The organism is Sphingopyxis soli, assembly GCF_018682675.1.
GTDB classification, from domain to species: Bacteria; Pseudomonadota; Alphaproteobacteria; order Sphingomonadales; family Sphingomonadaceae; genus Sphingopyxis; species Sphingopyxis soli.
Genome location: NZ_JAFMTR010000054.1, coordinates 1 through 112,586, shown reverse-complemented (window position 1 = coordinate 112,586; position 112,586 = coordinate 1). Strand labels below are relative to the sequence as shown.

Genomic DNA, 112,586 nt, shown 5'->3' with positions numbered 1-112,586 from the left:
CACGCGCGGATTCTCGCCGATCAGCATCGAGACCGTGGCAAGGACGACTTCCTTGCCATTTTCCGTCGCCGCGCCTGTGCGGAGCCCCGAACCGATCGCGACATCGGCGACGTCGGCGATCCGGATCGGAACCCCGCCGCGAGTGGTGACGATGATCTGCGACAGGTCGCGCTCATTATTGGCCTGACCCGGCACGCGGATCAGAATCTGTTCGCCGCTGCGCTCGACATAACCGGCCCCGCGGTTGGCATTATTGGCCTCGAGTGCGGTGACGACATCGTTGAGCGAGAGATTGAGCGAGGCGAGCGAGGCCGGGTTCGGGGTCACATGATATTGGCGGGCGTAGCCGCCGATCGTGTTGATCTCGGCGACCCCCGGAATCGTGCGCATCTGCGGCCGGATGACCCAGTCGGACATCGTCCGGAGGTCTTCCGCCGTATAAGGCGTGCCGTCGGGTTTTCGCGCGCCCGGTTCGGCCTCGATCGAGAACATGAAGATTTCGCCGAGACCCGTCGAGATCGGGCCCATTTCGGGCTCCATCCCGGGTGGAAGCTGTCCGCGCGCGGCCTGGAGCCGCTCGTTGACCTGCTGGCGCGCGAAATAGATGTCGGTCCCGTCCTCGAAGACAACGGTGACCTGGCTGAGGCCATAACGCGAGATCGACCTAGTGTAATTGAGGTTCGGAATGCCCGCGATTGCGGTCTCGATCGGATAGGTGATGCGCTGCTCGGATTCGAGCGGCGAATAGCCTTCCGCCTTGGTGTTGATCTGGACCTGGACGTTGGTGATGTCGGGAACGGCGTCGATGGGCAATTTGGTCGCGCTCCACGCGCCGATCGCGCAGAGGAGCGCGACGACCGCGAGGACGAGCCATCGTTGCCGGATCGAAAAGCCTATGGTTCTGGCTAGCATGTTATCCTGCTCCCCGATCAATGGTCGTGGCCCGCGCCGGACTTTTCGATGTCGGCGCGAACGAGGAAACTGCCCTTGGTGACATAAGCGGTGCCGGGCTTGATGCCCGACAGGACCTCGGTCCATTCGGGCGACGAACGGCCGAGCTTCAGCATCCGGACCTCATAGTCCTGCCCGAAATTGGCATAGACCACCTTGAAATCGCGGAAGGGCTGGATCGCCTCGGTGCGCACCGCGAGTGGCACGGTGACGGGATTGACCATCACGCGGCCGCGCAAGGCCATGCCGGGCCGGAGCGTCCCCGAGCGGTTGGGGATCGTCGCGCGAATGAGCGCGGTGCCTGCCTCGACATTGCCGTCGGGCAGGAACTGCCCGAGCGGCGCGGTCGCGATTTCGGCGCCGTCCTGCGTCTCCACCGTCACCCGCATACCCGGACGGATAATCGCGAGGTCGCGGGGGAAGATGTTGAAGACGACCGTGGTCTGCGCCGGGTCGGTGACCACATAGAGTGCACGCCCGTCGGTAACGTCGCCGGGGTTGGCGTTGCGCTCGGCGATCACGCCGCCGACCGTCGCATAGACCGGATAGACCTGGAGGCTCTCGCTGGACTCGATGCGCGCGAGAAGTTCTCCGCGGCGGACGCTGTCGCCCACCGCCTTGGTCACCGAGACGACGCGGCCGGGGAACTGGCCGCGAATTTCGGAGCGGGCGGTCGGCGACAGTTGGACGGTGCCGTAGAGTTCGCGCATTTCGCCGACCGTCGCCGGTCCGACGACCGCGGTTTCAATGCCGCCGGCCTTGGCGGCGTCGGCCGCGATCCGCGTGCGCCCTTCAGGGTTCGCATATTTCCAGACGTGCCGCTTGCCGCCCGTCACCGCGACGACCTCGACATCGAAGCTGTGCGGTTCGGTGACGACACCTTGCCCTCCGAGGAATTTGCCCTGCGGGCGGAAGGAGAAGTGATCGACGTCGCCGCCAAGCCGCGTGAGCGTGATGGCGAGCTGGACATCCTTGGGGTCGACCGGCTTGCCGTCCCGCGTCGCGAAAACGCGGAATTGCGGCTCGGTGCCATTCTCGAAGATCGTGACCTCGACCGCGAAATCGCCATTCTTGAGCAATTTGCCACCGTTCGGGCCTTTGGCATCTTCCTCGCCTTCGCCCTCGGCGTGGCTTTCGCCTTCTTCATGCTTGTCTTCGCCCTCGGCTCCGCCGCCGCAGGCAACGAGAGGTCCGGCAAGGAACAGCGCCGCAGCTGCGGCGGGAAATGGAAACTTCTTCATGGAATATTCTCCGCAAGGGGAGCCGCATCGAAGCGGCCGGTCAGGCGATCGATCTCCGCGAGCAAATCGCGGTAGCGCGTCATGGCCTCGGCCCACCGACCCTGGATCTGGATGATGACGTCGGCGGCATCCTGTACGTCGGCGAACAGGAACCCGCCGCGGGCATAGCCTTCGCGCACCTGGACGAGCGTCTTCACCGCCTTGGGATAGACGTCGTTCATGATGCCCTCGGCCCGGACGCGTGCGGCGTCGGCGTCGGCGCGCAGCGACGCGAGGCGCCTCAGCCGCTCGAGCCGGCTCGCTTCGGATTGGAACTCGAGCTGCCGCCGTTCGGCCTGCGCCCGGGCGATATTGCCCTGGTTGCGGTCGAACCGTCCGAGCGGGATTGAGATGCCGCCGAGAACGGCGACATCGTTGGTCTCGCGAAGGAAGCGGGTGCCGCCCGAGACCGTATAGTCCTGGTACGCGCGGCTTTGCTCGACGACGACCTGCGCGCGGGCCCGGTCGACGGCGGCGTCGAAGACCGCCGCGTCGGCTTCGGCAAGCGGCGGATCGCGCGGATCGGGTTTCTCGATCCCCTCGGCGATAACGAGGCTGTCAGGCGTGCCGCCCCAGAAGGAGGTGAGCAATGCGCGTGCGGACTGCCGCTTCGCCTGGGCTTCCTTCAGGGCCAGTTCGGCCTCAAGGATGCGGGCATCGGCGCGCGTCTCGACGAAGAGCGGATCCTTGTAGCCGCGCACGCGCCGGATCGCTTCAGTCCGCATCTCCTTTTCCAGTTTGACGCGATCCTCTGCGATCCAGACCATCTGCTCGGCGATCTGGACGTCAATATAGGCGCGCTGCACTTCCTGGGCGATGTCGAGCCGGACGAGCCGCCACTGCGCCTCGGCGAGAACAACACCGCGCTCGGCAAGCGCCATCCGCGCCTCGCGCTTGCCCCCGCGTTCGAGCGGCTGCGAATAGGTGACGGTGAGTTCCGATTGCCGGAACAGGCCATAGCCGCCCGTCCCGACGCCATTGTCCATGTCGACCGACACGGTCGGATTGGGACGGACGCGGGCTTGCAGCTGGTCGGCGCGCGCGGCGTCGACCCCCGCTTCGCCCGCTCTAAGCTCGGGCGATGCAGCGATGGCCCGCTCGACCGCCTGGTCGAGCGTTAGCGGCTGGGCCCAAACGGACCCCGCCAGCAGCGCAGCCCCGGCCAACAGGGCGGCGCGCATATGGATATGCATGAATGATCACTCCTGAACGGTTCGACTGAGCGCAGGCCGGACAGGGGCCGCGCGGCAGGCGTCGTTCAGGCGAGGGGAGGGTTCAGGGGAGGTGCGAGCGCGCGCGAAGCGAGGCGCGTCGCGGGCAGCGCAAAGTGCAGGCCGCCGGAAAAACAGGACAGATCGTCATGACCCGAAAGGGCCTGATCGGATGCGACCGGGCAATTATGGTGACTGCCGTGGAGGTCGGCGTCCTGCTGACCTTTTTGCGTGTCCTTGTCCGACGCATGGCCCGGCTCGACATGGTGCGACAGATGCGAATCCGTCGCATGGTGCGTCATGCCCGCCATCGCCGGCGCAGCATTGTGGAGCCCGCTGAGCAGCAGGATGAACACAAGCAACAGGCGAAGGGGAGCGCCGGACATGGTCGCGCCCCTAACAGCGAATGACCTGTTCCGGAAGTCCAAAACCGGATCAATCGGTTCGCGCAGCGCCGCTCTCCCTCGACCGGGCCGCTTCGATCAGCGCTTCCAGGGCGCTCGGCATCGGCATCGGCTCGAAGGCGCTCACCCGCGCGCGGCCATTATTCCCTGCGGGGAGGCGACCGGTCAGCGAACCGAGCGGGACGAGCAGGAACCGCATCGCCTGACCGGCAGCTTCACGGGCATCGCCGAGCTCGATCGCATAGCGAAACATGTGCCAGTGGGAGGCGAGATGCGCGCCCATATAGGGCTGGCTCAAGATATGTTCCCATTCCAGCGCCTGCCACGCAGCGGCTTCATCTCCGATTCGGCGCGATTCGCAAAACAGGCGATATTGATTGCGCAGCAGCGGCTCGATGACGGCCATGCTCACGGGATTTCTTGTCGGCGGCACCATCCTCTTTCCCTTTTTGTGCAGGGCAGGCTTTTGCACCCTGTAGTAGATACAGGGTCAAGCCCTGATGTTCCGGCAGGACGCTGTGCCGCTCGGCTTCCGATTTACACCCTCGTCTCACGGGAAGCATATCGCTCGGATGTCGTCACGAACAAAGGAGGCGGGAACCAATAGCGAAGCGACAGAAATAAGAGCCAAAGACAATCGTAGAATTATTGTGCTTAGCGCGCGATTGTTCGGTAGATATCCTGTTTCTTTAGACGTTTATGCAACTATAGAGGGGCAAGATGCACTGCTCCCTTACCTCCATGAGATAATATTACGGAGCCGGTTCGGGGGTTCGAAGAGTGCCGCCGAAGTTGATTGAAAATCTTCTACTTTTCACCGCGCCGTTTCGATGCTAGGGGCCGGTTTCAATGCGACGGGTGATCCTCTTCCTCCTGACCCTTCTCCTTGCATCCGGAACGGTTGCGGGGTCGCTCGCACATGCGACCGAGGATCGGGCCGAGGCGAGCCTTTTTGTTGCTGTGATCGAAGCCGGCTGCGTTCCCGCACCGGCGATCGAAGGCGCCGAAGTCGACAAGAAAAAATCCTCTCCCGGCGAAAAGCAGCAGGTGCCTGCCGCCGCTCATGGCTGCCACGGTCACCATTCGGGCGTCCCGGCGGAAACGCTGTCGGCATCGACCGAAACGCCTGCCCCTGAAGCGCATACGCGCATCCTGACGGCCGCCTTGCCGCCCGTCGCCTATATCGGGACGTTCCGCCCTCCAATCGCCTGACGCTCTAGGTCTGCGCGCGCCCTTCGCGTGCGCTTCTCACTGGAAACGTCAGGAGTCTCCTTTTCATGAAATCCATAGTTGTCGCCGCGAGTCTCGTGGCGCTCGTTGCAGGCGCAAATTCCGCGCCCGCCGCTGCCCAGTCGGCAGCGACGGAGCTGGTGGGACCGCCTTCTTCCGCAGGCGAGGCCGTGCGTACCGGCCCGCTTCCCGCTCGATTGTCCCTCGCGCAGGCGATGGAGGAAGCCGACGCGCGCTCGCCGCGCGTGGTTGCCGCAGAAGCCGAAGTGGAGGCCGCTCGCGGTCGCCAGCGTCAGGCGGGCTATCGCTACAATCCGACGCTCAATGTCGATGTCGAGAATTTCGCAGGCACCGGCCCCTATTCGGGCCTGAACGGTCTCGAAACGACCGTGTCGGTAAACCAGCGCCTCGATATCGGGGGCCGGCGCCGGGCCCGCATGACGCTCGCCGACGCCGAGTTTCTGGCCGCGAAGTACAGGCTGGAGATTGCACGCGCAGATCTTGCGCTCGATGTCCGCAACCAGTTCGCGACCGCTCTCGCGGCACGCGATAGCCTCGCGCTCGCACGCGAAAATGAAGCGCGTGCCCGCGAACTCGTCCGCGTGGCACAGGCCATGGTCGATACCGGCAACGAGCCGCCGCTCCGCGCGTTCCGCGCCAATGCGGCTCTCGTTCAGGCCACCGCCGAGCTACGCACGGCCGAGGCCGAAGAAAGAACCGCCCGGCGTTCGCTCGCGGCGCTCCTCGGAAGCTCGGTCCCGCCTGCCGAGTTGATGGAGGGCGATATGTGGGTGGCACCGGAGACGGTGGACTCGCTCGCGACGCTCGACGTTCGCTTGGCAGAAACCGAGAAGCTGATTGCTGAAGCGCGGCTCCAGGGGCAGCGCGCCGATGGCCGGCTCGATCCGTCGGTCGGCTTCGGGGTGCGTCAGCTTCGCGACACCGGCGATCGCGCATTGATCGCCAATGTTTCCGTGCCGCTCCCCGTCTTCGACCGCAACCGCGGCAACATCTCGGCAGCCAAGTCCGATGTCGCCGCCGCCATTGCGCGGCGCGAGAATGCGGTGGTCAATGCTCAGGCGGAGATCGCCAATGCGCAGGCCGAACTCGAAGCCGCAGAGGCCCGCCTCGCGGCGCTTGAGGGTAGCGGCATCGAGCAGGCGCGCGAAGGTGTCCGGCTCGCCGAACTCAGCTACCGCGCCGGCAAGTCCTCGCTCGTCGAATATATCGACGCGCAGCAGGCCTATGCGGCAACGCAGGCCGAGCTGATCGCGGCGCGGCAGGCCCGGGCCGAAGCCCGCGCCATCCTCTCGCGCCAGGCAGCCGCCGACGGCGATGCGGATCATCAGCCATGAGCGCGCCGAGCCTTCCAGTGGACGGAGGCGCTTTCGCCATCGTCCTTCCAAGTCAACAGGGGTGCGCCGCCGGTCGGCTCGCGAACCGCATCAACAGCGGAGATAGAATATGATCACCAAGGACAAGCGTCTCCTCGGCACTGTCGCGGGCGCCATGATACTCGCTGCCGTCACGGGCTTCGGCGTTGCACGCTGCACCGCCGACCCAGCGGCCGCACCGGCTGCCGAAGGCGAAAAGGAAGCGGCGAGCGAAGCCCTTCCGAGCAGCCTCGCCATCACGCCCGAAGCGATCAAGGCCGCCGAAATCGGCGTCGAGACGATCGGCGCCGGCGGACTCGGTTCGGAAATCATCTCGCAAGCGACCGTTACCGCCGCGCCGAGCGGCGAGGCGATCGTCACCGCCCGCGCGGGCGGCGCGGTCACCCGTCTCTTCAAGCGGCTCGGCGATCCGGTCAGCGCCGGTGAGACGATCGCGATCGTGCAAAGCCGCGACGCCGCCCAGATTGCGGCGGAACGGATTGCCGCCGATGCGCGCTCGGCGCTCGCGCAGAAAAATCTCCACCGCGAGAAGACCCTGTTCGACCAGAAGGTGTCGGCGCGCGTCGACTATGAGCAGGCGCAAGCCGAAGCCGCGGCCGCCGCGGCCGAAGCGCAGCGCGCGCGCGCCGCAGCGAGCGCCGCGCAGGTCACGCGCGATGGCAGCAGCGTCATCGTGGCAAGCCCGATCTCGGGACGGATCACGGCCGAGAACGCCAGCCTTGGCGCCTTCGTCCAGCCCGAAACCGAATTGTTCCGCGTTGCCGATCCCAGCAAGGTGCAGATCGAGGCCGCCGTCGGTCCGGCCGATGCACAGCGGCTCTCGCCCGGAGACCGTGCGATCATCGAACTTCCCGACGGACGGACGATCGATGCCCGCGTGCGCGCCGTCACGCCCGGCCTGTCGGGCGACACGCGCTCGGCAACCGCTGTGCTCGATGTACCCGGGGCGCTCCAGCCGGGCCTAGCGGTCCGGGTGCGGCTGCTTCCGAGCCGCGGCGCCGAAACCGGTGGGCCGGCCCGGATCGTGATCGCCGACGAAGCCCTCCAGACTCTCGAAGGCCGCGACGTGGTGTTCGTCCGCACGAAGGACGGCTTCCGCGCGCAGCAGGTCACCGTCGGCCAGCGCAGCGCGGGCCGTGTCGAAATCCTCTCCGGGCTGAAGCCGGGCCAGATCGTCGCGACCAAGAACGCTTTCCTGCTCAAGGCCGAACTCGGCAAGGGCGCGGGCGAGGAGGAATAAACCGTGATCGCGAAACTGATGGCGCTATCCGTCCGCGCGCGCTGGGCGGTACTCTTTCTCTTCCTCGTGATCGCGGGACTCGGCGTATGGCAGCTCACCAAGCTGCCGATCGACGCGGTTCCCGACATCACCAACAAGCAGGTGCAAATCAACACGATCGATCCGCGTCTCTCGCCGGTCGAAATCGAGAAGCTCGTAACCTACCCGATCGAAATCTCGCTGGCAGGCATTCCGGGGCTCGAGACGACACGCTCGATCTCGCGCAACGGCTTCAGCCAGGTGACGGCAATCTTCACCAATGAAACCGACCTCTATTTCGCACGCCAGCAAGTGGGCGAACGGCTTCTCCAGGCGGGCGAGAATCTTCCCGACGGGGCGCAGCCGCAGATCGGTCCCGTGACGACGGGTCTCGGCGAGGTCGTCATGTATACCGTCGGCTATAAAAATCCCGACGGGAAGGGCGCCAAGAAGGTCGCGGGCCAACCCGGCTGGCAACCCGACGGCAGCTATCTGACCCCCGAGGGCGATATCCTCACCGACGAGATTGCCAAATCGGGCTATCTTCGCACGGTGCAGGACTGGATCGTCAGCCCGCAATTGAAGTCGGTGGGCGGCGTCGCCGGCGTCGACTCGATCGGCGGCTATGCCAAGACCTTCGTGGTCGAACCCGATCCGACCCGCCTCACCAGTTACGGCATTTCCTATAGCGAACTCGGTGAAGCCCTCGAACGCGCCAATCTCGCAGTCGGTGCCAATTACTATAACCGGGCCGGCGAGGCCTATCTCGTGCGCGTCGATGCACGCGTCCGCTCGGTGGACGAAATCCGCAATGCCGTCGTCGCGACGCGCGGCGGCGTGCCCGTCACCGTCGGACAGCTCGCCAATGTGAAGATCGGTGGCGACCTTCGCACCGGTGCGGGCAGCATGAACGGCAAGGAGGCGGTCATCGGCACCGTGCTCATGCTGATCGGGCAGAACAGCCGCACTGTTGCGGAGGATGTTTCGGCGAAGATCGCGCAGGTGTCGAAGACCCTGCCGCCCGGCGTCGAAGTGAAGGTGGTACTCGACCGCGCCAAGCTCGTGAACGCGACCGTCGGCACGGTTGAAAAGAACCTCACCGAAGGCGCGCTGCTCGTAGCGGCCGCGCTCTTCTTCCTGCTCGGCAACTGGCGCGCCGCGATCATCGCGGTGCTCGTCATTCCCTTCTCCTTCCTGATGATGGCGATGGGCATGAACGCCTTCCGGATACCAGGTAACCTGATGAGCCTCGGCGCGCTCGACTTCGGTCTGATCGTCGACGGGGCGGTGATCATCATCGAAAACTGCCTCGCCAGACTGGCGCACCGGCAGGAGCAGGAAGGGAGATTGCTCAACCTTCGCGAACGTCTCGAGGAGACGATGCGCGCCAGCCAGGAGATGATCAAACCGACCGTCTTCGGCCAGGCGATCATCCTGCTGGCCTTCGCGCCGTTGCTGATGTTTACGGGCGTCGAGGGGAAGACCTTCTCGCCGATGGCCATCACCATCATGCTCGCGCTCGTTGCGGCCTTCATTCTCGCGATCACCCTGGTTCCGGCGCTTGTCGCGCTAATGATTCGCGGCAAGGTTGCCGAGAAGGAAGTCTGGGCGATCCGCAAGTCGAAGGAGCGCTACCTGCCCTTGCTCGACAAGGCGCTCGCTAAGCCGTGGGCTTTCATCGCCGGCGGCTTTGCCTTCTTCGTCCTTGCGATCCCGGCGTTCGGACTGCTCGGCTCGGAATTCATTCCGCAGCTCGACGAGAAGAATATGGCGCTTGCCTCGACGCGCGTGCCTTCGGTGAGCCTCGAACAGTCTCTGGTAATGCAGCGCAACGTCGAGACGGCGATCTCGAGCCTGCCCGAAGTCGAGCTGATGTTCTCGAAGACGGGTACCGCCGAGGTGGCGACCGACCCGATGCCGCCGAACATCTCCGACGGTTTCGTGATCCTGAAACCGCAGGATCAGTGGCCAGCAGGTGTCGATTCGAAGGCCGATGTCGTCGAGCGTATCGAGAAAGCCGCTGGTGGCCAGCTCGGCCAGCTTTATGAAGTCAGCCAGCCGATCCAGCTTCGTTTCAACGAACTGATCGCGGGTGTCCGCGGCGACGTGGCCATCAAGCTCTACGGGGACGACCTCGACAAGATGTCGCTCGCGGCGAACGAGATGGTGCGCGTGCTCCAGGGCATACCGGGTGCGGGCAGCGTCAAGGCCGACCAGGTGGGCGGCGCTCCGACTCTCGACGTGAAGCTCGATCGCAATGCGATTGCGCGCTACGGTCTCTCGGTACAGGAGGTTGCCGATACGGTGTCGGCGGCGCTCGGCGGACGGGAGTCGGGTCTCCTTTATGAAGGCGATCGCCGGTTCGACATCATCGTGCGTGTGCCCGACGCGACCCGCGTCAATCTTGACGACATTCGCGCGCTTCCTGTCCTCCTCCCATCCGAAGGTGGGAACCGTGGGCAGGTTCCGCTCGCGCAAGTCGCGCAGATTCGGCTGACTGAAGGGCTCAACCAGATCAGCCGCGAAAATGGCAAGCGGCGCGTCGTCGTGCAGGTGAACCTCGAAGGCCGCGATGCGGGATCCTTCGTGGCCGAAGCGCAGGCGAAGATCGCCAATGTGAAGCTCCCGGCGGGCTATTATCTCGAATGGGGCGGGCAGTTCGAAAGCCTGCAGGCCGCATCGCAGCGGCTCTCCATCGTGGTTCCGCTCTGCTTCGCGGGCATCTTCATCCTGCTCTACATGGCGCTCGGCACCTTCGGGCGCGCGACCGCCGTGTTCCTTGCGGTGCCGCTAGGGCTCGCGGGCGGCGTGTTCACTCTCGCGCTGACCGGGATTAATTTCTCGGTGTCCGCGGCGGTGGGCTTCATCTGCCTTGCCGGCGTCGCGGTGCTCAACGGTCTCGTCGTCATGACGGCGATCCGCGAGCGGCTCGAGAATGACGTCCCGCTCGCGGAGGCAATCCGCGAGGGCATGACCGAGAAGATGCGTGCGGTGATCATGACCGGCTTCGTGCCCGCGATCGGCTTCGTCCCGATGGCGATCGCGACCGGCACGGGTGCCGAAGTACAGAAGCCGCTCGCGACGACCGTTATCGGCGGCCTGATCGCGGCGACCATCCTGACGCTGCTTGTCCTTCCCGCGATCGCAAAAGTCGTCCTCGGGGCGAACTGGCAGCCGAAGTTCCTGAAGCGAAAAGCGGAGCCGGCGGTCCAGCCGGTCACGGAATAGGGAGAGACCGTCATGACAAAAGCATCCAAGCTGTTGCGCATCTACACCGATGAATCCGCCTTCTTCGGCGATCAGCGGGTCTTCGAGTTCATTTCCGAACTCGCTCGCCAGCACAAGCTGGCAGGCGTTACGGTGCTCGAAGCGGTTCTCGGTTTCGGTCGCTCGGCGCATCTCCATCGCAAGCATGCGCTGGAGAATGACCGGGCGGTCGTGATCGAGATCATCGACGAGGAACAGCAGCTCCGCGACTTTGCGGCGCAGCTGACCGAAATACCGGACATCGGGCTCATCACGCTCGAAGCGGTCGACATCCTCGGCGGGAAATCCGCCGCGGAGCCCCCCGATGTTCAGAGCTGACCGGCATCTTGCCGGTCTACACCGCGGCGCAGGTCCCCGGCCTGCGTCGCGGACCAGCTCGCGCGAGCGAGGAGGTCTCCGATGTTCTCGGTAGGCACCTCGCTCCGCTTGCCGGTCCCGATCGGGCGCGTCTGGCGTCTGCTCGTCGATATCGACCGGTATGGCGACTGGCACCCGACGCTCCGCTTTACCGACCGCCCGGGCGATGACGACCGCGTAGGCTATGTCTATTCACCGCGCGGGAAGCGGGGTCCGGAGTTTGCATCCGAGGGGCGGATTACAGCGCTCGACTGGCTGACCGGCTTCTCCTGGCGGACAGGCACGCCCGGGCTGCTCGTCATCGAGGAGAGCTACCGGCTCGAAAAGCTCGGCCAGGGGGTGGAGGTTACCCATCGCCTGGAATGCGCAGGCCTCTTCTCATGGCTCGGCTACCCCATTCTGCGGCGGGTTTGCAGCGTTTTTCTCAAGCGCTCGAACATGGCGCTCGAACAGCAACTCCGTCGCACGACGGTTCAGTCCCGCTACGCGCGGCCGAGCGGACGTCGCGCATGATCTTGAATTCGAAACCTGGCCGTCGGAGGCCCCTCTCAATCGCCCCCCTCACCACGGGCAGGGATCTCCGGCGGTCAGGGAGGTGCGGGAGCCGGGTCGCATCCCGCAATGGCTCCCGCACCTCATCCTGCCGGGCGTTTAGTGTAGGTCCGGATCGCAGTGCCGATCGCCAAGAGAAAAGGATGGCATCATGAGTGACCAGTTGCGGCTCGATATTCCGCTTCTCCTCCCCGAAGTCGCCGACACCGCCGACCGCTGCGTCGCGCGCCTGATGGGCGAACTCGAAGGGCGCGAAGGCGTCGACAAGGTCCATGTCGTCCGCTCGAGCGATGGTTCGCCGCCGCAGCTCTGCATCCACTACCGTCCGGATATTCTCCCGCTCGAACGTGTGCGACAACTCGCGCGCAGCGCCGGTGCCGAGCTCACTGGCCAGTATCAGCATCTCTTCTGGGACGACCTCGAAGGCGTAGGCCACGCCCGTCGCGCGCGGACCATCGGACTAAAGCTTCGCGAAATGCCGGGCGTGATCGAGGCCGAAGTCGGCGCCGCCGGCACGCTGCGCGCCGAGTTCCAGCGCTCGGAGACCTCCATCGAAACGATCAGGAAGACACTCTCGGATATGGGCGTCACACAGAAATCGGCTGCCGTCGCCGCGGCTACCCCGGCACAAGCCCCCCACCAGCACGGCGATGATGGCCATGACCATGGACCGGATCACGCGCATGGGCCTGATCACAAACATGGCCACACGGGCGAGGACAGCCACGACCATGGCCATGATCATGGCGGCATTTTCGGCGAGCGAACCGAGCTGATCTTCGCGCTCCTCTGTGGTCTCGTCCTCGGCATCGGCTTTGCCATCGAGAAGCTCGCCGCGGCACCGGAGTGGGTTCCCCTCGCATTCTATATTGCCGCTTATGGTTTCGGCGGCTGGTTTACTGTCCGCGAGGCCATCGAGAATCTGAAGCTCAAGCGCTTCGAGATCGACACGCTGATGCTCGTCGCCGCGGCCGGCGCTGCCGCGCTCGGCGCCTGGGCCGAAGGCGCGCTGCTCCTCTTCCTCTTCAGCCTCGGCCATGCGCTCGAACATTATGCCATGGGCCGCGCCAAGCGCGCGATCGAGGCGCTTGCCGAGCTGGCGCCGCAGACCGCGACGGTGAAGGATGCCGATGGGACGGCTCGCGAAGTCCCCGTCGAGCAGCTGGCGATTGGCGACACCGTCATCGTCAAGCCCAACGAGCGTCTTGCCGCCGACGGCTTCGTCGTCGTTGGCCGCACGGCGGTCGACCAGGCCCCGGTTACCGGCGAGAGCGTCCCCGTCGACAAGGAACCGGTGGCCGATCGTGCGCAGGCCGCGGCAAAGCCCGATGCACTCGACGGGAAATATCGCGTCTTCGCGGGCACCATCAACGGCTATGGCGCGATCGAGATCGCGGTAACCCGTCTTGCGGCCGATACGACGCTCGCCAAGGTCGTAAAGATGGTGAGCGAGGCGGAAACGCAGAAATCGCCGACCCAGCGCTTTACCGACAAGTTCGAGCGCATCTTCGTGCCAAGCGTGCTCGCGCTCGTGTTCGTCCTGCTCTTTGCCTGGGTCGTTGTCGACGAGCCGTTCCGCGACAGCTTCTATCGCGCCATGGCGGTCCTCGTCGCGGCAAGCCCCTGCGCGCTCGCGATCGCGACGCCGAGCGCCGTCCTGTCGGGCGTTGCACGTGCGGCGCGCGGCGGCGTGCTGGTCAAAGGCGGTGGCCCGCTCGAAAATCTCGGCTCGCTGACCGCGCTGGCGTTCGACAAGACGGGAACGCTCACCGAAGGGAAGCCGCGCATCACCGATGTCCTGCCGGCCAGCGGCGTACCGAAGGAGGAACTGCTGCGCATCGCGGTGGCGGTCGAGCGGCTGAGCGATCATCCCCTTGCCGCTGCGATCGCGCGCGATGGCGAGGCCATGCTGACGTCGGCGCGCGTACCGGTGGCGGACGACCTCAACAGCCTGACGGGTCGCGGCGTCACGGCGAAGGTCGAGGGCGAGACCGTCCTCATCGGCAAGGCCGAAATGTTCGGTGCCGACGGCATCGCACCGATCGGGGGCGAAGTGGCGGCGGCGATCGCAGGCCTCCGCGAACAGGGCCGCACGACGATGGTGGTCCGCATGGGCGACCGCGATCTTGGCGCGATCGGCCTGATGGACACGCCGCGCGAAGCGGCGCGCACCGCGATCGCCAAACTCCGCGAACTCGGCATCGGCCGGATGATCATGATTTCGGGCGACCACCAGAAGGTCGCGGAATCGATTGCCGCAGAAGTCGGGATCGACGAGGCCTGGGGCGACCTTATGCCCGACCAGAAAGTCGATGCCATTCGCGACCTCAAGGCGCAGCAGCCGGTCGCCATGGTCGGCGACGGCGTCAATGACGCACCGGCGATGGCGAGCGCCACCGTCGGGATCGCGATGGGCGCCGCAGGGTCCGATGTCGCCCTCGAAACCGCCGACGTCGCGCTGATGGCCGATGACCTCGCTCATCTGCCGTTCGCGATCGGGCTCAGCCGCCAGACGCGCCGCATCATCCGCCAGAATCTGGTGGTCAGCCTCGGCGTCGTCGTGGTCCTCGTGCCGGCGACGATCTTCGGGCTCGGAATTGGTGCGGCGGTCGCGGCGCACGAAGGCTCGACCCTCGTCGTCGTCGCCAACGCGCTTCGCCTGCTCGCCTATCGCGATCGCAGCATGGGCTGAGGGCGCGCAGTCGCGGCGCGATCGAACCGGAAGGGGGAGAGAGGATGAACTTCAAGAATATCTCGGCCTGGTCCATCCGGAACCCGATCCCGCCGCTCGTCATGTTCTTCGGTCTGACGGTGGCGGGCATCGTCTCCTTCCTCATGATGGGGGTCCAGAGCGATCCCGACATCGATTTTCCGGGCGCCATCGTCATCATCGCCCAGCCGGGCGCCGCGCCCACCGAACTCGAAACGCAGGTCACGCAGCGCGTCGAGGCGGCGGTGCGGACGATTGAGGGGATCGACGAGCTCAATTCGACGGTTACCGAAGGCCAGTCGCAGACCTTCGTCCAGTTCGCGATCGGCACACCGATCGACCGGGCGGTGACCGATATCCGCGACAAGATCACCCAGATCCGCAGCAACCTGCCGAACGGCATCCTCGAACCGCAGGTTATCCGCCTCTCGACCTCGGGCAACACGCTTGCCTATTGGTCGGCCTCGGCCACCGACATGACGCTCGAGGAATTGAGCTGGTATGTCGATAATGTCGTCGCGAAGCGGCTGATCGCGGTCCCCGGTATGGGCGACGCCTATCGCCGGGGCGGCGTCAGCCGCGAAATCCGCGTCATCCTAAACCCCGAGCGCATGCGCGCCTATGGTCTCACCGCCGCCGCGGTGAACACCCAGCTCGTCCAGCTCAACGTCAATGCGGCCGGCGGCCGGATGGAGGTCGCAGGCTCCGAGCAGGCCGTCCGCATCCTCGGCAACGCCAGCAGCGCCAACGCCCTCGGCGAGACGCTGATCTCGGTCGGAACGAACCGGACCGTGCGCCTCGCCGATATCGCCGAGGTCAAGGATCTCTACGCCGAGCAGCGCTCGGTCTCGAAGCAGGACGGGCGGCAGGTGCTGACCTTTGGGTTCGAGCGCGCCAAGGGCGCCTCGGATGTCACCGTTTACGACGCGGCGGTCGAGGAGCTGCGAAAACTCGAGAAGGAAAACCCCAAGGTCAAATTCACCGAGCTGTTCAGCGACATCGAATATACCAAGGGCCAATATCATTCGGCGATCAATGCGATGGTCGAGGGCGCGATCCTTGCGGTCGTCGTCGTCTTCCTTTTCTTGCGCGACTGGCGCGCGACGCTGATCTCGGCGCTTGCCATCCCGCTGTCGGCGGTACCGACCTTCCTGTTCATGGACCTCATGGGCTTCTCGCTCAACATGATGACCTTGCTCGCGCTTAGCCTCGTTGCCGGCGTGCTGGTCGACGATGCGATCGTCGAGATCGAAAATATCGTGCGCCACATGCGGATGGGCAAATCGGCCTATCAGGCCTCGATCGACGCCGCCGACGAGATCGGCCTCGCGGTGCTCGCCACGACGATGACGATCGTCGCGGTGTTTCTGCCGGTCGGGCTGATGCCGGGCGTCGCCGGGCAATATTTCAAGAATTTCGGACTGACGGTCGTGGCCGCGGTGCTGATGAGCCTCGCGGTCGCGCGCATGATCACACCCATGCTCGCCGCCTATTTTCTCTCTGCGCAGGGTCCGCAAAAGCATGGCGAGGGCCCGCTGATCGACACCTATATGCGCATCTTGCGCTGGAGCCTCGACACCAGCGGGGCCGCTGCCGCGCGTGCGCGCGGCGGGCGCTGGAAATGGCTCGGCTATATCAAGGACCATCGCGTCTGGGTGGTCGGCATCGGTGTGCTGGCGCTCTTTGCGACCATTTTCAGCTTCTCGCTGCTCCCGATGACCTTCCAGCCGTCGATCGATTCCGACACGAGCCGCGTCGCCATCCAGCTCGCCCCGGGTGCAACGCTCGAACAGACCGAGGCGGTGGCCGACGAGGTGACCGATCTCATGAAGCGCGACCCGCTCGTCGAATCCGCCTTGTCGCGGATCGATGTCGGCACGGCGACGGTCTATCTGAAATTGCGCAAGGACCGCGAGCTCACCTCGACCGAGTTCGAAAAGGACCGCGCGCCGCGGCTGGCTGAGGTTCCCGATGCCCGCATCAACTTCCAGTCGCAGCATGGCGGCGGCGGCGGGAGCAGCCGTGACATCTCGATCACGCTCGGCAGCGACGACCCGAAGAAGCTCGAAGATGTCGGCAACCGGCTGCTTGCCGAAATGGCACGCGTGAAGGAAATCCGCTCGCCGCGTGTCGAGGGCAATCTCCAGCGCCCCGAGATCGTCATTCGCCCGCGCTTCGCGCTCGCGGCGCAGCTCGGCGTGACGACGCAGGCGCTCAGCCAGTCGATCCGCGTCGCGACGCTTGGCGAGATCGACCAGAATAGCGCGAAATTCTCGCTCTCCGACCGGCAGATACCGGTGCGCGTCGCGCTTGCGGAAACCGCGCGCGAGCGGCTCGATACACTTCGCAACATGCCGGTTCCGACCCGGAACGGGGGAACGGTGCCGCTCTCGGTTGTGGCCGAGATAGGCTTCGGCGCCGGCCCCACCCAGATCAATCGGACCAACCAGGTGCGCCAGCTCACCATCGGGGCCGACCTTGCTCCGGGTCTCGTGACCGGTCAGGCGATGGATAAGGTCGAGGCGCTGCCGGCGCTCAAGACCCTGCCCGCCGGGGTCACGCGGCTGGTCCTCGGGAGCGCCAAGTGGCAGGCCGAGATGCTGCGCAACTTCGCGATCGCGGTCGTATCGGGGATCTTCCTCGTGCTGGCGGTCCTGATCCTGCTCTATCGCAAGATCATCCCGCCCTTCGTCAACATGGGATCGCTTCTGCTCGCCCCGCTCGGCGGTGCGGTCGCGTTGCTGCTGACGGGCTATCCGCTCTCGCTTCCCGTGTTCATCGGCGTGCTGATGCTGCTCGGCATCGTCGGCAAGAACAGCATCCTGCTCGTCGACTTCGCGATCGAGGAAATGGCGTCCGGGGTGCCGCGCGACGAGGCGATCGTCGACGCCGGGCACAAGCGCGCGCAGCCGATCCTGATGACCACGGTCGCGATGGTCGCGGGCATGATCCCGACGGCGCTGTCGCTCACTGGCGACGGCGCATGGCGCGCGCCGATGGCGGTCACGGTGATCGGCGGGCTCATCCTGTCGACAATGCTGACGCTGCTGATTGTGCCGGCGTCCTTCAGCCTCGCGGCGGGCTTCGAGCGCCGGATGGCCCCGCGCCTGCGCCGCTGGTTCACAACGGGCGGCGCGCACGCCGACCCATCGCCTGCGGGCGTCACCGACATCGGCGCGGGGCAAAGCCCGGCGGCCGATCGATAGAGGAGTGAAGTTGATGGAGTTCGAGCGGGAGCATGACCTCCCCTATAGTCCGGAACAGATATGGGCGGTCCTCGGGGATTTCGAGAACCACCGGATCTGGAACCCCTATGTCCGGATCGAGCGGCTTGCCGAGGACCCGATCGCGATCCGCTATTCGATGCGTATGGATCCGCACAAACCCAAGTTTCTCGAAGTCTCCGCGACGGTGCTCTCCGCGCGCCCCGGCGAGGAGCTGATACTCGACGTCAAGCCGAGCTTCATCCTCCAGTTCGAGGAGAGTTATATCCTGACCCCGACGGCAAGCGGGACGAAGTTCGTTCACCGCTATCGCTGCCGCGGCCCCTTTGCCTGGCTCCGGCTTCCCGGCATCAAGACCAGCTTCCAGCGAATGATCGCGTCGATCGACGGCATCCTGCTCAGCTACCTCAAGTCAAAATACAGCAAGCCGCAACCGCCGCCGCGACGGCCCAAGTCCAAGTTCAAAGGCGGTCGGCGATGACGAGCTTTCCGCTGCTCGCTCCGCACAAATGGCGTCCGCTCGGCGCGGCCTGGGCCATCGCCCTCCTGTCGAGCCTTGCCGTCCTCTTCGTCGGCGAGGTCATGGGCCAGGCGCCGTGCGACCTTTGCTGGTTCCAGCGCGCCTTCATGTTCCCGCTCGCGATCATTCTCGGCATCGCGGCGTTCAGGTCGGACCGCGCGGTCGTTCCTTATGGACTGGCGCTGGCCTTCGGCGGCGGTCTCGTCGCGCTCTATCATAGCCTGCTCTACGTCGGCGTCATTCCGGCCCCGATCGTCCCCTGCACCGGCGGCCCGTCATGCTCGGGAGAGAGCATGGCCATCGGAGGGGTGCCGCTGCCCCTCCTGTCGCTGGCCGCATTCGCGCTCATCCTGACCCTCTTGCTCAACTTTCAAAGGAGACTGAAATCATGAACAGACGTATCGGAGTGGTGGCCACGCTTGTCCTCTCGGCGCTCGCCTTCACCGGCGGCGCGATGCTCTACAGCGGAACCGCCGAGGGCGAACCCACGAAGAAGGTCGTGGCGGGTCCCGTCGACAGCCTCATCCGCCCGCACTCGCCGATCATCGGTCCGAAAAATGCCCCGGTCACGATCGTCGAATTCTTCGACCCGTCGTGTGAGGCCTGCCGCGCCTTCTATCCGACGGTGAAGGGCATCGTCGCCAAATATCCCAAGGATGTGCGGCTCGTGATGCGCTACCTCCCGCTCCACCCCGGGTCGGCCGAGGCGATCGTGATCCTCGAAGCCGCCCGTGTGCAGGGCAAACTCGAGCCGGTGACGGCTGCGCTGCTCGAAGCGCAGCCCGACTGGCACGACGGAAAAATGGACGGTGCCTGGGTCGCAGCCGAGAAGGCCGGCCTCGATGTCGCCAAGGCGCGCGCGATGCCGACCACCGATGCGATGGCCTGGATGGAGCAGGACATCGCCGACGCGAGGGCCGTCGGCGTCAAGGGCACCCCGACCTTCTTCGTCAATGGCGAGATGCTCGTCCAGCCCAGCCCCGAACAGGTCGAGGCCCGAGTCCAGGCCGCCGTTGCGGCGAAGGGCAAATAAGGGCCGCACCCGCCCCGCTTGTCCACGCGGGGCGGGTGCCCACCATGCTGCGAGATCCTGTCCTTTCCTCGATCGGCCTGTCGCATGGAGGCGCCGGGTAGCCGACGGATCAGTGGCAGCGGAGCCATATTCACAGCGCATTCAAGCATGAAGGGGGATTTTGAACTCCACGATAAGGAGAGACTGACATGCGAAAACTGATGACGATCGCGGCTGCGATGCTCGCCTTCGCGGTCCCCGGAACGGCCCTTGCCCAGCACCATGGCGATCGCGGGGGATATAGCAGCGGACATGACGCGCCGCGTGGTCATGACCGCGACTATCGTTCCTCACGCCACGGCGTGCCCAACTATGGCTATGACCGCGACTATCGCGGCTACGATCCCGACTACCGCGGCCATGATCGCCGCTATGAACGGCGGGACCGCTACGAGCGGCGCTATCAGAAGCGGCGGATGCACCACCATCACCGCGGGCGTCACTGGCGCGGCTAGCCGAGACCGCGCGGGCCGGGCGCGAAGCTAGCGCTTCGCCCGATAGATGGAAATCGAGCCGGTCGGCGTCGGGATGACCTTTATCTCTTCGACCGCCTCGAAACCCGCGGCTGTCAGGATTTCCGGGACGCAGCCCTTCGCGTTCGGTTCGGTATATTCGAACCCGTCGAGCAGCTGGATCTGTCGAAAAAGCATGCGCATCAGCAATGAACGCTGCTCGCCATAGTCGGCGATGAAGAGGGTTCCGCCGGGCTGCAGGAGCCGGAACATCTGTGCGGCTATCGCCTCCTTCACGTCCATCGGGCACTGGTGGAGGACGAGGCTCGAGACAATCTTGTCGCATTGCTGGAGTGCATCAATGCTGTCCAGCTCGTCGCCCATGGCCTCGAACCATTGAATCTCGGCATCGGCAACCTCAGCCTTGGCGCGTGCGATTTCCAGCACGGCGGGGTCGGGATCGACCGCCAGAACGATGCTCTCGCGCGCCGCCTGCTTGAGGGCGATTGCAAACGTCCCCGTGCCGCACCCGATATCGACGATCCGCTCGCCCGGCCGCGGTTCGGCAAAGCGGAGCAAGTCGCTTCGCCATCTTTTCTCTCTGGTCATGAGGGCTATGGCGGCATCGTAGCGGTCGAGCGATCCGCTCTTGCCGAGTGCCGGGACGAAGTCTCTGTGTGCGTCTGACATGATGGCCCTTTACTAGGCGCCGTCACGCATCGGCTTGAACGGAGAGGCTATGATTCGATGAAAAGGTCGCTTGCCCGAATACCGAACATCGCCTTGATCGTGCGGGCGAAATGCGCGCTGTCGCTGAACCCGGCCATATGTGCGGCCTCGGTCGCGCTGCGGCGCATTCCCAATTCGTCAAAAGCGATAATCAACCGTCGCCAGAGCACAAAGCGCTGGAAGGGCATGCCGATCTCGGCGGCAAAGAGATGCCGGAAGCGGCCGAGCGAAAGGCGGCTCTCCTCCGCCACATCCGCGAGACGGACAGAGCCCATGGGAATCAGGCGGTCAATCGAGGCGGCGGCGCGGGTGATGCGCGGATCGAGCGGGGGGCGGGCGCCTCGCGTCAGCCAGTTTTTCCAGAAGGACCGCTGTCCCAGCATCTCGACGTGAATCGGATCGGAGCGGATCAGCCGGTTTTTCAGTTCTACCGGCGGACCGAAGCCCACTGTCGGCTCGACGAACCATAATTCGGCCGCGGGCGCGGGGAGCAGCCGGTGCACGGTATCGGGTTCGATGAGCAAGCAACGCCCCGACTGGCGCGCGCCGTCAGCATCGACCACCGTAAGCGGCTCGGCACAAAACACTGCCTGCGCCGCAAAATGGCGGTGCGCGGCGGCATCGCCGACCGAACCCGACCAGAGAGCATGATAGTCGCCGAGTCTAAGTCGGCCGTTCCAGTTGGACGTGTCGGGCATCGGGTCTCGATAGCAGGCCTAACTCGTGTGCGTAACGGGCGCCGGGTAAACGCTGTGGCTCGGGGGCTCTTTTCGGAAGCCCCAGCACAGCCTGGGAGGAGCGCGCCGACCCCGTGACGATTACCCCCATCGACCGGGCGCTGTCTCGATCCGGCTATGTTGCCGACTGTTGTAACGATAGCCGATCCAAAGGATTGCAAGCGCGAGAAGCTGGAGCAACAACGGTTCCAGCGAAGGAAATATCCCCATCGCCGGGAAGCGAGGAAAATGAGCGAGCGGTGTGATGCCGAGGAGGCCGGCTTCCTGTAGCGCGCCCGCGCCCTTGCCGGCCAGGACAACCGAAAGGATGGCGATCAGTGCGGAGCTGTAAGCGAAAAATTTCCCAATTGGCAGGACCCGGCTGTAACGAAGCATGACCCATGCGATTGCTGCAAGGATCACCACTGCGGTTCCTGCTCCGGCGGCGATCGCGCTGCGGCTTCCTTGCGCGGAGAGGGCTGCGAAAAACAGAATGGTCTCAAAGACTTCCCGATAAACCACGAGGAAAGCGAGCCCGAACAGGAACCAGGCCGAGCGACGCGATAGCGCCTTGCCCATCGCTTCGCGGATATAGCGTTGCCAGCTCTCCGCATGCGATTTTCCGTGCATCCAGATGCCGACCCAGACGAGAACGACTGCGGCGAAAAGCGAACCGAATCCCTCTGTCAACTCGCGGTTCGCTCCGCTGATCGAGATTGCATAGGTCGCGATGGCCCAGGTTGCGCCGCCGGCCGCCAGGGCCGCGATCCAGCCGCCATGGACATAGGGTAGGACTTCAGGCCGTTCGGCCTTTCGCAAGAAGGCGATCATTGCCACGATGATCAGAAGGGCTTCGAGACCCTCGCGCAGCAAGATGGTCAGCGCCCCGACATAGGTCGATGCGTCGCTGGCTGCATCGGGAGACAGTGCAGCTTCGGCATCGGCGAAAAGGGCTTCGACTGCCTCGGCTTTACCCGCGACCGCTTCGACCGGCACACCTTGCGCGATGGAAACGCGATAATCGGACATCGCGGATTCGATTTGCGCCATAAGGGCGGAATCGCGCGTTGTCAGAATCGGCTCGATCGGTTCGAAGCCGTCGAGATAGGCGGACAGCGCCAGGCGCTCTGCCTCGCTCCGATTTCCCTTGCGGTATGCGGCAAGGCTTTGCGCCAATTTGTCACGCGCAACCGAGAGCGTCGCGGGTGAAGCGGTTGTCAAAGCTTGGGGATCGGAGCGCAAATAGGCGGTGAGCGCATCGGCCTGCTCCGATCCCAGCCCACGACCAAGCGCTTCCGGGCTGAGACTCGTGAAGGCTTGCAGGTCGGGGACCAGTTCGCGCGCCGCGGGGGTCTGGTTCCAGACACGCCGGCCGGCCGCCACGTCGCGAAAGGCAAATCCACCGGCATAGGCTGCTACCGCCCAGCGGTCGTCGGACGGCAAATGGGCAAAACTGGGCATGGACGTGCCTTCGAGCCCTTGTCCTATGACCTGATAGAGCGCGAACAGACTGCGCTTGCGAGCGCGTCCGACGTCGGTGAAATCGATAGGTGCCGGGTCGAGCCCCTTGGCCTGAGGCCCATTGCCATCGCCGCGCGCGCCGTGACAGCTGGCGCAATTTTCCAGATAGACTTGGGCTCCGCGCCGGGGATCTGGAGCACTGCGCGGCGCGAGGGGCACAGGGTAGGCGGCGAGCAGGTCCGCCGCGAGTCCGCGCGCCTGGCCAGCCACCTTGCCGGGGTCCACCTTCGAAGCGATCGCCATTTGCAGTTGTCCTGCTTCGCCAACCAGGCGAGCCCGCGCCGGTGATGCCGGAAGGGCTTCGATGCCCTTGCGAACGGTGGCCGAAAACTCGGTCATCTCGGCATACTCGACCGGGCTCGTCACCTCGCCATTCGCGATGGCGCCACCATAGTCGACCGCAACATAGTCCAGCAGACGCCAGATGGTCTGGACTTCGTCGGCATCAGTACGGGCCTGTGCCGTCGGCACGACGAGGCCGCCGATTGCAGCAAGCGCGATCAGCAGAGAGCGAAGGCGGCGGGCGGAGGGCATCGGCTCTATTGTCCGGCCACAATCGACAGATCGCGCAATTCGGTCCGCGCGCTGCGTAGAATCTCATAGGCCGAATGCAGGAAGAGCGTGGCAATGATGGCGGCGACTGCAAGGTCGGGCCAAGCTTGGCCGGTCCATGCGACGAGGCCGGCGGCGATGATCACCGCCACATTGGCAATCGCGTCGTTGCGGCTGAACAGCCACACCGCGCGGACATTGGCGTCGCCTTCGCGGAACCGCGAGAGAACGGCGGCCGAGGTGAGATTGACGAGCAGGGCAGCGACGCCGATGCCGCCCATCAGCTCGGCTTCGGGCGGAACGGCGGTCAGGGCGCGCCACAGCGCGACGCCGATGACGCCAATGCCCAGCGACAGCAGGAACAGGCCTTGGGCCAAGGCGATGCGGGTGCGGGCGAGCGCGGTCCAGCCGATCGCGACGAGGCCGGCCAACGTGATCGTGCCGTCCCCGATAAAGTCGAGCGAGTCGGCTTTCAGCGCCTGGCTGTTTGCGATGAACCCGCCGACAATCTCGATCGCACCGAAGCCGAGATTGAGAATTACGACGATCCACAAGGCCCGTCGATAGGCGGGATCACGCTCGGCTCTGACGGTGTCGCCCGTGCAGCCGCAATTGCTGTCATTGCTCATTCCCCTGTTCTACATTCTACAGTAACTGTAGAAGCAAGCTGAAATCGAGGCGAAACTGAGAGGAATGGAGATGGCGCGCGACACGCGGCTGCCGATCGGCGGCTTGGCGAAACGCACCGGCACGAAGGTAAATACGATCCGCTTCTACGAGGATATCGGATTGCTGCCTTGCGCCGCGCGCACGGCCTCGGGCCGGCGCACCTACGGGGACGAGGATGTCGGGCGCCTCGCATTCATCCGCAATGCCAGGGGCCTCGGCTTTTCGATCGACGAAATCCGGTCGTTGACTGCGCTCGCCTTGGGACCGGGGCAGGACTGCGCCGAAATCCGTGCGCTTGCGGCGCGCCACCTCCACGACGTCGATGAAAAGCTGGAGCGTATGGGACATCTCCGTGCCGAACTTGCGCGCATCGTCCAGCTCTGCGACGGCGGGCCGGTGTCGGATTGCCGGGTCATCGAAGCAATCGCCGCAGGGGCCTCCTAGCCACGCATCATCGGGACCGTCCGCGTCGTCCGGCTCAGCCGCAACAGCTGCCCTTGCCGCCGTCGACTTGCACAGGCGGGCAGGGCACCGTGCCATAGGAACAGAAGACGCAGCAATCTCCCGGCAGCGGCTTGAGGACTGCGCCGCAACCCTTGCAGTCGTAGAAGTATTGGCACGCATTGGTGGGCATGATTTCGTCGGCGATTTGACCGCAGAGCGGACACTTCAGCGTCGATTGCAGGACCGGCGAGCGATCAAGCATAGCGATAGCCAAGCCATAAGAGGACGGCGCCGAGGAGCAGGCCGATCAGGGTCGCAAAGCGCAGCGACGCGGGCACGCACGCGCCATCGGCGCCGCAGCGCGCCGCGCGCAATTGCTGGCGGGCCAGCAGCACGCCGCCGGCGGCGAGCGAAATCGCGCCGAATGCGACGAACCAGAGCCGGTAGGGCGCGGCCGGGACAGCTATGCCGACGAGCCAGGCGGACCCGAGCCCCGCCGAAGCAAGCAGCATGGGAAGGGCGCAGCAGGTGGCTGCGAGAAAGCCCGATGCGATCCCGCCAAGCGCCAGCGAAATGGCCCCAAATCCTTTCGGACGCCTTGCATCTCCAGCCAAATTCTACCTCCTTGTTTCGCGGTAGCGGCAAGTCTACCATCTGTAGTGACTACAGATGCAAGCGGAATCGCAATGGCCCCCTCAAGCACCATCCCCATCGGCGAGCTTTCGCGGCTTACCGGCTGCAATATCGAGACGATCCGCTATTATGAGCGCATCGGCATTCTGCCCGCGCCGGTCCGGTACGGGCGATTTCGCCGTTATGATTCAGCTGGTGTGCGGCGCCTTGCATTTGTGCGCCGCGCGCGCGAACTGGGCTTTCCCCTCGATACGGTCCGCACTTTGCTCCTTCTGGCCGAAGGCGGCAGCCATAGCTGCGATCAGGTGCGTCAAATGGCCGAGGGCCAGCTTGCCGAAGTCCTCGCCAAGCGGGCCGACCTCGACCGCATGGCCGCTGTCTTGGGCGATCTTGTCGAGGCGTGCGGCGCGGGCGATGCCGGGGGCTGCCCGCTTCTGGAGGCGCTGTCCGACTAGGTTCGAGTGCAGCCGTCTTCCGCCAACACCCCAAAGCAGCTATTGCGCGCGGCAGTTGGGCCGCCGCGCGCAATGGCGGCGCGTTACGGCGCCTTGTCGAGCTTGGTGATCGTTCCGGCCTTGCCGTCCCAGTCGAGCTCGAACGCGACCTTGTCGCCGACCTTGATATCCTTCAGCAACTCGGGCTTCGCCGCGAAGCCCATCGTCATCGGCGGCCAATCGAGTTCGGCGATCGCGCCATGATCGAGCGTGACCTGTGCTTTCGCGCTGTCGATTGCGGTCACGGTTGCCGTACCCTTGCCATGCTTGGTTTCGGCGGGTGCTGCCATGGCGCCGCTATCGTCGGCCATGGCGGCCTTTTCTTCGGTCTTCGGCGCTTCGCCTTGCTTGCCGCAGCCGGCAAGCGCCGCGCTCAGCGCAACGCCGAGTGCGATGGTCGTGAGTTTCTTCATCTCTTTTCTCCTTCGGGTTGAACAGGTTTCGCCGCGCGTCTGCTCATCAGCAGATAGGCGGCGGGAATGATGAGCATCGAGAGCAGCGGCGCGGTGAGCATGCCGCCGATCATCGGCGCGGCGATCCGGCTCATCACTTCGGAGCCGGTGCCGGTCCCGACGAGGATCGGGAACAGGCCCGCGAGGATGACCGCGACGGTCATCGCCTTCGGACGGACGCGGAGCAGCGCGCCTTCGCGAACCGCGGCCAATATGTCGCCGTCGCGGCGGTCGGCGAGCGCATGCTTGAGGTAGATGAGCATGACGACGCCGAACTCGGCGGCAACGCCGGCGAGCGCGATGAACCCGACCGCGCTCGCGACCGACTGGTTGTAGCCGAGCAGATAGAGCAGCCAGAGCCCGCCGGTGAGCGCGAAAGGGAGGGTCGCCATGATGAGCAGCGCTTCGTCCCACCGCCGGAAGGTCAGGTACAGCAGCACGAAGATGATCGCGAGCGTGACCGGTATGACGACCTTCATCCGCTCGGTCGCCCGGACGAGGAACTCGAACTGCCCGGTGTAGGAGACGCTGACGCCTGGGGGCAGTTCGACATCGCGCGCGATCGCCCGCTGGATGTCGTGCACGAGGCCCTGCAAATCGCGGCCGCGGCTGTCGACATAGATGAAGGTGACCGGCCGGGCATTCTCGCTGCGCAGCATCGGCGGTCCGTCGCTGACCTTGACGCTCGCCACGGTCCCCAGCGTGATCTGCTGGCGCGAGGGCGTCAGCACCGGAAGGCTCGCAAGCTCGCCGATGCTGTCGCGCAGCTCGCGCGGGTAGCGGACGCTGATCGGATAGCGCGCGAGCCCCTCGACCGTCTGGCCGATCGTCTCGCCGCCGATCGCGCCCGAAACGATCGCCTGCACGTCGGCTACATTGAGGCCATAGCGCGCTGCGGCAGCGCGATCGATGTCGACATCGATATAGCGTCCGCCGGTCAGTCGTTCGGCCAGCGCCGACGCTACGCCGGGTACGGTCTTGACGACCGCTTCGATGCGCTTGGCGGTGCGGTCGATCCCGGCAAGGTCGGAGCCTGCGACCTTGATGCCGATTGGGCTCTTGATCCCGGTCGCGAGCATGTCGATGCGGTTGCGGATCGGGGGAATCCAGAAATTGGCGAGCCCGGGGACGCGGACGCGCGCATCCAGTTCCTCGATCAATTTCTCCTCGGTCATTCCGGGGCGCCACTGGTCCTTCGGCTTGAAACGGATCGTCGTCTCGAACATCTCGAGCGGCGCGGGATCGGTCGCGCTGTCGGCGCGGCCCGCCTTGCCGAACACGCTTTCGACTTCGGGTACCGTCTTGATCAGCCGGTCGGTCTGCTGGAGCAGGCTCGATGCCTTTGCCGCCGAAATGCCGGGCAGCGCCGAGGGCATGTAGAGGAGATCGCCCTCGTGCATCTGCGGCATGAACTCGCCGCCGATCTGGGTCATCGGCCACAGGCTGGTGGCGAAGACGAGGCCGGCGATCACCAGCGCCTTCTTCGGCCGTTCGAGCACCCAGTCGAGTGCCGGGCGATAGATGCGGGTGAGCCAGCGGTTGACCGGATTGCTCTGTTCGGCGGGGATCTTTCCGCGGATCAGCCAGCCCATCAGCACCGGGATGAGCGTGATCGAAAGGATCGCGGCGGCCGCCATCGCATAGGTCTTGGTGAAAGCGAGCGGCGCGAAGAGCCGCCCTTCCTGGCCTTCGAGCGTGAAGATCGGAAGGAAGGAGAAGGTGATGATGAGGAGGCTGAGGAAGAGCGCCGGGCCGACTTCGGCGGCGGCGTCGGTGATGACGCGCCAGCGTTCGGCGCCCTTCAGCTCTTCGCCGGGATGGTCGCGCTCCCAATGTTCGAGATGCTTGTGGGCGTTCTCGATCATCACCACCGCCGCGTCGACCATCGCGCCGACCGCGATGGCGATGCCCCCCAAGGACAGGATATTGGCGTTGAGCCCCTGCAGTCGCATCACGACGAAGGCGATGAGGATACCGAGGGGCAATGTCAGGATCGCGACCAGCGCCGAGCGCGCGTGCCAGAGGAAGAGCGCGCAGACGAGCCCGACGATGATGAATTCTTCGACGAGCTTCGAGGTCAGGTTATCAACCGCGCGGTCGATCAGCCCCGAGCGGTCATAGGTGGTGACGATCTCGACGCCGGGCGGCAGGCTGCGCTTGAGGTCGGCGAGCTTGGTGCGCACGCCGTCGATGACCTCGCGGGCATTCTTGCCCTCGCGCATCACGATGACGCCGCCGGCGACCTCGCCCTCGCCGTTGAGCTCGGCGATGCCGCGCCGTGTGTCGGGACCGATCTGGACCGTCGCGACATCTCCGACCGTCACCGGAATCCCGCCACCCGCGGTGCGGATCGGGACGCTGCGGAAGTCGTCGAGCGACTTCAGATAGCCGCTCGCGCGGACGATATATTCGGCCTCCGCAAGTTCGACGCTCCCGCCGCCGCTTTCCTGATTGGCGCGCTTGAGGGCGTCAGACACTTCGGCTGCGGTCACGCCGAAGGCGGCAAGCTTCTGCGGATAGACGATGATCTGATACTGGCGCACCATGCCGCCGATGCTCGCGACCTCGGCGACGCCGGGGACCGACTTGAGCTCGAAGCGGAGGAACCAGTCCTGGAGACTGCGGAGCTCGGCCAGATCGTGGCGCCCGCTCTTGTCGACGAGCGCATATTCATAGATCCAGCCGACCCCGGTCGCGTCGGGGCCGAGGCTCGCGCGCGCGCCCTCGGGGAGACGGCTCTGCACCTGGCTCAGATATTCGAGCACGCGGCTGCGCGCCCAATAGGGATCGGTGCCGTCGTCGAACAGGACATAGACGAAGCTGTCGCCGACGAAGCTATAGCCGCGCACGACGCGCGCGCCCGGCACCGAGAGCATCGTCGTCGTGATCGGATAGGTGACCTGGTCCTCGACGATCCGCGGCGCCTGGCCCGCATAGGTGGTGCGGACGATAACCTGAACGTCGGAGAGATCGGGCAGGGCATCGACCGGTGTCGTGCGAACCGCGGCGATCCCGAGCAGCGTCATAATTAGTGCCGCCGCGACGACGAGCCCGCGCGCCGCGACCGATGCGCGAATGATCTTCGCGATCATTGCGCCGCCTCCAGCGGGCGGACGGCGAGGCCGGTCAGGCTCGCTTCGGAATCGAGCAGGAACTGGCCCGACGCGACGACCTTTTCGCCGGGGGCGAGCCCCTGCAATATCTCGGTCTTGCCGCCGCCTTCGCGTCCGGCGACCACCTCGGCGGGATGATAGCGTCCGTCGCCCTTCTCGAGCATGACGATGCTGCGCGTGCCGGTACGGATCACCGCTTCGCTCGGGACCAGCAGTGTGGGCTTGGCGTCGCCGCCGAGCGCGACGACGGCGAACATGCCAGGGCGGAGGCGCCCGCCGCGATTGGCGAGTTCGACGCGCACCGTCAGCGTGCGGCTGTCGGCGGTCGTGGTCGGCAGGATCGCGACGACCCGGCCGGTGAAGAACTCGCCGGGAAAGGCGGTGAGCTTCGCGGTGGCAGGTTGGCCAATCTTCACCCATCCCGCCTGCGCTTCGGGGACTGCGGCGTTGAGCCACACCGTTCCGAGCCCCGAGATTTCGGCGAGCGTCTGGCCTGTGGCGAGTGTCACGCCCGCGCGCGCATTGAGTGTCTGGACGACCCCGCCGATCGGCGCGCGCACTGTCAGCCTGCCGCCGGTGCGTCCGGTCCGGTCGACTTCGGAAATTACCCCCTCGGGCATGCCCATCAGCCGCAGCCGTTGCCGCGCCGCCGCTGTGAGTTCAGGTTTTCCAAGCTTTTTGACGCTCAGATATTCGGTCTGGGCGCTGCCCCATTCGGGCAATTGCAGGTCGGCGATCGGCGTGCCGGCGCCGATCACATCGCCGGGCGCGAGGCGATAGACGCGCTCGACGAAACCGCCCGAGCGCGCCTGGACGATCGCGACATCGCGCTGGTTGAAATCGATGCTGCCGTTGACGTCGAAGGTCGCGGCAAGGCTGCCCATTTCGGCGGCGATCACCCTTATGCCGAGGCTCTGCCTTGCGGCCGGATCGACCGACACGCCGGGGGTGATGCCATTGCCCTCGTCGGCATATTTGGGCTCGAGTTGCATATCCATGAAGGGCGACTTGCCGGGCTTGTCGAACTTCTGGTTCGGGAACATCGGGTCATAATAATAGAGGATCTTGCGTCCGCCGCTGCCCGCCTCCGTTGGTGCGTCGCTCTTGCCGCTCTGTCCCAGCCAATAACCGCCGCCGCCCGCGATCAGCACCGCGGCCAATATTCCGGCGCGCCAACGCGCCGCTGATGTTGCATCGGTCATCGACCTGCCTCCCCATAGATATAATTGATCCGGATCGCGTCGCGTGCGACCTCGGCTTCGCGCGCGAGCGCATCGACTTCGGCCTCGGCGAGGGCGAGCGTCGACAACAGCGCGGTCCCGAGGTCGATCTTTCCGGCGGCGTAACTCGCAAGATCGAGTTCGGCGCGCTTCTTCGCGAGCGGCACGAGCCGCGTGCGCGCATTGCCGAACTGCTCATGATGCATGCGGTGATCGGCGAGATCGGCGTCGAGCGCCGCCGCGATATCGCGCTTGGCGGCTTCGCGGTCGAGCCGTGCGCGCGTCGCTTCGCTGGCGCGTGCGGCGATCTTCGGGTCCTGCCGCTTTTTCGAGAAGAAGGGCAGGTCGATAGTGACCCCGACCGTGACGAGGTCGCCAAAATTGGGCTCGCGCCGCCCATAGGCTGCGTTGACGCTCCAGTCGGGGCGCTTGTCCGCGCGCGCGAGACCGGTCTCGGCATCGGCCGCGAGCGCGCGGGCGTCGAGCGCGCGTAGCTTTGGCAGGGCATCGATCCCGGCGCGCAGTCTCTGCTCGTCAATCGCTTGCGGCGGCAAGTCGCCGAGCGTGTCGGCGGCAGGGTCGCCGGTAAAGCGCGCGAGCTGTGCCCGCGCGCGGGCGATCTCGGCCGTCAGCGCGCTGCGACGATCGTTAATCGCGGCGCGAAGCTGATCGGGCTCGAGCGCCTGTGCCGGGCGCGCGGCGCCGCTGGCGAGCCGCGCCGTCACGGTCGCTTGCAAATCTTCGAGGCCGGTATCGAGCAGGTCGAGTTCCTTCAGCCTTTTCTTGGCATAGTAGAGGTCGACCCAGGCGAGCGCCGTTGCGAGCCTGATGTCCTGCGCGGTCACCGCTCCGTCAGCGCGGGCGATTCCGATATCGGCTTGGGCCCGCGTTGCACGCGCCCTCCGCTTGGCAGGGTTCGGAAAGTCCTGGCTGACGCCGATGACCTGCATCGTGAAATCGTCGCGATTGAACCGGCCCGCATCGGGCCCGGTCACCGGGAAATCCTGCAGGACAATATTGAGTTTCGGGTCGGGCAGCCGGTCGGCGGCGATCGCCGCCGACCGCGCGGCATCGATGCCCGCTTCGCGGCCCTGCAGTTCGGGGGCCTCCGATGCCGCGCGGGCGAGCGCCGCATCGAGCGTCATCGGCTCGGCATGCAGCGCCGCGGGTATCGGGATCAGCAAAATTGCCGCAAGAATTATGCGCATATGTCCCCCTCTTTCGAGACAGGCGGGAATGTCCCCCGGCACACAGCCGGGGGACGGAAGCCGTCAGCCCTTGGAGGGCGACATGCGATGTTCGGGCATGGCGTGCATGCAGCCGGCCGCGTCGGTCTTCATCATGGCGCAGTCGCAGTTTGCCATCTGCCCGGGCTTGTCCGCGACCCAAACGCGAACCCGCGGCGTGATGTTCGACTTGTTCGGGCCCGGGACTTGCCGCGCCTGCCATTCATAATGGCCGCCCGTCTCCTGGGCGAAGGTAGGCGCGGCGGTGAAGGCCGCAAGCGCAGCGGCCATCGCAATAATCGTCTTCATGGTGAATATCCTCGGTTGAAATGCAGGAGGACACGCGGCGACACGGGTCGCCGCGCATCGCGCGCTTCAGCCGAGGAATAGAGGTGGGTCGGGCTCGGGGCCGAAAGTGCGACCGCGCAGACGTGTGATCGGCAGCTGGTCGGTCGGCGCCGTGAGATGGTCGCCGGCTGCCGGCATGGCGGCAGGCGTCGCGGTCGCCAGAGGCAGCGCGCAGCCCATCTTGGCGATGCAGTCGAGCGTCAGACCCTTGCAGGGCGACTTATCCTGGGATGTGTCGATGCCCATCATTTCTGCGCATTCAGCGCTCATCGCGGGCGCGGCAATGGTCGTGTCCGAGGGCAGGGGCATGGCCGGCGCCGATGCGAACGCCGCTTCCTGGGCCAAAAGGCCCATCATCGCTCCCAAAAGGAGCAGAAGGGAAAGCCAACGCTTCACGGTCGACACATGATCCTTGTCCAACTTGCCGTCAATTCGAAACTCGAGCAGGCCATGCGGCTTTTCGCCCCTGCTCCCGTCATGGTTACACCCGCCAGGAAGCTTCATGGCGGCGGACTACCTGCCGGATTTCCAGCCGCCTTTGCGCTTATAGTTTGCGTACCATGGTACGGAGTCAAGCTCTTGTCTGACCTGGCCTCTGGGCCATCCGCATGCCGACTTGGCATCCGCCCGCGGGGTGGCCAAACTTCGATCAGATTTTCACGAACCGCAAGCGTAGCGAATTGGTGATGACGCTGACCGACGAGAACGCCATCGCGGCCGCCGCGATGATCGGTGATAGGAGCAGCCCGAAAATGGGGTAAAGCACGCCGGCTGCCACCGGAATGCCTGCGACATTATAGGCGAAGGCGAAAAAGAGATTCTGGCGGATGTTCGCCATGGTCGCATGGCTGAGATGCCTCGCCCGCACGATCCCGAGAAGATCGCCGCGCAGGAGGGTGACGCCAGCGCTTTCGATCGCGACGTCGGTTCCCGAGCCCATGGCGATCCCGACATCGGCGGCGGCCAGGGCCGGGGCGTCGTTGACCCCGTCGCCCGCCATCGCGACGATCCGCCCCTGCTCGCGAAGCCTTTGGACGACTGCGCTCTTCTGGTCGGGGAGGACGTCGGCCTCGACATCCGCGATGCCGAGGCGCCGCGCGATCGCCTCGGCGGTCGTGCGATTGTCGCCGGTCAGCATGATGACGCGGATGCCCGCATCGCGTAGCGCCGCCAGCGCCTCGCCCGTCGTCGCCTTCACAGGATCGGCGATCGCGATGACGCCGGCTGCCTTGCCATTGACCGAAATATAGATTGCGGTCGCGCCGTCGCCGCGAAGCTGGTCGGCCGCTTCGGCGAGCGCCCCCGGCTCGACATCATATTCTTCGAGGAAACCGGCGTTGCCGAGGATGATGGCCTGGCCTTCGACGGCGCCGACTATACCCTTGCCGATGGGCTGATCGACCCCGGAGGGCTCGACGAGCGCCAACCCGCGATCTTCGGCCGCTCTCACAATCGCCGCCGCGAGCGGATGTTCGCTGCTCCGCTCGAGGCTCGCTGCGATCCGGAGCAGATCATTCTCTTCGAACCCATCGGCGGGCTCGATCGCGACGACCGAGGGCTTGCCCTCGGTCAGGGTCCCCGTCTTGTCGACCACGAGCGTGTCGACCTTCTCCATCCGTTCGAGCGCCTCGGCATTCTTGATCAAAACCCCGGCCTCGGCACCGCGCCCGACGCCGACCATGATCGACATCGGCGTCGCAAGGCCGAGCGCGCATGGACAAGCAATAATGAGGACCGACACGGCGGCGATCAGGCCATAGGCCATCGCTGGCGCCGGTCCGACGAGCGACCAGATGACGAAGGCGGCGATCGCGACCAAGATGACGCCCGGCACGAACCACCCCGAGACCGTATCGGCAAGCCGCTGGATCGGCGCCCGGCTGCGCTGCGCATCGGCGACCATCTGCACAATGCGCGCGAGCATCGTATCGCGGCCGACTTTTTCGCTGCGCATCAGCAAGCCGCCGGTCTGGTTGATCGTGCCGCCGATCAGGGCGGCGCCGACTTCCTTGGTGACCGGCATCGATTCGCCGGTGACCATCGACTCGTCGACCGTGCCGCGGCCTTCGATGACGATCCCGTCGACCGGAACCTTCTCGCCGGGGCGGATGCGCAAGATGTCCCCCGTCGCAACTTCCTCGAGCGCGACCTCCTCGTCGCTTCCGTCGCTGCCGACGCGCCGCGCGCGTTTCGGGGTCAGGTCGAGAAGGGCGCGGATCGCGCCGCTCGTCGTCTCACGTGCCCTGAGCTCGAGCACCTGTCCGAGCAGCACCAACACGGTGATGACAGCGGCCGCTTCGAAATAGACCGCGACCGACCCGTCGGCGGCGCGAAAGGCGGCCGGGAAGACCTGCGGCGCGAGCGCCGCGATCATGCTGTATCCCCAACCCACGCCCGTCCCCATCGCGATAAGGGTGAACATGTTGAGGCTCTTGTTGCGGACCGAATGCCAGGCGCGCTCGAAAAATGGCCAGCCCGCCCACAGCACGACGGGGGTTGCGAGCGACATCTGGATCAAGTTGCTCGTCTGGCGGTCAAGAATCGCGTGAAGCCGGGTCAAATGGCCGCCCATTTCAAGCGCGACGACGGGAAGCGCGAGCAGGAGACCGGTCCAGAAGCGTCGCCGCATGTCGCGATATTCCGCGCTCGGACCGCTCGCGGCGTCGGGCATGACGGGCTCAAGCGCCATCCCGCAGATCGGGCAGCTCCCGGGTCCCGGCCGCTGAATCTCGGGGTGCATCGGGCAGGTCCAGATCGCGCCTTCGGTCGGCGCGGCGGCGTCTGCCGCATGCGCCAGATAGCGGGCGGGTTCCGCCTCGAATTTCGCGCGGCAGCCCGCGCTGCAGAAGTAATGCTCGACGCCTGCATGGCGCAAATGGTGGGGCGTTGTCCGGGGATCGACCGCCATCCCGCAGACCGGGTCGATCGTGCCGGCTGTCCGCTCGGGTGCGTGAAGATGTTCCTGCATCTACTGGCCTCCTGTTCCGCCTGGCGCCGTTAAGCGACCGGTGCGCATCACGGGCATCGAGCGCCTTCTCCGATCGCCGCACAATCTACCATACGCAGCCCGCGCTCCTGTCCCTCGATATTCTGGAGAGGCTACCGGGAACGTTTTGACAAAGGATCCGCGACAATCCTGTGCCAGCGGTCATCGTCACGCGGGGTCGAACGGCTCCAGCATCCCGAACCATGCGACGAGCGCGAGGATCGCGAGGCCGGCCAAGGCTTCGAGCATCAAGCTAAGGCGCATCGCACGCGCGGCGCTGGCAGGATCGATATCGGGCTCGTCGAGCGCGCGTCCGAGCGCGGGGGTGAGCCTCCAGCGATTGGCGGCGGCGAGCCCCAGCATCGCGGCGAACAGGATGAGCTTAAGCGCGAGAAGCTGGCCGTAGGGCGAGGCCATCGCCTGCACGATATTCGCGGCCCCGACGATCATCTGGCCGTTGACCAATCCGGTCGCGGCGATCACGAAAACGCATATTGTCCCGACCCGCGCGAACCGGTCGAGGCTTCGGGCGGTCAGTGCGAGATGGTCTCGGGCGACGGGTTCGGACGGACGAAGCAATAGAAGGAAGCCGGCGATCGCCCCCAGCCAGACCGCGGCGGCCTGCATATGAAGCGCGTCGCTCGCGCGGTGAATCCATCCGGCGGTGCCTTCGCTCGCGCCGGCATGGCTCGACCAAGTTAGCGTCGTAAGCGCGACGGCCCCGGCGGCGGCGACGATCATCGCCGCCATGTCCGGATTGCGGGCGATGCGGAAAGCGCCCGCCGTCGCGACAAGCAGGGCTGCCATGCGCACGAGCCAGGCCGTGCCGACATCGGTCTCGCGCACGAGCGCGACGACCATTGCCAGGTCGGTGGCGACGAGCCCGACCCCCTGCATGCTGGCGGTCAGGACCGCGATGCCCAGGAGCGAGAGGAGCAGCGCCGCGGCGCAGAGCCACGGCAGCGGCCGGGCGACGATCGATCCCGGCCCGGAATTCCGCCGATCGCCGGGCTCAAGCGCATGGAGCGGGAAAGCGGCAAGTCCTGCGATGAGCGTCAGGACCGCGAACAGCGCGAACCGGACACCCATCAGCAAGAGATCGACCATGGCCTTACTTCACGGTGAAGCTGAATTCGCTTCCCATGCGGTGCGTATCGGCGCCCGCAGCCGACCATTTGACCTTGTAGGTGCCGGGGACGAGCGCGCGCTTGGCGGTAAGTGTCAGCGACTTGCCGTCCTTGCCCATCGTCGACGTTGCGGCAATCTTCATCGGAGCGTGATTCGCCATGCCGGGCATGCCCGTCATCACCAGTTCGGCTTTCACCGTCGAGGCGATCACCTTCTCGTTGAAGCGGAGGCTGACCGAGGTGACCTTCGAGACGGTCGCATTGGCGGCCGGGGTCGAGCCGACAAGCTTGGTATGTGCGCTCGCCGCGACGGGGGTCAGAAGCAGCGCAAGCGCGGCGGTTGCAGCGGGGAGAAATGACTTCATTATAAAAACCTCCAAATTCGGGTCTGTCCTGCTAATACGCAAGGCGGCGGCACGGCCCTCAAATTTTCGACAAGACTTTGTTGGATTATTTCTGAGGGGTGATGCGATCGTGCGCGTATACTGTTTGGAAGGACTGGCGGGAAAGGCCGATGGACGAACTCCGGATTTTGAATGAAGCGCCGGTTCCGGCAGCGCTCGAATCGCTCGACGAGCGTGTGCTGTCCGCGCTCGCGGGACGGCAGCGCGAGGCGTCAGCAGTGCGGCGCATGATGGCGATCGCGGCCTTTGTTTCGCTAGGCGGCGGCTTCGTCGCCGGCAGCGCGATTGTGCCCCCCGCCGTTGCGGCGAGCCCGCTCACCCCGCTCATCCCGGCGACCCCCCTGGCGCCCTCGGCTTCGCTGGATTCGCGTTGATGAGTTCGTCGCGCCGCATGCTTTTGTTCGGGCTGGTCGCATTCCTCGCGGCTATCGTCGGCGTGTTCGCCGGTCGCCTCATCGTCGAGACGCCGCGCGCGAGCGAGACCGAGCTGCACGCGCTTCTCCATCGCGAGCTTAAACTCTCGCCCGCACAGCAAGCGAAGATCGACACGATCGAGGCCAAATTCGCGGCCCGTCGCGACGCGCTCGAACTCGACATGCGCGCCGCCAATATCCGCCTCGCGCAGGCGATAGAAGCCGAACATGGCTATGGGCCTCGCGTCACCGAGGCGATCGACGAGACCCACCGGGTGATGGGGGAGTTGCAGAAGGAAACGCTCCAGCATCTTTTCGCGATGCGCGTCGTCCTCAACCGCGACCAGGCCGCGATGTTCGACAAGAGCGTGGTCCAGGCGCTGACCGCCGATGCGCGGTGAGTCTCGACCTTTCGCAATGTAGCGACCGCGAGCTCGCCGCATTTGCGCGCGCCGGGCAGCAACAAGCCTATCGGGAATTGCTGCGGCGCTACAAGACGCCCGTCTTTCGCCTGATCCAGAGCAACATCGGCGACCCCGACGAGGCGATGGACTTGACGCAGGAAACGTTCGTCGCCGGTTTCGGGGCCATCGGCCGCTACGATGCCGACCGGCCGTTCCGGCTCTGGATCGCTCGCATCGCGCTCAACAAGTGCCGCGACTGGGCGCGCCGCCGCACGGTCCGGTCTTTCTTTTCGCGCGCGCTGCCGCTCGAAAGTGCTCATGATGTCGCGAGCGACGGGCCGGCGCCCGATGCCGAGGCCGCCGATCGCGCCGAGCTGGACCGCGTTCGCGCCGCCATGGCTCGCCTGCCGGCGAACCTGCGCGAGGTGCTCGTCCTTCGCGGCGTCGAAGACCTCACCCAGGCCGAAACCGCCGAACTGCTTCAGAAGAGCGAAAAGACGGTCGAAATGCGGCTCTACCGCGCGCGTGCGAAATTAAAGGCACTGCTCGGCGAACCAGGTTCGCGCGCGCCGGGCTGATATTTCGCGCGTGGACGCACTCGCAATTTTCGTCCGTCGGATGAGGGGCAAGCGAGCGCGCCGCGTATGAACATTGAGACAAGGCAATATCCGGGAATTTTATGCAGATGGACAGGCGACGTTTCGTGACGGGAGCATTGGGCGGCGGAACCGCGGTCGCGCTCGCTCCCTGGTTTCCGGCTTGGGCGCAGTCGGTGTCGCCCGGCATCGTCGCGCCGCTGCCGACCGTATCGGGCAATGACATCACGCTGCGCATCGCGCGCCAGACGATGCGGATCGACGGCAAGGCGAGCCGCGCGATCGGCATCAACGGCACCGTGCCCGCGCCGCTCGTGCGCCTGAAGGAAGGCCAGACCGCCAAGCTGACCGTCGTCAACGATCTCGACGAAGACAGCTCGATCCATTGGCACGGGCTGATCCTGCCGTTTCACATGGACGGCGTGCCCGGTGTCAGCTTTCCCGGCATAAAGCCGCGCTCGAGCTTCATCTATGAATTCCCGGTCATTCAGTCGGGCACCTATTGGTATCACAGTCACTCGGGATTGCAGGAACAGCTTGGTCATTACGGCCCGATCGTCATCGATCCCGCCGGCGCCGATCCTATCGGCTATGACCGCGAGCATGTCGTCGTCCTGTCCGACCACAGCCAATTGTCGCCCGAGGCGATCTTCCGCAAACTAAAGGTCAATCCCGGCCATTTCAACATGCAGCGCCAGACCCTGTCGGGGCTGCTCGCGGGGAAGGACCAGTCGCTGAAAGAGCGCGTCGAATGGGGCGCGATGCGGATGGACCCGACCGATATCGCCGACGTCAACGGATCGACCTACACCTTCCTCGTCAACGGCCACGGCCCGCGCGACAACTGGACCGCGCTCTTCAATCCCGGCGAGCGCGTGCGGCTGCGGATTATCAATGCTTCGGCGATGACGATCTTCAATGTGCGCATTCCGGGCCTCCGGATGACCGTCGTGCAGGCCGACGGCCTCAATGTCGTTCCGACCGATATCGACGAGTTCCAGATTGCCGTTGCCGAAACCTATGACGTGATCGTAACCCCGATCGAGGACCGCGCCTATACGCTCGTCGCCGAGGCCAACGACCGTTCGGGCATGGGCCGCGCGACGCTCGCGCCGCGCGCCGGCATGGCTGCCGAGGTGCCGCCGCTTCGCGAGAGGCCGCTCGCGACCATGAAGGACATGGGCATGGGCGACATGTCGGGCGGCTCGATGGCGGGCATGGATCATTCGGGTGGCGGCAATATGGGCGCCATGGCGATGCCTGCTAGCGACCCCGCCTGTCCGCCCGAACATGCCAAGATGGGCCATTGCACGCCCGCGGGCGACGGCGGCGCGATGGCAGGCATGGATCATGGCTCGGGCAGCATGCAGCACAGCATGCGCGACTTCAGCGTCGCGCCGCAGGTCAAGCGCGACCCAAGCGTCCAGACTATCTCGCCGATGCCCACCGACCGCATGGGTGAGCCGGGTCAAGGGCTCGAAAATGCCGGACACAAGGTGCTCACCTATCACGATCTTGTTGCGCTCGAACGCAATCCCGACCTGCGCGCGGCGGAGCGGTCCCTCGACATTCACCTCACCGGCAACATGGAGCGCTTCATGTGGTCGTTCGACGGCGTGAAAATGTCCGACCATCACGAGCCAATCCCGTTCACCGAGGGCGAGCGCGTGCGGATCAACCTGATCAACGATTCGATGATGAGCCATCCGATCCACCTGCACGGCCATTTTTTCGAGCTGGTCACGGGCAAGGGCGACCGCTCGCCGCGAAAGCATACGGTGCTCGTCCAGCCGGGCGGGACCGCGAGCTTCGATTTCACCGCCGACGCCCTCGGCGACTGGGCGTTCCACTGCCATATGCTCTACCATATGCATGCGGGAATGATGCGGGTGGTGAGCGTCCGCCCGAAGGAGGGCGCGGCATGACCCGGATCGCGCTCCTGCTCGCGGGCCTCGCTCCGCTCGCCTTCGCGGCGCCCGCTGCGGCCCAGTCGATGGATCATTCGATGCACGGCCAGGCGCCCGCGCCGAAGCCTGCCCCCACGCCGTCGCCAGCTCCCGTCGCCCCGCCCGCGCCCGGCAGCGAAACGCCGGCGGAGCCGATGGATCATGGCGCCATGCAGGACATGAGCGCCCCGGTCGAAACGCAGACCTGCGCGCCCGAACATGCGGCAATGGGCCATTGCACTCCCGAGCCGGCGCCCATGGAAATGAGCGAACCGGAAGGAGGAGCGATGGATCATGGCGCGATGCCGGCGTCCGATCCCGACTGTCCGCCCGAGCATGCGAGCATAGGCCATTGCACCCCGAAGGCCACCGCCGCGATCGAAGCCGGGAGCCGCGCCAGCGGCACCGACTTGCCGCCGGGCGACGCCACCGCGCCCGCGCCCCCATCCGACTGGTATGCCGACCGCATCTATCCCAGGGCCGAGATGGAACACTCGCGCCACGAGATGATGATGGAGAATGGCGGACAGACGATCGCCTTCATCAGCTTCAATCTCGCCGAATATCAGGCGCGCAAGGGTCGTGATGGCTTTCGCTGGGATGGCGAGGCCTGGTACGGCGGCGATATCAACCGGCTGACGATCAAGAGCGAAGGCGAGGGCGTCTTCGGCGAGGGCATCGAGGGCGCCGAGGTGCAGGCACTCTACAGCCGCGCGATCGGACCCTATTTCAACGCGCAGGCGGGTATCCGGCAGGATCTGGGACCAGGGCCCGACCGAACCTATGCGACGATCGGCTTCGAAGGGCTCGCGCCTTACTGGTTCGAAGTCGAGGGCGCGCTGTTCCTTTCGAACAGGGGCGATCTGCTCGGACGTCTCGAGGGCTATTACGACCAGCGCATTACCCAGAAGTTGATCCTCCAGCCGATGGCCGAGTTCAATCTGTCGGCGCAGGACGTCCCCGAAAGCGGCATCGGTTCCGGGCTCTCCGACGTCGAGCTCGGGCTTCGCCTGCGCTACGAGATCGTCAAGGAGTTCGCGCCCTATGTCGGCGTCGAATGGGCTCGCAAGGTCGGCGATACCGCTCGCTTCGCGCGCGCCGCGGGCGAGGCTGCGAGCAGCGTCAGTTTCGTCGCGGGGGTGCGGGTCTGGTTCTGACGCGGGGCGGGCGAACGGACAGGAGAAGGACGGTGAAATCAGCCTATCGCAGCCTGGCGTGGCAAACCCTTGTCAGCGCCATCATCATGTATCTGGTCATGTTCGTGATGATCGATCGCCTGTCGAGCTTCTACAACAATCTCAACATGGCCTATATGACGCTGATGATGGTCGCCCCGATGGTCATCCTGATGATCGCCGCCATGCCCGGCATGTTTCCCCACCGCCGGCGCAATTTCGTCATCCTGGCCTGTTCCGCGCTCGCTTTCCTCGGGAGCTTCGCGCTCATCCGCACGCAGACGACGATCGGCGACAGCGCCTTCCTGCGTTCGATGATCCCCCATCATTCGGGCGCCATCCTGATGTGCGAGCAAGCGAAGCTGACCGATCCCGAAGTGCGCGACCTTTGCCGCGGAATCATCGCCGGCCAGAAAGCCGAAATCGACCAGATGAAGCAAATATTGGAGCGCTCATGACCTCGCGGGCGATATGGAGCCGGCGCCGCCTCCTGGGCGTCATCGCCGCAGCGGGCGGTGCGGCGCTGGCGGGATGCGACGCGAAATCCGGCCCGGAACCGGGGCCCTCGCAAACCGCGAAACCCGCCGCTCGCGACGCGGACAAGGCAATTCTCGTCTACCGCGATCCCGAATGCGGATGCTGCGAGGCGTGGGCGGAGATCGCGCGCGGTGCGGGCTATGCGGTGACGGTCGAGAACCGGGCCGACATGGCTGCGGTGAAGTCGCGCTACGGCGTCCCGGCCGACCTCGCCTCCTGCCACACCGCGATCGTCGCGGACTATGCGATCGAGGGCCATGTGCCGATGCCGCACATCGCGCGGCTCCTGCGCGAACGACCCGATGCGATAAAGGGCCTCGCCGTACCCGGCATGCCGCGCGGCTCGCCGGGGATGGAAATGCCCGACGGCAGCAAGGACGATTTCGAGGTGATGGCGTTCAGCGCCGAAGGTCGGGCGACGGTATTTTCGGCCTAGCCGAAGCGCCCCATCGTCAGGCGGAAAGTTTTTAAAAAAAATGTCATCCCTAGTGAGGGGTAGATGCTTCGGATGCGTATTATATGGACCAACTATACGCTGCCAATTTGCGGCTAAGATATTGATCTTAAACGTAAATTTTTGTTGACCTGTATATACATTTGATGCTCTCTGAGGTGGGTAACGCAACCAAAAGGGGGTTTCGCGATGAAGATCAGGACAGTTTTGCTCGCCGGCGCAGCGGTTTGTGCGGGCATTTCCGCACCAGCATTCGCGCAGGCCGAGTCGGCACCCGAAACGGGCGCAGAAAGCGCGACGAGCGGCAGCGACATCGTCGTGACCGGGTCGCGCATCCGCCGCCAGGATCTCGCCGGCGTCGGTCCGGCGACCGTTGTGTCCGCCGAACAGATCGAAAATACCGGCGTCGTCAACATCGAGACGGTGCTCCAGCGCTTGCCCGCCAACGCCGGCTTCGCGGGCAACCAGACCTCAGCCTATTGGGCAAACAATGGTTACGGCACCGCGCAGGTGAACCTTCGCGGTCTCGGCATCAAGCGCACCCTCGTCCTCCTCAACGGCCGCCGCCTCGTCGCGGGTGGCACCGGCGCGAACTCTTCGCCCGACCTCAACATGATCCCGGTCGCCGCGCTCGCCCGCACCGACGTCCTCAAGGACGGCGCCTCGGCGATCTATGGCGCCGACGCGATGGCGGGGGTCGTCAACCTCGTGACCCGCACCGACTATGAAGGCCTTGGCCTCAGTGTGCGCCAAGGCCTCACCGAAAAGGGCGACGGATCGGATTTCACCGCCGATCTTTTGTGGGGCATCCGCAACGATCGTGGCGGCTTCATGGCGGCGGTCACCTATCAGAAGACCAAGGCGGTCAACATGGCGACACGCGCGCCCTGCTCGCTCGCCGAAACGACGCCGGGCCAGTTGTCGTGCGTCAACAGCGCCTCGACGATTGGCGGTCGTGCGGTGCTGCCGAACGGGCAGCAGATCAACTTCAATCAGGTGCTGGGCGGCAACGGCAATTTCTTCGAGCCGTACAGCGCGGCGAAGCATAATTTCAACTCGAACCCGTTCCTCAACGCGGTGAGCCCAGTGGAGCGTGTCAGCACGGCCTTCTTCGCCGACTATGACATCACCGACAATATCGAGGCGTTCGGCGAGTTCCTCTATACCTTCCGCAAGTCGAACCAGATCGCGACGCCCGGAACGCTTCGCAACCTCTCGATTGCGGCGAGCAATCCTACCAATCCGACGGGGCAGAATATCGTCCTCATCCAGCGCCGCCTCGCCGAGCCCGGCCCGCGCCAGTTCTTTCAGGAAACCGATACCTGGCAGGGCACGTTCGGCCTGCGCGGCAAGCTGTCCAACAATTGGGGATGGGAAGTCGCGGGTGCGTTCGGGCGCAATACCGCGGTCGACGGCTCGACCAACATCGCCAATCTGGAGCGTGTCCGCAACACGATCGACACGACCAAGTGCAGCCTTGCGGCCGGTGCGACGATCCCCTGCGCCGACTATCTCGGCTTCGGCGACCTGACCCCGCAGGTTCTCGACTATATCCTGTTCACGTCGCGCGATCGCGGCGGCAACGAACTGGCGACGGTCACCGCCGACATCAACGGCGACCTGTTCAAGCTGCCCGCAGGACCCGTCTCCTTCGCGGCGGGCGTCGTCTATCGCAAGGAGAAGGGCTGGCGCGATCCCGATCCGCTGACCGTGCTCGGCATCGCGAATACCAACCAGCAAAGCCCGATCTCGGGAACGAGCATCGCCAAGGAAGCCTATCTCGAACTGTCGGTGCCGATCCTTGCTGACAAGCCCTTCTTCCAGTCCCTCACGCTCGACGGCGCGGTTCGCTACTCGAACTACGACCTGTTCGGCAGCGACTGGAACTACAAGGGTAGCGTCGACTGGGTCATCAACGACAGCTTCCGCCTGCGCGGCACCTATGGCACGGGCTTCCGCATCCCGAATGTCCCCGAACTGTTCGGCGGGGTTTCGGAAGGCAATCTGACGACGACCGATCCTTGCTCGCGCTATTCAACGAGCGGTAATGCGACGCTGATCGCGAACTGCCAGGCGTCCGGCGTTCCGGCGAACTATGTCCAGCTTGGGACGACAATCCTGACCACGGTCGGCGGCAACGAGAATCTGCAGCCCGAAAGCTCGACCACCTGGACAGTCGGCACGGTGGTCTCGCCGAAGGGGCTGGTCCCCGGCCTGTCGCTCACCGCCGACTGGTTCGACATCAAGATCAAGGACGCGATCCGTGCGATTCCTGGGTCGACCAAGCTGTCGATCTGCTATGCGAGCCAGAATCTGTCGCATCCTTTCTGCGACGATTTCACCCGCAGCCCGCTGACTGGCGAGGTCACCTTCCTGTCCGCGCAGCCGATCAACACCGGCCGCGAGGAGATGAACGGCCTTGACCTTGGTCTGGTCTATGCGGGCGGTATCGGCAGCGTGAACATCTCGCTCGACGTCAACCTGACCTATCTGAACAAATATGTCGTCCTGCCTTTCCCTGGCGGCGCACCGATCGATTTCGACGGCTTCATCGGCGGCGGCAACGGCGGCTATTCGAAGTGGCGCGGTTATGGCGTGCTGACCGCCGAGAAGGATGGGATCAGCGCGACCTGGTCGACGCAGTGGATCGGCAAAGCGACCGACTTCAACGCGTCGCCCGGCGAAATCGGCTACAGCACGCCCAACGTGTTCTACCACAATCTCCAGGTCGCTTTCGAGATCGACGAGAAGACGCGGTTCCAGGTCGGCGTCGACAATGTCTTCGATCGCAAAGCGCCCTATATTCAGAGTTTCACCGATGCGAACACCGATACGATGACCTACGACCTGCTCGGACGGCGCTTCTACGTCGGCTTCCGCACGGCTTTCTGAGAGCAGGGGCATGGCAATCCGTTGGCCACTGTTCGTCCGGCGAACGCATAAATGGCTGGCCCTCGCGGTTGGCGTCCAGGCTCTGCTCTGGACACTGACGGGCTTTTACATGGTGGTCGTTCACATCGACACCATTCACGGCGATCATCTGGTGCGCTCCCCGGTGACCCAGCCCTTCGACCTCGACGGCCTCGCAGCGCCGTCGAAGGTCGTCACGGCCGCGCCGGGGGTGTCCGAAATTCGTCTCCAGCGCCTTTTCGGTCAACCGGTCTGGCGCGCCGAGACCCCTGAAGGCGCGCGCCTGTTCGACGCGCGTTCGGGTGCGCCGCTGCCTGCCCTGACCGAGTCCCAGGTCCGCGAACAGGCACGGCGCATCTTCACCGGTGACGGCAAGATCGTCTCGGTGCGACTATTGACCGAGGCACCTCAGGAAATGCAGGCGCGCAAGCCGCCCTATTGGCAGGTCGAGTTCGAAGGCTGGAACCGTCCGACGCTCTATCTTTCGCCGACGACCGGCGAGCTCATCTCGCGCCGCCACGCACTCTGGCGCGTGTTCGACTTTGCGTGGATGCTCCACATCATGGATTATGATGAGCGGACCAACGTCAACAACCCGCTGCTGCGCGTCGCAACCTGGAGTGTCTTCGCGATGGCGCTTTCCGGTGCGTGGCTACTGATCTGGTCGTTCAAACGCCGCAAGAGGAAGCAGGCATGAAACGCATCCGGCTGACGCCGCTCTTTTTTCGGCGCATCCACAAATGGGTGGGGCTCATCCTTGGCCTCCAGTTCCTCCTTTGGGCCTTGAGCGGCTCGGTGATGGCGTTGCTCGACAAGGACAAGGTCGGGGGACACGGCGGCGGGATGAGCCACGCGCATGCCCTGCCCGCGGGAGAGTATTTTGACGTCGCCGCCTTGCCGCGCGGTGATCCCGTATCCGGGGTGGTTTTGCGCGATCTTGGCGCTCGACCGATCTACGAGCTCCGCACCACCAAGGGCGTGCGGCTGGTCGACGCTACGAGCGGCGAGGATATTCGCGTCGATGAAGGGATGGCCCGCGAAGTCGCATCGATGATGAACGAGGCACCAATCCGCAAGGTGAGCGTGATTGCAAAGCCCAACCTCGAATCACGCGACCATGAAGGTGCGATGTGGCGCGTCGACTTTGCCGACGCCGAGAATAGCAGCGCCTATGTCTCGCTCGATACGGCGCGCTTCCTCGTGATGCGCGGCGATACCTGGCGGACCTGGGATTTCTTCTGGATGCTCCACAATATGGACTATGTGAACCGGAAGAGTTTCAACCACCCGCTGATCATCTTCGTCGCATTCGGCACGTTGTGGTTGTCCGGGACCGGATTCTATCTGCTCTTCAAAAGCTTCAGCCGCGCCGATTTCCGCTGGCTGCGCCGTCGCCGCAAGCCCATCGTTACCCGCAGCACGGCCTGAGCCGTCAGTCCCCGACCGCGAAGGCGGCTGAAAGCTCAAAGCGTGTGCCGGGATGGGAGAGCCAGGCGTGCGACACCAGTCGACCGCTACTCCAGGTCTGCCGGGTCATGCGCAGAATCGGTTCCCCCTCGTTCAGACCAAGCACGCCGCGGGTGCGCGCGTCGGGCATTTCCGCGCGGACGCGGTGCTCGACCCGCTCGAGCGGCGCAGTGCGCGTCAGATATTCGTTGGGCGTCAACTGCGTGAAATCCAGTGTGCCATAATCGGGAGCGGCGGATGCGAGCACGAACCGCTCTTCGAGCTGGATCGGGAACTCGGCCTCATGGTGGACGATGATCGAGTGGAAGATCCTCGTGCCCACCGGCACTTCCAGCAGAACGGCGGTGTCGGCGCTGGCCTTCTCCTCGACATTCTGGATGACCCTCGCCCGGTAGTCATGGCCGCGTCCCCGAATTTCCTCGGCGATATTCCGGATCTCGATCATATGACCGATCGGCTTCGGCTCGGCGATGAATGACCCGCTGCCGGCGCGGCGCACGATGATACCCGCCGATTGCAACTCGCGAAGCGCCCGGTTTGCCGTCATGCGCGAGACATCGAACTGTCCGACGAGTTCCGCCTCTGACGGCACTCGGTCGCCCGGTTTCAGACGACCGTCGCGGATGGCATCATGGATGCTCTGCTTGATCGCTGCGTAGCGCGGTGGGGCATCCGATAAAACGCCGTCGGCAGACCGCTGGGCGATGTTCGAATTCAGTCGAGGGGTAAGATCCATCACCCGTCTATACAGGTGAAACCATATAGATTCCAAGCGTTCCAGACTGTCTTGAGGTAAAACTAGGCGCCGTAATTCGAAGCCACCAAGTCGCGCTTCCGTAGGACGCCGCCCGATTCAGTCACATTTTGACGCGGATTGCCCGTGTAAGGGCGATGCCCAGGCGCATCTGAAGCCCGCCGGTCGGTGCGAGCGCCGCAGCGGTCACCGTCCGGCGTCCATCAGGACGATGTCCCAGCCATAATGGCCGGGTGCGCCGAGTCCGGCAACGGCGCGCTCGGCGCTGCCACCCAGATCCCGATACAGGGCGTCCTTGCTGTTCGACGCATCATCGTCGGAGAAATACATCTGGGTAATCAGGCGCTGGTGTCTGCCCCTCACATCGAAGTGGATGTGCGGGGTTCGGCGGCCGATCGGCGAATCATAGGCGGCGGGCTTGATCGTCGTGATCCGCCACTCGCCCCGCGCGCCCGTCCGGATCGAAGCGAAGCCCTGAAAGTCGGGATCGAGCGGGTTCGCGGCACTGTCGTTCGGATGCGCATAGCGACCGAGCGAATTGCACTGCCAGATTTCGAGCCGCGCGCCGCTGACCGGATGGCCGAAACGATCGAGCACGCGCCCCGTCACCTGAATGACATGGCCCTCCGCGCGTTTCTTGTGCCCCTTGATCCAGGTCAGGTCGGCGTCTTCCTCCGCAAGCCGCTGAACCGGATAGAAGGGACCGATCGTCTGGAACGGCGTTGGGTCAAGCTCGGCAGCTCCAGCTCTGGAAGCCGTTATCGCCGCCAGCGCGAGGACCGAGCCGCCGAAGGCCCGGCGCGAGAATTGGGTGTCAGTCATAAAAATATCGCTCCTCGGTGATCTGACCGCCGCGCACGGTGTACAGGGCGATTTCGGTGAAGGGCTGGCGTTCGCCGCTCGCGGGATCGACCAGCACCATGTCCAGAAACAGCGCGAACTGGTCGCCGGTGACGAAGGGGCCGTCGATGCCGATCTCGTCGATCCGGGCGCCACCGAAGCGGGCGCTGCGCTTGATCCGCGTCGCTTCGATCCCCGACACCGCCGTGCTGATGCCGCCGGGTAAAGCCGCGGGTTCGATGCTGGTCACGTCCGGCGACCAGTAACGGTCCCCGGCGGTTTCGAACGCACCGTCGCGCAGCAGTGCCGTAAAATCGCGGGCGATGTCGTGGATAGATGCCATCACCACCCCTTTCAAATGGCGGCGAAGCGGAGCGCGGCGGGCGGCGCGGGATTGACGCGTCGCCTGCCGTGTCTCCGCACCGGCCCACCTATTTCAGGATCAGTTCCTGATATTCGATGCTGCCGAGTTGCTCGCGCATCTTGCCGCGTTCCGCGCTGGCGGCGCCGGCGGTGCGGTCGGTCTGCGACAGCATGGCATTGACCTTCTTGTTGAAGGCTTCCTGCTGCGCGGTCGTCAGATAGTCCTTATATTCGACGATCAGGATCAAGTCGGGCTCACCGGCTCGCGCATTGTTGGTCGCAAGCACATGATAGTCCACGACAATGCCTTCGGCCTTGCCCAGTTCCTGAATCTTTTTCCAGCTGGTGGCGAGCCAGTCCATATAGTTTTCGAACTGGCCGGGCAGCACGTCGATCCGGCCTGCATTCCAAACCGTGCCCGGCCTGTAGCTCGATTCCTGCGCCATCGCGGGCGCGGCCTGCGCGGCGGCGATCAGTATCGCAGCCCCGGCGAACAATGTTTTCATCTTCGTCATCGTCTCTTCCCTCCAATCTTCCCGTCCGGGATCGGGCGGGCGTCTGCAAAAAAACTAGGCCGGCACGGCGTCGGCGGGCGCGCTGTGCCCGCGCAGCCGGTGACGCAGCACCAGGATCAGCGCCGACATCAGCAGCGCGACGACCGAAAAGACGACGAGCGCGAGCTCGAAGCTGCCCGTCGCATCCTTCGCCGCACCCCAGCCATAGGGCGCGAGGAAGGCGCCGATCTGCGACAGCGTGTTGATGGCGGCCGCCCCGACCGCGAGCTCGCGCACATGCAGCGCCTCGGCCCAGCCCGACGATGTCAGCATCGGGATCGCGAAACACACGGCCGCGAAAGCGAGATAGGCGATGCAAGTCAGCAGCGGTGACGGCGACAGCCCCATGACCAGCACCGCGGCGGCAAGGACGATCCCGCACCGGAAGGCCGCGCCCCAGCGGTCGCCGTTCCGGTCAGCATGGTTGCCAAGGACAAGGATCGCCGCGGCCCCCAAAAGACCGCCGAGCGCCACCAGATAGCCGATCGACTTGGTATCGAGCGCCGTCGCCTCTAGCAGGATCAGCGGCGCATTCAGGATGACCGTCGTGATGACGGCGATCAGCAGAAAGCCGATCGCGCCCAGCAGCAGCACGCGCGGATTGCGAAAGGCGCCCAGCACATCGTGGCGGGCGGGGGCGCCGATCCGCGCCTGTTCGCGCGCCAGCTCGGTCTCGATCCACGCCTTTTCGTCGGCTGTGAGCCAGGCGGACGTCGCCGGGGCGTCGGGCAGATAGCGCAGCACCACCAGCCCGAACACCACGGTCGGCAGGCCCTGGACCAGGAACAGCCATTGCCAGCCGTGCAGCCCGCCGGTTTCGTCGAGCGCGAGCAGCCATCCCGACATGCCCCCCATCGCGACCGACGCCAACGGCGAAGCGATGAAGAAGCGACTGACCGCGCGGCTGCGATGGCAGGGCGGAAACCAGCCGGAAAAATAGAAGATGACGCCGGGGTAGAATCCGGCCTCCGCCACGCCGAGCAGGAAGCGGAGCGCATAAAATTGCATCGGTGTCGCGACGAACATCATCGCCGCCGACAGCAGTCCCCAGGTAATCATGATCCGCGCGATCCATCGGCGCGCGCCAAAGCGCACGAGCATCAGGTTCGACGGAATTTCGAACAGCGCATAGCCGAGGAAGAACAGGCCGCCGCCCAGTCCGTAGATCGTGGCGCTGAACCGCAGATCCTCGTTCATCTGCGTCGCCGCGAAGCTGACGTTCACGCGGTCCATATAGGCGAAGAGATAGGCGATCAGGATCAGCGGCAGGATGCGCCAGAACGCCTTGCCCATTGCGGACCGTCCGATTGCCGATACGTGCCTGTGGTTCGCCGCCATGACATGCTCCCCGGCGCAGACACAGGCTTCCCGTCGCCGGAGCCGGAGTAACCGGCCCGCGCCATGCGCCTTCAAAATGTCTGTTATGCCCGCTGCGGACTTTGCATTTCCGTAGCGTCAGCCGTCAATCGGCCCATCGTCAATAAAGCGTCAAGCGCGCGTCAATTCGGCAAGAGGGGTGATGTTTCCAGACGATTGCTGGGCGCAGGGAGCAGGTCGGGCCAGCCATATTTGTCCCAAGCGGCCGCCAGGCCGATGCGCTGGGCAAAGGGAATGAATTCGGGATGCTGCCAGATCCGCCGGATCGGATCGACATCGGCCCAGATCGACAGCAGGCAGAGCGTGTTCGCGGGCGAGATTGCATGGCTAACGGCCTCGAACAGCCGTTCGGGGTAGCCCATGAAGATCGCGGGCAGGACGATCGAGGCGTCGGCGGGGTCGTGCAATTGCGTCTGCATCATGTCGAGCATCGCACAATAGGTCGCGCGATCCTCGTCGCGGCCGCTGCACACGCCTTGCGCCGCGACGTGCCAATAGGCGTCCATCATCGCGGGGGGCATCGGATCGGTCCCGGCGGGCGGGAAAATGACCTTGTTCAGTAGCATGCGGGTTTGCTGATATTGCTCGACGGCCAGATCGTGCTGCCCCGACGCGGCGGTGGCCACCGCGAGCCACATCGACGGAAAGCCGAGGTCGACCATGCGCTGTCCCGCCTCGATCGCTGCGTCGATATCCCCCAGGTTGAACCGGCCGACCGATCGCAGGTTGAACTTGCGGCCATCGACCGGGTCCTGATCGATCGCCGCCTCGACATATTGCATCGCTTCGGTAGTGCGTCCGCAATAGAGCAGGAACGAACCCAGCCGCATGCAGACCGCCGGATTGTTCGGTTCGAGCCGATAGCCCTGGAACGCCAGATCGAGCGCGCCGACGACGTCGTTCTGCGTCCACTGGTGAACGCCGAGCAGCGAATAGGCGTAGCCAAGGCCGGGGGCGAGTCCGATCGCAGTGCGCGCGCAATCGGCCATGCGTTCCGATGCTGCGCGACGATCGAGGCAGGGGGTGTAGACCGCGATCAGTTGGTGCGCCTCGGCCAGCGCGACCCAGGCCTCGGCAAACTGCGGGTCGAGCGCGACGGCCTGTTCGAGCAGATCGACGGCCGTCTCCAACAGCCCGTCGCCAAACACCCGCGCGCTCAACGACCGGCCTTGCAGAAACAGGTCATAGGCCTTTTTGCTGCCGGTCATGCCGCGTGCCGGCGGCGGCGCCATCGCGATGCCCAGGACATTGCCGACCGCATTGGTGACCGCCTGCGCCACGGTCGCCTGCAACGCGAATATCCCGTCGAGCGATCCGTCGTACCGCTGGGCCCAGCTTTCGAAACCCGTCGCCCCGTCGATCAGGTGGATATGGACGCGCAGCCTTTCGCCCTGTCGCTGGACCGAACCCTCGACAAGGTGCGAGACGCGCAGGGCTTTCGCGATGTCGGGCGGGGCCAGCGGCGAATCCCGGAAATGGAAGGACGAGGTTCGCCCGGCGACCAGCAATTGCGGCACCTGTCCCAGCGCCGTGATGAGTTCCTCGACGACGCCGTCGGCGAAATAATCGGGGGCACCGCCCCCACCGACCGATTGGAAGGGCAGCACCGCGATTCTCGTCCGTCCGCCGCCCGCCGCCGCGGCCGGGACGGGGGGCGCTTCGGGACCGCGAGCGGACCATGCGTCGCGCAGCCGCGCGGACGTGTCGCGATCCCCGGCCCGCTCCAGCGTGGCCAGTCCGGCCTCGACCGCCGCATGCAGCCGCCGCTCGGCATCGCCGCTGCGCCGCGCCAGCCACTGGTTGAAGGCGGCGCCGAAATCCATCTGGTCGAGGATCGGTTTCGTCCCGATCGCGTCGATCTGCGCGATCGCCGCAGGAAAATCCCCACTCGCCAGCGCGCGCTCCAGCGCCGCAAGATCGGTCGTGACGGCACCGGGCCGCAGCGCGACGCTGCTGCGCGAGACGTTCAATATGCCCGCTCCGTGCGGCGCAAGCAGCTTGCCCAGATCGAGCAAACATTGGCGCAGGCTGGCCCTGGCGTGGGCCTCGAAGCGGCCGGGCCACAAGAGCTTGCTCAGGAAATCGCGCTCGATCACTTCGTCGCCGACAAGGCATAATATGGCAAGCAAAGCCCGGGCGCGGCGGTTGGTAATCGAAATTTCATGGTGATCGGGCGCGCGGAGTTGAAACGGGCCGAACACAGACGCGTAAGCTGCGGACTGGCCACGACATGGAGTCCCCACCTGTTCCATTGCCCTGTTTGCGCCTCCCCACCGCCGCGCAATATTAGCGCAGGCCCGACCGGCCCGGCAATCGCAATTTCCCGCACAGCGGCTGCAGGGGATGATCGCGCCTCGCCCTGAAATCGTGACCGGCGCAAGCGCGCCGGTGGCATGAGCGGTAAGTTCCGGCCTCGGAGGCTAAACGCGGTCCTATTCAACGATCGCTATTACGCGGTCGCCGTCACCCGGTTTCGCCCGTCCCGCTTTGAGCGATAAAGTCGCCGATCCGCTTCTTCAAATACGCTGTCAATTTCTGCCAACGCATGCAGTTCTGCAATCCCGCCACTAATGGTGATATCGAACTCAAGCGATGCCGAAAGGATAGCGATCTCGCTTTGAAGCCCTCCGAAAAAACGTTGCGCTGCTGTGATGTCGCCAGCCAATAGGATCAGGAATTCGTCACCGCCCAATCGCGCCACAAGATGATCGCTACCGGAAAGACGCACAATAGCCGCGGCCAGTTCGACCAACGCGCGATCGCCAGCCTTGTGACCGAACCGGTCATTTATGCCCTTGAAATTATCTATATCGATCAAGGCAATACAGGCTGCCTCTCCCTTGATCGGAACGCGCTCAATGGCTGCATCGAAGCCGGCGCGATTAGGAATTTTGGTGAGGGGATCCGTCATTGCGAGGCGCGCGATCTCCCGCTCGCGCGCTCGCTGCGCCGTCACGTCACGGACAGTCGCAACTGTTCCGACCACTTTTTCGTCCGACATAACCGCCTTGACCGTCGCCTCGAGCGTGCGACCCTCGAGATTGGTGGGAGCGAAATCGGCGATCTGGGTTTCGGCGGGATCGGCAAGGGCGGCGCGGCATAGTTTAGCCAGGACCGGACCGATCTTCAGCGCAAGCTCGTCGATCAAGGCACCGCGGCAGGACCCAGCACTTAATCCCAGCAGCTCGTCGGTCGCTCCATCGGCCCAACGGCAACTGCCGCCATCATCGAAACTGAGGATCGCGTCGGGGGAATGGTCTAGAATCATCCGCAGCATTTCTTCCCGACGCGCTGCCTCGGCCAACGCCTCCGCGCGCGAGGCAACGAGAGCGGTCACAGGCAGTGCTGTCCCGAGCAAAATGGCGAGATAGGACTGGAAGAAGATCGCTTCGAAAACCGGGCCGCCCTGCACCAAGGCAACCGGTCCGAGATGGTAGACTGCGGCAAGCGCGCCGGAAATCCCAACGATAACCACCCCCGCTTGCGTGGCGAGGCGACCTGACCGGAAAGCTAGCAGGAGGAGGCTGCAGAGGGGCGCGAACAAAAGCGGGAGACCGCTTTGGCCGAAGACAAACGCGCTGACGGCTGTGTGAAACAGCAAGAGGAACAGATCTTCTGCGCGCTTTCGCGAGCCGCGCATACGGAGCGCCGATACATAGCTCCCGTCGAACCATGATTTTAGAAAGGGTGTCAGGATAACAATGCCGAGCGCGTTGCTTGAGTACCAACGCTCTAGCGAAGGTAGAAATGCCTCGCCATAGTTCACCCAGGATACCGTCGACCCGGCGATCGCGCCTACTGCGGGTGCAATGAGCCCGCCGCAGATGAGAAAGGTGAATGTCGCACGAGCATTGGCAAGAATCTCGCCTTTTTGCGAGCAACGACGTAATGTCCAGGCCGCAAGAAGAACTTGAGCCATGTTTATAAGGCCATACAAAGTAATTCCCGGCGCCCATTCACGGGTCAGGCCGTTGGCGCCAAGATTTGCTGCCCATCCCAACGCAAGTGCGAGCGGCCAATCCGATTTCGGTCGGCTCAGCAAAAGCGCAAGGATCGCCGCATCAGCTAGCCACACGGTTGCGTGGCTCTTGCCGTCACTCGTGAGAAGGATCGTGCCAGCAGCGAGGGTGAAGTATAACAGCGCCCCGGTCAGTAACAGAGCGACGCGGTGTTGGGCCCGGCGAACCGGCCGAATGGTATCGTTTGATGGCATCGCGACTGCTCAGTGTTGCGGCGCGTTATACGGCAAAGTTTGAGAGCGAAACAGCATTTCGATCATAACGGAGAGACCGGCAGAAAGTTTAACAGGACTGTGAGCATCTTATACGTACCCGCCATGCTTGCTCGACGATCGTTCGCTGCGCTACGGATTCTCCAACTTGCCAATATCGGACTTTTCGGTGCGCCTGGAAGGCGTTCCCATCTCCTGCGGAACATCCAAGGAAGATCAGCTTCGCGGCAAAGTGGCGAGTTCGAGAGGCGTCACCGCGGACTCTCTGCGCTCCGAATAGCGGTCGACGAGCTGTTCGGCGTGGCCACGGATGGTGACACGCCTCGAAGAGGAGACCCGGATCGGCAAAGGCGGGACCCTGGCGGCGCAGCTGTCGCGGCTCGACCTGATCGTGCTCGACGAGCTCGGTTATCTGCCGTTCGCCCGCTCGGGAGGGCAGTTGCTGTTCCACCTCATCAGCAAGCTTTATGAGCGCACCAGCGTCATCATCACCACGAACCTCGCCTTCGGTGAATGGCCGACCGTGTTCGGCGATCCCAAGATGACCACGGCGCTGCTCGACCGCGTCACCCACCACTGCGATATCGTCGAGACGGGCAACGACAGCTGGCGCTTCAAAAACCGCAGCTGACAGCCACCTTCGGCGCCTTCAAAAATCTATCTTGCGCTGCGCGCGCCTCCGGTCGGGCTACGCCCGCCCTCCGCCGCACGCAGCGCAAGGCCATCTTCAACAAACCAGCATCATATCCGAAAAGGGGGTCCCTCTTCGACGCCGATCGGGGGTCCCTTTTGAACGCCGTTTGACAGGTGACGCACCCTTCGGGAAAGGCGATCCGCATTGCAGCGATCTGGGCGTCGATGCTGGCTTCAAATTCCGGCTGTTGGGCGACGAGGTTGCGGCGCCATTCGTCAATTATGGCCGGTGACCAGCGCGCGCGGAACAGCCCTGCTTCGGCGAACCGGAGCAGGGCGTCCCTTATCCTGAACGGATAAAGCACATTCGCGTCAAGAACGACGACGAAACGGTCGGCTAGGCACCTCAATCCGCATCGAACTCCTGGCCGAGGCGCTGGAGGTCGGCGAGCGCTCCGCTCCGTTCCACATCCCGCTGCGCGCGGAACGCGAGTACGTCGCTCGCTCGAACGCGCCGATGCGATCCCACCTTGTGGAACGGTATCTTCCCTTCGCTCAGCATTGAAACGAGAAAGGGGCGAGAAACATTCAGAAGGTCGGCCGCCTCTTTCGTGGTCAATTCCGCCCCATAGGGAACGAAGGTCACCATTTCGCCGCGAGCGACATGCGTCAACACGTCGAGGACCAGCTGTCCGAGCGCCGGCGGCAAGTCTACCTCGGTCCGGTCGCCGTTTCGCTGCACGGAAAAAGGCAGACCCTTAGGCGTAAGCGCCTTCGCAAGCGCGCGCGCCGCTTCCGATGCCTGTCGCACTTCCGTCTCTGTAGGGGGCCGCTGGGAAAGCTCCTGATCGCTCATATCATTCTCCTCGCTGCCGGGCTCGGCCCTATATAAGATCAAATCCATAAATGCAATAAGTGAAATATGTGCAATAAACGTAAATGCGCATGTATGGTTGCTCAAGCGCCGAGATTCCGAGCTGTCAGGCTCGGATCGCATGCGATGATCACGCTTGCCGCTACGACGTTCGCATCCCCGCAGCGAGCTTGGCTGGATGCCCGCGAACAAATTAGTTGCGTGGGTTACAATGTGTTGCCCTGCTGCATCATGGCCACAGATTCCGTTACGGCGACCTGCTTTCCTCTGGCCAGCAGGCTAATTTCCGATATTGGCGAAGCGCGACCTGAATGGAGGGCTCCTCCATTTTTACTACGGCGGCCCTCTCGGGTCGCCGTTTTTGTTCGGCGGGTTTGCGCCTCATGTCGGTCGTTGCGACGGGTACCGCGCACCGCCTGAAAGCGGACGTCAAATTTCCTCAGGATCACGGCAACGCAGTTACATATTACTCCCGCTTGTGGCGCCCCAATCACCAGTGGCCGCCTGACCGCTAACGGCCAGCTCCGTCGCTTGCCATCGCTCAACGCCATGAGACTGGCTGCCGTTTTGGCGCTTTCATACAATCGAGAATCGGGACGTCGCGCTAATTGCGCTGCGCGACCCAGAAGAGCTCTTCCTCGAAAGGGGACGGAAATCTTCATCTTGCGCCCGCCGGTTTCATTCGGCGGGCGCATTTTTTAGCTGAGAGCGCAAGGTTAGCGCGCGGTTCGCTCGATCAACTTTCGTAGCAGGTCCCAGAGGTCGTGCTCCTCTTCGATAGCTGAAAACTGCCGTTTCAGCGTGGCAAGCCTCACGAGGGAGTCGGATTCGCCACGGCGGTCGCGAGGATCAATTTCGGTTCGAAAGGCGAGTTCGGTTACCAGGGATGTCACGAATGTCGCTGCGTCCGGCAGGCCCATATCTTCGAAACCGGCACGGGCGGCTGCCCAGCTGAGAACCTTGGCATTTGCGGGTGCATGATCTCCGGACCCAGGCGCCATGTAGGAGATCACCGCTGCGGTGTTCCAGATCTTGCTCTCTACCCTAGACAGTGTCTCTCCGCTGTCGCTTTCGATCTTTTGCCCAATTGCTGCGAGTGTCGCTTTGAGGCTGGCAGATTGCGCTTGCGTTGCCGGACGATCTGGAGCCTCTCGGTTGCACAATCGCTCGATCAACAGGCCCATCAGCACAGCGGCAACACCGGTACGAGATCGCCCACATTTGCCGTGGGAGCGTGGGCGGGGCGGCGAACGAGGCAATCGGCGAGACCGAGCATGGCCTGTCCCGACGCATCCTGGCGATCGCAAATGGCGGCGCCCTCGTAGGATAGCGATGCGCAGAGAAATGCCTCGCGCGGTCCATTTGGCGGGATCGGCCTTGTCGAGTGCCTGAGCTGCCAGGGCAGCGCGTCCGATATCTTTCCTCCGGACAGGCCCGCGATGAGCGGCGCGAGGAAGAGCGAGGCGACGGTAAAGGCCGCAGTCGGGTTTCCCGGCAACCCGAGAACATGCGTTTGTCCCAACCGGCCATACCAAACCGGCTTGCCGGGTTTGATGGCGACATCGGCAAAAGCGACTCCCAGTCCGAGTGATGCGAAGGCCGACCGCCCAAAATCGCGGTCGCCGCGTGAGGCGCCGCCGATGACGACGACCACGTCGGCGGAGGCCTCTTGCTGCGCTTCGGCAATCGCCTGCTCATTGTCAGGAAGTCGGAGCCTCGCGACGACATCTGCACCTGCCAAGACGCACATTTGCTCGATTGCCCCGCTGAGACTGTCCGGGATCGCATTAGGCATCCGCGATGCGCACCCCGGCGCGAGGATTTCGTCGCCGGTCGCGACCAGCAGGATACGCGGACGGCGCCATACTTCGACCTCCGAATGGTCGGCGGCGGAAGCCACGACCCGCCGCGCCGCCGTCATCCTCGTGCCCGCAGCGAGGAGCTCATCGCCCGCAACAAAATCCGAGCCGGCCTTCCGGACGTGCGGCTTGCCGAGCGGCGCAGCGTCGAGCGCCACAAGCTCGCCGCGATGCCGGCAATGTTCGATCATCACGACACGGTCGCTACCATGAGGCAGGGGTGCGCCCGTCATTACGCGCCAGGTTTCTCCCGCCGAGATTGCACCCGGCTTGGCGCCGCCCGCGTAGCTCGTGCCCCTCGAACGCAAGAATATAGTGCCGTTCTTCAGGTCGGCGTCGCGGACCGCATAGCCGTCCATGGCCGCGCAGTCGCGCCGCGGGGCGTCGATCCGCGCAAGCACCGGTGCAGCGAGATGGCGCCCGCCCGCATCGGCCAACGCGACGCTTTCCTTGCCGAGGGGACGGGCATGCGCGGCGAGGATCGCCAAGGCCCCGTCGAAATCGATGGAAGCCGCGCAAGCGCCGGATGTCAGGATGGTCGCATGCTTACCCATGCATCTGTCTCCCGTACGCTTCCGAAATCGCGAGCTCGGAGGTGCCTTGATCGACAACCTCGCCGACCAGGATCAGCGTAGGCGCGTCGGCCGCGAACGACCGGGTCGCAAGCTCGAGCAGGTCGAGCCGCGTTGCCAGTCGGCGCTCGTCCGGGCTGCTGACGTGGCAAGCGATCATCACCGGGATGTCGCCGCGCATGCCGGCGCGCGTGAGCCCGCGCATGATCTCGCCGGCGGCGTCGCGCCCCATGTAGAAGGCAAGGGTTGACCCGCCGTTGGCGAGCGAGGGCCAGTCGATATCGAGCGCTGCGCCGTGCCTGCTATGTGCGGTGACGAACCGCACATCGCGGGCGACGCCGCGGAGCGTGAGAGAGATGCCGGCAGACGCTGCGGCGGCGCACGCGGTGGTGATGCCCGGGCAGATGCGGGCAATATACCCGGCTTCGCGCAAGGCGGAGAGTTCTTCGGTCGATCGGCCGAAGATCGAGGGGTCGCCGCCTTTCAGGCGTACCACGCGCTTGCCGGCGGCCGCCGCTTCGACCAGCATCGCGTCGATCGTGCGCTGGTCTTTCGAATGGCGGCCCGATCGTTTGCCGACGCTGACCATCTCGGTCCTGGCCGGGATAAGCGCGAGCACGCCATCGCCAACCAGCGCGTCGTAAAAGACGATGTCGGCGCGCTCAATCAATCGCACCGCCTTCATCGTCAGAAGCTCCGGGTCGCCGGGGCCGGCGCCGACGAGCCACACGGTGCCGCTCGCGAAATCGTCAGGCTGCATTGCTGGTCTCCTCGGCCAGGATGCGCGCGAGCGCGGGACGGCAGGAGCCGCAGTTGGTTCCGGCACCGAGCGCGCCGCCGATCGCGGCGACGTCGGCGAGTTTCTGGTCGCGGATGGCGGCGACGATGGTCCTCAGCCCGACGTCGAAGCAGACGCAGATGATCGGGCCGCGGTCAGCTTGGGCTCCCGGGGCACGGCCCGCGAGCAGCGTTGGCGCGACCTGTGGCGCCGATAGCTGCGCGATCAGCCAGTCGCGGGAAGGCAGTTCGCCGGTCTCGGTAACGAACAGGGCGCCCGACAGACGTCCATTCGCGACGATGGCGATGCGCTTGGTGCCGCGTGCAGCATCCTGCGCCTCGATCCGCTCCCCCTTGGGAAGCAGCGCTTCGATCGCCTTGAGATCGCCATTGCCGGCCAGCTCCCACATGACGCCCGCAGGAACCGCGACTCGTGTCGCCCACAGGCAGCGCGGCGCGCTGGCCAGCTCGCGCGAGAGGAGCAGAAAGCCGCGCCACCTGGGCACCACCGCGGCGATCGACGCCGGGGTGCGCTTGAACCCCGGCTGGCCCGACACGGGATCGACGAGCGGGCGCGGGAGCAGCCCGGTGCGGCCGCCGCTTGCCGTGCGGTCGGTCCAGTGGATCGGCACGAACAATTCACCGTGGCGCTGACCGGAGTGAAAGGCGACGCGGTAGAGGCTGTCGCCCTGCGGCGTCTCGACGCGCGCGAGCCCGCCGTCGGTGAGGCCGAGGCGGGAGCCGTCGTCGGGATGGATCTCGACGAGCGGCTCCTCGCGGTGACGCGCCAGTTTCGGGGCAAGGCCTGTGCGCGTCATGGTGTGCCACTGATCGCGGTAGCGGCCCGTGTTGAGCGTCAGTGGCCATTTGGTGAGGGGGGCGGGTAGGGGTTTCTGCGTGATCGGGACGAGGCGTGCACGACCGTCCTCCGTGGAGAAGCGGCCGTCGGCGAAGGGATGATCGCCGCCCCAGCGGAAGGGTTCCATCTCGTCATAGGCGGCGGTGCCGCCCTGCGCCGCGCCGGGCAGCGCGAAGAGGCGTGCGCCGTCATTGTCGTAGGTCGAGAGGCGGCAATGCTCGCGCCAGATGTCGGCGGGGCGGTCGTAGGCGAAGGCGGTCTTCCATCCCATCCGCCGGCCGACCTCCTTGACGATCCACCAGTCGGGCATCGCTTCGCGGGGGAGCGCGAAGAGCGCGCGCTGGCGGCTGATCGTGCGGTCGCTGTTGGTGACGGTGCCGTCCTTCTCGCCCCAAGCCGCCGCGGGCAGCCGGACATGGGCGAAGGACCCGGTGTCGGTCTTTTCGATCACGTCGCTAACGACCACGAAGGGGCAGGCGGCGAGTGCCTCGCGCACCGCATTTCCGTCGGGCATCGATACGGCGGGGTTGGTCGCCATCACCCACAGCGCCTTGATCCGTCCTTCGCCAATGGCGCGAAACAGGTCGACGGCTTTGAGGCCCGGCTTTTCGGCGATCGTCGGTGCGGCCCAGAAGCGCTGGACGCGGGCGCGGTTCTCGGGCGAGAAGTCCATATGCGCGGCGAGCGTCGAGGCGAGCCCGCCGACCTCGCGTCCGCCCATCGCGTTGGGCTGACCGGTGATCGAGAAGGGCGCGGCGCCCGGCTTGCCGATGCGCCCGGTTGCGAGGTGGAGATTGGTGATCGCGTTGACCTGATCGGTGCCTGCAGTCGACTGGTTGATCCCCTGGCTGAACAAGGTGACGGTGCGCGGGTTCGCGGCGAACAGCTCGTAGAAATGCCTGAGGTCGGCGGCGGGGACATCGCAAATGCGCGCCACCGACCACAGGTCATTCCCCTCTCCAAGCTGGTCCCAATATTCTGCGGGAGCCGCGACGTGCGCGGCCAGATAATCCTCATCGACGATGCCGGTTTCGCGGCAATGCTGGAGCAGCCCGTTCATCAACGCGACATCGCTGCCGGGACGGACGGCCAAATGCAGGTCGGCCTCTTCGGCGGTCTCGGTACGGCGCGGATCGATGACGACGAGCTTGGCGCCCGCCTCGCAGCGTGCGCGGATGCGCTGATAGACGATCGGATGGCACCAGGCGGTGTTTGACCCGACGAGGACGAAGAGGTCGGCGGCGTCGAGATCGTCATAGGTCGCGGGGACGACATCTTCGCCGAACGCGCGCATATGGCCCGCGACCGCGCTCGACATGCACAGGCGCGAATTGGTGTCGATGTTCGCCGTGCCGATGAACCCCTTCATCAGCTTGTTCGCGACATAATAGTCCTCGGTCAGAAGTTGCCCCGAGACGTAAAAGGCGACGCTGCCCGGACCGTGGCGCGCGATGGTCTCCTTGAACCGCTTCGCGACGAGATCGAGCGCCTTGTCCCAACTCGCGCGCTTGGCGCCGATCGTCGGATGGAGGAGGCGGCCTTCCAATCCCACCGTTTCGCCCAGATGCGTACCCTTGGAGCAGAGGCGGCCGCGGTTAGCTGGATGGTCGGGATCGCCCGCGATCTCGACGCTCCGTTCGCCCGTTACCGTCGCGCGGATGCCGCAGCCGACGCCGCAATAGGCGCAGGTCGTGCGGACGGCCTCCGTCATCAGGCGGCGGCCTTCAGCGTGCTCGCGCGGCAGATGAGAACGCGGCCGCCATCGATCTTGACCGGCACCGTGGGTGTGCAGCCCTTGTCGTCGCCCAGCGCCTCGCCGGTCGACAGACTGATCCGCCAATTGTGCAAAGGGCAGGCGACCGCGCCGCCGTGGACGATGCCTTGGCTGAGACGGCCGTGCTTGTGCGGGCAGCGGTCGAGCAGCGCAAACACCTTGCCCTCTGCGGTGCGGAAGACGGCGATGTCGTCGCCGCCCTCGACCTGCACGGTGCGGCTGCCGCGCACCGGGATCTGGTCGATCCAGCCGATGTCGAGCCATTCAGCGGTGCTCATGCCGTTTCTCCCTGCGGAATGAAGCGCGCCATCGGCGCATGATGCTCGGCCTCGGCGCCCTCGGCGCGCTGCGCCCAGGGGTCGTCCTGGCTGAAGCTCTGCGAATAGAGGAAGCGCGCGCGCAGCGCCTCGCGGCCCGGTTCGTCGTCGACGATGCGCGCCACGATATGCGCGAGTCCGACGCGCTCGATCCATGGCGCGGTGCGCTCGAGGTAGCGCGCCTCTTCGCGGTAAAGCTGGATGAAGGCGGCGCAATAATCCATCGCCTCCTGCTCGTTCGCGACCTTGCAGAGCAGGTCGGTGGCGCGCACATGGATGCCACCGTTGCCGCCGACGTGCAGCTCGTAGCCGCTGTCGACGCAGACGACGCCGAAGTCCTTGATCGTCGCCTCGGCGCAGTTGCGCGGACAGCCCGACACCGCGATCTTGAACTTGTGCGGCATCCAGCTGCCCCAGCTCATCCGTTCGATCCTGACGCCGAGGCCGGTCGAATCCTGCGTTCCGAAGCGGCACCATTCGGACCCGACGCAGGTCTTCACGGTGCGCAGCGCCTTGCCGTAAGCGTGGCCCGAGACCATCCCGGCTGCATTGAGGTCGGCCCAGACCGCGGGCAGATCCTCCTTTTTGATGCCGAAGATGTCGAGCCGCTGGCCGCCGGTCACCTTGACCATCGGCGCGTTGTACTTTTCGACAACGTCGGCGATCGCGCGCAGCTCGGTCGGGTTGGTGAGCCCGCCCCACATGCGCGGGACGACCGAATAAGTGCCGTCCTTCTGGATATTGGCGTGGAGGCGCTCGTTGACGAAGCGGCTCTGCTGGTCGTCGACATACTCACCCGGCAGCGCGCAGAGCAGGTAATAGTTGAGCGCCGGGCGGCACGAGGAACAGCCATCGGGGGTCGTCCAGTGCAGCTTCTGCATCACCTCGGGGATCGAGCGCATCGCCTGCGCGACGATTTCGCGGCGCACATCGTCGTGCCCGAAGCTGGTGCATTTGCACATCGTCTTCGGTCCGCTCTGCACATCGTCTCCGAGCGTCAGCGCGAGCAGATTCTCGACGAGGCCAGTGCATGATCCGCAGCTCGCCGACGCCTTGCAGGTGCCGCGCACGGCGTCGAGGCTGTGCGCTCCTTTGGCGATGCACGAGACGACCTGGCCCTTGGTGACGCCGTTGCAGCCGCAAATCTCGGCATCGTCCGAGAGCGCCGCAACGGCCGCCTTAGGGTCCGCGGCGCCGCCTCCCGCGGCGAAGGCCTGGCCGAAGATCAGGAGATCGCGGAGGTCGGACACGTCCTCCTGTTTTTTGAGCAGGTCGAAATACCAGTTGCCGTCGGCGGTGTCGCCATAGAGCACCGCGCCGACGATGCGGTCGCCCTTGACGATCACGCGCTTGTAGACGCCGCGGCTCGCGTCGCGGAGGACAATATCCTCGCATCCGTCGCCGCCCGAGAAATCGCCCGCCGAAAAGACGTCGATCCCGGACACCTTGAGCTTGGTCGATGTGAACGAGCCGCGATAGCCCGTCGGCTGTTCGACGAGCCCGTCGGCGAGGCTGCGGCACATATCCCACAGCGGCGCGACGAGGCCGTAAACCTGTCCGTCATGCTCGACGCATTCGCCCACCGCGAGTACGGCGGGGTCGCTCGTCACCATATGGTCATCGACCTGAATACCGCGCCCGACGGCGAGGCCGGCGTCGCGGGCGAGAGCGACCGACGGGCGGATGCCGACCGCCATCACGACGAGGCTGGCGGGGATCAGCGTTCCGTCCTTTAGCTTCACCCCCTCGACCTTCCCGGTGCCGATAATTTCGGCAGTGTCGGCGCCGGTCAGGATCGTCTGCCCGCGCGCTTCGAGCGCATTTTTGAGCAGCCAGCCGGCGGCTTCGTCGAGCTGGCGCTCCATCAGGGTCGGCATCAGGTGGATGACGGTGACCTTCATGCCGCGCAAGCTGAGGCCGTGCGCGGCTTCGAGCCCGAGCAGGCCGCCGCCGATCACCACGGCGTCGCCGCCCGCATCGGCGGCGGCGAGCATCGTGTCGACATCGTCCATGTCGCGGAAAGCAATGACGCCGGGCAGATCCTTTCCGGGCACCGGGATGATGAAGGGATCCGAGCCGGTGGCGATCAGCAGCCGGTCATAGCTTTCGGCGAGCCCGCTGCGCGTCGTCACCGTCTTCGTGTCGCGGTCAATATGCGCAACCGGATCGCCGGCGATCAGCGCGATGCCATTGTCGGCATACCAGCCCGCATCGTTGATCACGATGTCGTCGAAGCTTTTCTCGCCCGCCAGTACGGGCGACAGCATGATGCGGTTGTAATTGACCCGCGGTTCGGCGCCGAAGATCGTCACGCGGTAGCGGTTCGGATCGCGGGCGATCAGTTCCTCGACCGCGCGGCAGCCGGCCATGCCGTTGCCGATGACGACCAGATGCTCGCGCGTATCGGTTTCAGCCTTGAGGGGGCGATGTTCCATCAGAGCATCCAGTCCAGTTGCAGCCAGAATTTGTCGGTATCGGTGGCGAAAGTGTCGGCGTCGTAGTGCGCGTAACGGGCGGAGGCGGTGAATTTGCCGAGCTTGGCGCTCGCGAGGAGGTCGATCTCGTTGCCGTAGGAACGCGAGGCGCGGTCGCTGCGATAGTCGTGGTAGACCGCCTGCAGCGTCACGGCCTTGAGCGGCCCGACTGCCTTCCAGCCCCAGCCCGCGCTCGCATAAAGGTCGCGCACGCCGTCGGGCGGGGTGGTGAGGAATTTGTCGGCCCAGCCCTGGAACTTGAACCCGGTGGCGAGCGGGGTCTGGAAGCTGGTCAGCGCCGCGCCCTTGTCGGCGCCGAGTATCTCGTACCCGGCGCCGACCCGGGGGCCGCCAAGATCGATCGCGACATCGGCGAGCCAATAGTCGGCGGCATAATCATTGGGGTTGCGGTGCCAGTCGGACTGACGCGCATAGCTGAGCTGATACGCGATCTTCGCCTTGCCGAGCTTCTGGCTGCCGTCGAGCCGCACGCCGTAGCTCTGGCTCGACATGCGAAAGCCCTGCATTACGGCCTCGTCCTGGTCGACGAGATAGGCGAAGGCGACCGCCTTGCCGATTGGCGTCTGGACGCTGAGATTGCCGAACAGATTGTCGCCCGAAACCGCCTGCTGCCGCGCGCCGGCGCCGTCGATGCCCCAGATGGTGCGGACGCTCCATGCGTAGGTCAGGTCGGCCTTGATGCCCTTCGCCGGGGTGATCTCGATGCGTAGCGCGTCGAAGCTCTGGCCGTTCTGGCGGAAAGGCACCGCACCGACGAAGCGTTCGTCGTCGAGCGCGATCCGCTGGCGCCCCGCGGTGAGCGCGAGGCTCGGCGAGGCGTAGCGGATCTGGGCGCGGGCGAGGGCAATATTCTCGGGGTCGGCGACGAGCGGCCGCGTAGCCGGCCCGTGCAGGCCGTCGAAATAATCGTCAACAACTGCAAGGGTGCCCTGACCCTCGACGAGCGCCGACCAGCGCCCGGCTTTCGCCTCGACCCCGGCGCGGAGGCGCAGGGTCAGGGCGTCGGCATCGGCGGCGAGGCCGTCCTGATCGACCTGTTCATAGCGAAGCCGGGCTTCGCCGAGCGGCTTGAGGGTGACGTCCCGGGCGTGCGCCACCCCGGCCGGCGCGAGCGCCAGCAAGATCACAAGGGTGCGGGTCATGGTTAGATCCGCACGCCTTCGGCTGCGCCCCAGGTCGCGCGCCACTGGCCCTTGACGAAGATCAGCGCGACCAGCGCCACGACCGCAAGCCCGGCGAAGATATAGAAGCCGGGGCCGAAGCTGCCGCTCCACTGTTTCGCAAAGCCGAGCGAGGAGGCAAGGTAGAAGCCGCCGACGCCGCCCGCCATGCCGACGAGCCCGGTCATCACGCCGATCTCGGCAGAGAAGCGCTGCGGCACAAGCTGGAACACCGAGCCGTTGCCGGTGCCAAGCGCGAGCATCGCGATCACGAAGAGGCCGAGCGCGGCGGGCAAGCTATCGGCTTGCGGTACGCCCGCGAGAGCGAGCGCCGCGACGACGAACACCGCCATCAGCGCCTTGACGCCGCCGATCCGGTCCGCGAGCGCACCGCCCATCGGGCGCACCAGCGATCCGGCGAAGACGCACGCCGCGGTGCAATAGCCCGCGATCACAGGGGTCAGGTGGAACTGATCGGTGAAATACACCGGAAGCGAGGCGGCGAGCCCGACGAAGCCGCCAAACGTCACCGAATAGAAGGCCATAAGCCACCAGGCGTCGGCGGTCTTGAGCGGCTGGAAATAGTCGACAAGCTTCTTCGGCGCGGGCGCATTCGGCGCATCCTTCGCCATCGCGAGATAGATGAAGAAGGCGATCGTCAGCGGGATGCAGGCGAGGCCGAGCACGGCGTTCCATCCGAACAACTTGGCGAGGCCGGGGGCGAAGAGCGCGGCGAGCACGGTGCCCGAGTTGCCCATACCGGCGAGGCCCATCGCCTTGCCCTGATGCTCGGGCGGGTACCAGCGGCTCGCAAGCGGCAGCGCGATCGCGAAGCTGGCACCGGCGAAGCCGAGGATGACGCCGAGCGCGAGCGTGCCCGCGAAACTGTGGACACCGAAGGACCAGGCCGCGAACAGGCCGGCGATGACGATAATCTGGCTGATCGCGCCCGAGCGCTTCGGTCCGATGCGGTCGACGAGCAGCCCGTTGACGACGCGCAGTACCGCGCCGGCGAGCGTCGGGACCGCGACCATCAGGCCTTTTTGTGCGGGCGTCAGTCCGAGGTCTTCGGAAATCGAGGGCGCGAGCGGGCCAAGAATGACCCAGACCATGAAGGCGAGATCGAAATAGAGAAAGGCGGCGATCAGCGTCGGCCAGTGCCCGCTCGCCCAGAAGCTCGATTTGGAAGCCGCGGCTCCCGTGGTTGCAGTCGTCATCGTCCGTCCCCTTCGTGTGACGGGCAATAAAAAAGCCGCCAGGACGGCGGCCATGCGGGCGCATCCTGACGGCTTCATTGCCTGTTGGGATTGCGGGGAATGGCTCCCCGTCCGCCTGCGGTTCGATCCCCTCGTTGGAACCGGCGCCGCCTTATCCTGCCCCGGCAGCCTTGCCGAGTGCGTTTAAGCTGCCCGATTCTCGGCTTTGCCGCAAGGGATTATTTCGCAGGTGCAGCATAAGATAGAAAGCTAGGGGAGTTCAGCGAGATAGGCTTCGATATCGTCGGGATCGAAGGCGCGGCCGTCGAAAAAGCGGTCGCTGCCGAGCGTCAGGCGGCCTTGCGTCGAACCCGCGCCGATCGGTTCGTCGAGCCCGCCTTCGAGCTTCGAGCTCGCGCCGGGCAGGGGCGCGCCGGAGCCGGCAAGCGCGGCGCGGTAGACGTCCGGACGAAAGACGCAGCCGGCCGCGGCGGCTTCGGCATCGACGAACGCCATATAATCCCAGCGGACCATCTGCGAGTAGAGCCACGCGGCCTGGCTGCGCCACGGAAAATTGGCGGCCTCGCGATACTGGAACATGAAGTCGGGGTAGTGGATCGGTTCACCGCCGGGTACGAGCCGGATGCGGTCGGTGATTGCGCGCAATACGGCATCGCGCGGCGCGTCGAGATATTCGGGCCGAGCCAAGATGTCGGCGCTTTCTTCGGCCGCACCGGGCTCGATGAAATGCGCCGCTGCCGCATGCAGGGCGCGGACCAGCGCTTCGACCGCGTCGCGGCGTTCGCCCAGAACGGTCTCGCGCATCGCGAGCACTTTCTCGACGCCGCGGCGCCAGATCTGCGCCGTCGCCAGCGCGATGTGGCCGACCCCACGGTCGACCGCGATCGAGTTCCATGGTTCGCCGACGCAGATACCGTCTACTTCGCCGGCTGCGAGCGCGTCGGCGGCGAAGGGCGGGCTGGTGACGACGATCTCGATGTCCTGATCGGGCCGGATGCCGACGCCTGCGAGCCAGTAGCGCAGCATGTAATTGTGGCTCGAATAGCGATGGACGACGCCGAAACGCAGCGGTTTGCCAGCCGCCAGCCGCGCCTCGGCGACCTGCTTCAGCGCCGCGCCGATCCGGGCGGGGTCGCCCAGTGTGTCGGTCAGGCCGGTCTCGGCGGCTAGCTTGGCCGAGAAGGTGATCGCGTTGCCGTTGAGCCCGAGGACGAAGGGCACCGCCAGCGGCACGGGGGGGCGGTCCTTGCCGAGCGTCGTCGCGATGGCGAGCGGTGCGATCATATGCGCCGCGTCGGTGTGGCCATAGAGCAGCCGGTCGCGCACGGTTGCCCAGGTCATGTCGCGGACGAGGTCGATGGCGACGTCTTCGCGCGCCGCGAAACCAAGCTCATGCGCGAGGATCGGTAACGCCGCATCGACGAGCGGCAGGAAGCCGATGCGGAATGTCTCGGCGGTCATTCCATGTCTCCCATCAGCGCTTCGCTGGTGACGATCGCTTCGGCAATCTCCGAGATACGACGATTGGTGCGCATCGCTTGTCCGCGGAGCAGGGCATATGCCTCGGGCTCGTCGATCTGACGCCGCTTCATCAGGATCGCCTTAGCCTTGTCGATGACGCCGCGTTCGGCCAGGGCGTTCTTCGCATCGTCGAGTTCGCGTTGCAGCGACGAGAAGGCGTGGAAGCGGCGTACCGCAAGGTCGAGCACGGGCTTGATGCGCTGCTGCGACAGCCCGTCGACGACATAGGCGGAAACGCCCGCGTCGATCGCCGCGAAAGTGGCCTCGGTATCGCTTTGATCGACGAACATCGCGATAGGGCGTGCCAGCGCGCGCGACATGGCGAAGAAATCCTCGAGCAGATCGCGACTGGGGTTCTCGAGGTTGATGAGAACGACTTCGGGGGTGGCGGCCTCGATCTGCGCGACGAGCGGCCCGGCGGGATCGATGAGGATGAGATCGTCGAGCCCCGCCGCGCGCAGGCCATCGGAAATGATGGCGGCGCGCGTCGTGCTTGTATCGATGATCGCGATCCTCATGATCGCGCCCATACGCTGCAGCGCACAAATCTGCCATACACTTTGTCAACGGCGACATAATCAGCGCCTCAAGTGTCCGCTTGGCGAAATAGGTTTCCCTAAAGCCGACAGTCTCCAACCGGCCATCTGTGTTTTCAGCCGGGAGCGGATTCCCGGAGGATGAGGCTCACCGGCAGCGTCGACGAATAGGTGCCTTCCCCTTCCAGCCGTCGAAACAGATGATCGACGATCGTCGCCGCGATACCGGGGACATCTTGCCGAATGGTGGTTAGCGCCGGATGGGATTGCGAGGCGAGATCGCTGTCGTCGAAACCCACGACGGAGATGTCGTCAGGGCAGCGCATGCCTGCACTCTCAAGCGCGCGGATCGCGGACAGCGCGATGCCGTCAGAGGCCGCAAAGATGCCGTCGAATTCCACCCCCCGCGCGAGAAGATCGCGCACCGCGTCATGGGCCGAGGGTCCCGTAAAATGCGCGGGCAGGACGAAGCTCTCGTCGACCGACAGGCCATGATCGCCGATCGCCTGCCGGTAACCGTCCAGCCGGAGGTCGATCTGCGGCAGTTCGGCGGGACCGAGGAACAGGATGCGCCTGCGGCCGGATCGGAGCAAATGGTCCGTGGCAAGCCGGCCGCCCTCGAAATTGTCGGAGCCGACGGAGCAATAGATTTGATCTGGCAGTTCTGAACCGAAGACGACCAGCGGGCGGTAGTCGCGGGCCGCAAGGTTAAGGGCCTGATGCTGGTCGCTCTGCCCGACGATGATGAAGCCGTCGGCGCGCTGCGACTGAACGAGGCGCCCTAGCCAATGCGCGTCGGGCGAGGGCTCGCGCACGAGCAGGATGTCGTAGCGCCGCTGCGAAATCTCGTCGGCGAGATGTCCGAACAGGCGCAGGAAGAAGGGGTCTGAAATCAGCTGCTCGCGCTCGTGGCCAAGCGGGACCGCGACGGCGATCGTCTGCGTCTGGCTCTGGCGCAGGTTCCGCGCGGCGCGGTTCACGACATAGCCATGCTCTCTCGCCAGCGCCTGGATCGTATTTCGCGTCGCCTCGGGAATGGTGGGATGATCGGCAAGCGCCCGCGACACGGTCGACGAGGATACCCCCGCGATCCGCGCAATGTCCGTCATCTTGACTGCCCGGCCCGACTTTGGGCGCACCTTTTCCAGTTCCATTCCACTCGCCCGTCTGCGTTACGCCATCGATTGCACCGCCGATCAGGCCTGCGCAAGGTCCGGCGTCAAATTCGGTGCCGTGTTGTGATCGGCGTTGCGCGCCGCAAGGCTTTCGAGGACCGCCGCATGATGCGACCGATCGATCCTGTATCGCCGAAGAAAGGGGATGGCCGCGAGCACGACCAGCGCGCCGCCGAGGCCCCATAGGAGACCCACCGACGTGGCGATATCCGGCGGGACGATCCCGCTCGCTTTCGCCGGCGCCACGAACCCGATGAGTTGGAGACCGAGTCCGGAAAGGAAGGCACCGAGACCGGTGGCAGCCTTGGCTCCGACCATCAGCGCCGCGGCATAGAGGGCCTCGCGGCGCACGCCGAAGAGGTGATCATGCTCATCGACCGCGTCGGCGATCATCGAGTAGAAGCAGACGAAGCAGAGCGCGCCGCAGCCGCCGAAGAGCAAGCCGCTGATCGCGACGAGAACGACCGCGATCATCGACCCCGCGGGAATGACGCCGGTGACGGCGAGCAGGGTGATGACGATCTGGTAGACGCCGAGCAGCGTGATCGCGCCGACGACGCCGTCGCGCTTTTCGATGCGCCGCAGCAAGAGGCCTGCGGCGAGGGTTCCGAGCAGCATGCCGAGCGGCAGAACGAGCAGCGGCAGCTGCATATAGGCGGTCGGCAGCTCCCAGAAATAGCGGTACGCGTGAAGGTTGAGCGCCGTCGTCGCGCCCTGGCCGACCAGCACCAGCACCGCGCCGCCGAACATCGGCACGAAGGACGGATTGCGAAACAGCTGTGCCATGTCCGACAGGAAGCCGGTGCCCGTCGCCTCGCCGGGCGGCATCGGCAGCCTGCGCACGGTCTTGAAGATCCCCCCCACGCAGACCGACCCGAACCCGCCGATCAGGCAGGCGGTCATGAGCCCGAGCCACTGGTAGGGCGGCCGGGTCTGGAGCGCGCCGTCTTCGGCGAACAGGAAGCCGAAGGCGGGGAGAAGCGCGGCCGCGGTGCCCAGCACGATGAACAGGGCCCGGTAGGTGCTGATAATCGAGCGCTCGCCATAATCGTCGCTGAGTTCGGCGGTCAGCGCCGAATGAGGGAGCGCGAAAACCGACAGGCCGACACGCAGGACGATGTTGAGCGCCAGCACATAAGCGAAGAGGGCGCCGCCGGCGAGATTGGCGGGGAGCGTGAACAGCAGCGCCGAGGCGATCATCATGGGCGGAAGCGCGATCGTCATGAAGGGGAGGCGGCGGCCCCAGCGCGACCGCCAATTGTCCGAGAGCCGCCCGATGAACGGATCGAGCAACCCGTCGACGCCAAGCGAGATCAGGAAAATGCTGCCGGCGGCAGCCCCCGACATCCCGCATACGGCGGTGAGATAGAAGAGGAGGAAGGTGTTGACGATCGCCTGGACGATGGCGTCGACGGCTTGACCGCTCCCGTAATAAAGCTTCGTCGAAGTGCCGACTTTGGCGCCTTTCGGAAGGTCGGTCGGTCCTGTCATGCGTGCTCTCCACCTACATTCGTTGCCGCCGGGTAACAGAGAGTTGACAACTGCGCAATCGATTGCGTAAACCGCACGCAATCGATTGCGTATTCCATCGCGGATTCGCAGCTTATGGGGAGAGGACCTATGACACGCCGCCTGACCGCCGCCGCCTTTACCGGCATTGCACATATCGCATTGATCACTCCGGTGATGGCGCAAGATGCAGCTTCCACGACGGAAAGCAGTGACAGCGACATCGTCGTGACGGCGTCGCGCCAGGGCTCGCAGTCGCTGATCGACACGCCGCTCGCGATCCAGGCCTTCAGCGGCGAGCAGCTCGAAGAGCGCGGAATCCGCGAGACGACCGATCTTGTGAACTCGATCCCGGGTGCTTCGCCGGGCGAACAGGTCGGCTCGGTGATCAAGACCTTCTCGCTGCGCGGCGTGGGAGCCGCGGGCGGCATCGGCGACTCGCCGATCGGCTACTATATCGACGACGTTCCCTTCGCGATTCCCAATTCGCCGATCGCGCCGCCGCTCCGCTTCATCGATATCGACCGCATCGAGGTCCTGCGCGGGCCGCAGGGTACACTCTATGGGCAGGGTTCGGCAGGGGGCACGATCATCTACCATACGCGCGAGCCCGATCTCGACAATTTCGAGATGCGCGGCGAGGCGACGATCGCGAAGATGGATGATGCGAGCGCGCTGAACTACGGGGTGTCGGCAGCGATCTCGGTGCCGCTGATCAAGGATCGGCTCGCGATCCGCATCAGCGGCGGCTATGACAAGCGTGCCGGCTATGTCGATATCTTCAGCGAGACGCCGGCGACCGGTGGGCCGTCGTTCAAGAATGCCAACGACGTCACCAACCGCGACGTGCGGGCGGTCCTGCTCTGGCAGCCGACCGACGCGCTGCGCATCCGGGCGCAGGCCGCGCACTGGGAACCGCGCCAGAATTATACGCAGAGCATCAACCAGCTTGAGCCTGCCCAGCAGTGGTTCAGCGGAACCACGCGCGGATATGAGAACGGGAATTTCGATCTCTACAGCGTGTCGGTCGAATATGACGCCGGCGCCGCGATCCTCAGCAGTTCGACCAGCTATCTCGATGCCGAATATGGCTATCTGACCGGACAGACCTTCGGACCGCTCGGCACCGGCGCGCTCTTCAACGGTTATGATGCGCGCAGCTTCGCGCAGGAAATCCAGCTTCGCTCGAACGGCGATGGTCCGTTCCACTGGCTGGTCGGCGGTTTCTACCAGAATGCTAAGGCGCTCTTCAGCTTCGATGCCAACTTGACCGCGCTCACCATCAGTGGGTTCAACGATACGCGGACCCGCAACTATTCCGCTTTCGGCGAAATCAGCTACGATCTGTTCGGCGGCAAGCTCGTGCCGCTGGTCGGCATCCGCTATTACAAGGACAATCGACGCTTCGATGCGGACTCGATCCTGACCGGAACGGGCTCGGGGCAAACCAAACCCGACAAGGTGACGTGGCGCGCGAACCTTTCCTGGTTCCCGACCGACGATCTGACCGCCTTCGTGACGGTCAGCACGGGATTCCGGAGCGGCATTACCCAGACGCCGTTCCAGGCCTCGCTGGTCGAGGCCTCGGGAATTCCGTCCTCGATCGCGCTCGCTCCCGATACGCTCACCAACTATGAGGCGGGCATCAAGGCGAAGCTCGCCGACGGCCGCGTCCAGCTCGGGCTCAACGTCTACCGCATCGACTTCAAGGATCTGCAATTCGGTCTCACGCCGTTCGGCGTTTCCGCGTTCGCGAACGTCGGCAAAGCCCGCACGACGGGGGTCGATCTCGAAGCGCGGTGGCGCACCCCGATCGATGGCCTCAATCTCGGCGCGGTCGCCAACTGGAACGACAGCGAATTCCGCGACATCTATCCCGCCGTCACCGCCTCGCTTCCCAACGTCGCCAATGGCGAGCGCCTCTCGAGCACAGCGAAGTATAATTATCGTCTCGATGCCGATTTCGAGCGGCCGCTCGGCAGCGGCGACCTGCGCTTCTTCCTCAACGGTGCGGCCAGCCGCACCAGCAGCCGGGTCATGTACGACGGCTATGTCGTCCGGCCCTACTCGCTCTACAATGCCAGTGCGGGAATCCGCACGGACCGCTGGGAACTTTCGATCTTCGGCGAGAATCTCGCCGACGAACGCGGTCCGTCTTTCGTTCGCAACAGTCTGCTGCTCGCCGGACCTTATCCGCGCACCATCGGCCTGCGCTTGCGCACCACCATCGATTGATCAGGAGGGGCGAGCGCAGCGGCGCTCGCCCCCTCATTTGATTCCGATGTTCGACGGCGCGTCCGTCCGGTTTTCGAATATTTGAGAGTGAAATTATCATGATGGTTCCGGCTCGCTGGACGGGTGATCATATCGAGGCGATCGACGCAGCGCCCGTTCTGCGGGCGCCGCTGCTCAGCGAGGAAGATTTCGCACCGATCGCTCCCGATCTCGGCGTCTGGGACGCCTGGCCTGTGCAGGACGAGGCCGGAAAGCCGATCATCCTGGCCGGTGGCAGGCAGCTGTGGATGGCACTCGGCGCGCCGCGCTTCGCCGACCCGGACGAGCGCCACGGGCATGCACGCATCCACCTGCTGCTGCACAGCGCGGAAGGATGGCGGCACCTCGGGCCGGCCATGCCAGACGGCTTTTCACCCGGTAGCCGCGAATGGTCGGGGTCGGCCGTCGCTTCCGCGGACCTTGCGACCGTCGCCCTATATTTTACCGCTACCGGGCGTCGCGGCGAGCAGATTTTGACCTTCGAGCAGCGTTTATTTTCAGCGTTGGCGACGCTCGACCTGTCGGGCGAGGCACCCAGGCTTGGCGATTGGCGCGAGCTGGAAGAAATCGTCCCGATCGACCTCGAGCATTATATGTCCACCTGCGGCGGCCCGAGCGAGGTTGGGAAGATCAAGGCGTTCCGCGATCCGGCCTTCTTCCGTGATCCGGCGGGAGGCGATGATTATCTGCTGTTCGCGGGATCGCAGGCGCGCTCGCGGTCCGAATATAACGGCGTCATCGGAATTGTTCGCCGACAATGCGGCGAGCAGGGCTGGACCCTCCTTCCGCCGATCGTCAGCGCAGACACGCTCAACAACGAACTCGAGCGACCGCACATCATTTTCCACGCCGGCCTTTATTATCTCTTCTGGTCGACGCAGCGTCATGTTTTTGCGCCGTCGGGGCCTGCCGGCCCGACCGGGCTCTACGCAATGGTATCCCCCGCGCTCTTCGAGGGCTGGCGCCCGGTCAATGGTAGCGGGCTGGTGTTCGCCAATCCCGAAGCCGCGCCGGCGCAGGCCTATAGCTGGTTCGTACTGCCCGACTTGTCCGTCACGAGCTTTGTCGATGACTGGAGCGGCGGCGATGACCGGAACTTCGGCGGCGCGTTTGCGCCGTTCGTTCATCTGTGGCTGGCAGGCGACAAGGCAGGGATCGCGCGATAGCTATGGTCCCTATGAAGACAATCGCCGGCATCGAACTGGGGGGGACGAAAGCGCTGGCTGTCCTTGCCCGCGGGAGCGAAATTCTGGCGAGCGCGCGATTTGCGACGACGACGCCAAATGAAACGCTCGGCGCCCTCGTCGACACGCTCGAAGGGTGGAAGCGGCGCGAAGGATTTGCCGCGCTCGGAATAGCTTCTTTCGGTCCGCTGCGGCTTGATCCGGGTGCAACGGATTTTGGCACAATGCTCGCCACGCCCAAGGCAGGCTGGAGCGGAGCCGATATCGCGGGTGCGCTGGGCGCGGTCGCGGATTGCCCGTGGCGTATCGATACCGACGTCAATGCCGCGGCCCTTGCCGAATGGCGCTGGGGCGCTGGACAGGGCCTCGACAGCCTCTGCTATCTGACGCTCGGCACCGGCGTCGGCGGGGGCTTGCTGCTCGGAGGGCGCCCCGTGCACGGGGCGCTCCATCCCGAGATCGGGCATCTCCGATTGCGGCGCGCAAACGGCGACGAGTTTTCGGGTAGCTGCCCGTTTCATGGCGACTGCATCGAGGGCCTGTTGTCGGGTCCTGCGCTGCAGGCGCGGTTCGGCAGGGCGGGCGAGGAAATACGGGCAGATGATCCGCGCTGGTCGTTTGTCGCGCACGACCTGGCCCAGCTGATCGGTGCTCTTCTGCTGGTAACGAGCCCGCAGAAAATCCTGATAGGCGGCGGGATCGGCATGGGCCGCTCCTTTCTGCTCGAACGCGCCTGGCAGCATGTCGTCGCGGACCTGGCTGGCTATCTTCCCTTCGTCCCGGGCGACGCGGCCGAAGATCTGGTCACGCTTCCGGCGCTCGGAGACCGGGCCGGGCCGCTTGGCGCCGTCGCGCTCGGCGAAGCCGTGTTGATCGATGCCCGAACCAAGGAGGGAAAATTTTGACCAACCGTTCCCAAATTCAGGGCACCGTCGATCCGCAATTCGCGGCGTGCCGCGACGCATTCGAAGCGAACTTCCAGGAGGGCGGCGAACGCGGGGCCGCCTGCGCCATCTATCGTGACGGCCAGCCGGTGCTCGATCTCTGGGGCGGCTCGGCAGATGCCAGCGATCAAACCCCCTGGTATCGCAATACCGCCGTCCCCGTTTTCTCGGTCACCAAGGGAATATCGGCACTGTGCGTCCTGTCGCAGGTCTCGAACGGCAGGATCGATCTCGATCTGCCGCTCGCGCACTACTGGCCCGAGTTCGCGGCGCACGGCAAGGGCGATATCAGTGTCCGCAAGGCGCTCGCACATCAGGCTGGCGTTCCCCTGATAAGCGGACCGATCACGATCGCAGGCCTGGCCGATATAGCCGCGATGGCAGCAAGGCTTGCGGCGGAAGCTCCGCTGTTCGAACCGGGCACGGCACACGCCTATCATGCGATCACCGTGGGCTGGATCACGTCGGAACTGATGCGGCGGGTGACCGGCCAGACCATCGGAGAATGGTTCCGCGCCAATCTTGCTGGGCCGTTGGAACTCAACATACAGATTGGCCGCAGCGGCGACGCGCAGTCGCCCATTGCCGCCGTCGAGGTTCCGGCCGAATATGACACGCCCGAACTTGACCCGTCATCGATCGCAGCGCGCGCGATATCGCTGAATGGCCTTTTCCCCGCGCGGATGAGCGGTCTCGCCGACGCCATGAACGATCCCGCCGTGCAGCGCGTCGAACTGGCGGGCGCAAATGGTGTCGCCGACGCGCGCTCGCTCGCGCGGCTCTATTCGAAGGCGATCGGTAGCGTCGGCCAGGCTCCGCTTGTTTCGGAGGATTGCCTTCGCGACGCCTGTCGTACCGTGTCTTCGGGAACGCCTTTCGGTCAGGACTTCGCCGGTCCGACCTGGGGCGCGGGCCTCATGCTGCCATGGGCGATCCAGCCGATGCTCGGCGAGGGATCGTTCGGCCATGACGGGGCGGGGGGCTCGCTCGCCTTTGCCCACCCATCCTCGGGTGTCAGCTTTGCCTATGTCCGCAACCGCACCGGCCAACCCGGCGTCAGGGACCCACAAGTGTACCGCGTCGTCGATGCGCTGGCGCGCATCCTCGGCCTTTCCATTCCAACTTATTGACGGAGTTTATCGTGGCGCTCGACCCAGTATTGCAGCAACTTGTCGACCAACTGCCTTCCGTGCCGCCGGGGCCCGTCGACTATCCGACGCTTCGGGCGCAGGCTGCCGCGATGATCCCGATGATCGTTGGGCCGGGCGGCCGCATAGACGTTGCTTCGATCGAAGACCGGCAGATCGAAACGCGCGACGCCAAGGTCCCACTCCGGATTTACCGTCCATCGACCGAGCCGACGGGGACGCTGCACTATATTCACGGCGGCGGCTGGGCCATCGGCGACCTCGACACCGTCGATCATACCATCCGCCGGCTATGCCGGGATCTCTCGATGGTGGTGGTGGCCAGCAGCTATCGTCTCGCCCCCGAGCATCCCTTCCCGGCGGGATTTGACGACAGCCTCGCGGCCGCGCGCTGGATTGCCGCCAATCGGTCGTCCCTCGGCGGTGATAGTTTGCCAGCGATCATCGGCGGCGATAGCGCCGGCGGCAATCTAGCGGCCGCAATCTGCATCGCTATGCGCGACGAGCCCCAAGAGGGACGGCCCTTTGATGCACAGCTCCTGCTCTACCCGGCCGTCGACCTCGACGCCGGCGAGAATGACTATCCGTCCCGCGTTCGCGACGCTGATCCGACGCTCCGCCGCGCGAGTCTGACGGTGTGTGTCGCCGATTATGCGCAGGGCGCCGACACCGCCGATCCGCGCCTTTCGCCTCTCAAGGCAGACGATCTCTCGCGCTTGCCGCGTGCGTTGACGGTCGTCCTATCGGTCGATCCGCTGCGCGACGAGGCCGTTGCCTACGCCGGACGCCTGCGAGATGCGGGGGTTCGCTCCGAACTCCTGGAGTTCGATCATCTGACGCATGGTTTCGTGCATTTTGCCGGGATCATACCGGCTGCCGCCGAGGCGACCGATGAGGTCGTCGCGCGGCTGCAAGCTTTGCTGGCGAATGGGTAGACTGCGGCTGGCCGCGATCAGGTTGAGGACATGCTAGATGACAATCCCGGGTTTGATGCAGAACCTGCCGCTCAACATTTCGCAGATATTGCGCTTTGCAGCGACAGCGCACGGCGATCGCGAGATCGTATCGAAGGACTGCGACGGCAAGCTCTTTCGTTACGATTATGCGGGTGCGCTCTCGCGAGCGGCGGCGGGGGCCGAGTGGCTCATGAGCCTCGGGCTCGAACCGGGGGACCGGATCAGCTCGCTCGCTTGGAATACGCACCGGCATTTCGAACTGTTTTTTGCTGCGCCCGGGAAGGGGCTTGTTCTCCACACCGCCAATCCGAGGCTCCCGGACGAACATATCGCATTTACGATCAACCATGCCGAAAGCCGGGTGCTTCTCTATGACGCCAATCTGCACGAGATCGTCGAGCGGCTGAAACCCGCGCTCCATACGATCGAGCATTTCGTGATGCTGACCGGGGATGACTATGATCGGCGCATCGCTGAATTTTCCGGGACAACCCTTTGGCCCGACCTCGAGGAGAACAGCGGGGCCTTTCTCTGCTACACATCGGGCACCACCGGCGATCCGAAGGGCGTGCTCTACTCGCACCGCTCGGTGGTGCTGCACGCGCTTGTCGCCGGTCTGTCGGGCGCGCTCGGTTTCTCTGCCTTCGACGTGATCTTGCCGTGCCAGTCGCTCTATCACGCGACGGCCTGGGGCCTCCCATTCGCGGGAGCGATTAACGGAGCGAAGTTCGTATTTCCGTGCGACAAATTCGACGGAGCGAGCCTGCAAGAGCTGATCAAGTCCGAGGGCGTCACCTTCTCGGGCGGCGTGCCGACAATCTGGACCATGTATCTCGATCACCTCGCCCGCACGGGCGAGGACACGGGGACGCTCGAGCGTGTCGTGATTGGCGGGTCGGCCGTGCCGCGCGCGATGGCGGAGACGTTCGAGACCCAATATGGCGTCAAGGTTCGCCAGATCTGGGGCATGACCGAGATGTCGCCGCTCGGCGTGCTCGCAACGCCGACGCCCAAGGTTGCAGCGCTAGGCCATGATGAAATGAACGACATCATCTGGACGCGGCAAGGCCGGCTCCAGTTCGGCGTCGAGCTCAAGATTGTCGACGATGATGGTCAGGACTTGCCGCACGACGGTGTCGCGGCAGGCAACGTGCTCGTCCGTGGGCCTTGGGTTCTGGAACGGTATTACCGGCAGTCGGTCAGTGCGCTCGACGCCGACGGATGGTTCGATACCGGCGACATCGCCACTGTAGATGCGAATGGCTTTATGCGCATCACCGACCGGAAGAAGGACGTCATCAAATCGGGCGGCGAATGGATCAGTTCGATTGACATCGAAAATGTCGCCGTCGCTTGCCCCGGCGTCAAAATCGCGGCCGTTGTCGGCGTGTTTCATCCCAAGTGGGAGGAACGGCCGCTCCTCGTCATCGAGCGCATGCCCGAATCCGTCTTGGATGAGGAGGCTGTTCGGGCCTGGCTCGAGCCCAGGCTTGTGCGCTGGTGGCTGCCCGACCGGGTCATTTTCGACTACATTCCGCTCACCGCTACGGGCAAAATCGACAAGAAGGCTTTGCGCGGACGTTACGCGGATTGTCTTTCGGTCGCTCCGCTATCAGCAGCCTAGGCGCGTCCGAGGTCGCCGTCGCACGTGTCGCGCCGCCCTATGACGAACGAACATCCGGTATTGGCGAAAGAACCGAGCATGCCCCGCGGTCTGAAACGATCGATTGTTGGAGCGGCGTTGTTACTCGCGCTGGGCGCGACGGCGGTCCTTGGGATCATGATGTATCAAGGCCATCGCAAGCCGGTCGGAAACCCTGAATATGTCGCCTTGGGAAGTTCGTTCGCCGCGGAACTCGGTCTGGGCGAGTTGGCGCCGGGCGCTCCGTTAGCATGCCAGCGGAGTGTCAACGGCTATCCCCAACAGCTTGCGCGGTCTGCCGGTCTATCGCTCGTCGACATGAGCTGTTCGGGCGCGACCGTCAAACATCTGGTGGGTGGCGGACAGTTTTTCCAAGGCCCGCAGATCGCGCCGATCAACGCAAACACCCGGCTGGTAACCCTCACCGTCGGCGGAAACGACATTGGCTACATCGGAAGTCTCGTCTCGGCCGGCTACCGCAATCGCGGCGGTATCATGCGCTGGCTCACAGCCATGTCGGGTGGCGAAACATACCCCGAGCAACAAGATTTCATTGCCGTGCAAAACGAAATCGTGGCGACCATTGCGGCGATACGCCGGCGGTCGCCCAAAGCGCTGGTCGTTGTGGTCACCTATCCACCGGTTTTGCCTGAAAATGGCACGTGCGACGCACTGCACCTCACGCAGCAGCAAGTCAGGTCGTCGCTCGGAGTGGCCGCGAGATTGGCAGAAGCGACGAGGAAAACCGCTCACCAGAGCGGCGCAGTGTTGGTTGACATGGCGACGATCGGAAGCGGCCATGATGCATGCTCAGCGCAACCTTGGACCTACGATCTCGCCCCGCCGGAAGGCGCATCCTTTCATCCGACCAGGGCTGGAGCAGCGGCGACGGCGGAGCAGATAGAGCATATACTGACATCGCGTATGTAGTCAGGACAGTGCGCCGCAAGAGCGTCGTTCAACCGCTAGATGCCGACTAATTCCTGTCCGAAAAAGCGTTTTGCGGATGTCGGTTACACAGGACCGCTTGCATTATTCATTGCCATCATTTGTCGATGTTGTGCGTCAGCTAAGCCAAGCTTCCTCTTCAAAGCGGATGAGGTGGATGGCTCCCGCTCACGGCATCTAGGTGCCAAGATGGGTTGCTGTCATGCAAACCCGAGCAGAGGAGCCATCCGCCATGGAGATTACCACGATCGGCCTGGATCTGGCCAAGAATGTTTTTCAGGTTCACGCAGTTGATGCAGCGGGCGATGTCGTTGTGCGCAAGACGCTTCGTCGTGCGCAGCTTCTGCCGTTCGTTGCGAAGACGGGGCCGTGCCTGGTCGGCATCGAGGCCTGCGGGACGTCGCACCATTGGGCACGCGAGCTGGTCGCGCTCGGGCACGAGGTGCGGCTGATGCCGCCTGCCTACGTCAAGCCTTACGTGAAGCGCGGGAAGAATGATGCTGTCGATGCGGAAGCAATCTGTGAAGCGGTCACGCGTCCGACAATGCGCTTCGTTGCGGTGAAGTCGCGCGAGCAGCAGGCGGCGCTGGCACTGCATCGAAGCCGCAGCTTGCTCGTCGGTCAGCGAACGCAGCTGATAAACATGATCCGAAGTCTGCTCGCAGAGTTTGGGATCGTCATCCCGGAAGGGCGGGATCGAGCGCTGGTCCTGGCACGGCAGATCGTCGACAGCGAGCGCACCCCGGAGGTGCCCGACGACGCAGCAATGATCGTCGGGATGCTCTCGCAGCAAGCACTCGATATCCATGCGCGACTTCACGCGATTGAGCTTCGGCTGGCAGTTCTCCAGCGTAGCGACGAGGTCGCGCAGCGCCTGTCGACGATCCCTGGTATCGGCCCGGTCGGCGCAACGGCTTTGGCGGCGTCGGTCAGCGATCCTCACCAGTTCCGTTCTGGCCGGCAGTTCGCCGCCTGGCTCGGGCTCACGCCGCTGCAAAAGTCGAGCGGCGGTAAGGAGCGGCTAGGACGGATCAGCAAGATGGGGGATAAATATCTGCGCCGACTGCTGGTCATAGGCGCGACCTCATTGGTCCGCCGCGCGAAATACAAGCCTGACACGGCAGACCCGCGCCTTGTCGCCCTGCTGGCCCGCAAGCCGGTGAGGGTCGCCACGGTCGCCATGGCGAACAAGATGGCCCGGATCGCTTGGGCGCTCATGACGCGCGGGCAAGTTTATCAGCGCCATCATGCCCCGATGCTGGCAGGATAATAGAAGGAGCTTGGCTGAGGAGATCAGCCTTACGATGTTGTAAGCGCGATGCGATGTGATGGCGATACCGGTCAGACCGGGAGCCGGGACAACCCATGGACAGTCAAAGGCGCTATAGCCTGATAAGCCGATCGGGACCCGGTTCGCGGACTCCATCAGGGCCAGCAGTCCCTACCGACTGCATCAACAGGCCGGACAGACGACTGCAACCGACCAGAACGCCGAACGTCAATTTATGCTTGCAACGCGGGAGCCATCCACAGAAGACCGTCTCCTTCCGGCCACTAGCAGTCGCACGCTCGTGGCTTTCGCGAATCCCGATACATCTCTACGGCACACGCATGGCTACAAGATCAACAACGGCAGAACGTGTCGAGGCGCTGGTCCGGCGCATGGACGGAACGCCACTCTGCGACGAATGCATCGCGGATCGGCTCGATCTCTCGTCCGTTGCGCAGGCCGGCACCGCAACGCAGGCTGCCGGCGGTGCTCGCGGCTTCGAATTGTTGAAAGCCCCATGCGGCCTGTGCGGCGAACCGCGACACGTCATTCGCTCCAAGAGTTGAACGCCGGGCAGTTGCCGCTGCCGGATCGAGCGCGGCTCGATTGGGCGTGCTCTGGCGCCGGCACGCGGCGCCAGGGGCCGCGCGATGTTCTGGCCGCGCAGCGCACTTGGCTCGCCATCCTTGCCGGGCGGCGGCTGGCCCCCAAGCCCGCGCGCACGCCGCCCGGCGGCGGGCTCGCCAAGAGCGCGTTTCTTGTGGGCGCTTCGCGCCATCCTTTGGCGCTTGGGTCGGTTTGGGCGTTTGAATCGGTCGATCCTCAGCGTTAGGGCGGGTTGATGTTCGCTCTGTTCCTGCTCGCCTCGGTCGTTCCGTCCGGCCAGTCCTTCACATGTACTCCGCTCGCAGTGTGGGACGGCGACGGGCCGATCTGGTGCGCCGAAGGGCCGCATGTCCGTCTCTCGGGCGTCGCGGCGCGCGAGATGGATGGCAGCTGCAGCGCAGGCCATCCCTGTCCCGATGCCGACCCCATAGCGGCGCGCGATCATCTCGCCCGTCTGCTGGGGGAGCCGCAGGGGCGGAACCGGACGGGCCATATTCTTGTTCGCGGGCCGGCCATGCGCTGTGTGTCGCGCGGCGGGGCCGGCGGCACCCGTACCGCCGCCTTCTGCACGTCGCCCCGCTCGGGCGATGTCTCCTGCGCGATGGTCCGCAGCGGTCTCACGGCGCAGTGGGCCAAATATTGGGGCTCGCATCGCTGCGACTGATCGAACGGAATCGGGAGCGGTAGTTGGGAGTGGCCCGCCAATTCTGTCGGTGCCCGTCCCTCGATGGCCGTGAGGGCATTTGTCTCCGTCGCTCGAGGCCTGTCCCTTCCTGTCGCCCTTCTGCGGGCCCGGCTCGCCTCTGGCCGTCAACCCCATGCGGGGTTCGCCCTCGCGTGCCGCTCGGTGACGGCAGCTCGCGGTCCCTTCTTCCGGCGCCATCGGGAAAGTCCCCGAGCAACCGAAGGAGAAAGTTCATGCCCACCATCGCCAATCTCCACGTCAAGGCCGACGGCAGCTTCGAAGGTACGCTGGCCACCCTCAACGTCACCGCGCCGATCGCGATCGTGCCGAATGGCCGCAAGATCAAGGAAAACGAGCCTGATTATCGCATCCTCAGCCGCAAGAACGGATTCGAACTGGGCGCCGGTTGGAAGCGCTTCTCGCAGAGCAACGGCGCCGAATATGTGTCGGTGACGATGTCGGCCCCCGAATTCGGGACCATCTACGGCAATGTCGCCAACGCCCCTGGCGACGACCCGATGAAAAAGGTCATCATCTGGAACCCGCCGGCCTGACGGGATCCCCGGCTCCGCCTTCGGGCGGAGCCGATCGCTGCAAGACATCGAAGGGCGGTCCGACGGGCCGTCCTTTTTGTGCTGCCATAAGGCGGGGGGTACCGGGCTTCCTTCCCGTGTATTCGTTCCTGCGCTTTTCGTTCCGGTCGGTTGGAACAGGACGGACGGTGCGCCGCGCTATGGCGCCATTGGAAGCTCGGTGGGGCCGGGACGGGGCCGTGCGGCTGGGGCGGGGAAGGCGTGGGGCTCTGCCGCATGGGAGCGGGCCATTCCCGCTCTCAATTGCCGCTGATCCCTTGGCCGAGGCCAGGCCTCCTTCAATCAACCCGCTTCGGGGTCCCCACGCTTCGCTCGGGCCGCGGCTGCGCTCGCGGTGATTGCGGCCTGTCCCCGTCCGGCGGGGCGCCTGTCGAGCGGGAATGGCCCGCTCCCAAGGACAGGAGTTGATCCCATGCCGCTTACCACCGCCCAATCGCTCGGCTGGAACCTCGCCCGGACGATGATGACCGTAATCATCCTCGTCGAGACCGGCGCCGGCTATTCGGTCATGCCGCTCGACGAGTTCGACGGCGACCCCGAAACGATCGTCTGCGAATATGACCCGTTCGCCCGCTAACCTCCGGGGATTACGTCCAACTTGGTTCCGGTTCGGGTTCAACCCCGAGCCGGCCTTTGCTATGTCCTTATTGCAGGTTGCGCTGAGGAGGTGGTGGCGGGCGCGTCCGGATGGAGGACGGTCATGACTCTGATGCTGATCCTGGGCGGCGTAGCCATAGTCTACGCCCTGCTCCTGCTCCTTCGCTGTGCGAAATACGCGTTGCCGCTCTTTACCGGCCTCGCGCTTGCCTTCTATCTGCGCGATCATGGCTTTGGCTGAATGACGATATTGGCCGCGGGATTGCTGGCGGGATTTTCGGTCCACGCGTTCGGTCGGTACGTCGCTGGCAGTAGTGCGCCCTTTGCTGTTCGCTTCTGCGTCGTCTTGCTGTTCGCCGGCACGGCCGCGGCTGCAGGATATCAGGCGGGCGGCGCGCTTGCGGAGCTGGCCGACCTCGAGCCATGGGCTGATCGCGGCATTTCCGTCCTTGTCGCCATCCTCACCGGGCTCGCCAGTTGGCGCGATCTGGTGCTGCCGGGGAATGGCATCGCGCGAGCGGAGTTGCAGGCCTAGGTCTTCATTGCCCTTCGCTATCGCCGACTTGCTTGTCGACCGGGCGACACATCCCTCCGCCGAGCCGCATCATCACGGCCTCTCGAAATGCGCCATCTGTCGGCGGGCCGCTTCGCTGATCCGGCCTCGCGCAACCGCGCCGGTCGCGACTTTCTTCCCCCGGCGTGCCGCCGTTCCTCGCGAAACAAGAAAGACGCGCCGGCGCGGTCCTCCGCTTCGCTGCGGGCCTGCGGCTGCCCGCCCGGCCCCCCGCCGACGGTCGATGCGCATCGAGGCCGCGATGGTGCGGCCCGAGCCAAGGAAGGAATGCATCATGGCCAGGATCGGCACGTTCAAGAAAGTCTCCGGCGAATATCGGGGTCAGATCACCACCCTCTCGGTGCAGGCGAAATCGGTTCGCATCACGCCCGAGAAAGACCCCAGCGGCAATGCTCCGAGCCACCGTGTCTTCATCGGCGATGTCGAGGTCGGTGCGGCCTGGGAGAAGCTGACGCAGGATCAGCGCCCCTACCTCTCGGTCAAGCTCGACGATCCGAGCTTCACCGCGCCGATCTTCGCACAGCTCTTCGCGGGCGAAGATGGCGAGCACGACCTCGTCTGGAGCCGCCAGACGCGGCGCGGCGACTGAGCCGCAGGACCCGCCCGGCGCCGCCGGGCGGGATACCCATTTATGGGGATGGGGATTCCCGCCTCTTGGAATTGGCGGTCGTGGCTCGCTCGCCCATTCTGTTGCCTCGGAAGGAGGCGGTCATGGCGCGGAAAGGGAGGCGAGACGATGACCGCCAGCCCCGCCTCGACTTTCCCGGCTACGCCCAGGAATTTCTGCGCCGCAGCCCGGACTATCGCCGCGACTATCAAAGCGTGATGGCGGACCCTGACGCGGGTCCGGCGTTGCAGGAGGTGATGGCCCGGCGATGGGGCCTCTGCTTTCCCGGCCGACCCGCGCATCCCGGCACGCGCGGCACCGGCCTTCTGGGAGGCGGCCGCCTGTCCTTATGTCGTCATGGTCGATGCCGCGGATTCTGCTCTCCCGGACGAGCCGGTTCTCGGCTACGGATTGGGTTCGTGCCTCGCCGAGCGGCGTGTCGCTCACCGGGCCGCGGCGGGCGGGCGCCATTATATCCTTGAGCATGAGTGCGCGCTTCACCGGATCTGGCTGCGCGGCGATCCGGAACGCGCTTCTTTCGCCGCCGTCATCCCGCTCGATGGCATGACCGGGACGCGGCTCCGAGCGGTTCAGGATCTCGATCGATGGCTGCGCGGGGCGGCTCCTTCACCCTCCGCAGCGTCGCCGACCTTCTACCAGGCGCAGCGGCTCGACCTGCTGCTCGCGATACTCGACCTCCGCGAAGGCGCCCGCGTCACGAGCCATGAGGTCGCCTGCCGCCTCGTCTATCCGCGCATGACCATCGGCCGCGGCGCGGCCTGGAAAGCCTCGCCCGAACGGCGGCGGACCCAGCGCCTGATCCGCGAAGCCGAGTCGCTGGCCGCCGGCGGCTACCGCGCGCTGCTCGCGGGTATGCCGGGGCGACAAAAGTAACGTCGGAATTGAGCCGCTCCCCTGTGCGTCCTGCGCCGCGCCATGACGCGACATCGCCCGCCGACCCGCTCTCGAAGGTCCGGCGGCTGGAAGGAGCACCCCATGACGACCGGTCACCCTCCACGCTTTCTCACCACGCCCGAGGCGGCAAGGCGCGTCGGCCTTTCGCACCGGACGCTCGAGAAGCATCGCGTCTATGGAACGGGGCCAGTCTATCGCAAGCTCGGGGGCCGCGTCGTCTACGCGATCGACGAACTCGACGCCTGGGTCGAGCTCGGCCGCCGCACCTCGACGTCCGATCCCGGCAGCGGCATCGTGCGTCCCGCGCGGCGAGAGCCGCGCTGATGCGCCGCATCGATTTCGATGCGGCGCTCGGGTCGCCGGGGCTTTCGCCGCGCAGCGGTCGCGCGATTGCGGCGCCGCCGCAGGGTGCGTCGACCGAGGTCGAACTGACTTGGATCGAAGGCCGGCACGAACAATGGATCCGCTTCGGCCGCGTTGCTGCCGAGCGCATCCTGAGCCGCCGGACACGCGTCGCGGCCTTCCGTCCCGGCGCGGTCTTCGCTTTCGTCCGCTGGACGTCGAACGACTTCGGCACCATCCATTCGAACATCGCCATCGCCCTCGCCGTCGCGCCGGGCGAGTCCCATTCGACGCTGCCGTTCGTCAGACCCGGCGCCGAGATACTGGCGCGGATCGACGGCTGGCCGAAGGTCCAGAAGGCGCTCGAGGCGATCGATGCGGTCGAGGCCGTCGGCATCGACGCCTGCGATGCGGCGCCCGACCATTGGCGCCACATCGGCAACCGGATTGCAGCCGGCCTGCCGTTCCGGCCCTATTCGCTCGAACGCCACACGGCGTGGCTTCGCCGCCGGGCGGTCGGATCATGAACCGCCGGATCCTGTCCTTCACGGTAGCGACCGTCTCGCTTTTCGGCACGCTCTTCGTCGCGGTCGAATGGGCGAAGCCCGCGCCGCGCCTGCTCTGGAATGCGAGCGCCAGCGCGCCGATCGGCCTTTACCGGATCGACGCGGATGCCGCGCCGCGGGTCGGCGACCTCGTCGTCATCGACCCGCCGCCGGCGCTCGCTGGCTTCCTATCCGCGCGCGGCTATCTGCCGCGCGGCGTGCCGCTCCTGAAGCGCGTCGCCGCGATTCCCGGCGCGCTCGTCTGCCGTTCGGGTACCTTCGTCACCGTCGACGGAGCGGGGGCTGCCCGCGCGTTGGCGCGCGACCGGGCGAACCGCTCGCTGCCGGTCTGGACCGGCTGCCGGACCGTCGGGCGCGGCGAGATCTTTCTCCTCAACGCGGCACCCGACAGCCTCGACGGCCGCTATTTCGGGCCGCTGCCCGCTGCCGGGCTGATCGGCACCGCGCATCCGCTTTTCACCCGCTCGAAAGCTGCCGCGCCGCTTCGCAGGCGCGGTGGAGACACCTCTGACGATTCTGCCAACGGCAAAAGGGAGCGCGAAAAATGATCATCGGAACGCTGACCGGAAGCGCTTCGCACGGGTTCTCGGGGATGATCGAGACCCTCGCCTACCAAGCTCATATCACCCTTGAGAGCCTGCCCGACTTCGGCGGCGAAGACGATCCCGATTGGCGCATCCTGGTCGGCAATCCGGCCAACGAAGCCGAAATTGGCGCGGGTTGGAACCGCACTCTCGCGGGCCATCCCTACATCGAGATCATGATCGACGACCCGGGCCTCCCGGCTCCGCTCTACGCTCATCTGACCCAGAGACTTCCCGATAAGCGCAAATATTCGATCCGGTGGATCCGCGGCGATGACGGCGAGTGAGCGCATGCGCCGCCTGCGCGGCAATCGACCCGCATGGCATTGCGCTGCGCTTGTCGGCGCCTTCGTCGTGCAGCCCTTATGCACGCCGGCTGTCGCCGCGGTGCAGCCGGGCGACCATCCCTATGCCGCGCCGGTCGCCGAAGCGGCGCAGCGTTTCGCCATTCCCGAACTCTGGATCTGGCGCGTGATGCACGCCGAAAGCCGGGGCAGGGCGGGCGCGGTTTCGCATGCGGGAGCGATGGGGCTGATGCAGATCATGCCCGGAACCTGGGCGTCGCTGACCGCCCGCCACCGGCTCGGCCCGGACCCCTTCGACCCCCGCGCGAACATCCTTGCGGGTGCGGCCTATCTGCGCGCGATGTGGGACCGCTATGGCGACATCGCGCTGATGCTCGCCGCCTATAATGCAGGACCTGGGCGCGCCGATGCCTATGCATCGGGCCGCCGCGGCTTGCCCGCCGAAACCGTCGCCTATGTCGCGAAGATCGCCCCCGAACTACATGGCGCCGACAGCGTCAACGGCGTTGGAAATGCCGCCGCGGCGCCAAGGCCTTCGCATGGCTGGCGGGATGCGGCGATCTTCGCCGGGCGCCGCGACGACCTCGAGGGTGCGCATTCCGCATCGGCGCCCGAAGCCGCCGCGCCGTCTTCCGCGCCGGCTGCGTCGCTCTTCATTTCGCTCTCCACCGCGCGGGACCGCTGATGTCTCGCCGGTGGATCAGCCTTGCTGGATGCCGCGGTTCGGGAGCAGCAGGATCTTGCTGGAAGGGAAATGGGGGATTGCCGCCGTATTTGGCGAGGACTTGGCGTCGCTCCCGACCAGCACCGCCGCTGCGGCGGATGAGAAACCTTGCGTCGTTCCTGCCAGCAGCGCGACCCTCGCTCCGATCAAACGGAAGCGAAGGAGTCGTGTGATGGAATATTTTACCGGCCTTGATGTCTCGATCGACGAAACCGCAATCTGCGTCGTCGGCGATGACGGCAAAATCGCGTTCGAAACCGCTGTGGAAACCGATCCGGCTGCGATCGCGGCGGCGCTGCGACCCTATGCGGATCGCATGCGTCGCGTCGGTCATGAAGCCGGATCGCTGTCGCCTTGGCTGCACACCGAGCTGCTGGCTGAAGGCGTGCCGGCGGTCTGTCTCGAGACGCGCCATGTGCGCGCCGCGCTGTCGGCGCAGCGCAACAAGACCGACGCCAATGATGCACTCGGCATCGCGCATATCATGCGGACCGGCTGGTTCCGCCAAGCGCACGTGAAGACGGACGCCTGCTACCGAATCCGCTTGCTGCTCGTTCAGCGCCGCAATCTGAAGCGCAAGTTCCTCGATCTCGAAAACGCGATCCGGCACTCGCTGAAGGTGTTCGGGATCCGCCTCGGCAAGGTCAGTCGCGGCGGCATGGAGAAGGCCGTTCGCGAGTCTGTCGCCGGCGACGCGATGACCGCCGGGCTGATGGACTGCATGCTTCGTGCACGCGCTGCGCTGTGGGCTGAGTATCTAACGCTGCACAAGCTGGTCGTGCAGCTCGCGATGCGCGACGAACTCTGCCGGCGCTTCATGGCGATCCCCGGCGTCGGTCCGGTGACGGCGCTGAGCTTCAGCAGCGCGATCGATGACCCACAGCGGTTCCGCCGATCGCGCAATGTCGCGGCCTACTTCGGTCTGACGGCGAAGCGGTGGCAGTCGGGCACATCGATCGATGTGCAGGGACGGATCAGCAAGGCTGGCGATCCCGATGTGCGCCGCGCGCTCTACGAGGCGGCGTCGGCGATGCTCACGCGGTTCAAGGGCATCGACATGATCAAGACCTGGGGCCTGAAGCTCGCGAAGACCAAGTGCCATGCGAAAGCGCGTGTCGCCGTTGCCCGCAAGCTGGCCGTCGTCATGCACGCGATGTGGCGGGACGGCACCTTCTATGTCGGCGATCCGAACGCGTCGGCGGACGATATCGACACCATGAATGCAGCGAAGCGGCGGCGGCTAAGCCGCGCGAACTCATGACCAGCACGGCCATATCGACAGCCGGTTGACGGCTCACGAGCTCAAGGAGGTCCGCGCGAGCGGCAGAGGAATGATACAGACCAAGGAAACGGGAAGCACGATATCTTGCCTGTGGCCGCGCACAGCGGACCACGCGCGATTGCCTGTGAAGTTGCCCCGTAAATCCGATAGCGACATGTGCCGCGACGGTTCGCGCGCCGCTCAAGTGCGGATCGAACACGCCGTCGACGAGCCCGGAGGACTGCACGGCGTATCAAACCTCAACCACTTCGCAGACGATCAAGAACCCGCGTCGAATAGTGCCCGATTACTTGCTATGAAGGAAAGATGGAGATGGCGAAATCTTGCAGAAAACGGGAGCCAAATAGGACCGCAAGATAAAAACCGTGCCAGCTGCGGGCCCGGGATGGTCGGTTTTCGGCGGCTTTGGGCGTATGGCATAGGCAAAATCAGCCATACGGATCGCACAGAGCCCGCATATTCTGCGCCCTTTTCGTATGGCAGGGCGCCCGATGCGGCGTGACGACGGCGATTTCCGGATCAGGCCGGGACGGAGCCGCGATCGCGGCTCGGGTTCCGCGGACAGGGGCAAGCGGCTCGCGGCCCAGGTCCGCAGGGCGGCCGCCCGCTCGGGATATACCCGCTCGCGATCCGGGCGAAGCCGCGGCGGCGGCACCGGGACGCATGGGCGCGGCCGACGGGCTCTGGCCGCGATGCGCAGCCAGCCGGGCAGCCGGCGCGTCACCGTCATGGCGCGCGTGGTCCGTCATCGCGGCGCACGGTTTCGTGCAGCGCCGCTAGCGCGCCATATCTCTTATCTGGAGCGCGAGGGCGTCACCCGCGACGGACGCGACGCCACCATGTTCGATGCCGATGGCGATGCCGCCGACCGCGACGCGTTCGCCGCGCGCTGCGAGGACGACCGGCATCATTTCCGGCTGATCGTCAGCCCCGAGGACGCGGCCGAACTCGGCGACCTTCGTACCTTCACCCGCGATCTTCTGACCGACATGCAAAGGGATCTGGATACGCGCCTCGACTGGGTCGCGGTCGACCATTGGAATACCGACAATCCGCACGTCCATATTCTCGTGCGCGGCGTCGCCGACGATGGCGCCGATCTCGTCATCGACCGCGGCTATATCGCCGCCGGCATCCGCGGCCGCGCCGAGGCCTTGGCGACGCTCGAGCTCGGTCCGCGGAGCGAGCTCGACATTCAGGATGCGCTCGCACGCGAGGTCGATGCCGAACGCTGGACGAGCCTCGACGCCCGGCTGCAGCGCATCGCCGACGAAACGGGCGGGATGATCGACCTGCGCCCATCCGCCGGTGACGATCGGCGCCTGCAGGGGTTGCTCATTGGCCGCGCCGCGAAGCTCGAGGCGATGGGGCTTGCCGAGCGAAGCGGCGCCGGTCTCTGGACTATGGACGCGGGCGCCGAACAGGCGCTACGCGAGGTCGCGGTGCGCGGCGATGTCATCAAGACGATGCACCGGGCGCTCGCCCGCGGCGGCGGTCGCTTCGATCCCGCAGCGCTCGCGCTCCACGAGGGAGCTCCGGACGGGCCGGTCATCGGCCGGTTGGTCGAACGCGGTCTCCATGACGAGCTCGCGGGCAGTGCCTATGCGATCGTCGACGGTGCCGATGGGCGCACCCACCATATCCGCTTCGATGACATGGAGATGACCGGCGACGCGCGGCCCGGCGCGATCGTCGAACTGCGCAAGTGGCAGGACGGCAAGGGGCGCGATCAGATATCGCTGGCGACCCGCTCCGACCTGCCGCTTGCTTCGCAGGTGGTCGCGCCCGGCGCGACCTGGCTCGACCGCCAGCTCGTCGCCCGCGAACCCGTCGCATGCGGCAATGGCTTCGGTCTCGAAATCCGCCAGGCGATGGACGAACGCGCGCGCTATCTTGTGAGCGAAGGACTGGCTTCGCGCGCCGGCGATCGGCTGAGCCTGTCACCGGGACTGATCGACAAGCTCGCCTCGCGCGAGCTTGAGGCCGCGACCGCCGCGATCGCCGAGCGGACCGGCCTTACTGCGAAACCCTCGGCTGCCGGGGAGTATGTGAGCGGCATCTACCGCGAACGCGTCACCCTCGCATCGGGGCGCTTCGCGATGATCGACGACGGGCTCGGCTTCCAGCTCGTTCCCTGGCGCCCCGCGCTCGACCGCCACCTCGGCCAGCATATCACCGGCACCATGTCGCCCGGCGGCACGGTCGACTGGGCGCTGGGCCGGGGCATCGGCATCTAGAAGGACAGCTTCCGCATGAACGACAAGATACTCTGGGGCCAGATCGCCGCCGTCGGCGCGATCGTGATCCTCGCGGTCTGGGCGGCGACGCAATGGACTGCCGCTGCGCTCGGATATCAGCCCGCGCTGGGTGCGCCATGGTTTCGGATCGGCGACTATCCGGTCTATCCGCCGCCGGCCTTCTTCTGGTGGTGGTTCGTCTATGACGCCTACGCGCCGCCGCTCTTCTACCGCGGCGCCATGATCGCCGCATCGGGCGGCTTCGTCTCGATCATCGTCGCGATCGCCATGTCGGTATGGCGCGCCCGCGAGCGGCGGCGCGCCGAAACCTATGGCTCGGCGCGCTGGGCCGATGCGGGCGATATCCGGCGCGCGGGCATGCTCGGCGATGCCGGCGTGATCCTTGGACGCTTTCGCCGGCACTATCTGCGTCACGATGGCGCAGAGCATATCCTCTGCTTCGCGCCGACGCGTTCGGGCAAGGGTGTCGGTCTTGTCGTCCCGACGCTGCTCACCTGGCCCGGCAGCTGTATCGTGCACGACATCAAGGGTGAGAACTGGCAGCTGACCTCGGGTTTCCGGGCGCAGCACGGCCGCGTGCTCCTCTTCGATCCCACCAACATCGCGTCATCCGCCTACAACCCTTTGCTCGAAATCCGGCGCGGTCAGTGGGAGGTGCGCGATGCGCAGAATGTCGCCGACGTGCTCGTCGATCCCGAAGGCAGCCTCGAGAAGCGCAACCACTGGGAAAAGACGAGCCATTCGCTGCTCGTCGGGGCGATCCTCCATGTCCTCTATGCTGAGGAAGACAAGTCGCTGGCCGGGGTGGCGGCGTTTCTGTCCGATCCCCGCCGCGGCATCGCCTCGACGGTGCGGATCATGCAGACGACCGCGCATCTCGGCGAGGCGGGCGTGCATCCGGTCGTTGCCCGTGCGGCGCAGGATCTGCTGAACAAGTCGGCCAACGAACGCTCGGGGGTGCTGTCGACGGCCATGTCCTTCCTCGGCCTCTATCGCGACCCGGTCATAGCGGCGGTGACGGGGCGGTCCGACTGGCGCATCGCCGATCTCGTCACCGGCGATACCCCGACCTCGCTCTATCTCGTCGTCCCGCCCGGCGACATCAGCCGCACCAAGCCGCTCATCCGCCTCATCCTCAACCAGATCGGGCGGCGGCTCACCGAGGAGCTCAATCCCGCCGCTCGGCCGCAGCGCCTTCTGTTCATGCTCGACGAGTTTCCGGCGCTCGGACGACTCGATTTCTTCGAGAGCGCGCTGGCCTTCATGGCGGGCTACGGGATCAAGGCCTTCCTGATCGCCCAGTCGCTGAACCAGATCGAAAAGGCCTATGGGCCGAACAATGCCATTCTCGATAATTGCCACGTCCGGGTAAGTTTCGCGACGAATGACGAGCGAACCGCCAAGCGGATTTCCGATGCGCTCGGGACCGCAACGGAGATGCGCGCCATGAAGAATTATGCGGGGCACCGGCTCTCGCCGTGGCTCGGTCATCTCATGGTGTCGCGTACCGAGACCGCGCGCGCATTGCTGACGCCGGGCGAGGTGATGCAGCTACCGCCCGACCCAGAAATCGTGATGGTCGCAGGCGTGGCGCCGATCCGCGCGAGCAAGGCGCGATATTTTACCGACCCCCGGTTGCAGGCGCGCATCTTGCCGCCCCCGCCTCCCTCCGAGGGGGATGCTCCCCGGCCCGACGACTGGAGCGCGCTTGCGCCTCCGGCAACCCTCCCCGGCGTCGCCGCCGCGCAGGCAGATCAGGACGTCTCGGGTGATCCGGCCGATGAGGAGCAGGAGGAAAGCGAGGCGAACAGCGGTATCCGGCAGGAACCGGCAATACCCGACCATGAAGATATTGCCCCCGTGCCCGGCAACCCGATCGGCGAATTCGACTTCGAGGACCCGGATCGCGACGACGACGCGGCTCGTAAGCGCAAGGCCATCGATGGCGCCATGCGCCGCGGCGCTCGCCTCGCGTCGCAAGACCCCGATGACGGGATCGACCTGTGAGAAAGCCGTCGGTCAAGCGGACCTTCCGGATCGACGCGATCCTGGCGCGGCAGCTCGACGAACGGGCGAGCAGCCGGCGGATCACCCGCACCGACATCGTCGAAGCGGCGCTGGCTTCCTTGCTGACCCCCGACCATGAGGAACGCATCGAGGCTGTGCTGACGCGGCGCCTCGACAGGATTTCGCGCCAGCTCGACCGGCTCGAATGGCATGTCGAACTGTCGAATGAGGCGTTCGCACTGTTCGTCCGCTCCTGGCTCGTCAACAGCCCGCCGCTGCCCGACGCCGCTCTCCGCGCTGCGCAGGCAACCGGCAAGAAGCGATGGGAGGCCTTTGTCGATTCGCTCAGCCGCCGGATGGAGGCCGGGCCGAAGCTCGGGGACGAACTCTCGCGCGACAAGGATGGCGATCATTCGTCGCCTTCGGTGAAATAAGCCATCAGCCGGTGCGCAAGCGGCGGCGCCAGCCGAATGAAGTTGCGCCGCCCGTCGAGCCTGTCGGCCTCGCGGGTCACGAGCCCCGCATCGCAGAGTCGCTGGAGCAGCCGCAAGGCGCTCGTCATCGGCAAGCCCGAGGCGATGCAGAGCGAGCTCGTCGACACCGCCTTCGCTTCTCCCTCATGAATGAAGAGATCGATGAGCATGTCCCAGGCCGGCTCGCCGAAAAGGGGGGCGGCTCCGACGAGCTGGCGGCGCAGCAATCGTCGCCGCGAAGCCCTTTGCGCATTGGCAAGCGCAAGCCTTGCGCCGCGCGCCCTTCGCCACTCGCGTGCCGTGTCGCGCAGCACGGCCGCCGATGACGCCTCGCTGCAGGCCGCCGTCCCGCCATGCAGGATCGTTCGATGGCGGCGGAGCGTCACGACAATATGTTGCAGCACCTCCACATCGAGCGATTGACCGATCGCGGCCAGCCGCTCGGTTGCCGTGATATCGGATCGGCTGGGCGTGGGATCGCCGCTCGGATGATTGTGGACGAGGATGATCGCGGCGGCGTCGAGTTCGATCGCCCGTCTAAATATGGTGCGCGGATAGAAGGCGACCTGTCCGACCGTTCCATGTTGCAGTTGTTCGTCGGCGATCAGTCGGCGGGAGGCGTCGAGAAAGAGAATGCGCAGCGTTTCGTGAGGCAGCGCCCCCATCGAGGCTCTGAGATATTCGAGCAGACGCGGATTGGCGGGGTCGATCCCTCGGCCCGCAAGCTCGGCGCGCAGCGCCTCCGACGTGACGGCGCGTGCGGCAACGATCATCGCCGCGACCGGGCTAAATTGTCCCAGCGTGCGGGCCAGGGCTTCGGGAGACTGGGCGAGAAGACGGCCGAGGGTCTGATGTTCTGCCAGCAGCGTGCCGGCTATGGCTTCGCTGTTGTCCGGATCGAGCGTGGCAACGAATTGAGCCAGGATGGCTCGCTGACTCCGCGCGCCAGCCGATGCTGGTGACGCCAGGTTGCGAGGATGAGGATCGCCGGGACCGGCCACGACGTCGCCACCTGCATCGTAAGATACGCCGCCGGGTGCAGCGCCATGTCGAATGTTCGGCTCATGTGCGCGAGGAGCGGGACCAGATGAAAGACGGCGATGCACATGGGCCAGAAGCGATGCGCAAACATCGCGAGCGCGACGGTGGACCCGGCGCCAAAAAGGTCGATCGCGAGATGACCGGTGTCGACAGTGGTGAAGTTCATCGGCACGAAGATATGAAGGATCTGGTCCGAACCCACCATCGCAACCGCGATCGCCGCCATCACCCGTTCGGGTCCGCCGCCCTTCCACGCGGCATAGCCGACGGCAATGGCCAGCAAAGCGAGAAACAACGCGATGCGCATGTTCCCAAACTTTCATGGTCGTTGCTCCCGGTCAACAACCGTCAGCCTGTTACCCTTTGTGTCGCATCTCCGATCCCGGCGACCGAAGGGCATTCATGAAGATCGTAACCCGCGGTCTCGCGCCCGATGTCGGCGAGTTCGCCATGGATGCGAAGAATGTCCCCGCTGACGTCCACCAAGGCCATCTGCGCTTTCATGAGCCGCCGTATCGTCGCCTGGCCCTTCGTAGCCGGCACTCCGCCGGTGTCTCGCCGCGCGGTCACCACGCTCGTCATCAGCGTCGACACTGCGATGAGCGCGTCGTCGACCCGGACTTCGGCGGCGGGAACGTCGCGGATCAGACGCGCTGCCGTGATCGTAATTTCCTTGGACATGACTTCTCCTCTTCCGGAAGCGGGCGCTCCGGCCGTTGATCGTGGACAGATGAAAGGATCAGCCGGAGATCAGCCGCGTCAGCGTTTCGCCGATCGTCAGCCCTGTCAGGATGAGGAGGATCAGTACGACCAGCATCGTCGCCATGATCCACACTCTGTTCCGACCGGGATGATCGTGCCTCCAGAGACCCTTGAACGGAGAACCGACCGCTACCGGTTGTTCGGTATGTGACGCGCTGTGTTGAAGCGCCATCGCAGCCAGCTCCCCGTTCGGGAAGTCGGATGGCACCAGCCGGGGTTCTTCCGGTAGTATGATCGCGTCACATGGTATCCGGTCATAGATCTGTTTGAGGCGCGCATAACGAAGGGCCGCCTCGGCCCGGTTGGCTGCGCCCAATATGTCTCGCGCGGTCGTGAGCCTGAGATCGACGGCCTGCTTCGAGATATCGAGCCGCCGCGCGATCTGCTTCGATGTCTGATGCTCGAGCAAGAGATCGAGGCACGCACGCTGCTTGTCCGTGAGCCTTGCCCAGCACACGGCATCCTCTGACGGCTGCGACCCCGAATCAGTCATCCGGGCACTGTCGTCAAATTCGCGATTCGCACAAGCCGCCGATCGGAATTCACACTTGCTTGCCGCATGTTACGCGCGCAGCGCCTACGCCACGGCCTGTCTTTCTTTGCCATCCTTCGATCCGGGAAGATCGCTGTTGAATTTGCGCGGCTCGTGCGTCTCTTACTCGTCCCCGTCGCGCCGGGCGCCGTTGCCCGGCCTCATGAAATGGGGATCCCGATGGGCGCAGAACCGATCCGGCTGGAGGCATGTCATCGCAGCGCGCGTATGCTTCGCACCGCGATGGGCGGCGCGATCGCGGAATGGCTTGCCGATCGCGACGTCATCGAGATCATGCTCAATCCCGATGGGCGGCTCTGGGTCGACCGGCTCGGACGGGGCATCGAGGATAGCGGTGAAACGCTGTCCGCAGCCGACGGCGAGCGCATCATCCGTCTCGTAGCCCATCACGTCGGGGCCGAAGTGCATGGCGCGGCGCCGCGCGTCTCGGCCGAGCTTCCCGACGGGGGCGAGCGCTTCGAAGGCCTGCTGCCGCCGGTCGTCGCCGCACCGACCTTCGCCATCCGCAAGCCGGCGATCGCCGTCTTCACGCTCGGTGACTATGTCGCCTCGGGGATCATGTCTGCCGGTGCGGCCGACATACTGCGCGCCGGCGTGCGCGACCGGCTGAATATCCTGGTCGCCGGCGGTACCGGCACCGGCAAGACGACGCTGACCAATGCCCTGCTCGCCGAGATCGCGGGCAGCAGCGACCGGATCGTGCTCATCGAGGATACGCGCGAGTTGCAGTGCGCCGCGCCCAATCTCGTCGCGATGCGCACCAAGGATGGAGTCGCCTCGCTCTCCGACCTCGTCCGCTCGTCGCTGCGCCTCCGGCCCGATCGCATCCCCATCGGCGAGGTTCGCGGCGCCGAGGCGCTCGATCTTCTGAAGGCATGGGGCACCGGCCATCCCGGCGGCGTCGGCACGATCCACGCCGGGAGCGCGCTCGGCGCGCTCCGCCGCATGGAACAGCTGATCCAGGAGGCCGTGGTCACCGTCCCGCGCGCGCTGCTTGCCGAGACGATCCATCTCGTCGCCGTGCTCGTCCGTGACGGGACCGGGCGGCGCCTCGCCGAACTCGCGCGCGTCGACGGGTTCGACCGGCTGACCCTCGAATATCGCCTCACGCACCTCATCACCCCCGAAGGAGACAATCGATGATCCATGCCCTCCGGCATGGCGCCCGCCGCGCCATGCTCGCCTCGACCGCACTCTTCGTCGCGCTCGCCGTGTCGGCGCCCGCGCAGGCGGGCGGCTCCTCGATGCCGTGGGAGGCCCCGCTGCAGTCGATCCTCGAGAGCATCGAGGGGCCGGTGGCGAAGATCGTGGCGGTAATCATCATCATCGTGACCGGGCTCAGCCTCGCCTTCGGCGACACCTCGGGCGGCTTCCGCCGGCTGGTCCAGATCGTCTTCGGCCTGTCGATCGCCTTCGCCGCCTCGAGCTTCTTCCTCTCCTTCTTCTCCTTCGGCGGCGGAGCGCTCGTCTGATGGGCCGGGAAGAGGAGGTGCCGGGCTATTTCGCGCCGGTGCACCGGGCGCTGGCCGAGCCCATCCTGCTGGGCGGTGCGCCGCGGTCGCTCGCGATCGTCAACGGCACCCTCGCCGGCGCGGTCGGTCTCGGTCTTCGCCTCTGGCTCGTCGGCCTCGTCCTCTGGGCGGTCGGCCATCTGCTCTCGGTCTGGGCCGCCCGCCGCGACCCCGCCTTCGTCGACGTCGCCCGGCGTCACCTCAAATATCCCGTCTGGATGCAAGCATGATGAACCTGTCCGAATATCGATCGAAATCCGCCCGCCTCGCCGATTTTCTCCCTTGGGTCTGCCTGGTGGCGGAGGGCGTGGTGCTGAACAAGGACGGCTCCTTCCAGCGCACGGCGCGCTTTCGCGGGCCCGACCTCGACAGCGCCACGTCCGCCGAACTCGTCGCGGTCACTTCGCGGCTCAACAGTACGCTCCGGCGTCTGGGATCGGGATGGGCGGTGTTCGTCGAGGCGCAGCGTGTGCCTGCCATCTCCTATCCCGTCTCGGAATTTCCCGATGTCGTGTCGGAGCTCGTCGACGTCGAGCGCCGCGAGCAGTTTCGCGAGGAAGGGGCGCATTTCGAGAGCTTCTATTATCTGACCCTGCTCTGGATGCCGCCCGCCGAGGAGGCCGCGCGTGCCGAGGCCTGGCTGTACGAGGGGCGCTCGAAGGCGGGCGTCGATCCGAAGGAGCTGCTCGCGGGCTTTATCGACCGCACGGGCCGCGTACTCCATCTCGTCGAGGGCTTCATGCCCGAGGCCGAATGGCTGAATGACGGCGAGACGCTGACCTATCTCCACAGCTGCATCTCGACCAAGACCCAGCGCGTCCGCGTGCCCGAGACGCCGGCCTATCTCGACGCGCTGCTCGCCGACGAGGCGCTCGTCGGCGGCCTCGAGCCGCGGCTCGGCGAGCATCACTTGCGCACGCTCACCATCACCGGCTTCCCGAGCGTCACCTTCCCGGGCCTGCTCGACGAATTGAACCGGCAGGCTTTCGGCTATCGCTGGTCGTCGCGCGCGATCATGCTCGACAAGACCGATGCGACCAGGCTGCTGACGAAGATCCGGCGGCAATGGTTCGCGAAGCGCAAGTCGGTCGCCGCGATCCTCAAGGAGGTTATGACCAACGAGGCCTCGGTCCTGACGGACAGTGATGCGTCGAACAAGGCCGCCGACGCCGACATGGCGCTGCAGGAGCTCGGCGCCGACGAGGCGGGCATCGCCTATGTGACGGCGACGATCACCGTGTGGGACCGCGATCCTGCCCTCGCGGCCGAAAAGCTTCGGCTCGTCGAGAAGATCATCCAGAGCCGCGACTTCACCTGCATGATCGAGGGCGTAAACGCGCTCGAGGCCTGGTTCGGGAGCCTGCCCGGCCAAGTCTATGCCAATGTGCGCCAGCCCCCCATTTCGACCCTCAATCTCGCCCACCTCGTCCCCCTCTCGGCAGTGTGGGCGGGGGCGGAACGGGACGAGCATTTTGGTGATGCCCCCTTGCTGTACGGCAAGACCGAAGGCTCGACCCCGTTCCGCCTTTCGCTTCATGTCGGCGACGTCGGCCATTGTCTCGTCGTCGGGCCGACCGGCGCCGGCAAGTCCGTGCTCCTCGCGCTCATGGCGATGCAGTTCCGGCGCTACGAGGGAAGCCAGATCTTCGCCTTCGATTATGGCGGCTCGATCCGCGCCGCCGCACTCGGCATGGGTGGCGACTGGCAGGATCTCGGTGGCGCCCTTCATGATGCGGGCAGCGACGGGTCGGTCGCGCTGCAGCCGCTGGCGCGGATCGACGAGGCAGCCGAGCGCGCATGGGCGTCCGAATGGCTCGCGGCGCTTCTTGCCGGCGAGGGCGTCGCGGCGGGTCCTGTGGAAAAGGAACATATCTGGTCGGCGCTGACCTCGCTCGCGACCGCGCCGGTCGCCGAGCGCACGCTCACCGGCCTCGCTGTCTTGCTCCAGTCGCAGGAGCTGAAGCTCGCGCTCGCACCCTATCTGGTTGGCGGTCCCTGGGGCCGCCTGCTCGACGCCGAGGCGGAGCATCTCGGCTCCGCGCGCGTGCAGGCGCTCGAAACCGAGGGTCTCGTCGGCGCCTCGTCGGCCGCGACGGTGCTGTCCTATCTGTTCCACCGGATCGAAGGCCGCCTCGACGGCTCGCCGACGCTCATCATAATCGACGAAGGATGGCTCGTGCTCGATAGCCCGGCCTTCGCGGCTCAGCTGCGCGAATGGCTTAAAACGCTGCGCAAGAAGAATGCGAGCGTGATCTTCGCGACGCAGAGCCTCGCCGATATCGAAAGCTCCTCGATCGCCCCCGCGATCATCGAGAGCTGCCCGACCCGGATATTTCTGCCGAACGAGCGCGCGGCGGAGCCGCAGATCGCGCGAGTCTACGAGCGCTTCGGGCTCAACCACCGGCAGATCGAAATCCTGAGCCGGGCGACGCCGAAGCGCGATTATTATTGCCAGTCGCGGCGCGGCAACCGCCTGTTCGACCTTGGTCTCGGCGACATCGCGCTCGCTTTCGCAGCCGCATCCTCGAAATCCGACCAGATCCGCATCGGCGAACTCATCGCCGCGCATGGCCAACAGCAGTTCGCCGCCGCCTGGCTCCGCCACCGCGGCCTGACCTGGGCCGCCGACCTGCTCGGCAATCTCGAAATCGCAGCCCCCTGAAGGAGTGAAGTTGATGAAGAAGAATCTCTATCGCCATGCGGCGCTGGCCGGTCTGATCGCGGCCGCGATGCTGCCCGCCGGTTCGATGATCGCGCCTGCCGCGGCGCAGATCGGCGGGATCGTCCACGACCCGCGCAACTATGCCCAGAATATCCTGACCGCCGCGCGCACGCTCGAGCAGATAAACAACCAGATCAAGCAGCTCCAGAACCAGGCGACCTCGCTCGTCAACGAGGCACGCAATCTCCAGAGCCTGCCGACCTCGACGCTGCAGGAGCTGCAGGGCCAGGTCGACCGCACGCGCGAGCTATTGGGCGAGGCGCAGCGCATCGCCTTCGACGTCGCCGATATCCAGAAGGCGTTCGATGCCCGCTACAAGGGCGCAGCGCTGTCGAGGCCGCAAGCGGCGCTCGTCGCCAATGCCGAGGCGCGCTGGAACGACAGCGTCGGCGCCTTCCAGGACGCGATGAAGGTGCAGGCCGGCGTCGTCACCAATATGGGCGCGGCGCGCCAGTCGATCTCGACGCTCGTCACCGCCAGCCAGTCGGCGAGCGGCGCGCTGCAGGCGGCGCAGGCGGGCAACCAGCTGCTCGCGCTCCAGTCGCAGCAGCTCGGCGACCTCGCCGCCGCGATCGCGGCGCAGGGCCGCGCCGAAATGCTCGATGCAGCGCGCGCCGCGGCGACCGAGGCCGAAGGGCGCGAACGCTTCCGCCGCTTCCGCAAGGGCAATTGAAATGGGCCGGGCGGGGAAGCTCGTCGCCGGAGCGATCGTCGGCGGGATGGCGCTGACGCTTGCGCTTCTGGCTGCGGTTGACCCGCCCGCGCCGCATGCGTCCGCTCCCCCTCGGACCTCCGAAGCGGGCGCACGCCCCGAGCTTGCCGAGACGCTCCGCCGCTGCCGCACGGTCACTGTTGCCGATGCGGAATGCGAGGCGGTTTGGGAGACGAAGCGCCGCCACTTCTTCGGTCAAGAGAAGGACGAAAAATGAACGACACCGGGGTAATCGATCAATTCCTGTCGGTCTTCTCGACCTATATCGACAGCGGCTTCGGGCTGCTCGGCGGTGAGGTCGGCTTCTTGTCCTCGACGCTGATCGTCATCGACGTAACGATCGCGGCGCTCTTCTGGGCGTGGGGCGCCGACGAGGACATCCTCCAGCGTCTCGTCAAGAAGACGCTCTATATCGGCGTCTTCGCCTTCATTATCGGCAATTTCCAGAGCCTGGCGACGATCATGCTCGAAAGTTTCGCTGGGCTTGGCCTGAAAGCGAGCGGCGGCGCCATGGCGATCGGCGACTTCATGCGTCCGGGTTTCGTCGCGGCGACCGGGCTCGATGCCGCCGAGCCCCTGCTCGACGCATCGGCCGATCTTCTGGGGCCGGTGGGTCTCTTCACCAATTTCGTCCAGATCCTGATCCTGCTCGTCGCCTGGGTGATCGTGGTGCTCGCCTTCTTCATCCTCGCGGTGCAGGTCTTCGTGACGATCCTCGAATTCAAGCTCGTGACGCTTGCGGGCTTCGTCCTTATCCCCTTCGCCTTCTTCGGACGGACGGCCTTCATGGCCGAGCGCGTGCTCGGGCATATTGTGTCATCCGGCATCAAGGTGCTGGTTCTCGCCGTGATCACCGGCATCGGGACGACGCTGTTCGATCGGTTCCTCGAGGCCGGCATTGGCCCCGAGCCCGATATCGAGCAGGCAATGGCGATCGCGCTCGGGGCACTGACGCTGCTCGGCCTCGGCATTTTCGGACCTAGCATCGCCAACGGCATCGTCGCGGGCGGGCCGCAGCTCGGAGCCGGTGCGGCGGCAGGGACGACTGTAGCGGCGGGCGCCACGCTCGCCGCCGGTGCGGCCGGCGCGACGCTCGCTGGCGGAGCGGCAGCCACCGCGGCGCGCAGCACCGCCGCAGCGGGCGCGCGCGGGGCTGGCAGCGTCTCCGCGGCCTATTCAGCCGGAGCGGCCGGGAAGAGCGGGGCAGGGGCGGTCGGTTCCGGCTTGGCCAATGTCGCACGCACGGCCGCGAGCGGCGCGGCATCGCCGCTTCGGCGCGCCGCGGAGAAGCTGCGAACCGACTTCGACGCCGGGCGCAGCGGGTCCGCCGAGATCGCTGCGCCTTCCCGGCCTGCCGACGGCCCTCCCGCATGGGCGGCCGCGATGCGCCGCCGCCAGATGATGACGCAGGGTGCGACCATCGGTGCCCACACCTTGAAGGGCGGCGACAGCCATGGCGGCGGCTCGGCTCCCGACATCAGCGAAAAGGACTGATCGAACATGTTCAGAAGACCCAGCAATCATTATGGCCGCACGCCGGAACCCGTCACGCCCTATCAGCGCGCCGCGCAGGTCTGGGACGATCGCATCGGTTCGGCGCGGGTGCAGGCGAAGAACTGGCGCCTCGCCTTTTTCGGTTCGCTCCTCCTCTCGGGCGGTCTCGCCGGCGGCCTCGTCTGGCATTCGGCGCGCGGTACGATCACGCCCTGGGTGGTCGAAGTCGACAAACTCGGCGAGGCTCGCGCGGTCGCCCCGGCGGACGGGGATTATCAGCCAACTGACCCGCAGACCGCCTTTCACCTCGCGCGTTTCATCGAGCATGTTCGCTCGATCCCCGCCGATCCGGTCGTGCTGCGCAAGGACTGGCTTTCGGCCTATGATTTCACCACGGCGACGGGCGCCCAGGCGCTCAACGACCATGCGCGCAATAACGACCCCTTCGCGGAGGTCGGCAAGGTCCAGGTCGCGGTCGATGTGTCGAGCGTGATCCGCGCTTCGAAGGACAGCTTCCGGATCGCCTGGACCGAGCGCCGCTATCAGGAAGGCAGCCTGATCGAGACGTCGCGCTGGTCCGCCATCCTCACCGTCACCCATGTACCGCCGCGCACCCCGGACGCGCTGCGCCGCAATCCGCTCGGCGTTTTTGTGTCCGCTATTTCATGGTCCAAGGAGCTCAATCAATGAAGCCCGTTTCCCCCGAATTTCTTCTCGCCGGCGCCGCCTTGCTTGGTCTCTCGTCGCCTTCGATTGCCGCTGAAAGCCGCGATCCGCGCCAGAATGTCGGTCGCGCGAATGATGCCGCTCGTGTCCAGCCCGATCGGGCCACCTTCCTCAATGCTATCCAGAGATATGCCTGGGCCGAAGGGGCACTCTACCAGGTTTACGCATCGCCGGGGCAGGTCACCGATATCGTGCTGCAGGAGGGTGAGGAGCTCGTCGGGCCGGGACCCGTTGCCGCCGGCGATACGGTCCGCTGGATCATCGGCGACACTGTGAGCGGCAGCGGAGCCAGCCGCCGGGTACATATCCTGGTGAAGCCGACGCGGCCCGATATCATGACGAATATCGTCATCAACACGAGCAGGCGGACCTATCATATCGAGCTGCGCGCAACGCCCGCAACTTATATGGCATCGGTGTCCTGGTCCTATCCGGAAGCCGAGCTCATCGCACTGCGCATGGCCGAAGCGGAGCGCGAGCGGACCGCACCGGTCGCGGCGGGGCTCGACCTCGGCGCCCTCAACTTTCGCTATCGGCTCTCTGGCGACAAGCCCGGGTGGCGCCCGGTCCGGGTTTTCGACGACGGACGACAGACCTTCGTGGAATTCGGCGAAGATATCGCGACAGGCGAGATGCCGCCGCTGTTCGCCACCGGTGCGAAAGGAGAGGCGGAGCTTCTCAACTACCGCGTCCAGGGACGCTACATGATCGTCGACCGGCTGTTCGAGCGCGGCGAACTGCGGATGGGTGCCGGCCGCGCCGCGCGCAAGGTGATCATCGAACGCGGCCCGCGCGGCGGGGACCGCTCATGAACGGGCCGGAACGAGACGATGCGATTGTGGCCGAGCCCGCAGCAGCCCCCTCCTCCGGTGCCAAAGCTTTCCGGCTCGGCGCTGAACCGCCGAAGGTCGTGCGTCTTTCTCGCAAAGCGCTTGCCATCATGGGCGGTGCCGCGGGCATCGCGATTGGCGGCGCGCTACTCTACGCACTGCAGTCGGCGAAACCGAAGCAAGCAGAAAACCTCTATAACAGCGATCGCGCAAACCGGTCCGAACTCGTGACCGGTGCGCCGGGTGATTATGACAAGATTCCAAAGCTCGGCGACCCGCTCCCCGGCGACCTCGGGAGACCGATCCTCGCGGCGCGCGAGAAAGGCGAGGCGGTACCCATGCCCCCGATAGGCGCGCCGCATACTGACTCCCGGACTGCTGCCGCCGAACAGGCACGCGCGAGGGTAGCACAGGAGCGCGACAGTGCGCGGGCCAGCCAGATATTTCTTGGTGGCGGGGCATCTCTTCCATCGCCTGTGCCGGTCTTGAGCGATACGGCACTGCCACCTGCGCCCGGCAATCCGCAATCCGCTCAAACGTCGGCCGGAAAGCGGAGGGATTTCCTCGGTGGCGACAGTGCGCGGCCGACGGAAAGCGCGGCGCGGATCGTCGCGCCCTCGTCGCCCAATGTGGTTCAGGCGGGCAGTGTGATTCCGGCCGCGCTCATCACCGGCATCCGCTCCGACCTCCCGGGGCAGGTCACGGCGCAGGTGACGCAGAATGTCTATGACAGCCCCACCGGGCGCATCCTGCTGATCCCGCAGGGTGCTCGGCTGATCGGCGAATATGACAGCGAGATCGCTGACGGGCAGAACCGGGTGCTGCTCGTCTGGGAGAGGCTCATCCTTCCGGGCGGCCGTTCGCTCGCGCTCCATCGCCAGCCAGGGGCCGACGCGTCGGGCCGGGCAGGCCTCGCCGATCGCACCGACCATCATTGGGGTCGGGTCTTGCGCGCCGCGCTGATATCGACCTTGCTCGGCATCGGTGTCGAAACGGGATCGGGCGGCGATGACGCCCTGCTTCGGGCGTTCCGGGACGGGGCGCAAGACAGCGTGAACCAGGCGGGTCAGCGGATCGTGGAGCGCGAGATGAAGGTGCCGCCAACGCTCACCATCCGCCCAGGCCATCCACTACGCGTCATCGTGACGCGCGACCTTGTGTTTGAAAAGGGGAGCAAAGGATGAGCCGCCTTCGCCTTGGACCGATTGCCGATGACAAGCCGGTCAAATTGACGATCGAGGTTCCGGGACGGCTGCACCGCGATCTGCTCGTCTATGCCGAGATTCACGCGAAGGCCACGGGCCTCGCCGAGCCGCTGGCGCCCGAGAAGATTGCGGTCCCAATGATCGAGCGTTTCATTTCGACCGACCGCGGGTTCGCGACTGCGCGGCGGCAGCGCTGAGGGTTGCATTCCGCATCATGCGGGTCGCTTTTGGCGTTTTCATACAATCGGCAGGCAAGGGCGGCGCCTAAGGGCGCTGGGCGACCCAGAAGAGCTCGCCTTTCTTGCAAGGGCTAGACCTTCATTCCTGCCCGCCCGCGTCTTCGTCGGGCGGGCACTTTTTCAACCTTCCTGGTGTTGAGGACCAGTCGGCGTTGTATCTCGCCACTGCGCGATGCGTGGTTGGCGCGAGATCATTGACGGACGGACGGGTCCGAAGCTGGACCAGGCTGCGGAAAAGCACGCATGGCAGTCGTTGCTGCCTGGATGGCCGAGAAAACATGATCATTCCACAGTTTTAGCGCTTCCTGCTTTTCTTCCTTCCAATCATGGCGCTGATATATTCCGGCTACACCCGCACGCGAACCGCCCACATGGTTCAGCACAGCCTCGGTAACCTCGAAGCGAATCCCGAGCCTCTGAAACCCTGTTGCGAGCGTGCGCCTCAGGTCATGCAGACGCCAGTCGGGCACGGGCTCGCCGCCGTCCTGCGATAAGAGCGAAACCAGCTTGTCTTTGCCCTTGCTGTAGCCCGTGAAAGCGCCTCCGCGCGCCGTCGCGAACAGCTTCCCGGCACGCGGCCATTTTGCTGCGCCAGCTACCTGATCCAGAACGGCAACGGCCAGATCGTTCAGTGGTATCTGGTTCGACTTGCCATTCTTTGCCCGTTCCTTTGGCAAGGTCCACATACGCGCGACTTGGTCGACCTCCTCCCAGCGAAGTGACGAAACTTCCTCTCGTCGCTGTCCAGTGACGATCAGCAGCCGAATGATAGGGCCGAAGCAATGGTGCGTGTGCGGCGCCGCGAGCCAGACGCGGGCGAGCTCTTGGTCCGACAGCCAGCGGTCGCGCGGGGTAACGGCAGGCGGAGTCTCCATTCCTTCCATCGGGCTGCGGTCGATGTCCCCACGGCTCACAGCCCAGCGAAAGAGCCGGCGCATCACGGCAAAGACGTTTCGGATATTGCCTATCTGCTCCCTCGGCATTCGGTCCATCACTGCAATAATATCGGACCGAACAAGCCGCGGCAGGGGCTTTGAGCTCAACACCGGCTTCACATGGAGTCTCAGGCTTTGCTCCGCGAGCCGCTTCCAACCTTTGCCAACGCAAGAGTCGACAAATCGATCGGCATAATTGTCGAATGCCAGATCGACCGCCTCACGCCGGCGCTGCCGCTCCGCCTCTCCTGGATCCGTGCCTTGGGCGACTAGAATGAACAGCCGCTCCGCTTCGGCTCTCGCCGTGCTTGGGCTCCAAGGCGAGCCGTGACTGCCGATCGTATATCGGCGGGTCTTTGATTCTCGTCCGCCCATTCGAAATTGCAGGACGTATGATACGGCCCCCGATTTTGTTCGCTTGGCGCCGAAGCCTCTTATGCTATCATCCCAGAGGATGTCATTTTCGCTACTCGCGATGAGAGCATCGATAGAGCGTTTCGTGATCTTTCCGCGTGCCATAAATGGGTCTCCCAATACGGCGTTTCCAGCAATCACCGGGCAATCACCGTGACGGAAATTGCCGCGTAATTGGGGAAAAGATAGCACAGGGAAGGCCTAGAAAAAACTAGCCTTTTCAACTCTATAGCTCTCTTATTTACGCCTCCAGCGGAAATACCAGACTTCGTGCCCCTGCGCGCGGGCCTTGGCTTCGTAGCGCGTCTCGGGCCAGCCGCCGGGGCGGACGAGAAAATCCTTTGCGCCCTTCGCCAGCCATTCGAACTGGTGACGGTGGCGGCGCATCACCATCAGCGCGTGCGCGAGATAGACCGGGTGATCGGTGCCGAAGCGGAATTCGCCGCCGGGCTTCAGCTTCGCGGCGATCAGGTCGACCGGGCCGTCGTTCATCATCCGCCGTTTCGCGTGGCGCGCCTTCGGCCAGGGGTCGGGGTGGAGCAGATAGGCGAAGCTCAGCGCGCCGTCGGGAATCCGGCGCAGCACCTCCAGCGCGTCGCCATGGTGGATGCGGACATTGCCGAGCGGCGGACGGGCGCCCCCTTTCCCCGCAAGATGGGGATCGCCCGAGATGTGAACGAGCGCCTGCGCGACGCCGTTGACGAACGGCTCGGCGCCGATGAAGCCATGGTCGGGCAACATGTCAGCGCGCCCCGCCATATGCTCGCCGCCGCCGAAGCCGATCTCGAAATGCAGCGGGCGGTCGTGACCGAACAGGATCTCCGCGGTCACCGGCCCCTCGGCGGGCACCGCGATCTGCGGGAGCAGATGGTCGACCAGATCCTGCTGGCCCGCGCGCAAGGGCCGGCCCTGCGCACGGCCATAGAGGCGGTTGAGGGTCGTCGGATCGCCGGATTTATACGCAGTCATACCGCGCGCCCTAGCCTTGGCTGCGGGCGCGGGCAAGGCCGTCAAACGGCGAGCGCGGCCTTGAGCCTTTCGACGAGGTCGGTGCGCTCCCACGGAAAGGCGTCGCCCTCGGCGGTGCGGCCGAAGTGGCCGTAGGCCGCCGTCTGCCGGTAGATCGGCTTGTTGAGGCCGAGGTGGGTGCGGATGCCCTTCGGGGTCAGGCGGACGAGCTGCGGGATCGCGGCTTCGAGCGCCGCCTCGGTCACCCCCTCGGCGGCGGTGCCGTGGAGGTCGACATAGATCGACAGCGGCTCGGCGACGCCGATCGCATAGCTCAATTGGATGGTGCAGCGGCGGGCTAGCCCTGCGGCAACGATATTCTTGGCAAGGTAGCGCGTGATGTATGCCGCCGAACGGTCGACCTTGGTCGGATCCTTGCCGCTGAACGCGCCGCCGCCGTGCGGGCTGGCGCCGCCGTAGGTGTCGACGATGATCTTGCGGCCGGTGAGCCCTGCGTCGCCGTCGGGCCCGCCGATCTCGAAGCGGCCCGTGGGATTGATGTGATAGACGGTGTTCGCGGTCAGCAGTTCCGCGGGCATGACGTCGGCGATCACGCCGAGCACATATTTCCTGAGCTCGAGATACTTTGCCTCGTCGCCCTCGCCGCCATGGAAATAATAGCCCGGCGCGTGCTGGGTCGATACGACGATCGCGGTCGCCTCGACCGGACGCTCGTTGGCGTAGCGCAGCGTAACCTGGCTCTTCGCATCGGGCTCGAGGAAGGGCGCGATCCCCGCTTTGCGGTCGGCGGCCATGCGCTCGAGGATCTTGTGGCTGTAATCGAGCGTCGCGGGCATCAGGTCGGGGGTTTCGTCGCTGGCATAGCCGAACATGATCCCCTGGTCGCCGGCGCCTTCGTCCTTGTCGGCGCCCTCATCGACGCCCTGCGCGATGTGAGCCGACTGGGCGTGCAGATTATTCTCGAAGCGGAACTCGTTCCAGTGGAAGCCCGACTGTTCGTAGCCGATCTCTTTCACGGTCCGGCGCACGGTCGCCTCGATCTCGTCGAGCGCGCCCGGCGCCCATTCGTCATTCTCGAACACGCCCTTGCAGCGGATTTCGCCCGCGAGCACGACAAGCTGGGTCGTGGTCAGCGTTTCACATGCGACGCGCGCTTCCGGATCCTTCGACAGGAACAAGTCGACGATCGAATCGCTGATCTGGTCGGCGACCTTGTCGGGATGGCCTTCGGACACGCTTTCGGAGGTGAAGAGGAAACTGTTGCGCATGGGAGCCTTCTTGGAACGAATATAAAGGAAGCTTTATGTCGGGGGCGCTGTTAGCGCCCGCGCCGCCGAAAGGCAATGGCGGCCGCGAGCAGCAGCAGCGCGAAGGCGACGGGCAGCGCGTTGCCGTACCGCGCGAACAAGGTCGGGGCGTGCGCCTTCGGAACGACGGTGTCGATACGCCCCGCCTTGTGCATCGGAACCGAATCGAGGATGCGCCCGTCGGCGTCGATCACCGCGCTGATCCCGGTCGGGGTCGCGCGGATGACGGGCAGCCCCTCCTCGATCGCGCGCAGCCGCGCCTGCGCCAGATGCTGCGGCGGACCCCAGCCGCCGAACCAGGCGTCGTTCGACGGGTTGAAGATGAAATCGGGGCGATGCGCGCGGTCGACGACCTGGCCCGAGAAGATGATTTCATAGCAGATTTGCAAGCCCGCCTTGCCGAAGCGGCCGAGGTCGAGCGTATGCGGGCCGGGGCCGGGCCAGAAATCGATGTCGCCGGGCGCGAGGCGCGACAGGCCGATCGCCGACAGGATCGGGCGCATCGGCAGATATTCTCCGTAGGGGACGAGGTGCGCCTTGTCGTAGCGCGGGCCGAGCGTGCCGTCGGCATGGACGGTCATCACCGCATTGCGCGCTCCGATCGCGTCCCCGGCCCTGTCGAGTTCGAGTTTGAGCGCGCCGAGCAGCATCACGTCTTGCGCGTTCATTAGCGCCGTCAACCGCGCGCGCGCAGCGGCGGGCGAGCGGTCGTAATAGACGAGCGGATAGCCGGTCTCCAGATAGTCGGGCACCGCCGCCTCGGGCCACAGGATCAGGCGCGGTTCCGCGGATTTCGGCGTGGTCAGCCGCGCCAGCTTTTCGAAATTGAGGTCGGCCTTGCTGCCCTCCCATTTGTCCTGCTGGCCGACGTTCGGCTGGACGACGGTGATGGGGATCCCTTGCGCCGGGCGGGGCGGGGCGGGCAGGATCGCGGGAAACAGCACAGCGGCGATGGTCGGGAGAACGAAGAGGCCGAAGAAGCCGATCGCGATCCACGTTCCCGACTTGGGCCTGGCCCGGCGCGATGCGGTGGTGACATAAGCGAGGGCATGGCTCGCCCAGGCCGCCAGCAGGACGACGAGCGCCGAAAAGCCATAGGTGCCGATGCCCGGCAGGAAGATGTTGGGAACCAGCGTGGAGCCGAGCACGGCGCCGAGCGGATTCCACGCAAACCCCGTAAACACCCAGCTGCGCAGCCATTCGGTCAGCGTCCACAGCGCCGCGAAGGCGAGGATGAAGGAGAGCGTCGCCCCCGCGCAGGCGGGGGCGGCCGTCGGTTTTGCACCGCGCCCCGGTTCTTTGCTTCCCGCGGTCCCCGCCTGCGCGGGGACGACGTATCTTTGCACAGCCCACGCCCCCCACGCCGCCAGCGCCGGATAGACCGCCAGATACAGCGACAGCAGCACGACCGCGACCCAGCCGAGCCAAGCGGGCATCGCCGCCTGATAGGTGAAGGCGGTGGCGATCCAGTTCAGGCCGATCGTGAAATGCCCGACCCCGAACGCCCAGCCGATCCCCAGCGCGCCCGATCCTTTCGCGCTGCGTGCGACCAGCGCCATCAGGCCCGCCAGCGCGAGCAAGGTCAGCGGCCACAGGTGGAGCGGGGCGAAGCCGGTGGCGGATAGCGCACCGGCGAGGAGGGCCAGCGCCTTGGGCCGGCGGTCGGCGAAAGCGGCGATGCGGGGAGGAAGCGCGGTCACGCGCGCTGCTTTAGCGGCGCGCCGCGCGGCCCACAATGGCGCATGAGCGCGTCGGCGACGGGAAGGGGCGCCGCTGGCGGCCGATCCGGCTCTGATGACGGGGATCGAGCGAAGCACGACATTTCCAGCATCGTCATCCTGAACTTGTTTCAGGATCCATGGTCCGC

The 112,586-nt window shown here is 65.4% G+C and carries 109 protein-coding genes and 1 pseudogene (1 of these 110 running past the window's edge); 61 read left to right on the top strand and 49 right to left on the bottom strand.

Annotated elements, in window-relative coordinates; genetic code table 11:
- The 5 genes from J1N50_RS08250 to J1N50_RS08230 all read right to left on the bottom strand — a co-directional run.
- Positions 1–912 carry the beginning of an efflux RND transporter permease subunit gene (locus J1N50_RS08250; protein WP_215352632.1) on the bottom strand. 2,250 nt of this gene lie to the left of the window's left edge, so the window shows 912 of its 3,162 coding nt (coding positions 1–912); its start codon is at positions 910–912; the stop codon falls past the left edge of the window.
- Between the two features lie 17 nt (positions 913–929).
- On the bottom strand, positions 930–2,192 hold the full coding sequence (locus J1N50_RS08245) for an efflux RND transporter periplasmic adaptor subunit (RefSeq protein WP_215352629.1): 1,263 nt from the start codon (positions 2,190–2,192) through the stop codon (positions 930–932).
- Positions 2,189–3,424 carry a TolC family protein gene (locus tag J1N50_RS08240; protein ID WP_215352627.1) on the bottom strand — a complete coding sequence of 412 codons (1,236 nt, stop codon included), beginning with the start codon at positions 3,422–3,424 and terminating at the stop codon, positions 2,189–2,191. Before J1N50_RS08240 ends, J1N50_RS08245 begins: the two co-directional genes overlap by 4 nt.
- Positions 3,425–3,489: 65 nt before the next feature.
- Positions 3,490–3,828: a hypothetical protein gene (locus J1N50_RS08235; RefSeq protein ID WP_058802268.1), complete on the bottom strand. Its 339-nt coding sequence runs from the start codon at positions 3,826–3,828 to the stop codon at positions 3,490–3,492.
- A gap of 49 nt (positions 3,829–3,877) precedes the next feature.
- Positions 3,878–4,252, bottom strand: a complete 375-nt coding sequence (locus tag J1N50_RS08230) for a DUF3703 domain-containing protein (protein WP_215352603.1) — start codon at positions 4,250–4,252, stop codon at positions 3,878–3,880.
- Positions 4,253–4,695: 443 nt separating this feature from the next.
- Here J1N50_RS08230 and J1N50_RS08225 point away from each other — a divergent pair, with 443 nt between their 5' ends.
- From J1N50_RS08225 to J1N50_RS08170, 12 genes are all read left to right on the top strand, one after another.
- Positions 4,696–5,058 (top strand): hypothetical protein, encoded by a 363-nt coding sequence (locus J1N50_RS08225; RefSeq protein WP_215352601.1) that lies wholly within the window; start codon positions 4,696–4,698, stop codon positions 5,056–5,058.
- Between the two features lie 65 nt (positions 5,059–5,123).
- Positions 5,124–6,431: a TolC family protein gene (locus tag J1N50_RS08220; RefSeq protein WP_215352598.1), complete on the top strand. Its 1,308-nt coding sequence runs from the start codon at positions 5,124–5,126 to the stop codon at positions 6,429–6,431.
- A gap of 109 nt (positions 6,432–6,540) precedes the next feature.
- Positions 6,541–7,710 (top strand): efflux RND transporter periplasmic adaptor subunit, encoded by a 1,170-nt coding sequence (locus tag J1N50_RS08215; RefSeq protein ID WP_215352595.1) that lies wholly within the window; start codon positions 6,541–6,543, stop codon positions 7,708–7,710.
- 3 nt (positions 7,711–7,713) lie between these two features.
- Complete coding sequence (locus tag J1N50_RS08210; protein ID WP_215352592.1) at positions 7,714–10,956, top strand: efflux RND transporter permease subunit; 3,243 nt, start codon at positions 7,714–7,716, stop codon at positions 10,954–10,956.
- 12 nt (positions 10,957–10,968) lie between these two features.
- The gene (locus J1N50_RS08205) at positions 10,969–11,313 is read left to right on the top strand and encodes a DUF190 domain-containing protein (RefSeq protein WP_215352580.1); all 345 of its coding nucleotides are present in this window, start codon (positions 10,969–10,971) and stop codon (positions 11,311–11,313) included.
- An 81-nt stretch (positions 11,314–11,394) separates the two neighbouring features.
- Positions 11,395–11,865 carry an SRPBCC family protein gene (locus J1N50_RS08200; protein WP_215352576.1) on the top strand — a complete coding sequence of 157 codons (471 nt, stop codon included), beginning with the start codon at positions 11,395–11,397 and terminating at the stop codon, positions 11,863–11,865.
- A gap of 190 nt (positions 11,866–12,055) precedes the next feature.
- On the top strand, positions 12,056–14,596 hold the full coding sequence (locus tag J1N50_RS08195) for a heavy metal translocating P-type ATPase (RefSeq protein ID WP_215352566.1): 2,541 nt from the start codon (positions 12,056–12,058) through the stop codon (positions 14,594–14,596).
- 44 nt (positions 14,597–14,640) lie between these two features.
- The gene (locus J1N50_RS08190) at positions 14,641–17,820 is read left to right on the top strand and encodes an efflux RND transporter permease subunit (RefSeq protein WP_215352563.1); all 3,180 of its coding nucleotides are present in this window, start codon (positions 14,641–14,643) and stop codon (positions 17,818–17,820) included.
- 13 nt (positions 17,821–17,833) lie between these two features.
- Positions 17,834–18,319 carry an SRPBCC family protein gene (locus tag J1N50_RS08185; protein ID WP_215352553.1) on the top strand — a complete coding sequence of 162 codons (486 nt, stop codon included), beginning with the start codon at positions 17,834–17,836 and terminating at the stop codon, positions 18,317–18,319.
- The gene (locus tag J1N50_RS08180; protein WP_215352550.1) at positions 18,316–18,750 is read left to right on the top strand and encodes a disulfide bond formation protein B; all 435 of its coding nucleotides are present in this window, start codon (positions 18,316–18,318) and stop codon (positions 18,748–18,750) included. The genes J1N50_RS08185 and J1N50_RS08180 overlap by 4 nt, the downstream gene beginning before the upstream one ends.
- Positions 18,747–19,391, top strand: a complete 645-nt coding sequence (locus J1N50_RS08175; RefSeq protein WP_215352532.1) for a DsbA family protein — start codon at positions 18,747–18,749, stop codon at positions 19,389–19,391. The genes J1N50_RS08180 and J1N50_RS08175 overlap by 4 nt, the downstream gene beginning before the upstream one ends.
- Before the next feature lie 188 nt (positions 19,392–19,579).
- The gene (locus tag J1N50_RS08170; protein WP_215352530.1) at positions 19,580–19,885 is read left to right on the top strand and encodes a hypothetical protein; all 306 of its coding nucleotides are present in this window, start codon (positions 19,580–19,582) and stop codon (positions 19,883–19,885) included.
- 27 nt (positions 19,886–19,912) lie between these two features.
- Here J1N50_RS08170 and J1N50_RS08165 read toward each other — a convergent pair whose 3' ends face one another.
- From J1N50_RS08165 to J1N50_RS08150, 4 genes are all read right to left on the bottom strand, one after another.
- Positions 19,913–20,572, bottom strand: a complete 660-nt coding sequence (locus tag J1N50_RS08165) for a class I SAM-dependent methyltransferase (RefSeq protein WP_246553243.1) — start codon at positions 20,570–20,572, stop codon at positions 19,913–19,915.
- A gap of 47 nt (positions 20,573–20,619) precedes the next feature.
- Positions 20,620–21,174, bottom strand: a complete 555-nt coding sequence (locus J1N50_RS18010) for a helix-turn-helix transcriptional regulator (RefSeq protein WP_215352526.1) — start codon at positions 21,172–21,174, stop codon at positions 20,620–20,622.
- Positions 21,175–21,429: 255 nt separating this feature from the next.
- A complete protein-coding gene (locus tag J1N50_RS08155) occupies positions 21,430–23,382 on the bottom strand; it encodes a cytochrome c/FTR1 family iron permease (protein WP_215352524.1) in 1,953 nt (650 codons plus the stop codon).
- 5 nt (positions 23,383–23,387) lie between these two features.
- Positions 23,388–24,029, bottom strand: a complete 642-nt coding sequence (locus tag J1N50_RS08150) for a cation efflux transmembrane domain-containing protein (RefSeq protein ID WP_215352522.1) — start codon at positions 24,027–24,029, stop codon at positions 23,388–23,390.
- Between the two features lie 70 nt (positions 24,030–24,099).
- On the opposite strand from J1N50_RS08150, the gene J1N50_RS08145 reads away from it, so the two are divergent.
- Positions 24,100–24,513 carry a MerR family transcriptional regulator gene (locus tag J1N50_RS08145; protein ID WP_215352520.1) on the top strand — a complete coding sequence of 138 codons (414 nt, stop codon included), beginning with the start codon at positions 24,100–24,102 and terminating at the stop codon, positions 24,511–24,513.
- Between the two features lie 34 nt (positions 24,514–24,547).
- Here J1N50_RS08145 and J1N50_RS17935 read toward each other — a convergent pair whose 3' ends face one another.
- The gene (locus tag J1N50_RS17935; protein WP_281414821.1) at positions 24,548–24,775 is read right to left on the bottom strand and encodes a GDCCVxC domain-containing (seleno)protein; all 228 of its coding nucleotides are present in this window, start codon (positions 24,773–24,775) and stop codon (positions 24,548–24,550) included.
- Positions 24,768–25,127, bottom strand: coding sequence for a mercuric ion transport protein, MerT (locus tag J1N50_RS08140; protein ID WP_246553241.1), 360 nt, complete (start codon positions 25,125–25,127; stop codon positions 24,768–24,770). Before J1N50_RS08140 ends, J1N50_RS17935 begins: the two co-directional genes overlap by 8 nt.
- Before the next feature lie 72 nt (positions 25,128–25,199).
- Between J1N50_RS08140 and J1N50_RS08135 the strand changes: the two genes are divergently transcribed.
- The gene (locus J1N50_RS08135; protein WP_186401299.1) at positions 25,200–25,601 is read left to right on the top strand and encodes a MerR family transcriptional regulator; all 402 of its coding nucleotides are present in this window, start codon (positions 25,200–25,202) and stop codon (positions 25,599–25,601) included.
- A gap of 83 nt (positions 25,602–25,684) precedes the next feature.
- Here the strand turns inward: J1N50_RS08135 and J1N50_RS08130 are convergent, their stop codons facing one another.
- The 9 genes from J1N50_RS08130 to copC all read right to left on the bottom strand — a co-directional run bounded on the left by J1N50_RS08130 (position 25,685) and on the right by copC (position 36,477).
- Positions 25,685–26,053, bottom strand: a complete 369-nt coding sequence (locus J1N50_RS08130) for a copper-binding protein (protein ID WP_215352510.1) — start codon at positions 26,051–26,053, stop codon at positions 25,685–25,687.
- On the bottom strand, positions 26,050–29,184 hold the full coding sequence (locus J1N50_RS08125; protein ID WP_215352507.1) for an efflux RND transporter permease subunit: 3,135 nt from the start codon (positions 29,182–29,184) through the stop codon (positions 26,050–26,052). Before J1N50_RS08125 ends, J1N50_RS08130 begins: the two co-directional genes overlap by 4 nt.
- A complete protein-coding gene (locus J1N50_RS08120; protein WP_215352504.1) occupies positions 29,181–30,407 on the bottom strand; it encodes an efflux RND transporter periplasmic adaptor subunit in 1,227 nt (408 codons plus the stop codon). The genes J1N50_RS08125 and J1N50_RS08120 overlap by 4 nt, the downstream gene beginning before the upstream one ends.
- The gene (locus J1N50_RS08115; RefSeq protein ID WP_215352502.1) at positions 30,404–31,633 is read right to left on the bottom strand and encodes a TolC family protein; all 1,230 of its coding nucleotides are present in this window, start codon (positions 31,631–31,633) and stop codon (positions 30,404–30,406) included. Before J1N50_RS08115 ends, J1N50_RS08120 begins: the two co-directional genes overlap by 4 nt.
- 63 nt (positions 31,634–31,696) lie before the next feature.
- Positions 31,697–31,960, bottom strand: coding sequence for a hypothetical protein (locus J1N50_RS08110; RefSeq protein WP_246553240.1), 264 nt, complete (start codon positions 31,958–31,960; stop codon positions 31,697–31,699).
- Positions 31,961–32,026: 66 nt separating this feature from the next.
- Complete coding sequence (locus J1N50_RS08105; protein ID WP_246553238.1) at positions 32,027–32,503, bottom strand: hypothetical protein; 477 nt, start codon at positions 32,501–32,503, stop codon at positions 32,027–32,029.
- Between the two features lie 145 nt (positions 32,504–32,648).
- Positions 32,649–34,967, bottom strand: a complete 2,319-nt coding sequence (locus J1N50_RS08100; protein ID WP_215352500.1) for a heavy metal translocating P-type ATPase — start codon at positions 34,965–34,967, stop codon at positions 32,649–32,651.
- Positions 34,968–35,153: 186 nt separating this feature from the next.
- On the bottom strand, positions 35,154–36,092 hold the full coding sequence (gene copD, locus J1N50_RS08095; RefSeq protein ID WP_215352491.1) for a copper homeostasis membrane protein CopD: 939 nt from the start codon (positions 36,090–36,092) through the stop codon (positions 35,154–35,156).
- A 4-nt stretch (positions 36,093–36,096) separates the two neighbouring features.
- Positions 36,097–36,477, bottom strand: a complete 381-nt coding sequence (copC, locus tag J1N50_RS08090) for a copper homeostasis periplasmic binding protein CopC (protein WP_215352489.1) — start codon at positions 36,475–36,477, stop codon at positions 36,097–36,099.
- A 149-nt stretch (positions 36,478–36,626) separates the two neighbouring features.
- On the opposite strand from copC, the gene J1N50_RS08085 reads away from it, so the two are divergent.
- From J1N50_RS08085 to J1N50_RS08040, 10 genes are all read left to right on the top strand, one after another.
- Positions 36,627–36,890, top strand: a complete 264-nt coding sequence (locus tag J1N50_RS08085; protein ID WP_215352473.1) for a hypothetical protein — start codon at positions 36,627–36,629, stop codon at positions 36,888–36,890.
- Positions 36,890–37,330: a periplasmic heavy metal sensor gene (locus J1N50_RS08080; RefSeq protein WP_215352464.1), complete on the top strand. Its 441-nt coding sequence runs from the start codon at positions 36,890–36,892 to the stop codon at positions 37,328–37,330. Before J1N50_RS08085 ends, J1N50_RS08080 begins: the two co-directional genes overlap by 1 nt.
- The gene (locus J1N50_RS08075) at positions 37,327–37,911 is read left to right on the top strand and encodes an RNA polymerase sigma factor (RefSeq protein WP_215352462.1); all 585 of its coding nucleotides are present in this window, start codon (positions 37,327–37,329) and stop codon (positions 37,909–37,911) included. The genes J1N50_RS08080 and J1N50_RS08075 overlap by 4 nt, the downstream gene beginning before the upstream one ends.
- 101 nt (positions 37,912–38,012) lie before the next feature.
- Positions 38,013–39,854 (top strand): copper resistance system multicopper oxidase, encoded by a 1,842-nt coding sequence (locus J1N50_RS08070; RefSeq protein WP_215352460.1) that lies wholly within the window; start codon positions 38,013–38,015, stop codon positions 39,852–39,854.
- Positions 39,851–41,032, top strand: a complete 1,182-nt coding sequence (locus J1N50_RS08065; protein WP_215352458.1) for a copper resistance protein B — start codon at positions 39,851–39,853, stop codon at positions 41,030–41,032. The genes J1N50_RS08070 and J1N50_RS08065 overlap by 4 nt, the downstream gene beginning before the upstream one ends.
- Before the next feature lie 86 nt (positions 41,033–41,118).
- A complete protein-coding gene (locus tag J1N50_RS08060) occupies positions 41,119–41,508 on the top strand; it encodes a DUF305 domain-containing protein (RefSeq protein ID WP_246553249.1) in 390 nt (129 codons plus the stop codon).
- Positions 41,505–42,023, top strand: coding sequence for a DUF411 domain-containing protein (locus J1N50_RS08055; RefSeq protein ID WP_215352454.1), 519 nt, complete (start codon positions 41,505–41,507; stop codon positions 42,021–42,023). The genes J1N50_RS08060 and J1N50_RS08055 overlap by 4 nt, the downstream gene beginning before the upstream one ends.
- A 207-nt stretch (positions 42,024–42,230) precedes the next feature.
- Positions 42,231–44,933 carry a TonB-dependent receptor domain-containing protein gene (locus tag J1N50_RS08050; RefSeq protein WP_215352451.1) on the top strand — a complete coding sequence of 901 codons (2,703 nt, stop codon included), beginning with the start codon at positions 42,231–42,233 and terminating at the stop codon, positions 44,931–44,933.
- 10 nt (positions 44,934–44,943) lie between these two features.
- The gene (locus J1N50_RS08045) at positions 44,944–45,648 is read left to right on the top strand and encodes a PepSY domain-containing protein (RefSeq protein ID WP_215352449.1); all 705 of its coding nucleotides are present in this window, start codon (positions 44,944–44,946) and stop codon (positions 45,646–45,648) included.
- Entirely contained in the window at positions 45,645–46,379 is a 735-nt protein-coding gene (locus tag J1N50_RS08040) for a PepSY domain-containing protein (RefSeq protein WP_215352446.1), read from the top strand. The genes J1N50_RS08045 and J1N50_RS08040 overlap by 4 nt, the downstream gene beginning before the upstream one ends.
- A gap of 4 nt (positions 46,380–46,383) precedes the next feature.
- Here J1N50_RS08040 and hutC read toward each other — a convergent pair whose 3' ends face one another.
- From hutC to J1N50_RS08005, 7 genes are all read right to left on the bottom strand, one after another.
- Positions 46,384–47,154, bottom strand: a complete 771-nt coding sequence (hutC, locus tag J1N50_RS08035) for a histidine utilization transcriptional repressor HutC (protein ID WP_137867054.1) — start codon at positions 47,152–47,154, stop codon at positions 46,384–46,386.
- 204 nt (positions 47,155–47,358) lie between these two features.
- Positions 47,359–47,994, bottom strand: coding sequence for a dioxygenase family protein (locus J1N50_RS08030; RefSeq protein ID WP_058457671.1), 636 nt, complete (start codon positions 47,992–47,994; stop codon positions 47,359–47,361).
- Complete coding sequence (locus J1N50_RS08025; protein WP_058457672.1) at positions 47,987–48,355, bottom strand: nuclear transport factor 2 family protein; 369 nt, start codon at positions 48,353–48,355, stop codon at positions 47,987–47,989. The genes J1N50_RS08030 and J1N50_RS08025 overlap by 8 nt, the downstream gene beginning before the upstream one ends.
- An 88-nt stretch (positions 48,356–48,443) precedes the next feature.
- Positions 48,444–48,890 (bottom strand): hypothetical protein, encoded by a 447-nt coding sequence (locus J1N50_RS08020; protein ID WP_197410175.1) that lies wholly within the window; start codon positions 48,888–48,890, stop codon positions 48,444–48,446.
- Between the two features lie 54 nt (positions 48,891–48,944).
- Positions 48,945–50,222, bottom strand: a complete 1,278-nt coding sequence (locus tag J1N50_RS08015) for an MFS transporter (protein ID WP_246553234.1) — start codon at positions 50,220–50,222, stop codon at positions 48,945–48,947.
- Between the two features lie 206 nt (positions 50,223–50,428).
- Complete coding sequence (locus J1N50_RS08010; RefSeq protein ID WP_058801293.1) at positions 50,429–52,507, bottom strand: hypothetical protein; 2,079 nt, start codon at positions 52,505–52,507, stop codon at positions 50,429–50,431.
- 248 nt (positions 52,508–52,755) lie between these two features.
- The gene (locus J1N50_RS08005) at positions 52,756–54,519 is read right to left on the bottom strand and encodes a sensor domain-containing diguanylate cyclase (RefSeq protein ID WP_137867056.1); all 1,764 of its coding nucleotides are present in this window, start codon (positions 54,517–54,519) and stop codon (positions 52,756–52,758) included.
- Positions 54,520–54,847: 328 nt separating this feature from the next.
- Here J1N50_RS08005 and J1N50_RS08000 point away from each other — a divergent pair.
- Positions 54,848–55,168: pseudogene (locus J1N50_RS08000) on the top strand (ATP-binding protein); the annotation flags it as partial.
- Positions 55,169–55,576: 408 nt separating this feature from the next.
- Here the strand turns inward: J1N50_RS08000 and J1N50_RS17770 are convergent.
- From J1N50_RS17770 to J1N50_RS07930, 13 genes are all read right to left on the bottom strand, one after another.
- Positions 55,577–56,026 (bottom strand): helix-turn-helix domain-containing protein, encoded by a 450-nt coding sequence (locus J1N50_RS17770; RefSeq protein WP_058457364.1) that lies wholly within the window; start codon positions 56,024–56,026, stop codon positions 55,577–55,579.
- A gap of 734 nt (positions 56,027–56,760) precedes the next feature.
- Positions 56,761–57,228 (bottom strand): hypothetical protein, encoded by a 468-nt coding sequence (locus J1N50_RS07985; RefSeq protein WP_058457373.1) that lies wholly within the window; start codon positions 57,226–57,228, stop codon positions 56,761–56,763.
- Positions 57,228–58,457, bottom strand: coding sequence for a molybdopterin molybdotransferase MoeA (locus J1N50_RS07980; RefSeq protein WP_215352428.1), 1,230 nt, complete (start codon positions 58,455–58,457; stop codon positions 57,228–57,230). Before J1N50_RS07980 ends, J1N50_RS07985 begins: the two co-directional genes overlap by 1 nt.
- The gene (cobA, locus tag J1N50_RS07975; RefSeq protein WP_058457375.1) at positions 58,450–59,235 is read right to left on the bottom strand and encodes a uroporphyrinogen-III C-methyltransferase; all 786 of its coding nucleotides are present in this window, start codon (positions 59,233–59,235) and stop codon (positions 58,450–58,452) included. Before cobA ends, J1N50_RS07980 begins: the two co-directional genes overlap by 8 nt.
- Positions 59,225–61,822: a nitrate reductase gene (locus J1N50_RS07970; RefSeq protein WP_058457376.1), complete on the bottom strand. Its 2,598-nt coding sequence runs from the start codon at positions 61,820–61,822 to the stop codon at positions 59,225–59,227. Before J1N50_RS07970 ends, cobA begins: the two co-directional genes overlap by 11 nt.
- Complete coding sequence (gene nirD / locus J1N50_RS07965) at positions 61,822–62,163, bottom strand: nitrite reductase small subunit NirD (RefSeq protein ID WP_215352426.1); 342 nt, start codon at positions 62,161–62,163, stop codon at positions 61,822–61,824. Before nirD ends, J1N50_RS07970 begins: the two co-directional genes overlap by 1 nt.
- Positions 62,160–64,637, bottom strand: a complete 2,478-nt coding sequence (gene nirB / locus J1N50_RS07960) for a nitrite reductase large subunit NirB (RefSeq protein WP_215352418.1) — start codon at positions 64,635–64,637, stop codon at positions 62,160–62,162. The genes nirD and nirB overlap by 4 nt, the downstream gene beginning before the upstream one ends.
- Positions 64,637–65,839, bottom strand: coding sequence for an alginate export family protein (locus J1N50_RS07955; protein WP_215352415.1), 1,203 nt, complete (start codon positions 65,837–65,839; stop codon positions 64,637–64,639). Before J1N50_RS07955 ends, nirB begins: the two co-directional genes overlap by 1 nt.
- Before the next feature lie 2 nt (positions 65,840–65,841).
- Positions 65,842–67,074, bottom strand: coding sequence for a nitrate/nitrite transporter (locus J1N50_RS07950; protein WP_215352407.1), 1,233 nt, complete (start codon positions 67,072–67,074; stop codon positions 65,842–65,844).
- Between the two features lie 249 nt (positions 67,075–67,323).
- Positions 67,324–68,535 carry a CmpA/NrtA family ABC transporter substrate-binding protein gene (locus J1N50_RS07945; RefSeq protein WP_215352405.1) on the bottom strand — a complete coding sequence of 404 codons (1,212 nt, stop codon included), beginning with the start codon at positions 68,533–68,535 and terminating at the stop codon, positions 67,324–67,326.
- The gene (locus J1N50_RS07940; protein WP_215352403.1) at positions 68,532–69,113 is read right to left on the bottom strand and encodes an ANTAR domain-containing response regulator; all 582 of its coding nucleotides are present in this window, start codon (positions 69,111–69,113) and stop codon (positions 68,532–68,534) included. Before J1N50_RS07940 ends, J1N50_RS07945 begins: the two co-directional genes overlap by 4 nt.
- Positions 69,114–69,247: 134 nt before the next feature.
- Positions 69,248–70,240, bottom strand: coding sequence for a LacI family DNA-binding transcriptional regulator (locus J1N50_RS07935; protein WP_120218029.1), 993 nt, complete (start codon positions 70,238–70,240; stop codon positions 69,248–69,250).
- Between the two features lie 87 nt (positions 70,241–70,327).
- Positions 70,328–71,797 (bottom strand): MFS transporter, encoded by a 1,470-nt coding sequence (locus J1N50_RS07930; RefSeq protein WP_054586757.1) that lies wholly within the window; start codon positions 71,795–71,797, stop codon positions 70,328–70,330.
- Between the two features lie 129 nt (positions 71,798–71,926).
- Between J1N50_RS07930 and J1N50_RS07925 the strand changes: the two genes are divergently transcribed.
- The 8 genes from J1N50_RS07925 (at position 71,927) to J1N50_RS07890 (ending at position 82,181) form a co-directional block, all read left to right on the top strand.
- Complete coding sequence (locus J1N50_RS07925) at positions 71,927–74,050, top strand: TonB-dependent receptor (RefSeq protein WP_054586758.1); 2,124 nt, start codon at positions 71,927–71,929, stop codon at positions 74,048–74,050.
- A 98-nt stretch (positions 74,051–74,148) separates the two neighbouring features.
- A complete protein-coding gene (locus J1N50_RS07920) occupies positions 74,149–75,255 on the top strand; it encodes a glycoside hydrolase family 68 protein (RefSeq protein ID WP_234715714.1) in 1,107 nt (368 codons plus the stop codon).
- Positions 75,256–75,266: 11 nt separating this feature from the next.
- A complete protein-coding gene (locus J1N50_RS07915) occupies positions 75,267–76,178 on the top strand; it encodes an ROK family protein (RefSeq protein WP_231732801.1) in 912 nt (303 codons plus the stop codon).
- A complete protein-coding gene (locus J1N50_RS07910; RefSeq protein WP_054586760.1) occupies positions 76,175–77,347 on the top strand; it encodes a serine hydrolase domain-containing protein in 1,173 nt (390 codons plus the stop codon). Before J1N50_RS07915 ends, J1N50_RS07910 begins: the two co-directional genes overlap by 4 nt.
- Positions 77,348–77,358: 11 nt before the next feature.
- A complete protein-coding gene (locus tag J1N50_RS07905; protein ID WP_058814412.1) occupies positions 77,359–78,300 on the top strand; it encodes an alpha/beta hydrolase in 942 nt (313 codons plus the stop codon).
- 37 nt (positions 78,301–78,337) lie between these two features.
- Positions 78,338–79,945 (top strand): long-chain fatty acid--CoA ligase, encoded by a 1,608-nt coding sequence (locus J1N50_RS07900; protein WP_197715648.1) that lies wholly within the window; start codon positions 78,338–78,340, stop codon positions 79,943–79,945.
- Positions 79,946–80,023: 78 nt separating this feature from the next.
- A complete protein-coding gene (locus J1N50_RS07895) occupies positions 80,024–80,893 on the top strand; it encodes an SGNH/GDSL hydrolase family protein (RefSeq protein WP_054586763.1) in 870 nt (289 codons plus the stop codon).
- Positions 80,894–81,143: 250 nt separating this feature from the next.
- The gene (locus J1N50_RS07890; RefSeq protein ID WP_054586764.1) at positions 81,144–82,181 is read left to right on the top strand and encodes an IS110 family RNA-guided transposase; all 1,038 of its coding nucleotides are present in this window, start codon (positions 81,144–81,146) and stop codon (positions 82,179–82,181) included.
- A 353-nt stretch (positions 82,182–82,534) separates the two neighbouring features.
- Here J1N50_RS07890 and J1N50_RS07885 read toward each other — a convergent pair whose 3' ends face one another.
- Positions 82,535–82,726 (bottom strand): hypothetical protein, encoded by a 192-nt coding sequence (locus J1N50_RS07885; RefSeq protein ID WP_054586765.1) that lies wholly within the window; start codon positions 82,724–82,726, stop codon positions 82,535–82,537.
- A gap of 293 nt (positions 82,727–83,019) precedes the next feature.
- On the opposite strand from J1N50_RS07885, the gene J1N50_RS07880 reads away from it, so the two are divergent.
- From J1N50_RS07880 to J1N50_RS07805, 17 genes are all read left to right on the top strand, one after another.
- A complete protein-coding gene (locus tag J1N50_RS07880) occupies positions 83,020–83,451 on the top strand; it encodes a hypothetical protein (RefSeq protein ID WP_054586767.1) in 432 nt (143 codons plus the stop codon).
- A gap of 254 nt (positions 83,452–83,705) precedes the next feature.
- Positions 83,706–84,026 carry a DUF736 domain-containing protein gene (locus tag J1N50_RS07875; protein WP_054586768.1) on the top strand — a complete coding sequence of 107 codons (321 nt, stop codon included), beginning with the start codon at positions 83,706–83,708 and terminating at the stop codon, positions 84,024–84,026.
- 451 nt (positions 84,027–84,477) lie between these two features.
- Positions 84,478–84,642, top strand: coding sequence for a hypothetical protein (locus J1N50_RS07870; protein ID WP_164499240.1), 165 nt, complete (start codon positions 84,478–84,480; stop codon positions 84,640–84,642).
- A 123-nt stretch (positions 84,643–84,765) separates the two neighbouring features.
- Positions 84,766–84,903 carry a hypothetical protein gene (locus tag J1N50_RS07865; RefSeq protein ID WP_158213641.1) on the top strand — a complete coding sequence of 46 codons (138 nt, stop codon included), beginning with the start codon at positions 84,766–84,768 and terminating at the stop codon, positions 84,901–84,903.
- On the top strand, positions 84,904–85,197 hold the full coding sequence (locus tag J1N50_RS07860; RefSeq protein ID WP_054586769.1) for a hypothetical protein: 294 nt from the start codon (positions 84,904–84,906) through the stop codon (positions 85,195–85,197).
- Positions 85,198–85,510: 313 nt separating this feature from the next.
- Complete coding sequence (locus J1N50_RS07855) at positions 85,511–85,825, top strand: DUF736 domain-containing protein (protein WP_054590053.1); 315 nt, start codon at positions 85,511–85,513, stop codon at positions 85,823–85,825.
- Positions 85,826–85,947: 122 nt separating this feature from the next.
- On the top strand, positions 85,948–86,325 hold the full coding sequence (locus J1N50_RS18080) for a transcriptional regulator domain-containing protein (protein WP_420496829.1): 378 nt from the start codon (positions 85,948–85,950) through the stop codon (positions 86,323–86,325).
- Positions 86,255–86,737: a DNA -binding domain-containing protein gene (locus J1N50_RS07850; protein ID WP_420496830.1), complete on the top strand. Its 483-nt coding sequence runs from the start codon at positions 86,255–86,257 to the stop codon at positions 86,735–86,737. The genes J1N50_RS18080 and J1N50_RS07850 overlap by 71 nt, the downstream gene beginning before the upstream one ends.
- Before the next feature lie 102 nt (positions 86,738–86,839).
- Entirely contained in the window at positions 86,840–87,082 is a 243-nt protein-coding gene (locus J1N50_RS07845; protein ID WP_054586770.1) for a helix-turn-helix transcriptional regulator, read from the top strand.
- Positions 87,082–87,627, top strand: coding sequence for a DUF2840 domain-containing protein (locus J1N50_RS07840; protein ID WP_054586771.1), 546 nt, complete (start codon positions 87,082–87,084; stop codon positions 87,625–87,627). The genes J1N50_RS07845 and J1N50_RS07840 overlap by 1 nt, the downstream gene beginning before the upstream one ends.
- The gene (locus J1N50_RS07835) at positions 87,624–88,214 is read left to right on the top strand and encodes a S26 family signal peptidase (protein ID WP_054586772.1); all 591 of its coding nucleotides are present in this window, start codon (positions 87,624–87,626) and stop codon (positions 88,212–88,214) included. The genes J1N50_RS07840 and J1N50_RS07835 overlap by 4 nt, the downstream gene beginning before the upstream one ends.
- A complete protein-coding gene (locus tag J1N50_RS07830; RefSeq protein WP_215352401.1) occupies positions 88,211–88,537 on the top strand; it encodes a DUF736 domain-containing protein in 327 nt (108 codons plus the stop codon). Before J1N50_RS07835 ends, J1N50_RS07830 begins: the two co-directional genes overlap by 4 nt.
- Positions 88,524–89,240: a lytic transglycosylase domain-containing protein gene (locus J1N50_RS07825; RefSeq protein ID WP_246553232.1), complete on the top strand. Its 717-nt coding sequence runs from the start codon at positions 88,524–88,526 to the stop codon at positions 89,238–89,240. The genes J1N50_RS07830 and J1N50_RS07825 overlap by 14 nt, the downstream gene beginning before the upstream one ends.
- 211 nt (positions 89,241–89,451) lie before the next feature.
- A complete protein-coding gene (locus J1N50_RS07820) occupies positions 89,452–90,540 on the top strand; it encodes an IS110 family RNA-guided transposase (RefSeq protein ID WP_425516933.1) in 1,089 nt (362 codons plus the stop codon).
- Between the two features lie 512 nt (positions 90,541–91,052).
- Entirely contained in the window at positions 91,053–92,798 is a 1,746-nt protein-coding gene (locus J1N50_RS07815) for a relaxase/mobilization nuclease domain-containing protein (protein WP_215352393.1), read from the top strand.
- A gap of 15 nt (positions 92,799–92,813) precedes the next feature.
- Positions 92,814–94,826: a conjugal transfer protein TraG gene (locus tag J1N50_RS07810; protein ID WP_215352391.1), complete on the top strand. Its 2,013-nt coding sequence runs from the start codon at positions 92,814–92,816 to the stop codon at positions 94,824–94,826.
- Positions 94,823–95,260, top strand: a complete 438-nt coding sequence (locus J1N50_RS07805; RefSeq protein ID WP_215352384.1) for a CopG family transcriptional regulator — start codon at positions 94,823–94,825, stop codon at positions 95,258–95,260. Before J1N50_RS07810 ends, J1N50_RS07805 begins: the two co-directional genes overlap by 4 nt.
- On the opposite strand, the gene J1N50_RS07800 is transcribed toward J1N50_RS07805, so the two are convergent.
- From J1N50_RS07800 to J1N50_RS07790, 4 genes are all read right to left on the bottom strand, one after another.
- A complete protein-coding gene (locus tag J1N50_RS07800; protein WP_281414822.1) occupies positions 95,236–96,072 on the bottom strand; it encodes a JAB domain-containing protein in 837 nt (278 codons plus the stop codon). The genes J1N50_RS07805 and J1N50_RS07800 overlap by 25 nt on opposite strands.
- A gap of 101 nt (positions 96,073–96,173) precedes the next feature.
- Positions 96,174–96,647, bottom strand: a complete 474-nt coding sequence (locus tag J1N50_RS17765) for a hypothetical protein (RefSeq protein WP_246553230.1) — start codon at positions 96,645–96,647, stop codon at positions 96,174–96,176.
- Between the two features lie 41 nt (positions 96,648–96,688).
- The gene (locus tag J1N50_RS07795) at positions 96,689–97,021 is read right to left on the bottom strand and encodes a hypothetical protein (RefSeq protein WP_215352379.1); all 333 of its coding nucleotides are present in this window, start codon (positions 97,019–97,021) and stop codon (positions 96,689–96,691) included.
- A gap of 58 nt (positions 97,022–97,079) precedes the next feature.
- Positions 97,080–97,595, bottom strand: a complete 516-nt coding sequence (locus tag J1N50_RS07790; protein ID WP_215352377.1) for a helix-turn-helix domain-containing protein — start codon at positions 97,593–97,595, stop codon at positions 97,080–97,082.
- Between the two features lie 219 nt (positions 97,596–97,814).
- Here J1N50_RS07790 and trbB point away from each other — a divergent pair, with 219 nt between their 5' ends.
- Genes trbB through J1N50_RS07735 form a run of 11 tightly spaced genes read left to right on the top strand, consistent with a single transcriptional unit; the run spans position 97,815 to position 107,052 of the window.
- On the top strand, positions 97,815–98,798 hold the full coding sequence (trbB, locus tag J1N50_RS07785) for a P-type conjugative transfer ATPase TrbB (RefSeq protein ID WP_215352375.1): 984 nt from the start codon (positions 97,815–97,817) through the stop codon (positions 98,796–98,798).
- Positions 98,795–99,127 carry a TrbC/VirB2 family type IV secretion system protein gene (locus tag J1N50_RS07780; RefSeq protein WP_215352367.1) on the top strand — a complete coding sequence of 111 codons (333 nt, stop codon included), beginning with the start codon at positions 98,795–98,797 and terminating at the stop codon, positions 99,125–99,127. Before trbB ends, J1N50_RS07780 begins: the two co-directional genes overlap by 4 nt.
- Positions 99,127–99,396 (top strand): VirB3 family type IV secretion system protein, encoded by a 270-nt coding sequence (locus J1N50_RS07775; protein ID WP_215352365.1) that lies wholly within the window; start codon positions 99,127–99,129, stop codon positions 99,394–99,396. Before J1N50_RS07780 ends, J1N50_RS07775 begins: the two co-directional genes overlap by 1 nt.
- On the top strand, positions 99,393–101,828 hold the full coding sequence (trbE, locus tag J1N50_RS07770; protein WP_215352304.1) for a conjugal transfer protein TrbE: 2,436 nt from the start codon (positions 99,393–99,395) through the stop codon (positions 101,826–101,828). Before J1N50_RS07775 ends, trbE begins: the two co-directional genes overlap by 4 nt.
- 13 nt (positions 101,829–101,841) lie before the next feature.
- The gene (gene trbJ, locus J1N50_RS07765) at positions 101,842–102,561 is read left to right on the top strand and encodes a P-type conjugative transfer protein TrbJ (protein ID WP_215352302.1); all 720 of its coding nucleotides are present in this window, start codon (positions 101,842–101,844) and stop codon (positions 102,559–102,561) included.
- A gap of 46 nt (positions 102,562–102,607) precedes the next feature.
- Complete coding sequence (trbK-alt, locus tag J1N50_RS18075; RefSeq protein WP_215352286.1) at positions 102,608–102,817, top strand: putative entry exclusion protein TrbK-alt; 210 nt, start codon at positions 102,608–102,610, stop codon at positions 102,815–102,817.
- Complete coding sequence (gene trbL, locus J1N50_RS07755) at positions 102,814–104,094, top strand: P-type conjugative transfer protein TrbL (RefSeq protein ID WP_215352279.1); 1,281 nt, start codon at positions 102,814–102,816, stop codon at positions 104,092–104,094. The genes trbK-alt and trbL overlap by 4 nt, the downstream gene beginning before the upstream one ends.
- A gap of 6 nt (positions 104,095–104,100) precedes the next feature.
- Complete coding sequence (gene trbF / locus J1N50_RS07750; RefSeq protein WP_215352263.1) at positions 104,101–104,784, top strand: conjugal transfer protein TrbF; 684 nt, start codon at positions 104,101–104,103, stop codon at positions 104,782–104,784.
- Positions 104,781–105,632, top strand: a complete 852-nt coding sequence (gene trbG / locus J1N50_RS07745; RefSeq protein WP_215352261.1) for a P-type conjugative transfer protein TrbG — start codon at positions 104,781–104,783, stop codon at positions 105,630–105,632. Before trbF ends, trbG begins: the two co-directional genes overlap by 4 nt.
- Positions 105,629–106,834 carry a TraB/TrbI/VirB10 family type IV secretion system protein gene (locus J1N50_RS07740; protein ID WP_215352250.1) on the top strand — a complete coding sequence of 402 codons (1,206 nt, stop codon included), beginning with the start codon at positions 105,629–105,631 and terminating at the stop codon, positions 106,832–106,834. Before trbG ends, J1N50_RS07740 begins: the two co-directional genes overlap by 4 nt.
- The gene (locus J1N50_RS07735; RefSeq protein WP_215352248.1) at positions 106,831–107,052 is read left to right on the top strand and encodes a DUF2274 domain-containing protein; all 222 of its coding nucleotides are present in this window, start codon (positions 106,831–106,833) and stop codon (positions 107,050–107,052) included. Before J1N50_RS07740 ends, J1N50_RS07735 begins: the two co-directional genes overlap by 4 nt.
- A gap of 233 nt (positions 107,053–107,285) precedes the next feature.
- Here the strand turns inward: J1N50_RS07735 and J1N50_RS07730 are convergent, their stop codons facing one another.
- From J1N50_RS07730 to lnt, 4 genes are all read right to left on the bottom strand, one after another.
- Positions 107,286–108,548 carry a tyrosine-type recombinase/integrase gene (locus tag J1N50_RS07730; protein WP_215352246.1) on the bottom strand — a complete coding sequence of 421 codons (1,263 nt, stop codon included), beginning with the start codon at positions 108,546–108,548 and terminating at the stop codon, positions 107,286–107,288.
- A 132-nt stretch (positions 108,549–108,680) separates the two neighbouring features.
- The gene (gene trmB / locus J1N50_RS07725) at positions 108,681–109,412 is read right to left on the bottom strand and encodes a tRNA (guanine(46)-N(7))-methyltransferase TrmB (RefSeq protein ID WP_215352244.1); all 732 of its coding nucleotides are present in this window, start codon (positions 109,410–109,412) and stop codon (positions 108,681–108,683) included.
- Between the two features lie 41 nt (positions 109,413–109,453).
- Entirely contained in the window at positions 109,454–110,680 is a 1,227-nt protein-coding gene (metK, locus tag J1N50_RS07720; RefSeq protein ID WP_215352242.1) for a methionine adenosyltransferase, read from the bottom strand.
- Positions 110,681–110,730: 50 nt separating this feature from the next.
- Positions 110,731–112,419: an apolipoprotein N-acyltransferase gene (gene lnt / locus J1N50_RS07715; RefSeq protein ID WP_215352240.1), complete on the bottom strand. Its 1,689-nt coding sequence runs from the start codon at positions 112,417–112,419 to the stop codon at positions 110,731–110,733.
- Between the last annotated feature and the right edge of the window lie 167 nt (positions 112,420–112,586).

What these genes read in the sequence shown, in the direction of transcription:
- J1N50_RS08055 (WP_215352454.1), top strand. Translation starts at nt 41,505, where the DNA reads ATGACCTCGCGGGCGATATGGAGCCGGCGCCGCCTCCTGGGCGTCATC.
- metK (WP_215352242.1), bottom strand. Translation starts at nt 110,680, where the DNA reads ATGCGCAACAGTTTCCTCTTCACCTCCGAAAGCGTGTCCGAAGGCCAT.
- J1N50_RS08060 (WP_246553249.1), top strand. Translation starts at nt 41,119, where the DNA reads ATGTATCTGGTCATGTTCGTGATGATCGATCGCCTGTCGAGCTTCTAC.
- J1N50_RS07735 (WP_215352248.1), top strand. Translation starts at nt 106,831, where the DNA reads ATGAGCCGCCTTCGCCTTGGACCGATTGCCGATGACAAGCCGGTCAAA.
- J1N50_RS08125 (WP_215352507.1), bottom strand. Translation starts at nt 29,184, where the DNA reads ATGATCGCGAAGATCATTCGCGCATCGGTCGCGGCGCGCGGGCTCGTC.
- J1N50_RS17765 (WP_246553230.1), bottom strand. Translation starts at nt 96,647, where the DNA reads ATGCGCATCGCGTTGTTTCTCGCTTTGCTGGCCATTGCCGTCGGCTAT.
- J1N50_RS07875 (WP_054586768.1), top strand. Translation starts at nt 83,706, where the DNA reads ATGCCCACCATCGCCAATCTCCACGTCAAGGCCGACGGCAGCTTCGAA.
- J1N50_RS08050 (WP_215352451.1), top strand. Translation starts at nt 42,231, where the DNA reads ATGAAGATCAGGACAGTTTTGCTCGCCGGCGCAGCGGTTTGTGCGGGC.
- J1N50_RS08030 (WP_058457671.1), bottom strand. Translation starts at nt 47,994, where the DNA reads ATGACTGACACCCAATTCTCGCGCCGGGCCTTCGGCGGCTCGGTCCTC.
- J1N50_RS07820 (WP_425516933.1), top strand. Translation starts at nt 89,452, where the DNA reads ATGGAATATTTTACCGGCCTTGATGTCTCGATCGACGAAACCGCAATC.
- J1N50_RS08165 (WP_246553243.1), bottom strand. Translation starts at nt 20,572, where the DNA reads ATGTCAGACGCACACAGAGACTTCGTCCCGGCACTCGGCAAGAGCGGA.
- J1N50_RS08180 (WP_215352550.1), top strand. Translation starts at nt 18,316, where the DNA reads ATGACGAGCTTTCCGCTGCTCGCTCCGCACAAATGGCGTCCGCTCGGC.
- copC (WP_215352489.1), bottom strand. Translation starts at nt 36,477, where the DNA reads ATGAAGTCATTTCTCCCCGCTGCAACCGCCGCGCTTGCGCTGCTTCTG.
- J1N50_RS07795 (WP_215352379.1), bottom strand. Translation starts at nt 97,021, where the DNA reads ATGTCCAAGGAAATTACGATCACGGCAGCGCGTCTGATCCGCGACGTT.
- copD (WP_215352491.1), bottom strand. Translation starts at nt 36,092, where the DNA reads ATGGTCGATCTCTTGCTGATGGGTGTCCGGTTCGCGCTGTTCGCGGTC.
- J1N50_RS08195 (WP_215352566.1), top strand. Translation starts at nt 12,056, where the DNA reads ATGAGTGACCAGTTGCGGCTCGATATTCCGCTTCTCCTCCCCGAAGTC.
- J1N50_RS07815 (WP_215352393.1), top strand. Translation starts at nt 91,053, where the DNA reads ATGCGGCGTGACGACGGCGATTTCCGGATCAGGCCGGGACGGAGCCGC.
- J1N50_RS08025 (WP_058457672.1), bottom strand. Translation starts at nt 48,355, where the DNA reads ATGGCATCTATCCACGACATCGCCCGCGATTTTACGGCACTGCTGCGC.
- J1N50_RS08070 (WP_215352460.1), top strand. Translation starts at nt 38,013, where the DNA reads ATGCAGATGGACAGGCGACGTTTCGTGACGGGAGCATTGGGCGGCGGA.
- J1N50_RS08080 (WP_215352464.1), top strand. Translation starts at nt 36,890, where the DNA reads ATGAGTTCGTCGCGCCGCATGCTTTTGTTCGGGCTGGTCGCATTCCTC.
- J1N50_RS08235 (WP_058802268.1), bottom strand. Translation starts at nt 3,828, where the DNA reads ATGTCCGGCGCTCCCCTTCGCCTGTTGCTTGTGTTCATCCTGCTGCTC.
- J1N50_RS07840 (WP_054586771.1), top strand. Translation starts at nt 87,082, where the DNA reads ATGCGCCGCATCGATTTCGATGCGGCGCTCGGGTCGCCGGGGCTTTCG.
- J1N50_RS08245 (WP_215352629.1), bottom strand. Translation starts at nt 2,192, where the DNA reads ATGAAGAAGTTTCCATTTCCCGCCGCAGCTGCGGCGCTGTTCCTTGCC.
- J1N50_RS08230 (WP_215352603.1), bottom strand. Translation starts at nt 4,252, where the DNA reads ATGGCCGTCATCGAGCCGCTGCTGCGCAATCAATATCGCCTGTTTTGC.
- J1N50_RS07740 (WP_215352250.1), top strand. Translation starts at nt 105,629, where the DNA reads ATGAACGGGCCGGAACGAGACGATGCGATTGTGGCCGAGCCCGCAGCA.
- J1N50_RS08155 (WP_215352524.1), bottom strand. Translation starts at nt 23,382, where the DNA reads ATGCCCTCCGCCCGCCGCCTTCGCTCTCTGCTGATCGCGCTTGCTGCA.
- J1N50_RS08040 (WP_215352446.1), top strand. Translation starts at nt 45,645, where the DNA reads ATGAAACGCATCCGGCTGACGCCGCTCTTTTTTCGGCGCATCCACAAA.
- J1N50_RS08215 (WP_215352595.1), top strand. Translation starts at nt 6,541, where the DNA reads ATGATCACCAAGGACAAGCGTCTCCTCGGCACTGTCGCGGGCGCCATG.
- trbJ (WP_215352302.1), top strand. Translation starts at nt 101,842, where the DNA reads ATGAAGAAGAATCTCTATCGCCATGCGGCGCTGGCCGGTCTGATCGCG.
- J1N50_RS07915 (WP_231732801.1), top strand. Translation starts at nt 75,267, where the DNA reads ATGAAGACAATCGCCGGCATCGAACTGGGGGGGACGAAAGCGCTGGCT.
- J1N50_RS07825 (WP_246553232.1), top strand. Translation starts at nt 88,524, where the DNA reads ATGACGGCGAGTGAGCGCATGCGCCGCCTGCGCGGCAATCGACCCGCA.
- J1N50_RS07870 (WP_164499240.1), top strand. Translation starts at nt 84,478, where the DNA reads ATGCCGCTTACCACCGCCCAATCGCTCGGCTGGAACCTCGCCCGGACG.
- J1N50_RS08085 (WP_215352473.1), top strand. Translation starts at nt 36,627, where the DNA reads ATGGACGAACTCCGGATTTTGAATGAAGCGCCGGTTCCGGCAGCGCTC.
- J1N50_RS07925 (WP_054586758.1), top strand. Translation starts at nt 71,927, where the DNA reads ATGACACGCCGCCTGACCGCCGCCGCCTTTACCGGCATTGCACATATC.
- J1N50_RS08225 (WP_215352601.1), top strand. Translation starts at nt 4,696, where the DNA reads ATGCGACGGGTGATCCTCTTCCTCCTGACCCTTCTCCTTGCATCCGGA.
- J1N50_RS07980 (WP_215352428.1), bottom strand. Translation starts at nt 58,457, where the DNA reads ATGGGTAAGCATGCGACCATCCTGACATCCGGCGCTTGCGCGGCTTCC.
- J1N50_RS08170 (WP_215352530.1), top strand. Translation starts at nt 19,580, where the DNA reads ATGCGAAAACTGATGACGATCGCGGCTGCGATGCTCGCCTTCGCGGTC.
- J1N50_RS07855 (WP_054590053.1), top strand. Translation starts at nt 85,511, where the DNA reads ATGGCCAGGATCGGCACGTTCAAGAAAGTCTCCGGCGAATATCGGGGT.
- J1N50_RS07950 (WP_215352407.1), bottom strand. Translation starts at nt 67,074, where the DNA reads ATGACGACTGCAACCACGGGAGCCGCGGCTTCCAAATCGAGCTTCTGG.
- J1N50_RS07940 (WP_215352403.1), bottom strand. Translation starts at nt 69,113, where the DNA reads ATGAGGATCGCGATCATCGATACAAGCACGACGCGCGCCGCCATCATT.
- J1N50_RS08205 (WP_215352580.1), top strand. Translation starts at nt 10,969, where the DNA reads ATGACAAAAGCATCCAAGCTGTTGCGCATCTACACCGATGAATCCGCC.
- J1N50_RS07865 (WP_158213641.1), top strand. Translation starts at nt 84,766, where the DNA reads ATGACTCTGATGCTGATCCTGGGCGGCGTAGCCATAGTCTACGCCCTG.
- trbE (WP_215352304.1), top strand. Translation starts at nt 99,393, where the DNA reads ATGATGAACCTGTCCGAATATCGATCGAAATCCGCCCGCCTCGCCGAT.
- trbL (WP_215352279.1), top strand. Translation starts at nt 102,814, where the DNA reads ATGAACGACACCGGGGTAATCGATCAATTCCTGTCGGTCTTCTCGACC.
- J1N50_RS08100 (WP_215352500.1), bottom strand. Translation starts at nt 34,967, where the DNA reads ATGCAGGAACATCTTCACGCACCCGAGCGGACAGCCGGCACGATCGAC.
- J1N50_RS07835 (WP_054586772.1), top strand. Translation starts at nt 87,624, where the DNA reads ATGAACCGCCGGATCCTGTCCTTCACGGTAGCGACCGTCTCGCTTTTC.
- J1N50_RS07810 (WP_215352391.1), top strand. Translation starts at nt 92,814, where the DNA reads ATGAACGACAAGATACTCTGGGGCCAGATCGCCGCCGTCGGCGCGATC.
- nirB (WP_215352418.1), bottom strand. Translation starts at nt 64,637, where the DNA reads ATGGAACATCGCCCCCTCAAGGCTGAAACCGATACGCGCGAGCATCTG.
- J1N50_RS08175 (WP_215352532.1), top strand. Translation starts at nt 18,747, where the DNA reads ATGAACAGACGTATCGGAGTGGTGGCCACGCTTGTCCTCTCGGCGCTC.
- J1N50_RS08240 (WP_215352627.1), bottom strand. Translation starts at nt 3,424, where the DNA reads ATGCATATCCATATGCGCGCCGCCCTGTTGGCCGGGGCTGCGCTGCTG.
- J1N50_RS08130 (WP_215352510.1), bottom strand. Translation starts at nt 26,053, where the DNA reads ATGAAGAAACTCACGACCATCGCACTCGGCGTTGCGCTGAGCGCGGCG.
- J1N50_RS08105 (WP_246553238.1), bottom strand. Translation starts at nt 32,503, where the DNA reads ATGAAGCTTCCTGGCGGGTGTAACCATGACGGGAGCAGGGGCGAAAAG.
- J1N50_RS07775 (WP_215352365.1), top strand. Translation starts at nt 99,127, where the DNA reads ATGGGCCGGGAAGAGGAGGTGCCGGGCTATTTCGCGCCGGTGCACCGG.
- J1N50_RS07780 (WP_215352367.1), top strand. Translation starts at nt 98,795, where the DNA reads ATGATCCATGCCCTCCGGCATGGCGCCCGCCGCGCCATGCTCGCCTCG.
- J1N50_RS17770 (WP_058457364.1), bottom strand. Translation starts at nt 56,026, where the DNA reads ATGAGCGATCAGGAGCTTTCCCAGCGGCCCCCTACAGAGACGGAAGTG.
- J1N50_RS08200 (WP_215352576.1), top strand. Translation starts at nt 11,395, where the DNA reads ATGTTCTCGGTAGGCACCTCGCTCCGCTTGCCGGTCCCGATCGGGCGC.
- J1N50_RS07930 (WP_054586757.1), bottom strand. Translation starts at nt 71,797, where the DNA reads ATGACAGGACCGACCGACCTTCCGAAAGGCGCCAAAGTCGGCACTTCG.
- trbB (WP_215352375.1), top strand. Translation starts at nt 97,815, where the DNA reads ATGGGCGCAGAACCGATCCGGCTGGAGGCATGTCATCGCAGCGCGCGT.
- J1N50_RS07890 (WP_054586764.1), top strand. Translation starts at nt 81,144, where the DNA reads ATGGAGATTACCACGATCGGCCTGGATCTGGCCAAGAATGTTTTTCAG.
- J1N50_RS08135 (WP_186401299.1), top strand. Translation starts at nt 25,200, where the DNA reads ATGGCCCCCTCAAGCACCATCCCCATCGGCGAGCTTTCGCGGCTTACC.
- J1N50_RS08190 (WP_215352563.1), top strand. Translation starts at nt 14,641, where the DNA reads ATGAACTTCAAGAATATCTCGGCCTGGTCCATCCGGAACCCGATCCCG.
- J1N50_RS08045 (WP_215352449.1), top strand. Translation starts at nt 44,944, where the DNA reads ATGGCAATCCGTTGGCCACTGTTCGTCCGGCGAACGCATAAATGGCTG.
- J1N50_RS07945 (WP_215352405.1), bottom strand. Translation starts at nt 68,535, where the DNA reads ATGACCGCCGAGACATTCCGCATCGGCTTCCTGCCGCTCGTCGATGCG.
- J1N50_RS08185 (WP_215352553.1), top strand. Translation starts at nt 17,834, where the DNA reads ATGGAGTTCGAGCGGGAGCATGACCTCCCCTATAGTCCGGAACAGATA.
- J1N50_RS07860 (WP_054586769.1), top strand. Translation starts at nt 84,904, where the DNA reads ATGACGATATTGGCCGCGGGATTGCTGGCGGGATTTTCGGTCCACGCG.
- J1N50_RS18080 (WP_420496829.1), top strand. Translation starts at nt 85,948, where the DNA reads ATGGCGCGGAAAGGGAGGCGAGACGATGACCGCCAGCCCCGCCTCGAC.
- trbG (WP_215352261.1), top strand. Translation starts at nt 104,781, where the DNA reads ATGAAGCCCGTTTCCCCCGAATTTCTTCTCGCCGGCGCCGCCTTGCTT.
- J1N50_RS07790 (WP_215352377.1), bottom strand. Translation starts at nt 97,595, where the DNA reads ATGACTGATTCGGGGTCGCAGCCGTCAGAGGATGCCGTGTGCTGGGCA.
- J1N50_RS07730 (WP_215352246.1), bottom strand. Translation starts at nt 108,548, where the DNA reads ATGGCACGCGGAAAGATCACGAAACGCTCTATCGATGCTCTCATCGCG.
- J1N50_RS07935 (WP_120218029.1), bottom strand. Translation starts at nt 70,240, where the DNA reads ATGACGGACATTGCGCGGATCGCGGGGGTATCCTCGTCGACCGTGTCG.
- trbF (WP_215352263.1), top strand. Translation starts at nt 104,101, where the DNA reads ATGTTCAGAAGACCCAGCAATCATTATGGCCGCACGCCGGAACCCGTC.
- J1N50_RS07985 (WP_058457373.1), bottom strand. Translation starts at nt 57,228, where the DNA reads ATGGGCCTGTTGATCGAGCGATTGTGCAACCGAGAGGCTCCAGATCGT.
- cobA (WP_058457375.1), bottom strand. Translation starts at nt 59,235, where the DNA reads ATGCAGCCTGACGATTTCGCGAGCGGCACCGTGTGGCTCGTCGGCGCC.
- J1N50_RS07895 (WP_054586763.1), top strand. Translation starts at nt 80,024, where the DNA reads ATGCCCCGCGGTCTGAAACGATCGATTGTTGGAGCGGCGTTGTTACTC.
- hutC (WP_137867054.1), bottom strand. Translation starts at nt 47,154, where the DNA reads ATGGATCTTACCCCTCGACTGAATTCGAACATCGCCCAGCGGTCTGCC.
- J1N50_RS07800 (WP_281414822.1), bottom strand. Translation starts at nt 96,072, where the DNA reads ATGATCGTTGCCGCACGCGCCGTCACGTCGGAGGCGCTGCGCGCCGAG.
- J1N50_RS08020 (WP_197410175.1), bottom strand. Translation starts at nt 48,890, where the DNA reads ATGACGAAGATGAAAACATTGTTCGCCGGGGCTGCGATACTGATCGCC.
- J1N50_RS07845 (WP_054586770.1), top strand. Translation starts at nt 86,840, where the DNA reads ATGACGACCGGTCACCCTCCACGCTTTCTCACCACGCCCGAGGCGGCA.
- J1N50_RS08120 (WP_215352504.1), bottom strand. Translation starts at nt 30,407, where the DNA reads ATGACCGATGCAACATCAGCGGCGCGTTGGCGCGCCGGAATATTGGCC.
- J1N50_RS08005 (WP_137867056.1), bottom strand. Translation starts at nt 54,519, where the DNA reads ATGCCATCAAACGATACCATTCGGCCGGTTCGCCGGGCCCAACACCGC.
- J1N50_RS17935 (WP_281414821.1), bottom strand. Translation starts at nt 24,775, where the DNA reads ATGCTTGATCGCTCGCCGGTCCTGCAATCGACGCTGAAGTGTCCGCTC.
- nirD (WP_215352426.1), bottom strand. Translation starts at nt 62,163, where the DNA reads ATGAGCACCGCTGAATGGCTCGACATCGGCTGGATCGACCAGATCCCG.
- trbK-alt (WP_215352286.1), top strand. Translation starts at nt 102,608, where the DNA reads ATGGCGCTGACGCTTGCGCTTCTGGCTGCGGTTGACCCGCCCGCGCCG.
- J1N50_RS07830 (WP_215352401.1), top strand. Translation starts at nt 88,211, where the DNA reads ATGATCATCGGAACGCTGACCGGAAGCGCTTCGCACGGGTTCTCGGGG.
- J1N50_RS08150 (WP_215352522.1), bottom strand. Translation starts at nt 24,029, where the DNA reads ATGAGCAATGACAGCAATTGCGGCTGCACGGGCGACACCGTCAGAGCC.
- J1N50_RS08065 (WP_215352458.1), top strand. Translation starts at nt 39,851, where the DNA reads ATGACCCGGATCGCGCTCCTGCTCGCGGGCCTCGCTCCGCTCGCCTTC.
- J1N50_RS07900 (WP_197715648.1), top strand. Translation starts at nt 78,338, where the DNA reads ATGACAATCCCGGGTTTGATGCAGAACCTGCCGCTCAACATTTCGCAG.
- J1N50_RS08220 (WP_215352598.1), top strand. Translation starts at nt 5,124, where the DNA reads ATGAAATCCATAGTTGTCGCCGCGAGTCTCGTGGCGCTCGTTGCAGGC.
- J1N50_RS07920 (WP_234715714.1), top strand. Translation starts at nt 74,149, where the DNA reads ATGATGGTTCCGGCTCGCTGGACGGGTGATCATATCGAGGCGATCGAC.
- J1N50_RS07970 (WP_058457376.1), bottom strand. Translation starts at nt 61,822, where the DNA reads ATGACGGAGGCCGTCCGCACGACCTGCGCCTATTGCGGCGTCGGCTGC.
- J1N50_RS08110 (WP_246553240.1), bottom strand. Translation starts at nt 31,960, where the DNA reads ATGAAGACGATTATTGCGATGGCCGCTGCGCTTGCGGCCTTCACCGCC.
- J1N50_RS08145 (WP_215352520.1), top strand. Translation starts at nt 24,100, where the DNA reads ATGGCGCGCGACACGCGGCTGCCGATCGGCGGCTTGGCGAAACGCACC.
- J1N50_RS08115 (WP_215352502.1), bottom strand. Translation starts at nt 31,633, where the DNA reads ATGCGCATAATTCTTGCGGCAATTTTGCTGATCCCGATACCCGCGGCG.
- J1N50_RS07955 (WP_215352415.1), bottom strand. Translation starts at nt 65,839, where the DNA reads ATGACCCGCACCCTTGTGATCTTGCTGGCGCTCGCGCCGGCCGGGGTG.
- trmB (WP_215352244.1), bottom strand. Translation starts at nt 109,412, where the DNA reads ATGACTGCGTATAAATCCGGCGATCCGACGACCCTCAACCGCCTCTAT.
- J1N50_RS08015 (WP_246553234.1), bottom strand. Translation starts at nt 50,222, where the DNA reads ATGGGCAAGGCGTTCTGGCGCATCCTGCCGCTGATCCTGATCGCCTAT.